A 115,343-nucleotide genomic window follows, 5' to 3' on the forward strand; every position below is an offset into this window, starting at 1 on the left:
AAAGAATCTGCATTATAAATTAACGTGTCTCCTTTTATGGTCACAGGCATTTCATAGGTCAATTCTACAGCATCTAAAGAATTATCTGGGACTAATTTATAGTCCTTGGTAATACCCTCTTCATTTGTAGTGATTATTTCTTCAAATGTTTTTAAGCCTATATAACTTACTTGTATTTTATAAGTACCATTCTTTCCTAGAGACAAAATATATTTACCCTTATCATCAGTAATCGCATAAGACTCTAATGTATTAGACTCTTGATTAATAGCAATTATATTTGCAAGTTCTAATGGCGTACCAATACTATCTTTTACGATGCCTTGCATTTTAATTTGGGCAAATGAACTACCTGCTACTACTAAACATAGTAGCACTAATAATTTTTTCATGTTTTAGTTATTTCTTTTGGTTGATTAAGGATGTGTAAACATATCCTTGGTTAATCGAATGTTATACTGTGGGACTTTAGTTTCTTCGTCCGCCACCTCTTCCACCTCGTCCTCCACGACCTCGGTACATTTCACGCATTTCATTCATTTTCTTAGTAATTATTTCTGTGTATTCTGCTTGAGTAACTTCATCACCTTTACTTGGTTTATTAATGTCCTCTTTTTCTTCAGGATTCATGACAATTTTTGTACATAAAATTGTGGTACGATCTGCATTAATCTCTAAAATTAATCCAGGCAAACCCCAATAACTGTCTGGTCCTTGATTAATTGGTATTTGTGGAGTATACCATGCTACAACTTCAATAGTTTTAGGGACTTCAATTTCACTCATTGGATCGTCTGAATTTGTTTTAGCTTCATCAGTTTTAGTTGAATCCTTCTTTTGGTCTCTATTTCCATCTCTTCCGCCCCTTCTTCTCATACTTCTCCAATCAAATTCATCCACCGTTTTAGTCGCTGTAGCCTTGAAACATGTATAGTTTCCAATTTTCTTGGTCTCAGAACCCATTTTCCATTCGAGATTTTTGAGTTCATCTTTAATTAAAAACTGTTTTCCAAAGAACTCTTGATCTTGTACAACTTCTTTAGATTTTACATTTTTATATTTTGGACCTCCGGTAAGACTACTACTAAATCCACCAAAACCACGTCCACCCGCACCAGGTGCTTCAAGTTTTTCATCTTCTTTATAGATAGATTCTTCTTTATTAAACGTTAGTATGTATTCTTTTTCTAAAAAGCTTTTCATACGCTCCTCCATCTGCTTTTTACGTTCTGGGGTCATCTCTCTTCCTCCAAAGTCATCCATATTCATGGTTGTTTTAGACATGTAATAAGCTTTACCTTGAAAATCTTGTGAAAAAGACATGGATACAAAACAAAGTGCAAATAGCGATAATGTTAATTTTAAAAAAGGTGTTTTCATCTCAAATAGTTAATGTTGCCTGACAAGTGTAACTTTATATTTCTAAGACTTTCTTAAAAAAACGTTACATAAACTCATATTGAAAATATGTTAATTATGAGTAAGACTCTACAAAGCATAAAAAGTTAAATCACTATTAGTTAAACTTATGTTAAGAAATTAACCTCTTGGTCTTCCCATTCTATTATTACGAAATTCTTTCATCTTTTCAACTATTGTATTTTGATATGCAGCCTTTGTAATAATCTTGCCTTTTTCTGGTGCCTCTATCTCAGTTTTCTCCTCAGGATTCATCACTATTTTAGAACACAACATCGTTGTATTGCCTGCACTAACTTCTAAAATTAAACCAGGTAAACCCCAATACTCTGAAGGTCCGTGACTAACAGGGATTTGAGGCGCATACCATGCTTCAACATCAGTCATATCTACAACTACTTCTTCAGCACCTTCTTCTTTGGAATCTCCTTCATTACTGTTTGAGCTTCTTAAACGATTCCATGAAAAATCATACCAAGTTAATTCATTCGTTGGTATTGATGCTGTAGCTTTAAAACACGTATAGTTTCCTATTACCTTTGTTTCTTTTCCCATTTCCCAGTTGATACCTAACAAGCTATCCTTTACTAAGAATTTTTTTCCATAGAACTCTTGATTCTGAACTTGACTATTAGTTTTTACATTTTTATACTGATTACCTTGTGTAAAGTTCTTCCCCCAAGAATCTGTTGCTCCTGACATAGCGTCTAATTTATCTTGTTCATCAAAATAAGATTCTTCTTTATTAAAGGTTAAAACGTAAGTTTTTTCTAATCTATTTTTTAATCGCGCTGCAATTTGTTTTTTTTGTGCTTCGCTTAATCGTGCTCCCCATTTTCCCAACTCCATGTTAGACTTTGAAATATAATAGGCTTTGCCCTGAAAATCTTGAGGCGTATAATCTAGATTTTCATTTTTATTAAAAACTATAGAGCTTAATAAAGTAATAGATATTAAACTAAATTTTAAAAGAATTGATTTCATAATAATGATAGTATAAATTAATTTTGTTCGACAAATTTAATAAAACATTAAACATATTAAATTTGTTTACCAAAACATTAACAAATACATACTTAAAAATCAATCCAATAAATTAGCCACCTATAGTAATAGAGATACTTTCTCCCTCTCTACCTTTTCTAGGTCTGTAACGTTCCATCATTTCTTTTGCCTTTTTTTCCGTAATGTCGTCGTACTTTTTTTGATTAACTTCTTTACCTTTTTCTGGCTCTTTTATCTCAATCTTGTCCTCAGGATTTAAGACAATTTTACTACAAATCACAGTTAGCTTCCCATCATGAATCTCTAAAATCAAACCTGGTAAACCTTGATACATAGCTGGTCCATTATTCACAGGGATTTGCGGTGTATACCATGCAGTTATAGTGCGCTCTTCCATTTCTGGCTCTTTTTCTTCCTCTTCTTCTTTTTCATCATCATCATCAATGCTAAAACCACTTTCATTAAAAACTTCTACCATTTTTGTGTATGTTGCTTTATAACATTGATATTCTCCTATGTACTTAGAGTCTGCTTCTAGCTTCCATTCAATAGGCTCAATCTCATCTTTTACTAAAAACATTTTTCCCATTGTATCCTTTTGGTCTGCATATCGGTTCTCCTTTGTATTTTTATAAAGTACATCTGATCCACCTCCAGCACCTACCATAACCACTTGGAATTCGCCTCCCATTGCAGCTTGTGGTTTCGCAAGGCTCTCTTCTTCTTTGTATAGAGAAGCTGCTTTATTAAAAGTAAGTTTATAGGTTTTTTGAAATTGCTTCTTCATCATCTCCATCATCTGAGCTTGCATCTCATTATTTACTTGAGTGCTATCCATCTTTATGTCTATTTGACGCTGCGTTTTGTAAGTCGCAATGCCTTGGAAATCTTGTGCATGAATACCTGTGAATGCTAATGTTAACGCTATCACCAATGTTCTAATAATTATTGCCATTTTATTTAGTTTTTATTTTTATAATATTTAATTGCTGCTTTTCTTATTTTTTTAATGCGCTTTAAAAATTCTTCTTTATTATCTGTATTACCTTTTACCGTATAAGACATATGAGATTTTAATCCATTTGACATTTTTTCACCATTACAAATAATCTTAAAAGAAATCTCTTCGCCATCTTCTGTCTCATCTAAAAGTTCCTTTAAGCCTTTTGTCGTAAAAGTAGATTTAATTTCCTCTTCTGAATCTACAGTAACTTCTATAGCTACATTTTTGAGCTTTATTTCTTCATTAATATACGTCACTTCAGCATTAATATCTTTCTTAATAGTATGTGATTGACTAAAACCAACAGTTGAAATTAATAATGCTAAACAAATGATTAAATTTTTTTTCATGATTTTATAGTATTTTATGTTTAGTACACAACAAATATCTCAAGACATATTCTGTTTTTGCGTTAACGAACGTTAACGTGTGTTAACCGATTAGTAATAAGTGATATTTAACATTTACTTTTGAAATATGAATGACAAAAAGTATAAATGGATTCTATATACTATTGTTGCTGTAATTATTGCAACTATTGGTATTCAGTTCTTTTGGAATTATAAAAACTATCAAACTAATAAGCAACAACTTATTAATGAAGTACAGATAAGCCTAGATAAAGCCGTTGATGATTACTATGCGTCTCTTGCCGAGCGGACCACTATGGGGATTTTTCTGGAAGGTGACAATCAGAAAGATGTTTTTGTAGAAGGTGGAAAGATTGAAACATTTTTAACACAAATTGATACTCTAAAAAATGAATTTAAAAATCTCGATTCTTTACCTATTCAAGATATAGAAGGCATAACGGTTGTTAGAGGCTTAAAATTAGACTCAATGCTTGAGGAACATGACAAAATTCATCCATCTGTTTCACCAGAAACTTTCAAACTAAAAATAGATAGTATTAAAAACCAAAACAAAGATTTAGATATTGATGATTTTGAGATGTTAACCTCAAAAATTGTCATTTCTATTACTAATGATAGTTTAAATTTAAAAGAAATAGATAGTCTATTAAAAGGTGAATTTGATAGAAAAAAGATTACGGTAGATTACGAATTGTATTATGATAAAGGAAAACAAAACAGAAAATTCTCTAAAGATTTTCTCAAACCCGTAAGTGATTCCATTTTCAATACCGATGATATTTTAAAAACTACTTCTAAGTCTACATTTCTCCCAAAAAAAAGTACACTTGAGATTGGTTTTACGAATGAAACTAAAGTGATTCTACAACGTATATTAGGTGGTGTACTTATCTCCACGCTTTTAGTTATAGCCGTTATAAGTTGTCTCTTCTATTTACTAAAAATCATAAAATATCAAAAGCAACTCGCTGAAGTTAAAAACGACCTCATAAGTAATATTACACATGAGTTTAAAACGCCTATTGCAACCATTGGAGTTGCCTTAGAGAGCATTAACAACTTCAACGCTATTGAAGATAAAACTAAAACCAGGGAATATATTAATATGTCTTCTGAGCAATTAGGAAAGCTTAATACTATGGTAGAAAAATTACTAGAAACCGCAACTTTAGATAGTGACAATTTAGAACTAAATAAAGAATCTATTGATATTATAGAGTTATTTAATTCATTAATTAATCGCTATAAAATTCAGTTTCCTGAGAAGGAATTTAATACTAGTTTTAAAGTTGAAAATTTATTAGCTAATGTTGATATCTTCCATTTTGAAAATGCTCTAAATAATATTCTAGACAATGCCGTAAAGTATGGAGGTGATATTATTTCTTTAGACTTAATCCCAACAGACAAAAAACTCAACATCTTGATTTCTGATAACGGAAATTCATTATCTAAAACTAACAAAGAACGCATTTTTGAAAAGTTTTATCGTGTACCAAAAGGAAACACTCATGATGTAAAAGGATTTGGTATTGGTTTATACTATACCAAAACTATTATAGAAAAACATAATGGTTCAATAGGTCTAGATTTAGCAAAAAACTTAACCACATTTAAAATTTCGCTTCCTAATGTCTGAAAAAATTAAACTATTATTAGCCGAAGATGAAGCTGCTTTGGGACAGATTATAAAAGAAAGTTTAGAGACTAGAGACTTTGAAGTGGTATTATGTGATAATGGAGAAAAAGCTTTTGAGAAATATAAATCTGAATCACCAGAATTATTGGTTCTAGATGTAATGATGCCAAAAAAAGATGGTTTTACATTAGCTAAAGAAATTAGAGCTATTGATGATGCAATTCCAATTATATTTTTAACTGCCAAATCTCAAACTTCAGATGTTGTTGAAGGATTTTCGGTAGGTGGCAACGACTATCTTAAAAAGCCTTTTAGTATGGAAGAGCTTATCGTTAGGATTCATAATCTTGTGAATCGTTCTCGTATTCAAAAATCATCATCAGTACTAAAAATTGGCAATTATATTTTCGATTTCCCTAAGCAGCAATTACAATTTCTTAACGAAGCTATTGTTCAATTAACCCATAGAGAAGCGCACTTATTATTTCATTTAATAAAGAATAAAAACGAAGTGCTTGATCGTTCTTTAATTCTCAATAAACTTTGGGGCACTGACGATTTCTTTTCTGCCAGGAGTATGGATGTATTTATTACTAAGCTTAGAAAAAAGCTTAAAAAAGACGAAAACATTCAGATTATTAATGTTCGTGGTTTTGGATATAAATTAACAGATTAAACCAGCTATACTAAATACTGGTTTTAGAAAGTTATAGAATGGAGCAATTTTTGTATTTTTCTCTACAATTGCTTCAACACTATGCTAAAGCTATTTTATATACTTTTTCTTTTCGGTTTTACTTGTTTTGCACAAGAACAAGTAAAAGCTAGTATCAAAGACTCTACACATTTAAAAGCAGAATCTATTTTTGGTGTTGACACTTTTAATACCGTGTACTATACAACTGAGAATAATTCCTTTCATAAAAAAACAAAAGATACAGTTATTACTTACTCCAATTTTCAACTTAGTAAAATCACTTCAGCCAATACTTTTAATCCTTTAAAAATAAACTTATTCTATAAAGACTTTAATACAGTTGTGATTCTAGACAATCGGCTAGCTGAAATATATAAAATAGATTTTAATACCAATCAACCCTACAAAAATGTTAGCTACGTTTCAACAGGTTTTGATAATACCCTATGGATTTTTAATCAAGATTTACAACAGCTCGAGTTATATGATTATAAAACCAATAAAATTAGATTGAAAACTGTACCTATACAATCTGAAGTTTTAGATCTTAGAAGCGATTATAACAATTGCTATATGCTTACTGAAAATTATCTATACGTCTATAACTATTTTGGAAGTCTAGTCGCTAAACACAAAAATGAAGGTTATGAAAATTTAGCATTTAGCAAAGCTAATTTAGTACTAAAAAAGGGTAATCAACTGCATATATTACAAAAAAATAAGACAGAAATTCAACCTATTGAGCATCCAAATATGTTAATAAGTCAGTTTTTGGTAACCAATGAAACCTTGTATATTTACGACGACGAAATTCTACGTCAGTACCAACTTAAATTAGAATAGATTATGCATATTGCTGTAGCAGGAAACATTGGCGCAGGTAAGACTACACTGACTAAACTTTTAGCTAAACATTACAGATGGGAAGCACAATTAGAAGATGTTGTAGATAATCCTTATTTAGATGATTTTTACAATCAGATGGAACGCTGGAGCTTCAATTTGCAGGTTTATTTCTTAAACAGTAGGTTTCGTCAAGTTAGTCAAATTCACGAGAGTGGTAAAGATATTATACAAGACAGAACTATCTATGAAGATGCACATATTTTTGCACCCAACCTTCATGCTATGGGTTTGATGACAAATCGTGATTTTGAAAATTATTCTTCACTTTTTGAGTTAATGGAATCTTTTGTAAAAGGGCCAGATTTATTGATTTATTTAAGAAGCTCTATTCCAAATTTAGTGGCTCAAATCCACAAACGAGGTCGTGATTATGAAAATACAATCAGCATTGATTACTTAAGTCGACTTAATGAACGTTACGAAGCATGGATTTCTAAATACGACAAAGGAAATTTACTAATCATAGACGTAGATGACTTAGATTTTGTTGCTAATCCTGAAGATTTAGGTGGTATTATCAATAAAATTGATGCCCAGATTAATGGTCTATTCTAATGAATAAAATTATGCTTTCGAGCATGGTTTATAGCTTCATTACTACTTTCAACAATTAAAACTGGTACGTCCTTATAATCTTCAAATAAAGAAGACATTCTATTCATTCTTTTAGAATGCTCTACAGCTCTTAAATAAATTGCTGAAATACGATTAGGGAATTTCTTGACGACATCTAAATATATATAAGCATCTTTTTCACCACAATCACCAATAAGTATAAAATTTAACTTTGGATATGTATTTAGAATATTATATATCTCATGATACTTATGAGCTAATTCAGTTTTAGGTGTACGATCAAAAGGTGTTCTAAAATCTCGAAGCAAAATTGGGCCTTTAGGAAAATTATTACGTTTAAGAAAAAACTCTAAATAACGATATAAGTTCCATGGGCTATTGCTAACATAAAAAATTGGGTTAGCTTCCTTTTTTGATTTCCCACAATGTAAAGAATGGTAAAACTCTGCTGAACCTTCTAACGCTTTCCGTCTATGTGGTGTCTTAAAAAAAGTATTAACTATAACTCTCCATTTTAAACGTGATGCTACACCAGTATGTAAAATTGTATCGTCAATATCACTGATAACTCCAAAACTAGAATCTAATTTTGGAACCAACATTTGTCCTATAAATTGATTCTCTTGTTGAATCTTCCTCTTGTGATCTGATGCATAAGCAACTGTATAACTCAACCAACCTTCATTATCTAATAATTTATAGGTGTCATCTGATGATTCATCAACTAAAAAATAACCTTCTGCATCTGTATTGCATTTTATAATAGAGCCATTTGAAAACGTAATAGACAGAGGTGTATTTCTAATTTCATCTGTTTCAAAACGCTTCCATGAGTTTATCAAAAGATTAAACCAACCTTTTTTATCTAGGTCAATATCTTCATCTTCTAATGCTCTACCTCTAAGATATAGATGTGTTTTTGTCCCATAGCTTCTAAATGCAATAATTTGCAAGGGATCTTTTCTAAACCAACTCAAATACTAAATAATTTTTAAGTTTCAAGGTACTAAACTATCGCGAACTATTTATCTTAAAAAACATACTTGATTAACTTAAATGTTAAATATTAACAAGTTCCATAATTTTAAATATTATTCAGAGTATTTTAGTAACATCATGATTACTTAAAACTAAAACCAACCAACTCATGAAATCAAAAATCTACAATTGCTTTAGCATTGACAACCTAATGACTAAAAAAAATATTGCTCTTTTTATTTTAAGCCTATCTCTTTGTTTTTCTTATGCTCAAAATAATGAAAATCCTAATCCTAATTATAGAGCTGCTGCTAAATATTCACCTACTAACTTAAGCAAGTTAGTACATTCAACATCTGTGAGGCCACATTGGCTTAAAAACGGCAATCGCTTTTGGTATCAGTACAAAACCACTGAAGGTTCTAAATATTATATAGTTGATGCCGATAAGCGTAGTAAAAAAGAACTTTTTGATAATGAAAAAATGGCGCAATGGTTAACAGAAATAACTAAAGATCCTTATGATGCTAAACATCTACCTCGTTTTAGTTTTAAGTTCGTAAAAAATGAAACAGCTATTCAATTCTATATAACGTCTACAGAAAAAGTTGAAGAAGAGAAAGAAGACGATGACAAGAAAAAAGATGCTGTAATTAAAACAGACTCTACTAAAACAGATTCAACAAAAACTAAAAAAAAGAAAAAGAGTAAACCAAAGATGGTTAATAAAGTTTACCATTTTGAATATAAGTTAGGAAGCAGTTCTTTAACTATTTTAGACAATAAAAAGAAAGGAAAAGAAGACTGGAAAAAATGGGCCAATATAGCTCCAGATAGCTCTGTTGTATTATTCTCTAAGCATTACAATTTGTACTGGATGGATAAAGCCAACTTTTTAAAAGCAGTTAAAAATGAAAAGGATACGACTATCGTTGAGAATCAATGGACAAAAGATGGAGAATTATACTATTCTTATGGAGGAGGTAGTGGTAGAGGTGAAACTAATGAATCCATGAAGAAAAATAAAGACAAGCGTAAACGTGTGTTTGGGGTTTGGTCTCACGATTCTAAAAAGTTTGTATTTCAAAGAAATGATTCGCGTCACATTAATGATTTATGGGTCATCAATACAACTAAAGGAAAGCGACCAACATTAGAGACATACAAATATCATATGCCTGGTGAGGATGAGTTTTACAAAACTGAGCTACATGTGTTTGACATACCCACCAAAAGTAGTATTCAGGTTCAATTAGACTCCATTAAACAGCAAAGTATTCAAGTCTATCGCGAACCTTTAAAAAAGGCCAACTATGACGATGATTTTAGACCTTCATTATTACTATCAAGAAAAGGTAAAATCTATTACAGCACCATCAGTAGAGACCGTAAAAAACTAGATATCTGTGTCGCTGATATAAATTCTGGTGAAGTAAAAGTATTAATTGAAGAACGATTTAATACGTATATAGAATCAAGGCAATTGATGCTTTTTAATAATGAATCAGAAATGCTACATTGGGCTGAACGCTCTGGTTGGGCACATTATTACTTATATGATGCTGAGGGCAATTTAAAAAATCAAGTTACCAAAGGATCTTACCATGTTGAACAAGCCATTGGTGTTGATGAAAAAACTCGAACACTTTTCTTTACAGCACATGGTATTCCAAAAGATCAAGATCCATATTACGAACATGTTTATAAAATTAACTTAAATGGTACTGGACTTAAAGCGCTAAATCCGGGAGACTACAACTCTCGAACTAATATGGCCGATTCTAATGGCTATTTTGTTAGCAATTATTCTAGAGTTAATACGATTCCAAAATCTGAGTTGAGAAATAGCGCTGGTAATATGGTAATGCAATTAGAAGAGGCTGATTTATCACAATTGATGGCAACAGGTTACAAATTTCCTGAGCCATTTAAAATGAAAGCAGATGATGGAATTACAGATATTTATGGTGTAATGTATAAACCCTTTGAAATGGATTCTACTAAAAAATATCCGTTACTAGAGTATGTATATCCTGGTCCACAAACTGAAGCTGTAAACAAATCATTCTCTGTACGTATGGACCGTTTAGATAGGATGGCACAAATTGGTTTTATCGTTGTTACTATGGGTAATCGAGGAGGACATCCAGATCGTTCTAAATGGTACCACAATTATGGTTACGGAAACTTAAGGGATTATGGTTTAGCAGATAAGCGACATGTAGCTGAACAACTGGCGGATAAACACGAATATATTGACATCAATAAAGTTGGAATATATGGTCATTCTGGTGGTGGTTTTATGTCTACTGCAGCTATTTTAGTGTATCCAGATTTCTTTAAAGCTGCTGTATCTTCTGCTGGTAATCATGATAATGCCATTTACAATAGTTGGTGGAGTGAAACACATCATGGTGTACAAGAAGAAAAGGATGCTGATGGAAATGTAAAATACAAATACATGATTGACAACAATCAATCTTTAGCTAAAAACTTAAAAGGGAAACTGATGCTAATTACTGGTGATGTAGATAATAATGTACATCCTGGTGGAACAATTAGAATGGCTAATGCTCTAATAAATGCCAATAAGCGTTTTGATTTTATGCTAATGCCTGGTCAACGTCACGGTTTTGGTAAAATGACCGAATACTCTTTTTGGTTACGTGTAGACCATTTTAGTAAACACTTTTTAGGAGTTGAAGCATCTAATGTAGATATTACTGAAATGAATAGAGATAAGCCAAAAACAAAATCTTAAACAATACTAATTATTAACTATAAAGCGAAAATTAGCAGTATCAGTTTTTAGTATATAAACACCAGATGAATAATGGCTAACATCAATTACAGTTGTACTTAATTGTATATGCTGTTTTTGTAGTAATTGTCCTTGAATATCGAATATTCTGACATTACCTATAGCCGCATCTTTTTTAGAGATAGTCAAATCGCCATGAGTTGGCACAGGATAGAGTTTAAGTGTTTTAGTTTATTCATCTACATTACCAACTGATAATGTATTTAAAGCACCAAAACCTAATGCAAAACCTACATCTGCTAACTCATATGGACCAACAGTTCCTGTAGCTCCAAATTCTTCTGCACCTGCATCAAAGTTTAGATCTCCATCCCCGTACAAAATATCTTGTGTTAAGAAAGTATAGGTTCCTACACCAGCATCTATGGCTGCACTACCAGACACTATTCTATAAAAATCGCTTCCACTAGTTAAAAGTCCAGAAGCTACTGTTTGATTAGAATTTATACCATTAGTTAAGTCCCAACTCCCATTTTGAGTGATATTACCTTCGTAGACTGAAGCACCTGTAGCAGGCGTAAGTATTTGAAATGCGTTAATATCAGAGTCTAAAATGATATTGTTAGCAACAGTTATATTTTCTGGCTCTTGGTCTGCACCACTTAAACTCGTTCCGATTCTTATACCTAAATCACAGTTAACCAATGTATTATTTACAACCTGTACATTTTTAACTTGATAATATTGATTAAGTGCAGAGTTTTCTATACCATTCATAACATTTAAAGCTCCTGTGGTATTAGAACCTGATCCATTTGGTTTACGATATCTGAGGCCTTCAAAGTAATTATTATAGACCTTATGATCTTCCCCAATAATTCTTACTCCACCAGAAAAGGTATTTTCATTTCCAAAAAAATAGTTTCCAAAAACTTCGGCATTATTGCCATGCCTTAAAGTTAATGTACCTTGATAATCTCTAAAGGTATTATTGTAATACTTATTACTTCCACTTTTGTTCGAAATGATTTCTACTTCACCAGCCCAATTATTAAATAGGTTATCATAAATTTCAGTAAAGGAATCGGAAAGCGACGTTGTACTAGTTCCTATTCTAATGGCATCTTGGTCATTTAGTCCATTAACATTATTATCTACAGGAACTCTATCTGCAAAATAGTTATGATGTATTTTAGAATAATCTGGTGTTGAGTTATTGTGATTATCATTTATAATACTTCCTACACCATTTTTACCCACAAAAGAGCAATAACTCACCTCATTATATGCACCATAAACAATAACCCATTTAAAAATATCTTCTTATTGACTCGTGGTACCATTATAAGAGTCGATTTTTACATTTCTTACATGACACTTAAAACAGTCATTATTACTTGTATCTCTAAACTCAATAACGGGCTCAATTCTATCATTGTCAGAAATAAGGCCTGAGGCATTTTGAAAAACAACACCTTCAAAAATAATATAAGAACCACCAATACTGATCTTGGATCGTCCTTCAAAAAAAACGCTCCAAGGATTTTGTACTTTTATAATACAAGGTTGAGACTCAGTAGCATTAACATTAATTGATAGTTGTACATCTTGCCATGTTCCATCAGCTAATTCAATTATAGTTCCTGCTTGCGCATTTGATATAGCATTTTGAAGTTGGGTATTATTACTAACAACTTGTGCTTCGACATTCATAATTAATAATAATAAAAACAGCTTCACATAACTTTTCATAGCATATATATTAAAATTGGAAAACCATTCTGGTTAACCACTTTCAAGTATAGTGAATTTAAAAATTAAAAGACTTTATAAAGAAAAAAACCACGCTTTTAGCGTGGTTTTTAATATTGTATACTAATATTTATTCTTTAGTAATATCAACTTTTTCAATAACCTTTTCAACGTTACCAGCTTCATTTTTCAATGTTGCTTCAAAAGCTTTAATTTCTTTTTCAACTTCAGCTTTAGTTCCTTCAAAAACTATAATTTCAGCTACTTTTTCGCCATCCTTCATTGTAGAATAATCTATTGTAGCTTTTGCCAAATCTTTAGAATCAACAGTCATCTCTACTGAAACTTCTTCACTATGTACTAAACCAGTTTCATCTGAATGTCCTCCTAAGATTGGAGCTATTACCAAACCAATAAGACATGTTAACTTAATTAGGATATTCATTGAAGGCCCAGATGTATCTTTAAATGGATCACCAACAGTATCACCTGTTACAGCTGCTTTATGAGCGTCAGAACCTTTAAATGTCATTTCGCCATTAATCTCTACACCTGCTTCAAAAGATTTCTTAGCATTATCCCAAGCTCCACCAGCATTATTTTGGAAGATGGCCCATAATACACCAGAAACTGTAACACCAGCCATATAGCCACCTAACATTTCAGCAATTGCAAGATTATCCATACCAAATAACATTGGCACAAAAGCAATGACTAAAGGAAAGCCTATAGTTAATAAACCTGGCAACATCATTTCCTTTAAAGAGGCTTGAGTAGATATAGCAACACACTTATCGTATTCTGGTTTCCCAGTACCTTCCATAATTCCAGGAATGTCTTTAAACTGACGACGTACTTCTTGTACCATTTCCATTGCAGCTTTACCCACAGCATTCATTGCTAAAGCAGAGAATACCACTGGTACCATACCACCAACAAATAACATTGCTAAAACTGGTGCTTTAAAAATGTTAATTCCGTCAATTCCAGTAAAAGTTACATAAGCAGCAAATAATGCTAACGATGTTAATGCAGCAGAAGCGATAGCAAAACCTTTTCCTGTTGCAGCAGTTGTATTACCTACTGAATCTAGTATATCTGTACGTTCTCTTACGATTGGTTCTTGCTCACTCATTTCAGCAATACCACCTGCATTATCAGATATTGGTCCAAAAGCATCAATTGCCAACTGCATCGCTGTAGTAGCCATCATTGCTGAAGCCGCTAAAGCTACACCATAGAATCCTGCAAAAGCATAGGATGCCCAAATCGCTCCAGCAAATAATAATACAGAAGGGAATGTAGAAATCATACCTGTTGCTAAACCAGCGATAATGTTAGTTCCTGCTCCAGTAGATGATTGTTGTACTATTTTTAAGATTGGGCTTTTTCCTAATCCTGTGTAATATTCAGTAACTGAAGAGATAACTGCACCTACAAATAAACCAACTAAAGTAGCATAGAATACACGCATTGCAGAAATTTCAACTAAACCTTCTCCAAAGAAATTCATTTTCATTGTTTCTGGTAACATCCAAGTTACTAATGCAAAACATGATACTGCAACTAAAACAATTGATGTCCAGTTACCTATATTTAAAGCTCCCATTACTTGAGCTTCTTTTGCATCGTTATTTTTAATTTTTACTAACATCGTACCGATAATAGAAATAATGATTCCTGCACCAGCAATTGCCATTGGCAATAATATTGGACCAATACCACCAAAGGCTTCACCAATATTTCCACCCATATCTTTAATCACATAGTTTCCTAGAACCATTGCAGCTAATACAGTAGCAACATAAGATCCAAATAAATCAGCTCCCATACCAGCAACGTCACCTACATTGTCACCAACGTTATCTGCAATAGTCGCAGGATTACGCGGATCATCTTCAGGAATACCAGCTTCAACCTTACCAACTAAATCAGCTCCAACATCTGCAGCTTTAGTGTAAATTCCACCACCTACTCTTGCAAATAATGCAATGGACTCAGCACCTAAAGAAAAACCTGCAAGGGTTTCTAGTACAATGGTCATATCCATTGTATTCGTCCAAGCTCCATCCATAAATACATGGAAGAATATGATAAAGAATACGGTTAAACCTAATACAGCTAAACCAGCAACTCCAAGTCCCATAACTGTTCCACCTCCAAAAGAGATCTTCAAAGCATTTGGTAAACTTGTACGTGCAGCTTGTGTTGTTCTAACGTTAGTTTTTGTTGCAATCTTCATTCCGATGTTACCAGCGAAAGCAGAAAATACAGCACCAAAAATAAAAGCGATTACAATTAGCCAATGTGTTGTAGGTACTACAAAAGAAACCACTGCTAACAATGCAGCTACTATAACTACAAAGACAGCTAATAATCTGTACTCAGCGTTTAAAAAAGCCAATGCACCTTCGTAGATGTGATCTGAAATTTCTTTCATCTTACCATCTCCAGCGTCTTGTTTCATAACCCACGATTGTTTTACAATCATGTAAAGTAATCCTAAAAGCGCCAAAGCTATTGGCATATAAATCATAAATGATTCCATATTATATATTTTAATTTGATTTGTTTTTAGCTGGGCAAAAGTAGTAAAATCAATGGGAATAGAAAAACCCTTTTACATTGAATATAAAAGGGCTTATAATAAAAATTGGTTAACCAATTTTATATAGTAAAGCTTCTGTTTTTTTTGTGTTCGCTATTGTTATAACGTTCTACACATTCGTGATAAATTTTCACGGCTTCTTCTGCATTTCCCCATCCACCAGTATCAACTTTCTTTTTCTCTAAATCTTTATAAACCTTAAAAAAATGTTCAATTTCTTTAAGTCTGTGAGGATTTAAATCTGAAATATCGTTGTTCTTATTCCAAATTGGGTCAGAAACTGGTACACAAATAATTTTTTCATCTGGTCCTTTTTCGTCCGTCATGTGAAATACACCAATTGGTCTTACTTCCATTACAACCATAGGGTAAGTTGGTTCGGTTCCCATCACCAAAACATCTAAAGGATCACTATCTAAAGCTAAAGTCTCTGGCACAAAACCATAATCACCAGGATACATCATTGAAGAAAATAACATACGATCAAAACGAATTTTATGTAGTGTAAAATCGTATTCGTATTTATTACGACTTCCTTTTGGAATTTCTATTAATACATCGAAGGTTAACTCTGGTTTTTTTGACATAACTTTTACTTTTATAAATGGGCTGCAAAGATACATAAGTGATAAGGTTTGAACAACTAAAATTAAATTGAGTTTTCTTTTAACTATTTCCTAATCACTTAATTATTATCTTGTAGTCCTAATTTCATTAATCCTAAAAATATGATGCGTTTTATCCCTCTATTTCTTTCCATTGTAATTTGTTCATTGAATATTGCTCAAGCCCAAAAATTCCAAGGGAAATTTGAACCTATAGATAATATGATTCCACCACCTAATGTCTATCGTTCGGCTAGTGGTGCGCCAGGAAAAGCCTATTGGCAACAACGTGCAGATTATAAAATCAAAGCGCAACTTGATGAGAAAAATAACACACTAAATGGTGACGAAACTATTACCTATTATAATAACTCACCTGATGACCTTAGCTATTTATGGATACAACTAGAGCAGAATGTAAACAAAAAAGAGAATGAAGATTTTGGTTACGCTTTTGGTAATGTGCGCGACTCAATGAATACAAGACACATGCAGTTTTTAACGCGCGCCATTGATTTTCCTGCAGGATACACTATTAAATATATTAAGGACAGTAGCGGAAAATCTATAAAATCCCTAGTCAATAATACCATGATGAAAGTGATATTGAACACGCCTTTAAAGTCTGGTGAATCATTAACCTTTTCTATTGGTTGGTCTTATCATATCACTGATCGAAGTATGTATTTATTATCTCGTGAAGGCTATGAATATTTCCCAGAAGATGACAATACCGTTTACCTTATTGCCCATTGGTTTCCAAGAATGGCAGTATATAATGATACTGAAGGTTGGCAAAACAAGCAATTTCAAAAATTAGGTGAATTTGCGCTAGAGTTTGGGGATTATGATGTTGAAATTACTGTACCAGCAGATCATCTTGTTGCGGCAACCGGAGATTTAAAAAATGAAAATGAAGTTCTTACGAAAACACAACGGCAACGCATGGCGGAAGCAAAAAAATCTTTCGATAAACCTGTAATGATTGTAACTCCAGAAGAAGCAACTGAAAACGAAAAAAAGAAAACTACTAAAACTAAAACCTGGAAGTTCAGAGCAGAGAATGTAAGAGATTTTGCATTAGCTTCTTCTCGAAAATTTATTTGGGATGCACAAGCTGTAGCATTAGAAACGCATACTGTAATGGCGATGTCTTTCTACCCTAAAGAAGGCTTGCCGGTTTGGAGTGAATCCTCAACTTTAGCTGTAAAAAATGCTCTAGAAGTATATTCTGAAGATGTTTTTGAGTATCCATATCCTGTTTGTATTTCGGTAAATACATCAAATATTGGTATGGAGTTTCCTATGATAAGTTTTAATGGCGGACGACCAATAAATGGAAAGATTAGTAAAAATGCAAAAGCTGGTATGATAAGTACCATTGTACACGAGGTTGGACACAACTGGTTTCCTATGATTGTAAGTTCAGATGAGCGCCAATGGATGTGGATGGATGAAGGTTTAAACACTTTTATTCACCAACGTACTATGGAAAAACGTTACCCAGATTATCCACATACAGTACCGAAAAGCATTGTCCCTTTTATGAGTGGTGATAAAGATATAATGCGTCCTATTATGACATCTTCTGATAATGATTTATTATCTCAATTCGGTGCAAATTACTATCAAAAACCAACCGTTGGTTTACAAATGCTACGTAACTCTATAATAGGAAAAGATTTATTTGATCAGGCTTTTAAAGAATATGCGAATCGTTGGAAATACAAGCATCCTAATCCTGCAGATTTATTTAGAACATTAGAAGATGCTACTGCAGCAGATTTAGATTGGTTTTACAGAGGGTGGTTTTTCACTACAGATAATGTAGATATGGAATTAACCAATGTAAAATGGTTTACGGTTGCCAATGAAGAAAATATAGAACAGCAAAACAAAACTGTAAAAGCCAATATTAAAGCTGATAATGCTGGCGAAAACACAAAAGACTTTGCTGGTGGACCAGAATCAATAACTATGGTTACGACTCCAGACCAAGCTTATGGACAATTCTTGTCGCGAATGGATGATCCAGAAATAAGAAAACAACTCCAAGGTAAAAACATTTATGAGATTAACGTTAAAAATATTGGTGGTCTTATTATGCCAATCACTATTGAGTGGCAATATACTGATGGAACAAGGGAAATTGATACACTACCTGCGGAAGTATGGAGAACAAATGAATACGAAATCACAAAAACATTTATAAAATCTAAGCAAGTAGAAAAAGTTGTTTTAGATCCAAATTTTGAATTTGCTGATACAGACACCAAAAATAATAGCTTTCCTAAAGTTGAAGAAGCCTCTGATTTTGATAAATTTAAGAGTAAGAATTAAAACTATTATGAACTAAGGTTCCTCCTATAACCAATTGACAACAATCTGAGAAAGGAAACCAATTTATCAAATGAAACATAACAAAATTATAGGAGTAATATTTCCGATAGTTTATTCGACTAATTTTATTGTCAACTCAAGGTTAACATATAATCTTGAAAGTTATTTTGATTTTGAATACTTAATTTCTCTCCAGTAATGGTTTCTATAATTCTTTTAATTGCTGGCATTCTACTTTCTATAAATCCTGCTAAAGCAAATCTTGTATTGGCTCTTTTTGGCCATTCTGTAGTTGAGAAAATACTTTTCAATTGGTTAGGGATATCTAATAGTCAATATGATTTATATCTAACGATAATCTTTCTAATATTTGGATTAACTGCAATATATATTGCATATACCGACACTTTTAGTTCAAAAAAATTATCAATAATAGAAACCATTATTAGTTTAATTATTGGAACACTATTTGCAATTTTTAAATAGTATTATCACTAAAAATAAAACCCAAAACTACCAGTTACACCAAACCTTCTGGCGCCAGGATTGTCTAAATAGTTACCTCTAAAATTAAAATCTATTCGTAATATTTTAAAAATATTAGCAACACCAATACTATACTCATAATAGACTCGAGTATCTGGTGCTAACAATGGAATCTCAGCAAGATTCCCAGTAGTACTTAAGGCAATATTATCATCTGAGAGTTCTCCCCAAACACCTCTTATACTTGCAATAGCTCTAAGGTTATATTTTTTTAAGAATGGTATTCTAGAAAATAAACGCCCATTAAAGTTATGCTCTACATGCATGGATGTATAAGTATCTGTAACAAACTCATAAAAATCTAACTGAGAAAAAGTATTGTAAATTGAAAAATAGGTTTGATTTCCTGGTACAGCACTTAATAATGCTAATGGTACATCACCAAATGTTTTACCTGCTTCAATAGATGTTGTTAGACGTCCAAACCCACCAACTTGCCATGGTTGAATATATGAAAACTGAACTTTTGTATAATCAAAATCACTATCAAACCAATTGCGATGACCACGACTCATTTGTGCAAAAAGACGCGCAAAATTATCGTTCTTATTTTTTCGTTCTACACCAAAACCTGTCATTTGTCGCTTTGGATAAAAGGCTAATGACAACCTACTCTCAAACTGTTTAACTTCTGACGAAATCCCAGTTGGAGATTCCATATCATTATAATCTAAACTAAAGGTTGGTGATGCAGATCGCAATTTCCTAAAACTTCCATCTAAACGAATTTCAAAATTCCTAGCTGGTTCTAAAGCAAAGCCTAAATTTGTTAAGTTAATATTGGTCAACTTATCGTTTGCTCCTGTACCAATTACTGCAGAAGATGCTAAACTCCGCCCTAAAACATCTGTAGAACTTGTTAAGCTTGCACCTATTTGCTCTACATCGCGTCTATTACCTCCAAAAATGGTGAATCGGCTCTTTTTATCTAATAACCACTTTCCTGAAATTCCATATTTAAACTTGTCATCTCTAAAACCGTAAGCTAAAAACCCTTCTAATCTCCAAGTATCATTTGGTCCGAAATAAGTACGTCCTCCTGTTCGCAATCTTAGACCTTCAACCTCGTTAAATCCAAAAGTTGAGAAGATAGGACCATAATCGAAATTAATACTTGGAAACTCAACATAACCAGAAGCTAAAATGCTTCCTAAGTTATAGAGTCGCTTAAACTTCTTTACAGTCTTTAAAGTATCTAACATTTTATAGACCCCTTTTTCGTCTTTATTTAAAGCTTCGAGTCTATTGTTTTGCCAAAAATCATCTTCTCTATTATAGACATCTTCATCATAATTATAAACAACCTTGTCATAATACTCTTTATCCTTTGGTTCATTAAATTTATAATTATCAAAGAGTGTTGTTCGTTTTCCATAAACACCTCTTGACTTTTCCTTCTTATTTAAAGCAAAGTCCGATAGAAAATAATCACGTTTTATAAGAAATACAGAATCATTTAAAACTTCGAATTCTTGTTCTATATATATTTCCTTTACCCAGTTAATATTGGCGCTTTTTGAAGCTTGAAGATTGATTTCCTTAATTGCATAAGTAGAATCATTAACCCAAAAATCACCTTTAAAGGTTAGTTCATTTTTACGTCTAGGATAATAAATAATATTGTAACACCATTTGTTATCTATAAAAGCACTATCAGACAACACATAGTTGTACGTTTGCACACCTGTGCGACTCAAAGGACTCACAAAACTTTTATCGAAAAATTTAAGGTAATTATCATAGACACTATATTCTGAATACAAATCATCTATAAAATCTATGATTACTTGATTATTACTAAAACCAGAATTTTTGTTTCCTTTTAAATCTTCTCGTTCTTTATTAAGAACATTATCTCCAGATATCTTTTTTACTGATTCATTTAAAAATATAGGCAGATAGGTTTTCCCTGTAACACTTGATGTATCAACTTCTTCAAAAACAAACTCCATACCTTTAAATAGTTTACTTTTTATTAAAGCACTATCTATAGTATTGAGATCAAATTCTACTTTTTCGTATTGATCATATTCATATTGCTTAAACTGATTTAAACCGTTTTGTCGTTTGCGTTTCCAAATCTCTTTAAGAATACGTATTGCAGGATTCTCAGATGCTTTTTTGGATTGTTTACCAGTAATAATAACAACCTCATTCAAAGAAGCAGCTTCTTCTTTTAGAGTGAATTTTAAATCGTAAGTAACACGTTTTGAAAGTGGTATTTCTAAAACCTCAAAACCAATAAAGGAGACAATTAAAGTTTCCCATGTCTCATCAGACTCTAAATAAAATTTTCCGTCTTCATTGGTAATTGTACCTTCCGTAGAACCTTTAAACAAAACATTAGCAAATGGAATAGGTTCGTTAAATTCATCGAATACATAGCCACTAACTTTAGTCTGCGCTATTGCAGAAAAAATACTGAGGCATAAAAAGGCTGTAAGTAATTTTATCTTCATATTTAAAAAATAAACTTCATCAACAACCATGCTAAACTATATCTAGAGGGTTACTAATGAAGTTTAAAAACGTAGAAAACTACGATTTATTTATTTATACATCACTTTTTTCACTGCTTTTATAACCGAGTCGCTATTTGGCAACCATTCGGCTAATAAAACTGGTGAATAAGGTGCTGGAGTATCAGCGGTATTAATTTTTACAATCGGAGCATCTAAATAATCGAATGCCTCAGATTGTACCAAGTATGTTAATTCTGTAGCTACATTACCGAATGGCCAAGCTTCTTCTAAAACAACTAATCTATTTGTCTTCTTAACAGACTCTAAAACAGCGTTCCTATCTAAAGGACGCACTGTTCTTAAATCTATAATTTCACAAGAAATACCTTCTTTAGCAAGCTCATCAGAAGCTTTGTAGGCTTCTTTTATAATTTTTCCGAATGAAACGACAGTAACATCAGTTCCTTCTCGTTTAATCTCAGCAACTCCAATTGGTATTGTGTATTCTCCCTCTGGCACTTCACCTTTATCTCCATACATCTGCTCACTCTCCATAAAAATTACGGGATCATCATCTCTTATAGCAGATTTTAATAAACCTTTTGCATCGTATGGATTAGAAGGTACAATAACTTTTAATCCAGGAGTGTTAGCAAACCAACTCTCAAAAGCTTGTGAATGCGTAGCAGCTAACTGACCTGCAGAAGCTGTTGGTCCTCTAAAAACTATTGGACACTTAAATTGTCCGCCAGACATTTGTCTAATTTTAGCGGCATTATTTATAATTTGATCAATTCCAACAAGAGAGAAGTTAAAAGTCATATATTCTACAATAGGACGATTTCCAGTCATTGTAGAACCTATGGCAATACCAGCAAAACCAAGCTCAGCAATTGGTGTATCGATAACACGCTTTGCACCAAACTCATCTAACATACCTTTAGATGCCTTGTAAGCCCCATTATATTCTGCTACCTCTTCACCCATAAGATAAATACTTTCATCTCTGCGCATTTCTTCGCTCATGGCTTCGCAAATAGCTTCTCTAAATTGAATTGTCTTCATTTAAGTTGTTTTTAATCGAACAACAAAAATAATAATAATTCAGTATAATTTTAAAATATTGAAGCGGATAAATTGTCGCTTCAATAGAAAAAATTTCCTGTTATTTTTTAGAGAAGATTTAGTCATTGAATTCTTAAAATAAGAAGGTTTTTCTACTAATTTCTTATTAAAATCTTCATTTTTATAAAAAAACAATAATTTTACTATGCATGCATAGTAAAATTCAAATTATTATATTTATCTTCGTCCTCAAGAAAAAAAGACGTTTAAATAATATAATTTTTTATGAAGATATTAGTATGTATTAGTCATGTTCCTGATACAACATCAAAGATTAATTTTACTGAAGGTGATACAAAATTTGACATCAATGGTGTACAATTTGTGATTAACCCTAATGATGAATTTGGACTTACACGAGCAATGTGGTTTAAAGAAAAACAAGGAGCTAGTGTAGATGTTGTTAACGTTGGTGGTGTAGAAACTGAGCCGACTTTAAGAAAAGCTTTAGCTATTGGCGCAGATGCTGCCATTAGAGTAAACACTCAAGCTACTGATGGTTTTTCCGTTGCTAAAGAATTAGCAAAAGTTGTTAGTGAAGGTGGATATGATTTAGTTATTGCAGGAAGAGAATCTATTGATTATAATGGGGGTATGGTTCCTGGTATGTTAGCTGGTTTAACGAACTCTAATTTTGTAGCGAATTGTATTGGTCTCGAAGTTGATGGTACAAATGCAAAAGCAGTTAGAGAAATTGATGGAGGAAAAGAAACTGTGAGTACAGCTCTACCTTTAGTAATTGGTGGTCAAAAAGGATTAGTTGAAGAAAGCGATCTACGTATCCCAAATATGAGAGGTATAATGATGGCTCGTAAAAAGCCTCTAACGGTTTTAGAACCTGCTGAAACTGGTGTTAAAACTAAAGCAATTAGCTTTGAGAAACCAGCTCCAAAAGGCGCAGTAAAATTGGTTGATGCAGATAATATTGATGAATTAGTAAGCTTACTTCATAACGAAGCTAAAGTAATTTAAAAAAAGAATTATGTCTATTATAGTATATACAGAATCCGAAAACGGAAAATTTAAGAAAGCTGCATTAGAAGTTGTGTCTTATGCAAAGTCAATAGCAGACCAAATGGGTTCATCAGTTACAGCAGTTGTTGTTAATGCAGATGATTTAGAAAGTTTAGGCAATTATGGAGCATCAAAGGTGCTTTCTATTAAAAATGATGCCCTCAATACATTTAATGCTAAAACTTACGCTTCTGCAATAGAACAAGCCGCGAAACAAGAAGCTGCAAATGTCATTGTAGTTAGCACTAGTGCAGATAGCAAATATTTAGCTCCTTTATTAGCAGTAGGGTTAGAAGCAGGTTATGTCTCAAATGTGATAGAAGCACCATCTAGTTTATCTCCATTTACAGTAAAACATACAGCATTTACAAATAAAGCATTTGCCAACACAGAAATTTCTACTGATATTAAAATAGTTGGTTTATCAAATAACTCTTTTGGTTTGGTTGAATCTGGAGGAAATGCTTCTATTGAAGATTTTTCACCTTCATTACCAGAATCTGGAGTTAATGTTGAATCTGTAGACAAAGCAACTGATAAAGTAAGTATTGCAGATGCAGAAACTGTAGTATCTGGCGGAAGAGGTTTAAAAGGTCCTGAAAATTGGGGAATGATAGAAGAATTGGCTGAAGTTTTAGGTGCAGCAACAGCTTGCTCTAAACCAGTATCTGATTTAGGTTGGAGACCTCATAGTGAGCACGTAGGACAAACTGGTAAACCTGTAGCTTCTAACCTTTACATAGCTATTGGTATTTCTGGAGCAATTCAACATTTAGCAGGTATTAATTCTTCTAAAGTAAAAGTGGTTATCAATACAGATGCGGAAGCACCTTTCTTTAAGGCTGCTGACTATGGAGTTGTTGGTGATGCTTTCGAAGTTGTACCAAAACTCATAGAAAAATTAAAAGCTTTTAAAGCTGCAAACGCTTAATTTTTTTATCTTGTACATTTACAAAAGGGCTGTTTAAATTAGCACCAAATCGAAATCACGTGATGTAGTTTGGTAAAGTCCTAATTTAAACAGTTCTTTGTGTTTTATAATTTATGAGCTTAGTTCGTTTAAATATCAAAGGCATTTCTTATAGCCAAACACAAAATGGTGCCTACGCATTAATTCTAAATGAAGTCGATGGTGACCGAAAATTACCTATCGTCATCGGAGCCTTTGAAGCCCAATCTATTGCTATTGCTTTAGAAAAAGAGATTCGTCCTCCAAGACCATTAACTCATGATTTATTTAAAAACTTCGCAGATCGTTTTGATATTGTAGTAAAACAAGTCATTATTCACAAGTTGGTGGATGGTGTATTTTACTCTAGTTTAATATGCGAACGTGATAAAATTGAAGAAATTATTGACGCCAGAACTAGTGATGCTATCGCATTAGCACTTCGTTTTCAAGCACCAATTTTCACTTATAAAAACATTTTAGATAAAGCCGGAATCTATCTTAAAGTAAATCCTAAAAAGGATGATGAAGAGCAAGATAGTATCCTTGTAGATGATATTGTTGCCGAAGAAATTGAAGCCGCAACTTTTGAACAGGAAGGTTATAAAGAAAAATCTTTAGAAGAACTTCACACCCTATTAGACGAAGCTGTAACTAATGAAGATTATGAAATGGCTGCCAAAATAAGAGATGAAATTTCTAAACGTTAACTAACATATACTTTTATGAATCAGTTTTTCAAGGCCCTACTTGCTATTTTTATTGGACTTTCATCAATTACAGCACAAGAGCTTGAAAAAACATGGAAATTTGAAGCTATTGAAAACATTTCAGGTAATTCACTTTTTAATATTTCTGAATCTGATAGTATTATTTTTAATAAAGGTGAATTTAATTATAACCTAAAAGCTAAGAATAACTTAAACGCTTCTGGAGATTATATGCTTCAGAATAATCTTTTAGTGTTTTATTACAGTCAACCAAATGATACAATTCGGCGTTATAAAATTCAAGATCTTACTGATTCTACTTTAGTTTTTTCCGAAAAAGATGTTACTTATAGATTTAGGTCTTCAAAAAAAACAGGATCTGAAATCGCACCTGTTACATCTTCTATATCTAATGATATTATTCCAAGTCAAGGGTTCTCTATAAATAGTTTATGGAGAGGTGTTTTAGGAATGATAACCTTAATATTTATTGCCTTTTTATGTAGTAGTAATCGTAAAGCTATTAATTGGAGGACAGTAGGGATTGGCCTAGCTTTTCAATTGTTAATCGCCATTGGCGTTTTAAGAGTTGGATTTGTTAAAAATGTTTTTGAATGGATTGGAGGACTCTTTGTAAGTGTTCTTGATTTTACAAGAGCTGGAAGTCAGTTTTTGTTTGAAGGTTTAGTAGTCGATATGGATACTTTCGGATTCATTTTTGCTTTTCAGGTACTACCAACAATTTTGTTTTTCTCAGCTTTAACATCGGTCTTATTCTATTTAGGTATTATTCAAAAGGCAGTAAAAGGTATGGCTTGGCTATTAACTAAAGCTTTAAAAATATCTGGTGCAGAAAGTCTTAGTGTTGCTGGTAACATTTTCTTAGGTCAGACTGAAGCACCATTATTGATTAAGGCCTATTTAGAAAAAATGAACAAGTCTGAAATTTTACTTGTGATGATAGGTGGAATGGCAACGGTTGCAGGAGCAGTACTTGCGGCTTATATCGGTTTTTTAGGTGGTGACGATCCTGCTTTACGTTTAGTATATGCAAAGCATTTATTAGCTGCATCTGTAATGGCAGCACCTGGAGCCATCGTAATTTCAAAAATATTATTCCCCCAAACTGAAGATATAAATACAGATGTCTCAGTGTCTCAAGAAAAAATAGGTGCTAACTTATTAGATGCTATTGCAAATGGTACAACTGAAGGTTTAAAACTTGCGGTAAATGTCGGTGCAATGTTATTAGTATTTGTAGCTTTTATAGCTATGATTAATGGTATTCTTGGATGGGTTGGAGATATAACAACACTTAATAATTGGATGGCAGAGAATACACCATACCAAAGCTTTTCACTCGAGGCTATTCTAGGAACAATATTCGCACCATTGATGTGGCTCATTGGAGTTGCCAAAGAAGATATGATGATGATGGGACAGCTATTAGGAATCAAATTAGCAGCAAGTGAATTTGTTGGTTATATACAACTAGCAGATTTAAAAAATGTTGCTAACGCAACACATCTTACTTATGAGAAATCAATCATTATGGCAACTTATATGCTTTGTGGGTTTGCCAACTTTGCTTCTATCGGAATACAAATTGGTGGTATTGGGTCTTTAGCTCCTGGTCAACGTAAACAACTTTCTAAATTTGGAATGAAAGCTTTGATTGGAGGTACTATTGCATCACTAATTTCTGCTACAATTGCAGGTATGATTATTGGGTAAACCAATTCCTGTTAAAGTATAAAGCTCATCAATAATAGTTAATAACTTCTCATATATAGTAAAGCATCAAATATTAAATTTTGATGCTTTTTTTTATTTTCGCTTTAAGTAATGTTTAACTGCAACACTGAGCTTGTCGATGTGTCTTTTTAGCATTTCATTCCTAAAAACTTAAGTTTAATTAAAAGAGATTCCTGCTTTTGCAGGAAATGCGCATGAAACAATATCACGACTTAGTAAAACACGTTTTAGCAGAAGGTAACGAAAAAGGAGATAGAACAGGAACAGGAACAAAAAGTGTTTTTGGTTATCAACTACGTTTTGATTTAAGCGAAGGCTTTCCGATGGTAACAACTAAAAAGTTACACCTTAAATCTATTATATATGAGCTGCTCTGGTTTTTAAAAGGAGATACTAACACTAAGTACTTAACAGAAAATGGTGTTAGAATTTGGAATGAATGGGCAGACGACAATGGTGATTTAGGACCAGTTTACGGCCACCAATGGAGAAACTGGGCAAGTGAAGAAATAGACCAGATTAAAGAAGTTATCTCAACTTTAAAAAGCAATCCTAATAGTCGTAGAATGTTAGTTTCTGCTTGGAATCCTTCCGTACTCCCAGACACATCAAAATCGTTCTCAGAAAATGTTGCTAATGGTAAAGCTGCTTTACCTCCATGCCATGCCTTTTTTCAGTTTTACGTAGCAGATGGAAAACTGTCTTGTCAATTATACCAACGTAGTGCAGATATATTTTTAGGTGTTCCTTTTAATATCGCATCTTATGCATTATTCACAATGATGATGGCTCAAGTTTGTGGTTATGAAGCTGGAGAATTTATTCATACGTTTGGAGATGCACACATCTACAACAATCATATGGAACAACTAGAACTGCAATTATCTAGAGATCCTAAACCATTACCTAAAATGATTCTAAATCCAGAAATTAAAAATATTTTTGATTTTGATTTTGAAGATTTTACGCTAGTAGATTATAATCCACATCCACATATTAAAGGAGTAGTTGCTGTATAAAGTAGAACAAATAAATAAAGCGTTTCTATTATTATATAGAAACGCTTTTTTAATGTTTTGGAGTAATTAGAACTACCTACACACTAAGCACACCATTCTCTGCTGCTGCATAGTCATTCCAAGCATAAGAATCTGCTTGTTCGTCGTTGATATAAGACTTACCATCAACTAGGTATCTAAACTCATAAGAATTGTCTTTCTCTAAATCAACAGTACCTTTAAAAGTACCATTTTTTAATTTTTTTAATTTTGTAGCTTTTTTAGTACTCCACTCGTTAAAGCTTCCAAGAACTGCTACACTTTTTGCCTCCTCTGCAGGAACAGAAAATGTTACCTTACAAACTGGCTTACTTTTTAAATACTGCTTTTTAATTGCCATAATAATAAATTTAATTACTAAACAAAAGTATAAAAGAAAAATACACATAATATCGATTAAAAGTCTAAAAACTAAAGAATTATCAATTTGATAAAATAGAGGTTGCTTTTTGTTTAAGTTCACAAAATTTAAACAGTAATTTTAATGGATTAATAACACACACAAAACATCCTTTATACCTGATTATCAACTATATCGATTTCGAAAATAAGAATCACATAATGACATAAAATCACGATAACGATTTAGTAAAAAAATAGGTATCTTTATCTTATTAAATTTGAATTATGTTCGGTAAGAAAAAACCAGTTTCAACTATAGATAAAGACCAATTAGAACTCATTGAAAATGCTCAAAAACGCATTAGGCAAAAAAAGCGTTTATATGTTCATTTTGTCATCTTTTTGATTGGTGCTGTATTTTTAATTTTAGCCAATACTGTTTTGGGCATCGGTAAAGATTTTAAAATTGCTGGAATTGATTGGTTTGTTTATGCAATTTTAGTTTGGTTATTTCTTTTTGCTTATCATTTTTTTAATGTCTTTGTTACCAATAAATTCATGAATAAAGACTGGGAAAAACAACAACTAGAAAAATTAGTTAGTCAACAACAACAGCGCATTGATAAATTAAAGCAAGGATTACTAAAAGAGGAGACAGAAATAGCAAAATCTGAAGCCTACAACGAAGCAAAATCTAAGGAATCAGCTTCAGAAAAAAAAAACTCCAATGAGCTAACCATTATTGTAGCTGCTGGTGAAGATAATGCTATAGGAAAAGATAATGACCTCATCTGGTATTTAAGTAATGACCTTAAACGCTTTAAAAAGTTAACAAGTGGTCACCATATCATTATGGGACGAAAAACATTCGAGAGTTTCCCTAAACCATTACCTAATAGAACACATATTGTTATTACAAGGCAAACAGACTATAAAGCTCCCAGTGGAGTTATTATAGTCAATAACCTCGAGGATGCTATTGATGCTGCTAAAAAAGATAGTCAACCATTTATAATTGGTGGTGGAGAAATCTATAAACAATCTATGGATTTAGTTGATAAACTTGAAATTACTCGAGTTCATTCAACTTTTAATAATGCAGATACTTTCTTCCCAGAAATTGATAGTACTAAATGGAAAGAAGTTAGTAGAACAAGTCATGATGCTGATGAAAAACATGCACATGCGTTTTCATTTATCACTTATTTGAGGAAATAATACTCGACTTCTTTTATTGTTTTCTTTTTCTTATTTCTAAAATAAGCAGGCAACCGTTTTCTCCTTTTTAGCGTCTTTATATATAAAGAGTTACCTTGAAAACGCAAAAAAGCGACTCGGAATGTAACGCTTTACTAAATGAGTCGTCATATTTAAAACTAATCAATCAAAAAATACTTTCCAATGAGTACATTAACAATCAACAATTTATCAAAAACATATGCTAATGGTGTAAAAGCTTTAGATTATGTAAGTTTAGAATTAGAGAACGGAATGTTTGGGTTATTAGGCCCAAATGGAGCTGGTAAATCTTCTCTAATGCGAACGTTAGCTACATTGCAAGAAGCCGACTCAGGAACAGCTACTCTAGATGATATTGACATTCTAAATCAACCTGCAGAAATACGAAAAGTATTAGGGTATTTACCACAAGAGTTTGGTGTTTATCCTCGTATTACAGCAGAACAATTATTAACTCATTTAGCTATTTTAAAAGGCATTACAAATGCTAAAGAACGTAAACTATTAGTTGACTATCTTTTAAATAAAGTAAATAGTTGACTATCTTTTAAATAAAGTAAACCTATATGATAAGCGTAAAAAATCTGTAAAAGGCTTTTCTGGTGGAATGAAACAACGTGTTGGTATTGCCCAAGCACTTATAGGAAACCCAAAACTTATCATTGTAGATGAGCCAACTGCTGGACTAGATCCTGGTGAACGTAATCGTTTCTATAATTTATTAGCTGATGTTGGTAAAGAAGTTATTGTAATTCTCTCAACACACATAGTAAGTGATGTAAGAGAACTTTGCACTAAAATGGCAATTATGAACTTAGGAGAAATCGTTTATCATGGTTCTCCAAAAGATGCTACAGAAGCGCTTAGCGGTAAGGTCTTCCAAAAAATAGTGAGTAGAGACGAGCTTCAGAATTATGCTAACGACTATAAAATTATTTCAAATAAAATGGTAGGTGGACAACCGCTTATACATGTGTTTAGTGATGAGCATCCACAAAATGGATTTGAGCCAGTTGCGCCAGGTTTAGAAGATGTTTTCTTTTCTAAAATTAATACGTCTAACGTACTTGTCTAATCAATCCTAACCATTTTAATCATGTTTAAAACATTCTTTTTATCGGAATTAAAATATACGCTTAAGCAACCTATGGTGTATATTTTCATATTTATATTGGCATTGATGGAATTCTTTGCAACTGTTAGCGACAATGTCCAAGTTGGAGGAGCTATAGGTAATGTATATCGTAATTCGCCCTATACAATTACTATCCATATTACAGTCTTCTGTATTTTCAGCCTTTTAATGGCTGTAGCATTTTTTAATAATGCTGCTTTACGAGACCATAATAACGAGTTTAACGAAATTCTATTTACGACTCCACTTAGTAAACCTGGCTACTTTTTTGGTCGCTTCTTTGGCGCTTTATTAGTTTCAACTCTACCATTATTAGGAGTTTTTATTGGTATGCTTTTAGGAACTTATATGAATTCTATTTTTGGCTGGTTAGATACATCACGCTATGGGGACTTTTATCTAGAAACCTTTATAAATAATTACCTCTTATTCATTTTACCCAACATGTTTTTAGCAGGATCTATAATTTATGCTATGGCTAATAAATGGAAGAGCACCGTTATATCTTTTGTCGGTGGTTTAGTTATCATTGTAGCTTATATTGTTTCTGGTTCATTAATGTCTGATGTAGATAATGAAACCATTGCTGGTTTATCAGATATATTTGGTATAAACACCTATTCTATTGAAACAAAATATTTTACACCAGCTGAGAAAAACACAATTAGCCCTGGGTTTTCAGGAGTACTTTTGTGGAACAGGTTAATTTGGGCAGGAGTCGGAATTTTAGTTTTGATGCTTTCTTACTTTAGCTTTTCTTTCAAAAAGAAGAATAAAAAAGTTAAGAAAGAAAAGATAAAAGAATCCAAAGGAGACAATTTATTTTCACTTCCAAGTTTAAACCCTTCATTTTCAAAAGCCACTAATTGGGTACAGTTTAAAAGCTTTTTCTATACCAACTTTTTAAGTATTGTAAAAAGTGTCACTTTTAAAATTCTATTTCTGTTTTGTATCACTATTCTGGTGGCAGATTTAAGTGGTGGTTTCGAATATTTCGGACTTCAATCTTATCCATTGACCTACAAACTTATAGACTCTATAAAAGACAATACAGATATCTTCATCATCATCATTGTAGTATTCTTTAGTGGAGAATTAATTTGGAGAGATAGAGATTATAAAATTAATGAAGTTGTAGATGCCACAGCACATACATCCTTTATTTCAATGTCAGCAAAAGCATTATCATTAGTATGTATTGCTTCAATTTTAAATATCTTCTTTTTAGGTATTGGTGCTATATATCAATTACTGCATGGATTTACACGTATAGAAATCGATGTTTATCTTTTAGATTTCTTCTATGATAATCTTCCTCTATTTATTGCCTTTGGTGGCATAACAATATTAGTCCAAGTATTATCGAGCAATAAATACATTGGGTATTTTATTTCTATATTAATACTTCTTATATGGGAAATTGTTCTTAGTATATTAGATATAAGCTCTAACATGTTAGATGTTGCTGGTGGACCTTCAACATTCTATTCAGATATGAATGGTTTTGGACCAGGAGTTAAAGGGGCATTATGGTTTAATTTATATTGGATTTTATTTGCTGTTTTAGGGTTACTTATTGCTGGTGCTTTATGGAATCGTGGCTCGAAAAGTTCTTTATTAAGCCGAATAAAAACTGCTCGTAAAGAAGTTCCAAAAAGTTACAGAGGTGTTATCGCAATTGCTGCAATTGTTTGGCTGGGAGTTGCTGGTTTTGTGTATTACAATTCTCAAATTTTAAATTCATATCGTTCTAGTGATACCACAGAACAATTAATGGCAGAATTTGAGAAGAAGTATAGCAAGTATAAAGACGCTCAACATCCAAAAATAACTGATGCTAAATATTACATTGATATTTTTCCAAACAAAAGAGATATTCATGTAAAAGCAGATATCGCATTAACTAATGAGTCTATTGAAGTTATTGATTCATTGCACTTCTTTAATGGTGAAGGTTGGGATACAAAACTCAATATACCAAATGCTAAACCGGTTTTTAAAGATTCTACGTATTTATATACTATTTACAAGTTGAGTCCTGCTTTACAGCCAGGTGAAACTATTATAATGAAATTAGATAATAAATATATTACTAAAGGGTTTCAAAATGGAACTGGTAATACCATGATTATAAAGAACGGAACGTTCTTCAATAATGGTGAAATTCTTCCAACTATGGGCTATAATGAAGCTTATGAAATTGGAGATAAAAATACAAGAAAGAAATATGGTCTAGAACCTAAAGAACGTACACCAAAATTATCTGGAGAGCTCAGCGAATTACATAATCGCAATTATATAAATAACGGACAATCCGATTATATTAATGTTGAGAGTGTTGTTTCTACCGTAAAAGGTCAAACTGCTATTGCTCCTGGTTCGTTAATTAAAAGATGGGAGGAAAATGGAAGGAATTATTATCATTATAAAACGGACACTCCTTCCTTAAATTTCTATTCATTTATGTCGGCTGATTTTGAGATCAAAACACGCAAATGGAATGGTATTGATATTGAAGTCTATTATGATGAGAAACATCCTGAAAATGTAGACATGATGTTAGATGCAGTAGAACGTTCTTTAGTTTATTATACTGAAAATTTCGGACCTTATTTCCATAAGCAATGTCGTATTATAGAATTTCCGCGCTATGCTTCTTTTGCACAAGCATTTCCAGGAACTATGCCTTATTCTGAAGCTATAGGGTTTGTCATTAATCTTGAAGACGAAACCGGTAACAACGTCGTTGATGCAGTTATTGCTCACGAAATGGCTCATCAGTGGTGGGCACACCAAGTCCTTGGAGTTAACATGCAAGGTAGTACCATGATGAGTGAGAGTTTTTCTGAATATTCTGCATTAATGACTATTAAAAACATTACAGAAAACCCAATGAAAATGAGAGAGTTTCTTAAATACGATCACGATCGTTATTTGAGAGGACGAAGTGGTGAACGTGAAAAAGAGTTGCCACTATACAAAGTAGAAAACCAAGGATATATTCACTATGGCAAAGGTAGTTTGATTTTATATGCGCTTCAAGATTATATGGGAGAGGATAAAGTAAATTTAGCGATGAAAAACTTCCTTGAAGAATATCGCTATAAGAAGCCACCTTATCCAACATCTTTAGATTTTTTAAGGCATTTAGAACCTCAAGCACCTGATTCTTTACAATATTTGGTAACAGATTGGTTTAAGGAAATTACTTTGTACGATAATCGTTTAAAAGAAGCGAATTACAAAAAGTTAGATAATGGCAAATACGAAGTTACTTTAGAAATTGAAAGTTCTAAAATAAAGTCGGATAGTATTGGTAATGAAACTAAAACAGCTATTAACGATTGGATAGATGTCGGTTTCTATATGGATGGTGCTGAAGAACGTTTGTACAGTGAAAAACGCATTAAATTTAATAAAGAAAAATCTTCAATTACAGTTCAGCTAGATTCATTGCCAGTTAAAGCAGCAATTGATCCGAGACATATCTTAATTGATCGTGTATATAAGGATAATATTAAGACTCTAAGTTTAGAAGAGTAATAAGCCTATATTAAGAAAAGACCCTTTCCATAAATTTATGGAAAGGGTCATTTTTTATTTAGTTTTATTTAAAACCTTAAAATAGTTTCGCATAGGTTCAAAATAATGCTGTTCCCAACCTTTTTTATAATGTTCACCTGATTCTGGAACGTTAGTATGCTTTAATGTTAAAGTCGTATCCCCTTCATTTTCAGAAAGTGAGATTTCTATTTGAGAGTCGCTTTCGCTGTCTTCAAAATTAGCACTCCTCCAAGATTGCACAATTCTATTATAAGATTCTAGTTCTATATTTTTACCTGTTATATATCCATCCCATGCCTTAAACGTATCACCAACTTTATCCGAAATAAATGCAGGACTTCCAGTCATCTTGCTATGACGTTGTGTACTTAACCATGACTTATAAATTTGTTTTGCTGTTGCCTTAATATTAGTTGTTAATGTAAACTCCATAAGTCTAAGATTTTATATTTAGTTAGTTAGATTTTTATACCTAATAAATATAACTAATTTCGCATTATGATAAAAGCCTTACAACTTCGTATCAATTTACACCAAGAAGGAAAACCTGATGGATTGCTCAATAAAGCAGCATATGATTTGGGTATGAAACCTTCTGAGATTTCTGGAATGAAAATTCTTAGAAAATCAATTGATGCACGTAAGCGAAATATTATGTTCAATTATAAAGTTGAAGTTTATATCAATGAACCTGTACCTGAAACTTCAAATTATACGTTTGATTATAAAGATGTATCTAATGCAAAACCTATTCATATTATTGGGTTTGGACCAGCAGGAATGTGGGCAGCTCTTCGCTGTATAGAACTTGGTTTTAAACCTATTGTTTTAGAACGTGGTAAAAATGTACAAGAGCGTCGTCGCGATTTAAAAGCCATAAACCAAGATCATTTTGTAAACGAAGATTCTAATTACTGCTTTGGAGAAGGTGGAGCTGGCACTTATAGCGATGGTAAACTCTATACCCGAAGTCTAAAACGCGGAGATGTACGTCGTATTTTTGAAAATCTTGTGTTTCATGGTGCCACAGATCAAATTTTGGTAGATGCACATCCACATATAGGCACTAACAAATTACCTAAAGTTGTTCAGAATATTAGAGAAACGATTTTGAAGTATGGAGGAGAAGTTCATTTTGAATCTAGAGTTTCAGACTTTACTTTAAAAGATAATAAGATTGTTGCTATTCAACTTCAAAATGGAAATGAACTTAATGTCGAAAAAGTCATTTTAGCAACAGGACATTCTGCAAGAGATATTTTCTATTTATTGAATGGTAAAAATGTGGCTTTAAAAGCAAAATCATTCGCCATGGGAGTTCGGGTTGAACATCCTCAAGAAATTATTGATGGTATTCAATATCACTGTAAAGGTGAACCACGAGACGAATTGTTACCAGCTGCTGCTTATAGTTTGGTGCAACAAGTTAATAATAGAGGTGTGTATTCATTTTGCATGTGTCCTGGTGGTTTTATTGTACCAGCTGCAACTGCTAACGGTGAAGTTGTCGTTAACGGAATGTCTCCTTCAAAACGAAATAACAAGTTTGCAAATTCTGGTATAGTTACAGAAATAAATGTTGACAAAGACCTCTATAAATATGAACACTTTGGCGCTTTAAAAGCGTTAGAATATCAAAAGAATTTAGAACGATTGGCTTTTACATCTGGTGGAAGAACACAATCTGCTCCTGGGCAACGATTAACAGATTTTGTAGAAGGCAAGCTGTCGTCAAGCTTAAATGAAACGTCTTATCAGCCAGGATTAAAATCGGCGCCAATGCACTCTTTGTTACCAAAACTAATTGGAGGTTCATTACGTAAAGGATTTAAAGCTTTTGGAGAAAAAATGAGAGGTTATTATACAGAAGAAGCTAATATTATTGGCGTAGAATCGCGCACCTCATCACCTGTAAATATTCCAAGAACTGAAACTTTAGAACATCCCGAAATCACTAATTTATATCCTTGCGGAGAAGGAGGTGGTTATGCTGGTGGAATTGTCTCTGCTGCGATGGATGGCGAACGTTGTGCAGAAGCTGCAACATCTAACTTATAAGTTTAATATTATTCCTATTTTTGCATCTTAAATTAAAACACTAATGAACGCATATATATTTCCAGGTCAAGGAGCTCAATTCTCAGGAATGGGATTAGACCTTTACGAAAAGTCACCTTTAGCTCAAGAGCTATTTGAAAAAGCCAATGATATTTTAGGATTTCATATCACTGATATCATGTTTGAAGGTTCTGCTGAAGACTTAAAAGAGACTAAAGTTACCCAACCTGCTATATTTTTACACTCAGTAATATTAGCAAAAACTTTAGGTGATACTTTTAAACCTGATATGGTTGCAGGTCACTCGCTTGGAGAATTTTCAGCATTAGTAGCAGCTGGCGCTTTAACTTTTGAGGATGGTTTAAAGTTAGTGTCTCAGCGCGCGCAAGCGATGCAAAAAGCTTGTGAAGCACAACCAAGTACAATGGCTGCTGTTTTAGGCTTAGATGATGATGTCGTTGAAAAAATATGCGCTACAACCGAAGGAGTTGTGGTCGCTGCTAATTACAATTGCCCAGGTCAATTAGTGATTTCCGGCGAGGTTGACGCTATTAATAGAGCTTGTGAAGCTATGAAAGAAGAAGGTGCAAGACGCGCTTTAGTCTTACCAGTAGGTGGAGCATTTCACTCACCTATGATGGAACCAGCTCGTGAAGAATTAGCGGCTGCCATTGAAAATACAACATTTAGTAAACCAAATTGCCCAATATATCAGAATGTAACGGCTTGTGCCATTACAGATGAAAACGAAATAAAAGCTAATTTAATTTCGCAATTAACTGCACCTGTACGTTGGACACAATCTGTGCAACAAATGATTGAAGATGGTGCTAAACATTTCACTGAAGTAGGTCCAGGTAAAGTTTTACAGGGCTTAGTTAGGAAAATAAACAGAGAAGCAGAAACAGCTTCAGCTACTTTTGAAACTAATGCTTAAACACTTCTGCTTTGAATAGAAATATATTTATTACTCTTCTTATCGTATTTAATATTGCTATTGATCAAATTTCTAAAGTTTGGGTTAGAGCAAATTTTGAATACAGAGAAATTAAATCTCTTATCGGAGATAAATTTATTATGCAATACGTAGAGAACAAAGGTGCTTTCTTAGGTATGGGAAGTGATATGAACCCAACCTTAAAGCTTATTTTTCTACTTATTTTACCAGCATTAGTTCTAGGTTATGTCATCTATTACATTATAAAAACTAAAGAATTAGATCGGTTAAGCGTTATTGCCTTTTGTTGTATTATTGGCGGAGGAATTGCTAATGTTTTTGACCGAATAGTCTATGGGCAAGTCACTGATTTTTTCTATATTAATTTAGGAGGTGTTTTTAAAACAGGAATTTTTAATATAGCTGATTTATCTGTTACTACAGGTATGATTATGCTACTATTTAGTGGTCTTTTTAATAACAAGAAGAAAAAAGAAGTTTTAGAAGCTTAAAAAGCTACTAATTATAAATCACACCATATTTCATTACAAAGGTGACATTCTTCCTTTTAGATATCTTTTACAGGATCTTTGCCTATTGCAATTATGTCTATTAACAATCCTATTTAATCTGCTCTTATTTATTTCTTATTTTTTGTTCCCATTTCCAAGCTGAAGCCATAGCATCATCCAAAGTTAACTCTGTTTTCCAGCCTAAAACATCGTTTGCCTTAGAGGTTTCTGCATAGGCAGAAATAACATCTCCTTCTCTTCGGTCTACTATCTCATATTTTAAAGCTTTATCTGAGACGCGCTCAAAAGATTGAATAGCTTCTAAAACAGAACTACCTGTGCCAGTTCCAAGATTGAAAAACTCATAATTTGTATCATTATTACCAAGCAATAAGCGTTGCAATGCCAAAACATGTGCTTTTGCTAAATCTACTACATGAATATAATCTCTAATACATGTTCCATCAGATGTTGGATAATCACCACCAAAAACAGATAGTTTTTCTCGAACTCCCATGCCAGTTTGTGTAATATAAGGTACTAAATTTTGAGGCACTCCTATTGGCAACTCTCCTATTTCTGCAGTTGGATGCGCTCCGATTGGATTAAAATATCGTAAAGCAATACTATTTAATTTCTCATTGACCTTACAAGTGTCTCTAATAATCTCCTCGCCAATTTGCTTTGTATTACCATATGGTGACTCTGCAGGTTTTACAGGAGCATTCTCTGTAATTGGTAATTCATCAGCCTGTCCATAAACTGTACAAGATGAACTGAAAATAAAATTCTGTAGCTCAAGTTTTTCAATTTCTTGTAGCATATAAACCAACGTATTAATATTATTTTCATAGTACATTAGAGGATTATTAACACTTTCACCAACAGCTTTACTTGCAGCAAAATGAATCACACCCGCAACATCATTATGTTTTTGAAAAAAGCTTTTTACGTCTTCTTTTATTTTCAGATCTAACTCCTCAAAATTTGGTTTTATACCTGATATCGCAACAATACCATCTATGACTTCAATAGAAGAGTTACTCAAATTATCTATAATCACAACTTCAAAGCCTTCGTTTTGTAATTCTACAACTGTATGCGAACCTATAAAACCTAGGCCTCCTGTAACTAAAATTTTCATTTATTTATAAAGTTTAAAACTGTTGTTGTTATAAATTCAATTTGCTCATCATTTAATTCTGTATGCATCGGTAAGGATATCACAGATTTTACTAATTGATTAGTAACCGTAAAATCATCTTCATTATATCGCTCATCTAAATAAGCTTTTTGTTTGTGTAATGGAATTGGGTAATAAACCCCACAAGGGATATTTTTTTCCTGTAAATGAGAAACCAAAGCATCTCTATCAACATCTTTTAAAGTTAAAGTATATTGATGAAAGACATGACAATCACAAGTATCACAAATACCATCACAATTACTTAATCCGCTTGGAGTTGTTATTTTATTATGATTTTTAAAAGCTTCATTATATTGTCTGGCAGCATTTCTTCTTGCTTTATTGTAAGCATCTAAATGCGGTAATTTGGCATCTAAAACTGCAGCCTGAATAGAATCTAATCGTGAATTTACACCTACTACATCATGGTGATAACGCTTATACATACCATGATTTACAATACCTCTAATAGTATGTGCTAAATCATCATCATTTGTAAAAATTGCACCTCCATCTCCATAACAACCTAAATTTTTAGAGGGGAAAAATGAGGTAGAAGCTACATGACCAATAGTACCGGTTTTTGTTTTAGAACCATCTCTATGCGTATAATCCCCACCAATTCCTTGAGCATTATCTTCTATAACATATAAATTATGTTCTTTCGCTAAATCCATAATAGCATCCATTTCCGCGGCTAAACCAAACAAATGGACTGGTACAATTGCTTTTGTTTTTGGAGTAATAGCTTTTTTTATGGCTTCAACATCAATATTAAAAGTGATTGGATTTACATCTACTAAAACTGGTGTTAATTGTAACAAAGCAATAACCTCAACAGTAGCTGCAAACGTAAAATCTGCAGTTATCACTTCATCTCCTGGTTTAAGACCAAGTCCCATCATTGCTATTTGAAGTGCGTCTGTTCCATTAGCACAAGGAATAACATGATTTACACCTAAATAATCTTCAAGATTTTTTTGAAACTGATGAACTTTAGGACCATTAATAAAAGCCGCGCTATTCATCACCTCTTCAATTGAAGGATCTATAACGTCTTTAATTTTCGCATATTGACCTTGAAGGTCTACCATTTGGATTTTTTTCATTCTGAAGATTATTTTTAGAATATTAATACAGCCGAAAAGCCTAAGCGAAAATACAAAATTGTAACCGCTATGCCAATGAACCAATCTTGAGTTTTTCTATTTCATATAAATCATTAAAATTTATCCCTATTTCATTTTCAGTTAAAAACAAAAACTAAAGACGAGTACAATACAATTAATTGAAAGAAATGTATTTTAGCATAAATCTTTATTTTTTTGAGAGTACTTTATTCTTTAGGAATTTATATTGCAAGTTTTATAGTAAAGCTTGTAGCACTTTTTAACCCAAAATTGAAGCAAGGTGTCTCTGGCAGAAAAGAAACCTTCAATAAGCTTAGAAATAATATTAAACCAAATGATAAAACATTTTGGTTTCATTGTGCATCTCTGGGAGAATACGAACAAGGTCTGCCTGTTTTTGAAGCTTTAAAAACTAAATATCCTGAGTATAAAATAGTTTTATCGTTTTTTTCACCTTCGGGATATGAGGTGAAAAAGGATACAGAAATTGCAGATGTTGTCGTTTATCTTCCTCTGGACACAACATCTAATGCAAAACGTTTTCTTAACCTGGTTAATCCGGACTATATCATTTTTATAAAGTATGAAATCTGGCCAAATTTTTTATTAGAAATTAAGAAGCGTCATTTAAATGCTATTTTAATTTCTGCTGTCTTTAGAAAAAGTCAAAGCTTTTTTAAATGGTATGGAGGTTTTATGACTTCCGCATTATTTGCTTTTAAGCATATTTTTACACAGGACAAAAATTCTAAAATACTCTTAGAAAATATCGATTATAAGAGTACTTCAGTTTCTGGGGACACTCGTTTTGATAGGGTTTCAAATCAATTGAGCATTAATAATTCCCTTTCATTTATAGAAGAATTTGTAGCCAATAAATTCTGTGTGGTAATAGGAAGTACTTGGCCAGAAGATGACAAACTTTACATGAATTTTATTAATACTAATTTAAATAGCAATATTAAATTTATAATTGCTCCACATAATGTAAAAGCAAATTATACAGCTTCATTAAAATCGCAACTAAAAACAACAACAGTTAGTTATTCTGAAATGTCCGATCAAAATTTAGCTGATTATAGTGTTTTCATTTTAGATACTATTGGTTACCTCAGTAAGGTATACAGCTATGCAGATATTGCTTATGTAGGCGGAGGAGCTGGTTCTACAGGATTACATAACATACTAGAACCTGCGGTTTTTGGCATTCCTATAATTATTGGTAAAAACTATGATAAATTCCCCGAAGCAAAGACACTAGTGAATAAAGGAGGTGTAGCAACAGCTATAAATCCAAACACCTTTGAATCCAACCTAAATACCTTATTAGAAAACAGTCAACTTGTTGAAAATAAAGGTCAAATTAATAGCCGTTTTATAGAAAAAAATAAAGGTGCTGTCATCCAAATCCTTGATTACATACGTATATAGCTTAGATATATGATGATTAAATTAATGTTAAAATTATTATTTTCGTATATTAACAAAAATTAACACTAAAACTATTAAAATGAAAAAAGTTGTATTAAGCTTAGCACTAGTTGCTGTGCTAGGATTATCATTTACTTCTTGTAGAGAAACAAAGGAGAAGACAGAAGACGCTGTAGAAAATGCTGCTGATGCAGTAGAAAATGCCGCTGAAAATGCTGCTGATGCTGCTGGCGATGCAGTTGATAGTGCAAAAGAAGCTGCAGGTGATGCAGTAGACGCTGCTGGTGACGCAGTTGACAGTGCTGTAGATGCTGCAGGTGATGCGGTAGATAATGTAAAAGAAGGTGCGAAAGATATGGCTAATGATGCAAAAGAAGCTGCAGGTGACGCAGTTGACAGCGTAAAAGATGCTGCAGGTGATGCAGTTGATGCTGCCAAGAAAGCTGGTAACGATGCTGTAGATGCTGCAGCAAAGAAAGTAAAGGATAACTAATATTTTCTCGTTATAAAACTAAAAGGCCTGATAAAATCAGGCTTTTTTTATGTTAAAACCTGAGTATTTCAAAATCAATTATTTAGTTGATTCACTTAAATTAAGTTCACTAGGTACTACGATAGTTTGCATCTTATGATCCTTAGAGTTTATTTTATCTAAAAGAAGTTTTACAGACATTTCACCAATTTTATGAGCCTTTTGATGGATAATTGAAATTTTTGGACTTGATAATAGCTCGGTATGCTCATATCCAAATCCAACAATTGATATATCCTTAGGAATTTCTTTACCGATCTTTTTTACCATATTAATAGCCACAATTCCTGTGATATGATCTATTGAAATAATAGCATCAATTTCATTGTTCTTGGTTAAATAATTATAAATATTTTTCTCTACGTCAATAGCATTATCTAGTTTTAAAATATGTGGATTCAATTTATGATTCCTTAATGCTTTAGAGTAACCTTGCGTTCTTAACTTTCCAACACTAAGCTCTTCTATATTACTTACTAAAAGGATGTTTTTACGTTCCTCTTTTTCAATCAAATATTCAGTGGCATCATAGACAGATTGAAAATCATCTACTACAACTTTATCACAAATAATTTCGTTCATAACTCTATCGAACATCAAAACAGGAATTTTACTATCTAAAATAGATTGTATATGTTTAGCATGCTCTTTTACTTGAGTCTCTCTTGCTACTGTCATTATAAAACCATCAACACTGCCATTAGATAATAATTCTAAGCTACGCTCCTCTTTACTCAAAGTCTCATTAGATAAGCATACAATAATATCATAATCATTCTCAGTAGCAGTCTTTTCAATTCCATGCAATGCTTCTGCAAAAAAAGGATTGGTAACCGTAGGCAAAATAACTCCTATTGTTTTTGTTTCATTATTCTTTAATTGTTGAGCTATTCTATTCGGTTTATAATTAAGTTTAGTTGCCAACTCTTTAACACGTATTCTCGTGTTCTCACTTATCTCATGACTATCGTTTAGTGCCTTAGAAACTGTTGAAACAGATATATTGAGTATTTCCGCTAACTCTTTTAGTGTTGTCATATTAGTCTATTTTATTTCGATATCTGACTTTTTGCCTTCTCTGTTGAACTCACAGGTAATTTACAAGTTCCATTAACACAGACATAAATCAATGTTTCTTCTTCAATAAATTTATTCTTCAATAATGGTAAATTACTTGGTGATTGCGAACCCGATATTAATATATTAGGTAAATAAAAGCTAGAAATATCTCTTAGTTTATTTTTTGCGTCTTTACCAGCTATTGCAACTTCATAAAACGGATTAGAATAATTCATGTACAAATTTAACCAATTTGTATAAGCAGATGGTGCTTTTATTATATCATCACTTACATTACTTAGCATTTGACTAGCTAGATTAGAATATGTTTTGTCTGAATAATAATGTCCCAATTTAAACAAACAATCCGCTAAAACTGAATTTGAAGATGGAATTACATTATCATAAATTTCAGTTTTTCGGGTTATCAAATTTGTTTCTTTATCCGAAGTAAAGTAAAACATACTGCTTTCGGTATTCAAAAAATGTGCTAATGCATAGTCCATTAAATCCTTTGATAAATTAAGCCATTGTTCATCGAAGGTCATCTGATATAATTCTATAAAAGCATTTATAGTATGCGCATAGTCTTCAGAAAACCCTTCAATTGAACTTTTACCATTTTTATAATTATGGAATAATTCACCATTATTTTGAATCTGGTTCTCTTTTATAAAATTTGCATTTTTGATTGCCTTATGAAGATATGAGTCATCACCTAATGCTCTGTATGCATCTAAATATGCCTTAAGCATTAATGCATTCCAAGAAGTCAATGCTTTATCATCTTTTCTTGGTGATTTTCTTAAATCTCTGGTTTTTTTAAGGGTTGTTTTCCAGTACTTAATTTTAGCGTTTAGATCTATTAAACTCAACTTATGCTTTTCAGTAAACTCTTCATCAGACAGTGTTTTGTATAACACATAAGTATCTTTCCCCCATTTACTTTTAGCATTAATATTATAATATGCTTTAAATAAAGCAAAATCATCTTCAAGCTCAGTTTTCAGTTCTTCTTCTGTCCAACTATAATAAACACCTTCTTCTAATTCACCTTCTCTATTTTCGCTATCTGCATCTAAAGCCGAATAAAACGAACTGTTTTTATCCGCTAAATCTGACTCTACAAAACTTATAGTTTCCTCTACTATAGTTTTATAATTTTTATCGTTACTAATTTGATAGGCCTTGGAATAAAGACTTATTAATTGGGCATTATCATAAAGCATTTTTTCAAAATGGGGAATATGCCATTTGTCATCTACTGAATATCTTGAAAATCCACCTCCTATTTGATCATATATTCCTCCATTAGACATTTTGGTTAAAGATGTTAATACATAGTCTAATAACTCTTTACTATTTTTCTGAAAACTGTAGCGCAACAAAAAATTAAGATTACTAGGCATTGGAAATTTTGGTTCACCTTTTAAGCCTCCTATTTTAAAATCTAGCAACGGTTTAAATTCATCTACTACTATTTTAAGCATTTTAGCATCAAACTGAACTGATGCTTTGTTTACCGTTATTAAGTCTGATTTCTTTACACCGTCTGTTAGCTTCTCAGCATATGCAATAACTTTTTCTGGATCATCTCTATACAGGCTAGACATGTCCTTTAAAACTTTAATCCATTGATTTTTTGTAAAATAGGTACCACCAAAGACTGGTCTTCCATCTGGTAAAGTAATACAATTAAGAGGCCAACCACCACTACCAGTCATTAACTGAACTGCCCTCATATATATCTGATCTACATCTGGGCGTTCTTCTCGATCTACCTTAATATTTATAAAATTATCATTCATTAACTTGGCTACGGAGTCATTTTCAAAACTCTCTTCCTCCATAACATGACACCAATGACAAGCCGAATAGCCAACTGATATTATAATTAATTTGTTCTGTTCTTTAGCAATTTTCAAGGATTCATCATTCCATGCCTTCCAATCCACAGGGTTATAAGCATGCTGCAACAAATATGGACTCGTCTCCTTAATTAAGTCATTTGATTTTTTTTCACTTCTAATAGACCCTGTTTTATTGTCTTGCGAACAACTTAGTGCTAAAAAATTTATTAAAATGAAATAAAGTATTTTTTTCAATGCCAGTAATTTGATACTAAAATAAAACATCACCATATAAATCTATAAAAAAAGCGTGTTTAAATAAGTTAAACACGCTTTTTACTAAGATTTATAAATTTTTATAATATTATTCTTTGATAAGTTTAAAAGTTTTAGAACCATTAACACCTTCAATCTTAGCAAAATAAACACCTGTTCTTAATGACGAAGCATTTATTACAAAATCATTTGAATTAGGCTCTAAAGCTAAAACTTGTTTTCCTAAAACATCATAAACAGCAACAGTATTTATTACTGAAGTACCTGAAATATTCCAATCCCCATTCGTTGGGTTAGGGAACGCTTTGAAGGATACAGTTTCAAATTCATTAGTGGATAATGGGTCCTGAACTGTTAAAAGAATATTATCTAAGTAAAGAAAACCACCGTTGTCACCAGATTGGTTGTAACGATCTACTTTCCACTGGAAAAGGTTTGTACTGTCAAATCCGAGATTGGTAAAATACGACATTGGAATAGATACTTGAGTCCAAGCTTCTGGAACGACATCAGCAGCATCACCATTACCAGTATCACCAATTTGATAACCAAACTCTTGAACAGCACCATCATTATCTATCATAATGAAAGTAAACCCAGCAGTTCCTGCGGAATTCGAAAACCAGTAATTGAAGGTCACAAAACCAAATCCAGAAACGTCATCTGGCCCTCCTTCACCTTGACCAAATCCATCTGCATTCAAATTCATTTTAAAAGCATTATTCACAGCAGCCGTTGCATCTAAATCTATTTGAGTTGAAGTTCCAAAACTGTACAACACATTCAATGCATTAGTATAACTATTGGTGTCGTTATATATACTATAAGTGTTACCGTCAGCAGACGTTGGCACTGGTGCTGGTCCGGATGGTTCTGGGTCTGGAGATGGTGTAGTTCCTAATAAACCACCAGCAATATCATCAAACAAATAGGCTCCGGTTGCAGAATTGCCACCACTAGTACCCGAGTCCGTAAATATAGCCAAAGTTGCATATTCACCTAATCCGGCGCCAAAATCTAATGTTATTGTTTGCCAAGTATCACCAGTTGTACTAAACGCTACTTCAGCAACTGCAGGTCCACCAGTACCAGCTTCAAATTTAAACCAATGATCACGAGTTCCTGCACCTGCAGGTGGTTTGATATCAAAAGTTATAGTGTTGTTACTATCATCTGATAAGTCAACATAAGTAGCAAAATTAATAGAGGCACCATCCCAATTGTCTGTTCCACCATCAATTTGTAAAACCATATCTCCACCGTCATCAATAATACTTGATCCAGATCCTCCGAAAGGTGAAAAAGCATCCGCTGCATCGTCAAAATCTAAAGGAAATACTTGAGCATAACCTGCGAAGCTGAATAGAATCGCAGCAAATAATAAAGTAATTTTTTTCATAATTTTTTGTTTAATTATTAGTTATTTATGCAAGAAAATGAATTTTATTCAATTATATAGTATTTAAGACCTATACAAAAACCATACAATACATAAAAACAGTCATTTTGTTTACATAAGACAAAACAGTCAATTAATCTGATTTTCAATTACTTATGTTTTATATACATCTCAATCTTTTTGTCTTTTCAACTATACACTCTTAGTTTAGCCTTTAACTCTAAAAACAGATGGTTTTGCATTATTATTTGTGATAATAAGAAGGGGCCTATCTGATTGATTAATAAACTTTAAATCTCTACTATCATATGGTACATCGAAACCACTCTCATTAGGTGATAAAAATTTAAAGTTATTATTTTCATTACCTAAAAATATAGCACCATAACCAGCATCGTATCGTGTAGTTTCAACCTCAACACCATAATGATTACCAACAGTAATAATATCTTTGAAGCCATCTTTGTTTATATCATAAATAAAAGATGATTTTAGTGGTGCTATTTGCGCTTCAACAGGTAATGGCTTTATTTTTAATTTACCATTATCGTTCATTAAGGCAATACTTTCAAAACTTTCTATTTCATATATTATAGCATCGTTTACTTTATCTTCTGGCAATATATCTATAAGTGTTGAAGATGCGAAACTGTGATAATCTTCAAACTTCTCTGCTACATAAGGCATTTGTTGACTTGTACACTCCCTACCTCTAAGAGGAACATAATCATCTTTATAAAATTTTGCTAATACAATATCATTGGTACCATTGTTATCAAAATCGTTAGCATACACTTTAAATGGGTGAGCTTTAGAAGCTTTGAATTTATTATTATTACCTAAATTACCTATTATATAATCATCATCCCCATCATTATCAATATCGTTTGCAGATATACTCCACCATATACCTCTTGTATTACCTAGATTATAGGAACCTGTTTGATCCTCAAAAACACCATCTTGGTTATGAAATATTTTAATTTCCATCCACTCCCCAACAATCATTAAATCTTCATCATTATCATTATCGATGTCTGTAAATACAGCATCTGTTACCATCCCTATATTTTCTAATGCTTTTCTCGTCTGTAATGGTGCTTTTTTAAACATACCATTTTCATTAATTAAAATATAACTGGTGGCTGGATATGTATATTTACCAGGTATTAATCTTGTACCTATGAACAAATCTAGATCCCCATCATTATCAACATCTGATGGCTGGACGCACTGAGAACTTTGCGCAATCTCTGGTAAAGCATTAATAGCCTTAAAAAAATTACCCTTACCGTTATTAAGATATAATCTGTCGTACAAACTTGGATGTCCTAGTTTAAACTGATTACCACCGCTAGTAACATATAAATCTAAATCATTATCATTATCTACATCAAGAAAAAGGGATTGTAAGTCTTCCGAAGCTTTATCAGCCTCCCATGGTTGAGATTCATTTTTAATAAATTGACCTTCTTGATTTTGCAAATACAATGTACCGCTTTGTCCCGAGGCTCCACCTAAAAAAACATCTTCAAATCCATCTGCATTTACATCACCAGCAGTTAAAAAAGGTCCGTTTTCTGATAACTTATGAGGCAAAAGAATTTCATCCTCAAAATCATCAAATATATTTTCTTTATGCACAAAATCTATTCCTAAATCTTCTGAATCTAAATTATCAAGTAGTGGCAAACTCTCTCTTTTAGTACTTGTATCTGATACTATAGATTCGCCATATTTAGCTATTAATGTAGTATTAGCTTTAACGTTAGTAAATCTATTTATTTTACCATCTGGCCATACCACTTCAACTTTTTCAATGTTTTTATCTTTGCCTAGCCCAAAAAACAAACCGGGTTCTACAGAGGATAAATAACCACGAGTAACCGTATTTTGAGCTAATTGCATTTTTTCGTTATGGCGTATTGTTACTTTTGCTCCGAAACCAAAAGTATTTTCCTCAGAACCTTCAAATTGCACCTTTAAATAGTTACCATTACTTTTATTTTTATATACAAAAGCTTCAGACTCCATATTGTTTATAACTACATCTAAATCACCATCATTATCTAAATCACCGTAAGCCATACCACTTGAAAAACTTGGTGTATTAAAACCCCAATCCTCAGTCATTTTTTCAAACTCTAAGTTCCCTTTATTTTTATATACATAGTTCGCAATTGGCTTAGATGGCGCTTTTTTACTCATCTCAAAAAAGTCCTTAGAGTCTGTTTCTAATTCTTTATACAATACCGTTAAAAAATCATTATTTCTTACATCCTTTTTTATTCCGTTAGTAATCATAATATCTTTTAGTCCATCGTTATCTAAATCTGCTAAAAGACCTGACCAACTCCAGTCCGTTTGTGCTATACCATTCATAGTAGCAACGTCATAAAAGTGACCAACTCCAGAATTCACCTGTAAAGTATTATTCATATACTGATAATGCTTTCCTGAGTTAACTAACTTATTAAACGCCTCTCTACTCATAGAACCCATGTTAGTTTTTGAACGATAATGATCTTCTGCTGACATGTCTAAAGTAATTATATCCATAAGTCCATCATTATTTAAATCACCAGCATCTGTACCCATACTAAACCTTGAAATATGTTTTAATTTTTCATTAATTACATTTTTAAAGGTGCCATCACCATTATTATAATACATAAAATCTGGCTCGTCATAGTCGTTAGAAACATATAAATCCATCCATCCATCATTATTAAAATCCGAAACACTTGCACTTAAACCATACGTTAAACTTCTTGATATACCAGCACTCTCTGAAACATCTTTGTACTTACCATTTACATTTAAATACAATTTATCCGTGTAATATTTTTGGCGTTTTTGAGGAATCTTGTATCGTCTAAATAATCTAGAATCTGGTAATTGATTTACTTGATACATATCTAAATCCCCATCATTATCCATATCAAAAAATACAGCCTCTGAAGAAAACCCTACGTCTGCTAATCCATATTTTTGGGCTGATTCCGTAAATGTTAAATCTTGATTGTTTATGTATAGTTGATTCCTTCGTTCTTCGGGTTTCATAGATTCCCCATTTCGTGATATGTATATATCTAAATAACCATCTGCATTTATATCTACCATAGTAACTCCCCAAGTCCATCCAGAATTTTTAGCTACTCTTGATTTTTTTGTAATATTTTCAAAGGTGAAATTACCTTTATTAAGGTATAGCCTATCAGAAACTTGATTCCCCCCAAAAAATACATCCGATAAACCATCATTATTAATATCCCCAATGGCTACACCAGCACCACTGTATATTTGGTTATAATAAATATGATTTACAGTTGTGGATTCTTTTATACTATTATTGAAATCTATTCCTGTTTTTTCAGACGACAAAAGTTCAAATCCCCCAATCAATTCTTTTGGATTTAAATCCCTCGAAGGTTTATCATTACATGTGAAAAAAGAACAGCAAATAAAGAAAATTACTAAAAATTGAATTCTAGGGTGTTTCATTTTAATTAAAAATTATTCGAATTCAGTAAAGATAAGTAATTACATAGTTTAATATAAACATCATTACACTGCTAAGATGTTAAATTATACTTTTTAATACTTAAGGTTTTCATTTTTATCCCAAATTCCCCAAAATGCGCCAACATCTCCTTCGCCACCAACTTTCCAAGATTCATCAAAAGATGAAAAATAGAAAATATCAATATCGTCTTCTTGAGACCATTTTTGAGTATTAATAAAATATTTAATTGCGTTTTCTTCAGATGGAAATGCGCCTTGCAAAGCTGTTCCTTTACTTGGCCAACCTGTTTCTGTAATAATCACTTTTTTACCATTACCAGCACGGAAAGCTTTATTATACATATCCTTCATATAAAGAATTGAATAGTCTAAGTCACAACCTTCCCAAAAAGGGTAACAATTGGCAAGAATTATATCACAAGCATCTGTGATAGCTGGTCGCTCTTGAAATTCATAATATGCATCTACATATCCAACAGGTATACCTGTATCTTTAATAGTTCTTTTAACGTAATTTATCTTTTCTAGTAGTTCATCTTCTTCTAAATCCCCTCTATACATTACTTCATTACCAACTGCAGCAATATCTACATAACCTTGCTTCACCAAATTAATAAGACCTTCTAATTCATTCTCATTAACCTCAGAGTCATCACCCAGCCATGCACCAACCAGGGTTTTCATTCCCATTTCTTTAGCTATTTTTGGTAATAATTCATTTCCATCGGTACATGAAAAAGAACGAATCCATTTAGTATATGGTTTTATTATTTTTAAACGTCTACGTATTTGATCTTCCGATAATTGATCTCCTGGTTCTTGGCCTTCTTCGTAAGGACTAGCACATAAACCATGCATACCAGATTTCAGAGTTTTTCTGAAAAGGTCTTTTAATTCTTCTTTCGAAACCCCTTGATAATCTATAGAAGCGAGAGCAAAAAATTTTTCTTCTCTACGAGACATAATTTTAAAACTTACTATTAGTGATATTTTAAATTTTCATTCTTATCCCAAAGTCCCCAAAATGCCCCAACATCTCCTTCATCTCCGGTTTTCCAAGATTCATCAAATGATGAAAAATAAAAAATAGGTATATCGTTTTCTTTAGTCCAATTAATAGTATCAATAAAATATTTCATTGCGGCTGCATCACTAGCAACAGAGCCTTTGAAACTTCCACCTTCACTAGGCCAACCTGTCTCAGTAATAATAATTGGTTTTCCTTGAGCAGCATCTACAACTTGTCCATACATGGCTTGCATATGACCTAAAGCATACTCAATTGGACAACCTTCCCAAAAAGGATATAAATTTGCTAATACAACATCTGTATGCTCTACTAATTCTGGATGGCGCGAAAACTCATAATACGCATCTACATAGCCAACAGGTATATCTAAACCAGACAATGCCTTTTTAACACGCTTAATGTAATCCAATAACTCTTTTAATGATAAGTCATTACGATATAAGACCTCGTTGCCTACTGCAGCTACATCTACATGTCCCGCTTTTGCTAGTGCTATAAGACCTTCTATTTCCTTCTCGTTATCTTCTTTATCATCACTTAACCAAGCACCAACAAGTGTTTTTAAACCATGTTTTTTAGCAGCTACAGGAACATGTTCATTTCCTTCAACACAGGAAAAAGATCGAATAGCTTCTACATGTGGTTTCAAAATTTTGACACGTCTCTCAACTTGTTCAAAACTGATGTCATCCCCTGGGTTTTGACCATCTTCATACATACTAAAGCATACACCATGAAAACCATCCTCCATAGTTTTATGCCATAGATTTTTTAATTCTTCTAATGAGAGTTTAGATACGTCAATACCTTGTGTGGTAATTTGGCTATAGCCTTTATAATTGTAATATGATTCTTCTCTGTAAGACATAATTTTATACTTTAATTGTATTTAAGTTTTTCATCTTTATCCCAAATTCCCCAGCGTGCACCCACATCTCCTTCGTGATGCACTTTCCAAGACTCATCAAAAGAAGAAAAGTAAAACAATGGCACTTTTTCATCTATTGCCCAATTATTACTATTTATAAAATATTTCATAGCATTTTCTGATGATGGCTCAGCTTTACCAACCTTATCGCCTTGGTCTGGCCAACCTGTTTCTGTTATAATTATAGGCTTTCCTTTAGAAACTACTTTTGTAACCGCAACCATTTCTTTTAAATATTGAGAGGATTGTTCTATACTACACCCTTCCCAAAATGGATAACAATTAACTAATAAAACATCACAAGCCTCTATAAGCTTTGGTCGTTCTAAAAATTGATAATAAGCATCAACGTAACTTACTTTAAGTTTTGGTATTGCTTGTTTAATTCGGTTTATATAATCTATAATATTTTGTTCAGTTTGCTCATTACGCATTAAAACTTCATTACCTACTACAGCAATATCTACATAGCCCTCTTTAGCTAATTGAATTAAAGTGTTTATCTCTTTTTCGTTTTTGTCTTTGTCTTTTCCAATCCATGCTCCAACTATAGTTTTTAGACCTTTTTCATGTGCTATTTTTGGAATATCTTCATTACCATCTGTACAAGAAAAAGAACGTATCCATTTAGTATATGGTGCAATAATTGCCATACGTCTTTTTATTTGTTCTTGTGTTAATTGATTGCCAACATTTTGGTCTTTTGTATAAGGACTAAAACAAATGCCATGTAGTTTATTCTTTAAGGTGGTAGAAAACACATTTTTTCTTTCTTTTTCTGTTTTTGAAGAAAAATCAACATCGGTTTTTAAACCAGAAGTAAAATTGAATTTGTTTAAGGATAATAATTTATCTGTTTGGTAATAAGAAGTTAGATTTTTTGTTGATTTTTTTCGTGCATCTAATTCTACTCTTACTTTTCCCGCACTTTCTTCTGTGACTTCATAACTACGCATCACAAGCATTGCAATGACTGTCCCTATTATAGGAATTCCTGAAAAAGACAAACGCAATCCATCAATCGCACCTTCAGGTTGTACGGTAGCCCCTGAATCAAAACCTACCGTACTTAAAATAACACCACTCAAACCTCCAGCAATAGCAAAACCAAATTTCACTACAAACCAATAAATAGCTCCAAAGGTCCCTTCTCTTCTAAGTCCCGAAGTAAGTTCATCTAAATCAATTACATCCGCGGTCATAGACATCATTATAACAAATAAACTTCCAATTCCAAAGGAGAAAAACGGTAATGCAATAATGAATAAATAAGGTTTTCCTGGTACAAAAAGAAACCACAGCATAAGATACCCAAATATTGAAATGGTCTGTGAAACAAGGAAGGCCTTCTTTTTTCCCATTGATTTGGACATTTTAGTAACAATAGGTATCACCATAAAAGTAGTTCCAAGCGCACCTAAACATCCAAAAAGTGTTGGCCATATTCCTGCAGCACCCGCATCACCGTCAAAAAGATGATACACAATAATAAAGAAAGAGAACGAAGCTATTGTCATAAAGGCATTATAAACCAAAAAGGTTGCAATACATAACTGCCTGAATGGCTTTATTTTAAAAGCACTTTTAAAACCTGAACCTATTTCTTTAAGGCTAGCACCAATGTATTTTAATTTGAGTGGAGAATAATTTTCATTTAAGGTCGATTTACTCTTAATAAATATACCTGGAATGATTGCACAGATTGCAGAAAAAGCCCCTACCCAAATTGCTAATGTTCGGGTTGCAACTTCTGCTGACTCAAACCAGTCTGGATCATACATAATTACCCAAAACCAAGGCGCTATTACCCACGCCCATTGCCCAATCCACTGAGCGGTTGCCATAATATCGGTGCGTTCATGAAAATCTTCACTCATTTCGTAGCCCATAGCTACATAAGGAACACTATAAATGGTAATCCCTAAGTAAAATATAATTGACCAAATCATGAAGTACGTGAAATTATAATCAACTCCAGCATCCTTATAAAGTTGCCACATCGCAATGAATGAAATAAAAAGAATTATACCTCCGAGAATTACATAAGGTTTTCGTCTTCCCCATCTTGATTTTGTATTATCCGAAATATAGCCCATAATTGGGTCTGTAACAAAGTCAAAAAGTCTTGGAAACAAATATATAACACCCCACATCCATCCTGGAAAACCTAAATCCTGAACCAAGACCACCATAAATATTCCTAATGCGGCAGGAAACATTTGATTAGCAAGCATACCTATACCAAAGGCTACTTTCTGTCCAAAAGGAACTTTATCTCTCTTAGCAGTTTTTATATATGACATAGTTGTTGTTTTAGTTAGTTTATTATTAAATGTTATGAAAGCGGAATCATAACAGTTTGTATAGCTTGCGCATCAATTTTAATATCTATTAATTTATCATTTAAGCTCAAAGTAAAATTCTTTGCAGTTTTACCTTCATTGAAAATAACAACTGCAATTGTACCATCAGGATTCTTAGCTGCTGTAACCATTAATTCTGCATCAGAATTATCCACACCAATAACTTCTGCACCAGGTCTTATATACTTACTAAAGTGAGCCATTGTATAATACAAAGGAGTAAAATATACCTCATCTGCTTCTTCATCGACAATTACTGGTGCTGCACACCAATTTTCAAACCAGTTTGGACCACCTTGTCGGTTTAGAACCATATTCCAATCAACCCAACCGTCAACCCAGTTGTTTAAACAACCAATAATATCTCTAGCATATCTATTCACGGGTGCATATTTTGGGTGTAAATATTTTTTTTCTTCTTCTCTCCAATCATAACCCCAATCTGTTGCTTCTTTTTTCCAGTACCAAGCATCATCTTTCCATGCTGGAACTTCTGAATCTATGCAGCCTTCAGTTTCTATTAAATATTTGTTTGGCGCTTTATTATGTGCATATTGTAAAGCCTCAGGAAAATAATCATATGTACTTTCGTACCAATGAATTGCGGTTCCATCATAATATTTTGAAGATTCTTCGGTTGCATACATCACATCTACCCATTCTTTTAACCCTTCTCTATTTTGATCGTAGCCTAAAATAATTTTATCTCCTTTTCCATCGGCTTCTAATTTTGGCCCTAAATGATTCTGAACAAAATCAGTCATTTCTTCTGGTGAATAGTGCATACTCTCCCAATTATTACCGTTCCCATGAGGTTCATTCTCAACAGTAAAACCCCAAATAGGAACACCTTCCGCTTCATAAGCGTCAACATATTTTGAAAAGAATAACGCCCAAGTATCATAATACTTTGGCAATAATTTTCCTCCAACCCATTCTTTATTATCTTTCATCCAAGGTGCTGCTGTCCATGGTGAGGCAAAGATTTTAAATCCATCTTCTGATGTTGCTATAGCATCTTTTATCATAGGAATTAAATCATCCATATCATCCTTAATAGTAAAATGATTCAAATCCATATCATCTTCTACAGGCGAATATGAATATTGAGATAATGAAAAATCACAAGAATTCATATGTGTTCTTGTTAATGAATAATTAGCCCCATCCTTAGCGAAATAAGCCTTTATAATAGTATCTCTATTCTTTTTACTTAGCTTATTTAAGAGGTAAGCAGATGATTCTGTGAAGGCTCCGCCAAATCCCGAAATCGTTTGAAATTTTTGCTCTGGCAAAACTTTAATTGTAGATGGTGATTCTACAGAAGCAAATTCAGTAATTCTTGTTAATTGATTGCCACTAGCCGAAGTTTCATATACTTCAACATTCAGTTTTTTTTGATCTTTACTACAACTCATACTAACTAATAAGAGACAATAAATGCCATATTTTATTGATTTCATAATTTTATCGTTTTACCATTATTTCTTCCTCTGATGGTGGTGCCAAAACATGTTTCATTAAGATATTTTTATTGCCATCATATGTTTTAGTAATAGGGTTCCCATTTCTAGTCAAGTCTTTAAAAACACCTTCGTCAACTAAATCCCAAATTGGATATTTAGCTTTTCCTTCGATTGTAAATAGGCCAAAGTGATTTTCTGATCCTTTAGGATTATGAGCATCTTTCCATTGTTCATTAAAAGCTTCAAAATAAAAGCAAGAAATCCCTGCATTATTTGTCCATTTTCTCATTAAGTCGTGGTATAACCCTTGTTTATATTCATCTGTTGCTTTAGAGCCTTTATCACCATAAAAGCCACTAGAGGTAGTTGCCCAGCCTGTTTCTCCAATATGAATTGGTTTATTAAAGCCTACACTTTTCATATAATTCTTTACACTATCATATTGCTTTTTAGAAAATTGAATAGCCCGCTCCATTGCCATTTCTATTTTAGTAGTGTCTGGCATATTCTTATGTGCTTGTGGAACACCCCAAAACTCTGGATTGTAATGTGTATTATGATAAGGGTATGTATGCATTGATATATAGTCTACAGCCTCAATTAAACTCTCTAAATCTTTAATATGATATTGTTCTTCGCCACCTCCCCAAGATGCAAAGTCATCTGAGCTAGTAATCCATAAATCTTTTGATAGTTTCCCTTCAACTTTTAAATTTTGCAGGTGTTTTACCCATTTTAAAATAACATTGGGCTGCACATAATAACTGGTAGCCCATTTTACCATTGCTTCATTACCAACTGCTATAACTTTTACAATATCAGGATATTGATTAGCTAGAGCTACGGCTCTATCAATTTCACCAGCATTATTTGGGCTTTCAACATTATGATTAGGTACTTTATCTGTCCACGCATTTAAACAATCTATCCATGCACCTAACATCATATACATTTCAAAATCAGAATCTTCTTGTTTTAATTCGGTAATTGCTTTTAAAATATTTGAAGCATGTGGCAACTTAGGTTGTACATTATATGTTCTAACAATTTTAATACCCATAGCAGATAGAATCCTTAAATCCTCCTTCAATTCGGGTATTGTGGGTTGCTTATCCCTAGACTTCTGTCGATAACCACCATACGAAATGGCTAAGTAATCTGGGTTTCCTAAAATATCTTTAGCTATCACTTTTTCTTCTGTTTGGGTTACAGACGTTTCGTCCTTTTTGTTTTCTTTACAAGACATCATAAATACACAAGTTATAGTTAGTAATATGAATCTTCTTTTAATCATTCTCTAATATCTTTATTTTAAATAACTAGAATTAATATGAGCAATAATTTTAGTTACCTCACCTGTTCGCCCAAAAATTTGCTTACTAGTTGTAACATCTATTGTTAAACTATCTATTGTTTTAGAAGTACCATTTTTAAATGAAATTTCTAATCTATCATTTTCTGAAATTTGATAAACGATAGGCACTTGGCAATAGGTAAACCCTAAAGATCGAGCTTTCATCAGAATACTCTTTCTTTCCTTAAAAATATCTATATACTCAAAACTTTTAGCCTCCGTAAAAAATTCTTCTTTTCGCAATAGACTCGGATTGAAAAATAATTTACCTTCCGATACAAATATTCCTAATTCACCAAATCGACTTAAAATATCTTCTTTTACTTGCCCAGTCATACCTGGCTGTTGAGCCCCTTTACCTCCTGGTGTATGTGAATAAGGATCAGTTGGAAAAGCACCATATAATTCTGGTGATTTGTGTACTCCAATACCTTCATTTATTTCATAAAAGTGCTCTAGTAATTGACCTACTACAACTTCATTTTCACAATCATTTACAGCTTCTTTACAACATTCTTGAACAGCTAATAGTAATTTAGAAACCATATGCCAATAAATAGAACCTAATCCTTCATAGCCATAGAATGTACCTGACCTTCCTGTAAAAGCTTTATGATTAAAAACATCTTCAAATGCATTTAATACTTTTGTAGAATCCGATTCTATAAGTGATTTATATTTTGTTTCAGACAACTTTTCTAAAGCTGCTGAAACATCTTTTGCATTTTTAAAATTCCCATTGAAATGGTACGCTCCATTTACATCCTTTTCGAGAACTTGAACATTACTATCTTTAAGCAACTCTTGCATTAATCTTGATGACAACACAGCATCTTCAGAGATTGTATTACGATCTAAAAACCCTTTTAATTCTTTATTTGGATAAAGTATATAACTATATTGATCTTCTCTAAAAAGCTTACTACTCTTTAACGCATTTAATACATTTAGTGCTTCTGCAGCCTTTAAATAACCTGAACTTAATACTGCTACTTGACCTTCTAGCATTTCACTTAAGTATGAAATTGAAATAGAGTCATCTGTATTTACGGTCATCAAATTATAGGCATGATATAAATTATCTGATCGTTTATTAGCTCTAATAGAATGTTCTAAAAAAGACTTACTAATGGTTACAAAGTCTTTCAACCTATGCATTGAAAGAACTGTCTTTCTTCCCGAAAACGCATGATTATAAATATGCGTTCTATAATTACTACCTGCCTTGCCTAAGCTGTCTAATATTAATTTTTTATCAGTATCACTAATTGATGTTGATAATAAATTTTTATTGCTTTCGAATGTTTTTAATACACTATTAAAGAAGTCATTTATTTCATTAGAAATTTCCACATCTTCAATTGTCGATGTCTCTAATAATTCCTCAAAGAAATTGAAAAATCTTCTTAGATAGTATAGCGTAACCATTGACACACCATTTCCCACTAATGCATTATTTGCATCATTCCATTCTGGACGTTGCGTATTCATCCAAATACCACCTTCTGGTATAAAGTTTGATAACTTTGCTAATGATGTAGCTAATATTTTTTCTATAAAATTTGCTTTAATGATAAATCTATTCTCATCTCTAAGCAAAGCACCATCAGCACCTAATTGCTCACGTTCTTCATTAATTTTATGGTCTAAACTGTCATCAAAAATAATTGTGTCTTTTGGGTTTTTTAATAAATCTTCGTAAGGCTTTATTTTGTATGGTACATTTGCATATACAAATAAATCTTTAGTAAAGAAACTTTCTAATTTACCAGGTTTGTGATTATTAATAAACTCTAAAAACTTAAGTAAATATATGATCTGATGATCTCCCCAATATCCAATGTAAGACCAGGGGTCATCTGGTTCTATAATTTCCCAATCAAATCCCCCTTTTGTTACTCTGTATGGATTATAACCATCAAACGTTGTCGCATTTAAGAACTTATGAATCATACTTTCAATAAACTCAGGGTAAGAATGTGCTAATGCTTCCCAATTTTGAAAGATATCTCTCCAGTTACCTTCATAATCTAAAATTTTAGATCCATCTATCTCACTTCTTGTATTAATTGAAAATTTATTCCAAGGACGACTTGGATCACCATGACGACGACTAAATTTTAACGGCATATACTCAAAACACAAACGTCTAAAGTTTTTGTCGTCACTATTATTTGCGATTTTTTTTATTTCTGATAATGAAAATACTTCTGGTAAAGTATCTAATATGCTCTCAGAAGTTCTAGCAACTTTTTTATTAGCGTTTACTATGTAGTTTCTAAAATCCCATTTTTCAATCTGATAACCATCATCAAATATCCCACCGCGCATAATATTGAATAATGTATTCGCAAAATGACGTGTATCTCTTAAACTATCTGCCGAAAATTGAATTGCATCTGATGCTGCATTTAATTCTACAAGGTTATCAGTTCCTTTATTAATATCATTATTTACTTTTTCTCCCAAAGCATCATCTTCTCTTATATGTTTTGAAAGAAGCGCAATATTAGAATGATTTTGATTGACATTTGCAACAAACATCCATTCTTTCGATGAATCTGCTGATAATTTAATTTGTGCAGAAATAAAATAAGCTCCTTTTTCTGCTTTTACATCTACTTCTTGTGCAACATCCTTGCCTAATCTAAAATCATTTAATTGAAGTGAAGAAACCAAGTGTTTTGGGTTATCTATACCTATAGACCAAACTACATTTGCTTTTAATGCTTCACTAGCTTCTGCCTTATCTACAAGAATGGCACTTAACGCATATATTCCTAGACCAGACGATTCTTCTAACTCATTACGTTTGTATGCATCCACCAAATTACTAGATTGGTTCTGAATATCACTACCAATACTCGCTGGCATAATATTTTGAACACCGTCTAATAGCTTAATACTTAAAGAATCTTTAGAACTATTAATCAATGTAGATTTCTTTACAAAACCATATTTATTACTAGAACTCCATTGGTACCTATATGTTAACTCTAAATCATTATTAATCTCTTCAAAAATAATCTTGTTTCCAAACCTATTTTTATATAAGTTTTGAGTTATATTATACCCGCCTAAAGGTCTAATTGAAAGTGGCTCCCAAGTATACTCTTGTCCATTTTTATATACTCTGAATATTGATTTACTACCTGTTATATCAGCTGATTCAGTAATTTTATCATCTGTATAATAAGGAAATAAAGCAAATTCAGAATTTTTGCGCCCTGCAGTTAATCCACCATTGCTAGATATAAACATCCAGTGATTAGAATCACTAACAATACTCATAAAAAAAGGACGCATTTCATCACTATTAGAAATCTTAAAATAGTTTTCATTATCTATAGTTATAGATTCTAAGGCTGCATCTTTATTTGTTATCTTATCAGATTTCAATGTATAGGTAAGGTTCATTATCAATTTACTTTAATAGTATATTGGTTTATAATAGGTCTAAAGAAGATCAATAATTAAAAAGAATTGACCTTGCACAATTTGTAAGTTTTTTAATCCGCTGAATATACTCTCACATAGTCAACTAACATTTCTTGCGGAAATACTGTAGCTTCATTTGGTGAACCAACATAATTACCACCAACAGCAACATTTATAATGATAAAGAATTCATTATCAAATACCCAATCACCTGTTAAATCACTAGGTGTAATTTGATTATATAAAACATCATCAACATAATAATTGATATAATTTTCTCCCCATTCTATGCCAAAAACATGAAAACCAGTATCAAAACGATCACTATCCAATTCATAAGCTTTAGTAATAGCTTGAGCTCCTGAATATCCAGGACCATGAACACTTCCATTTATCAAGGTTGGTTCTTGACCTCTATTTTCCATAATATCAATCTCGCCTCTTTGAGGCCATGCCACAGCACCATCATTATCATCACCAAGCATCCAAAACGCTGGCCATAAACCTTGTCCCCATGGTAGTTTAATACGTGCTTCAAAACGACCATATTTTTGTTGGAATTTACCTTGTGTTAAAATTCTACCAGAGGTGTAACCTAAACCTTCAAAATCTTCTTGAAGAGCTCTAATCTTAAGCATTCCATCTTCAACTACTACATTTTCTAGTCGGTCTGTATAGTATTGTAATTCATTATTTCCCCATCCTGGTATTCCTTGAGCTTCCCCATTACCAATTTCATAACTCCATTTGGTTAGATCTAGAGCACCTGTTGTACTAAACTCATCTGACATTGTTAGATTATTGAAATTTGTTACAGTTTGCGTTTCGTCCGGAGAACAGTTAATCAAAAGCAAACATGATGCAACTACTAGTATAACTATCGATATTTTTAAATTTTTTGTAAAATTCATCTTTTCTTGTTTATTAATTTTCTGCGTAGAAATAAATATTATCAATTGATAAGTTTGATATTGTAGTATCTGTTACAAATAACATCATACCTAAGGCATCTCTATCGGTTAACCCTGCAAAACTTGATAAAGGAATATCAAACTCTGCCCAACCATTACTAATTAAATCATTACCTGATATTTGATATGATCCCAAAGTTCCGTTTGGTAATGTGAAATTATTGTGTAATTCCATATTGATATAATCTGTAGTATCAACATTCTCATTTACTCTAAATTCAATATGTAAATGGGTCATATTAGTTGCGTCAACGGGCTCAATATCACTACCATCTCTTCCATAAAATTCAATAGCTACAAAGTTAAGTAGCGTATAATCTATGATGTTATTACCGTTTTCGTCAATAGCACCCCCAAGAGTAGTTTGAAAAGGTTCGTAGAAACCATTGTAATTATCTACAGGAACATTTGCAAAAACATCGCTAAAAATAGAGATTACATCAATATTTGAAGCTTGAATTGTTAGAGACCCTGATGCTTCAATACCACCTAATGTGGCGGTAATAACAGCTGTGTTATCACCATCCACTCCTGGCCCGTCAACTGTAACTATACCAGATTCATCTACTGAGGCTACGAATGGATTTGATGTTTCAAAATCAAAATAAGATGGTGTAGCTGATACTGTTACATCTTGTCCATTTGCAAGGTTAAATGTCTGTGATAATCCAATTATTGGAACAGAAGTATCAACATTTGCCTGTGCTACTTGGTCTTGTCCTCCAAGAATAGCTGGTCTTGGCTGCCCAAGTGTTCCTAATTTTTCAAAACGCATTTCGTCCATCCAAAATGTAAAACCAACACCATTTGTGCTCTGAGTTCCCGCTGAAAAGAGGAACATTCCTTTTTCTTGAACCAATTTTGAAGGGTCAGGTATAGGAATAATAATTTTTCTCCAATCTGTAGATAATGGAACATTTTCCAAACTTACAGCATATACACCATTTTCGAAATCAGTACCAAATCCAACTGTACCTATAGTAGCAGTAGTAGAGCCTTTTACCCAAAAGGTTAAGGCATCATAATTTGTAAGATCTCTACCTTCACCTCTGTCCTTAAAAATACCTCCTATATAACCTCCATTTAAATCAGATGGTGTTGGCACATCAATTCTAATTGAGGATGTACCTTCATAAGCCTCATTATCATCAGTTCCAAAACCTTCTGTATTTGCACCACTAGCTGGATCAAATGATATAAAAAATTCATCCGTCAACCCTAAAGGAGCATCAGTATATATATCACCATTAGATGGGAATGTTGCAATTTCTATATCATCTGAAAGTTCTCTTTCACAACTCAATACAATTACCAATAATACAATTAGAGTTGTTGTCCAATATTTTAATTTTATATTTTTCATCATTTGCTATTTTTATTTTCCAATATTGATATGTACATATGTTCTAATTTCCCATTCTGTTCCATCAGGAAAACCAACAGGACTTACTGCAGGTAAAGGTGGGAAAGTATTAACTGGAACAGAATTTGGCGAATATCTTGGTGAATTTGCATCCATCGAACGCCATGTACCTCTAATACCTATTGTTGTGCTAGGTAGGATAAACCAATCTGGATTTCCTAGTGATGTAGAAACATCTAACATGAGTTGTAGAGGATATGTTAAGTTAAAATCTCTATGGTAATCAAAAGGTCCCCAATCATTAACTTTTACAGTCGTTTGCAATTTCATTTTGTTATATATCATTCTAATATCACCACCAAAACGTTTAATAAGTCTTGTATCATCACCATTAGCTTGACCATTTCCATAATAGAAATTACCTATAATTCCTAAATCTGGACTTAACTTTGATACCATTCTAGAATGAACCTCCCATAAATCTTCTGCTGGTGCAGAATTTCCAAATGCAAAAAATGTACGATTTGCCAAGAAACCAATATGTGCATCAGTTGTTGTTGGAAGGTGACGATATACAAAACCTAAGTTCATTGCAAACTTTGCATCTTCCGCTCGGTCATTATCCCATTCGTACATCCAAGTTCCTGGAGTAGGATCGAATGTAATTAACATTTCGCCTGCAGTAGTTTCTCTATTTGCTCTTACAGCAAATGGATCACTAATAACATTTCTTAATCGACCAGGTCCATTAACATCATTTGGCATAGGATCTACTAACGGTTTTTGCCATAAGAAGTTTGGTGCTATTTGAAATTTCCCAGTAGTATAGGTTAAACCAGTTAAGAAATTTGATTGGTTACCACTACCATTATCTTTTAGTCTCCAACCTGTAAAAGTGCGTGTTTGATCGACTCCTCCATTAGCGACTAGCCCCATAACTCCACCTTGTGCATACCAATTGAATCTTCCACCTTGATAGGTGATTTTAGCTTTTCCGCCCCAATTATCGTTTGAGTTTACTTTATCTACTAAAGTTATCGCGCGCTCTTCATTGTAAACTTGAAATGAACTTCCATTTAATGGACTACCACCCCAAATTCCGCCTAACGTGATTCCAAACTTCCCAAAATCTCTTTCAACAGCAAGCGTTGCTCTTTCAGTTGGCCAAGCTGGAATAATACCACTTCGAACTTGATTAGCATCTAAAACACGCTGCCCATTTTCATCAAACTTAAGTGACGTCTGTAAATCTCTATGATATATACCTGTAACATCCCAATGACCAACTTTACGACTATATTTTAATAATGCAGTTGGATTTGCACCCCACCATAATTGTGGTCCAAAAGCCCCTTTAAAGCCTTCTAAAGCTTCTTTTCCATCAAATTCTAGTCCTAGAATCTCACCATTATAAATATCTAAATTAGGTCCGTAATTTGATTCTGGATATAAGTTGAAAAAGTCTCCCTCATAACCCCAATGATAATGTCCAGTTCTATAAAATCCTCTGACATCTGCATGCTTTGTTTTCCAATCGAATTCCGCATTGTAAACACGAACTCTATTAAAATCAGAAATTTCTACATCTTGATTATTTCCACCATCCACACCAGTAATTGTAACAGGTCTCCCAACGTTTTCATAGAAAATTTCATCAATTGGATTTTCTGCAACATTACCTAAAATATTAAAGTTCACATTCGCTCTCATATTTGGAGCAGGATTACCTTCTATTCCTACATAATAGGATTGCATATGATCAAAACCTAATTGATTTGGAAATGTATTTACATTTGGATCTTCAGTATCTGGTGTTGTAATCAAACTACCACCTGTATTAAAGGTTGTAAATTCAGCTCTCAATTGACTGATACGAATTTTTTCATTACCTCCCATAGCAGCTTTATCACCTCTAGCTCTTAAAACTCCATCCATTAAATTGATACTAGCAAAATGGTTATCAACAAATTCAGCATCAATACCTTCACCGTATGGATTTAAGCTATGCGCCTCTTTTAATGAATAATATGCTGCACGTGGATACAATGTAAATAGTCCTCTCTCATTAGTTGGACCTTTAGCGCAGATACCAAACCACTCTTCATTCATATTATCACTACCATTCTCTGTATCTAAATAATACCCCCCATTAGACCATGTTGCATCATTGTTGTGAATATCTAAATCTTTTGTTTGCCCAACTTTCCACCAGCCATCACTCCATTGAAAAGTGAAACCACCAATTGAGTTTTCTGCTTTACCCAAACCAGCAGCATTTTGATAAATATCTTTCCAGTTTTCTACCATGAAGAATGATTGCATTTTTTGGTCTTCTTGATTGTTTAAAGCATTAAAGGCATCGGCACCAAATTCAGTAAACATGATAGGCTTATTCAATTTATCCTTTACTACTTGAAATGCGTCTCCAAAAGATTTACCACGATACATATTAGTTCCATATATATCAACATCTTTACATTCTTCTGCAACAATATCAATAAACAATACATCTCCATTACAAATGGCAACTGGGTGCGAAGAATCAATAGATTTCATCTTAATTGCAGCATCGTTCATTAGTTTGTACATTGGTCTCCCCCTTTTTTCACCAACTTCTCTTCGTTTATCATCTTCGTCAGGAAAATCCTCTGTCTCTGCACCAGCCCAAAAAAGACCGTAATTATTTTCATTACCCAACAAGAACAACAAAAGACCCGGTGTGTTCTTATAAGTTTCTGCCATTTCAGTAACTTCAGACATTAATAGTTCTTTTGTTGCTTCATCTCTATAATCTGTAACTGGTGTCCACGCGCCATTTAAAGTAAGACCATATCGTCCAAAAGAGTTGTTAAGCATGGTATATATACCGTAATTTTCATAGATATATGTTATCCACTTAGGCTGAATACCAACATAAACACGAATTGCATTGACACCCATATTCTTTAATAAGCTCATTTCTGCATCTAAAGCCGCTTTGATAACGTCATCAGATTTTTTCCATAAGCTATAATTAAAATTAGTTCCTATTGGAACATAACTCCAATTCATACCATTAATCATAAAATCTTCACCATCTACAACTAATTTCATTCCATCTGCATTCTTTTCAACAGCAACTTTATTTGCCTGTGCGAAAGACGTTGTTATGATTAAAAAGAAGAAAAGTCTTAAAAAATTATTTCTCATCATATAATTATTTTCAAATTTATTATTTTGACTAAATATTAAATCATAGCCTGTTCTTTAGCTTTAATCCAAATACTTAATGATTTTAATCCTTTTATTTAGTGAAAAACAAGTCTATTAAAGTTAATTGTAATTTTAATAGACTCCTTAAACACCAATTACTATTGTCTTGCAAGTTTAAATGACCAATAGCCACCACCTGCAATTTCTATATCTAAATCTAATGTATTACCATCCGCAGAAAGTTCAGCCAAATACGTAATTGAGCTAGGTGCATCACCAGGTGTTGTTAATTCACTACCATTTACCGCTTTTGCTAAACCTAAAAACGCTCCCGTACCGTTCAGTGTTATCGTTCCTGCACCTTCATCATATGTATAAGTTGCAGAGGCTGATCCATCATGCGGGAATACTGGTGTAGCACATCCTTCAGGATCATTACCTTGCCATGCTTCTACCCATGTTTCTGCTCCTAATACATTTTGGAATGTTCCATCTGTATTGAATACATATTCATCATCAAATAAACAATCTCTTATCGTCACATCATCACCTGTACTTGAGAACCAAGACACGTCACCTAATGCTGGTCCTACTCCAAATGCACCAGATTCTGGTGCTAATTTCCAAGTTCCTTGTATACCTGTTGGAATCACATCTTTCACTAATTTAAACGACCAATAACCACCACCTGCAATTTCTATATCTAAGTCTAAAGTATTTCCATCTGCAGATAATTCTGCTAAATAAGTGACTGAACTAGGTGCATCACCTGGTGATACCAATTCAGCACCATTGACAGCTTTTGCCAAACCTAAGAAAGCACCTGTACCGTCTAACGTAATGGTTCCTGCGGTTGCATCATATGTATATGTTGCTGAAGCTGTTCCGTCATGAGGAAAAACTGGTGCAGCACATCCTTCTGGGTCATTACCTTGCCATGCTTCTACCCATGTTTCTGTTCCTAATACGTTTTGGAATGATCCATCTGTATTGAACACATAAGCATCATCAAATAAACAAGCTCTTGTTGTCACATCATCTGATGTGCTTGAAAACCAAGATACGTCACCTAATGCTGGTCCAACACCAAATGCACCTGATTCTGGTGCAAAACGCCAAGTACCATCGAGTGCTGACGGTTCTGGCGGTGCATCTTTCACTAATTTAAAAGACCAAAAACCACCTCCAGCTATCTCTATATCTAAATCTAATGTATTCCCATCAGCAGAAAGCTCTGTTATATATGTAACTGAATCTGGTGCATCACCAGGTGATGTTAATTCAGCTCCATTTACAACTTTTGCAAGCCCTAAGAATGCTCCCGTTCCATTAATTGTCACATTTCCTGCAGGATTATAAGTATAGGTAGCTAATGCCGTTCCATCATGAGGAAAAACTGGTGTTCCGCATTCTTCGGCAGCTGTACCTTGCCATGGTTCTAACCATGTTTCTGCCCCTAATACATTTTGGAAAGTACCATCAGCATTAAAAACATACTCATCATCAAATAAACAATCTCTTGTTGTTACATCATCTACCGAACTTGAAAACCATGAAACATCGTTTAAAGCTGGTCCAACGCCAAAAGCTCCAGCTTCTGGTGCTAAACGCCAACTACCTATAAGAGGATTATCTCCTGTTGGTGGTGGTTCTACAGCAAATATCACGGTATGCTCTTTTGATATAGTTACATCATCTCTATTAGGTAATGACGCAGTTACTGTAATAGTATAGGTTGCCGTTTCCTCTGGATACATATAACGTACCATTGGGCCACTTGTTTGCCTAATTACTTCATCAGGTTCACCATTTTCATCTCCAAAATTAACAGTGTAAACTATTCTGTTATCTCCTGGTACAGTAGAAGCTACTACACCAACTTCATTACCTTCAGCATTTAAAGTTGCAATAACAAAGTCTAAACCGCCTATTATCTCACTAATGTCATCATCATTCTCACATGATGTTGTAATACTTAATAAACATATAGCTAATAAGTAAATCCCGTTTTTTAATAATTTCATTTTTCTATATTTTATTGTTTGACAATTTTTTTAATATCCAGGATTTCCCCAACGCTCTTCAGCATTAGCTAATTGTAATTCTATTAAAGGTATTGGGAAAACTTCATTTTTATTTGCAGTAAATCCTTCTATACTAGAAGACGCATTATTAGTTCTTACCAAGTCAAAAAAGCGATGTCCTTCCCCAGCCATTTCTTTTCGTCTTTCCATATAAATAACCTCTAATAAATCACCTTCTCCAGAATTGTAATCTTGACTATTGTCTCCATAAGCTCTAGCTCTAACTTGATTTAAATAATTAGCTGCATTATTACCGCCACTTTGAGCTTCAGCTTCAGCAGCCATAAGCAATACATCTGCATATCTTATAGAACGATAGTTTTGTGCATAATTTAATGGATCGGACCCAACACCATCCTCTGATTTTCTTGGTAAATATTTTCTATTGAATAATCCTGTATCATCTCTTCCTTGACTGTAAGAATCTTGGTCTTCTCTTAGATCATAAAATGTAACATCTCGTCTTAAGTCATTATCTTCAAATAAGTCATATAATTCTATTGATGGTAAGCAAAAACCCCATCCAGCAGAATACTCTGGGTTATCATAAGGTGATCTTGGCCCACAAAATTGAGGGAAATAGGTTCCCTGACTACATTCTATACAACCCCAACCTGCTGGTTGCACACCTGTATATTGAACTTCAAATACTGATTCCGAGTTATTTTCACCATTACCTTCAAAAAGCATCGTATAGTTATCCCCTGATTCTAAGCTATATTGATTACCAGAAATGACTTGATTCAATGTTGTTGCAGCATCTGCAAATTTAGATTGATCAAATGTTCCATGATACAGATATACTTTTCCTAGTAATGCCTGGGCTGCGCCTTTTGTTACTTCATAAGGTAAATCTTGAGTTACTGGTAGATTAGAAATCGCCTCCTTTAAATCTTCTTCTATTAGGCCATAAATAGTAGATATATCTGAAACCCTATTCATACTAAACTCATCTTCAGGAAATATGCGTTGGTTAGTAATTCTTAAAACGCCATTTCGTTCCTCTGTTTTTAATGGTACATTTCCAAAGTATTTTGCGAGTTCAAAAGTATAATACGCTCTTAAGAAATAAGTTTCGGCAATAATCTCTTCTTTACCTGCAAAATCAGTTTTGTCTTTAAACTCCAAAATAAAATTGGCTCTATTTAATCCTGCATACATTAAACCCCAAATACTTCTCAATTGATTCTCATCAGAAGGTGAATGAATCATAAGATTCACATTCTGCAAAGTTGGTTGATCATAATTAAATGAATCACCACCTGCAGCATAGTCAGGTGAAGCAACTATTCCAGTTAATACATTCCAAAATGTTGCTTGTAACATATCGTAAGTACCAATAAGTGCACTTTCATACTCTTCTTGATTATTAAAAAAATCAGAATCATTGAACCCATCTGGTTCTACTTCAACAAAGTCGTCAGTACACCCAATAGTATAGAGTGCGATAAAGCCTAATAAAATTATTAATATTCTTCTCATAACAATTAAAAGTTTAAATTAATTCCTAACAAATATGAAGCTGCTACTGGATAAAAGCCCTTGTCTATTCCTCCACCTAATGGGTTTCCATTATTGGCAGAAGGGTCAAATCCGAAATAATCGGAAATCGTTATTAAATTATTACCTGAAAGATAAATTCTTAGCTTATCTATTCCAAGTTCCGAATTAAATTTTTCGCCCATAGTATAACCTATTTGTATATTTTGTAATCTTAAGAAAGATGCATCTTCCACATGAAAATCGTTAAAGACATCAGTATTTACATTCGCCCCTGACACTGCTCGAGGTACGAAGTTACTAGTACCACTTCCTTGCCATCTTTCTAACATATAATCACCTCTATTGGCATATAAATCTTTACGTTCATAGTCTCTGATCATATCATGTCCTACAGAAGCAAATGCATTAGCACTAAAATCAACATTCTTGTAAGTAAAGCCAATATTTATTCCAAAAGTAAAGTCAGGAATTGGGTCACCGATATTTGTTCTATCTTCGGCTGTAATCTCACCATCACCATCTACATCCACAAATTTTAAATCACCTGGTGCAATATCACCAATTATGCTATAAGTACCTGATGGTGCAGAAGCATCTAAAATATCTATTTCTGCTTGTGTTTGATATATTCCATTGGTTTTATATCCATAATAATGTCCCAGCGGCAATCCTGGAATCATTCGTGTAATACCCGTCTGATTTATACCCACTCCATATTCACCACCAACAGGAGTTGTTCTACCATTTAATGAAACAACTTCATTATCTATTGTTGTAAAATTAAAATTGAAATTGAAATTAAAGTCATCTGAAAAATTATCGTTATATCCAATTGCAAATTCAATACCTTCATTACTTACTGTACCTGCATTAACAACTGAGGCACCAGTTGCTGGAGCACCAACACCTGTAGTAGCTGATGCTTGTGGAGTTAATAATAAATCTTTAGTTTGTTTTTTATAAGCATCCGCAGAAATATTGACTTTACCTTTGAACAATCGAAAATCTAATCCAATATTTGCCGTTTCTTGTTCTTCCCATTTAAGGTCTGGATTACCAGGCCTACCAGGTGCTAAACCAAATAATAATTCATCAGAACCTATATCGATAGTTGCCTGCCCATCTAATCTTGTAATAAATGCAAATGAAGGAATACGGTCGTTTCCAATAATACCATAGCTTCCTCTTAATTTTAAATTACTTATCCAATTAATATCTTGCATAAAATCTTCTTCAGAAATATTCCATCCAATGGAACCTGAAGGAAAGTAACCTACATTATTTCCATCTTCTGATGAAAATTGCGAAGAAACATCTCTTCTTAATACAGCTGATAACAAATATTTCCCTTTATAACTATACTGTAACCTAGTAAATAAAGAAGAAAGTCTAACATCAAACCAATCTGCACCGTTTTCCAGAGCTGCTTCATTAAAGCGAGGTTCTAAAACCATACCTTGGTCATAAATCGTTTGCCCTAATCTATCAGTACCAACTTCTGTTCGACCTATTCCACCATAGAAACGCCCTTTAGTTCTATACAATGACATTCCTAATAAAGCTGTTAAATCATGACTGTCATTAAACGTATTTGTGTATGTAATATAATTATCCCACGTGAAGTCAGTGAAATCTGCACCAAAATCTACCACTTCGTTAATAATAGCATCATCTTCCAATGCCGCAAGTGAATTTACTGTATTCGCAGATTTCCCACCACCATAGTAAACTTCAGGTCTAAAAATATCGTCACGCACATTAGCATGGTTCCCTTGAAATCTAGATGTAACTTTGAAGTTTTCTAAAAACGTATAATCCAAACCAAGTACTCCACTCCATCTTGCTACTCTAGACGTATTGTATGAGTCAGAAATTTGAGCAACTGGATTTATAATTTCGATTTGAGAAATATCACTAGCTAAAGCAAAGTCACCATTATCATTTCTAACTGCCATTGTTGGATTAATATTTACAGCATTATAGAGAACCGCACCTATACCACCTTCAGCTAAATTTTGCTTTTCAGAAATTGTATGTAAACCATTTGCAGTAAGTTTTAAGTTATCTAAAATATCGTATTGATAATTTAATCTCGCTGTTAGACGTTCATAATTATTTTTATCCCCACCAACAATTCCATCTTGATTTAAATATGATATACCCGCAGAATATGCTGATTTATTTCCTCCACCACTAACATTAAAACTAACATTTGATATAGCTGCTGTTTCAAAAACCTCATCTTGCCAATCAGTTCCGCTACTTGGATATACAAAAAATTCGGTTTGATCTGCAGCATCATTTACATAAATGGCAAAATCTCTAGAATTTAGTAACTCCATTTTTTTACTAGTGAATTGGAAACCAGTATAAGAGTCTACTTGAAATTTTAGCTCAGAGTCTAACCTACCAGATTTGGTAGTAATTAAAATAACACCATTTGCTGCTTGAACACCATATATACCAGCTGTAGCATCTTTAAGAACGTTTATTGTTTCGATATCATTTGGATTGATAACAGAAAGGTCTGAAATTCTATTTCCATCAACTAAAATCAAAGGTGCATTATCACCATTGGTTGTAATACCCCTAATTCTTATGTTAAGCCCACTACCAGGCGAACCTGAATTTGATGTAATATTAACACCAGCGACTTGGCCTTGAATTGCTTGTTCAATTCTTACAGGATTTAGTTTCTCAATCGCTTTAGAATCTAGAACACTAACGGCACCTGTAATTTCTTTTTTCTTTTGAGTACCATAACCAATAACAACAACCTCATTTAGGGATTCGGCGTCATCTTGAAGTGAAATATTTATTGGCTGAATATTGATTACAGTAACTTCTTGAGTTACAAAACCTAAATAAGAAACTACTAATATTGAATTTAATGGTACATCTTTTAAAATAAAGTTTCCGTCAAAATCGGTAGACACTCCTTTCTTAGTGTTCTTTATAATTACATTCACACCTGGTAAGGGTTGTCCAGAAGCGGCTTCAATAACCGTACCTGTGACATCTATATTTTGCCCATACATTGATAATGTAAAAATAAGAGTGAAGAGAGTTAAAAGTTTTAATTTCATAATTAATTGATTGTATAATGCAACTTAGAAAAAAGAATTGAAGGATTCTTAATAAAAGACTATACAAAAAACATACAATTCAATAAATAACCTTAAATATTATAGATATAATAATACAAAACTCTTTATTTTATTGATATAACAAGGTTAATCCTAGCTTAACAATTGTTTAACAATTACTCTAAAAAACCTCTAGAAATGGGCTTTACAAAGGATTTGTATAGGCTTTGTATGGGCTTTGTATAGTTGAAATTTAAAAACGTATAGGTGTTATATCTCTAAAATATAATCTGCAAGACTTTGTTTATGGTCTAACTTCATTTTTTTTCTCAAGCGGTATCGTTTTACTTCAACACTTTTATGTGAGATATTTAATAGAGGAGCAATCTCTTTTGAGGACAAATTTAATCTTATATACGCACAAAGTCTCAAATCATTTGGGGTAATTGTAGGATGAATTGATTTTATTTTTTTCATAAAATCTTTATCAACATTATTAAAGGCCTCTTCAAATAGTTTCCAATCCCCTGTATTATTTATGCTAGAATTAATCGTCTTTACAACTCTTTTTACATCAGTTAATGATTTACTTCGTATTAATTCATCTTTAATTTTATTTAGCAGTTCATTACGTTTAACTATACTCATTGTTGCTGTTCCCAACTCTCTATTTTTATTTTCAATATCAAGTTTTAAATTTTCATTTTTAAACTCTATGACTTGTCGTTGATTTTGTAATTGCTCTAATTCTAACTCTCTCTGCTTTTTTTCAATCAATTTTTGTTTTCCCTTTTATAATATTTGTTATTAAAATATTGTATTAAAAAAATTAAAGCTAAGCCTAATAGCACGTAAAATATTATAGCAACTGTGTGCAAATACCATGGTTTTTCAATTGAAAACTCATAAGACGCTATATTATTAGATTGCTCACCACTCGATAAAGCTTTAACTTCAAACTTATAACTACCATGAGGCAGATTCTCTATGTAAGTTTGAGACTCTGATGACCAATTACTCCATTTGTCATAGAACCCTAATAGTCTATATTTATATTTTGTAGCAGAAAACTTGTTATAATCCGTGACACTATACCTAAAAAGAATACTGTTGCTTTTATAATCAAGTTCTATAGGTTTATTAATATTTACTAAGACAAACTCATCATGCAAGGATCTATATGAAACTTTATCTATACCTATACTCTTAGAACTCTGTTTATGTTTATCTAAATCTATTGTGAGATACCCATCAGCTGTACCAACTAAATATTTATTATCTGCAAGGCTTAATATATTTTCATAACCAACCTTACTATTTCTTAATTGATTTGGTATAGGTATTTTATTGATTTTTGGTTCTTCTGATAGTTTACCAGGTTCAACAAAAATTATATCACTTTCAGAAAAACACCAGAGTCGATTGTTGTTATCATCATAGATTAACTTACCCGAAACATAGCTATCACCTTCTATGATTGAACTCAAGGTTGAGTCCTTATAAAATATTGCTTGTGGTTTATTATAAATATATACACCACCTCTATTACTATATAAAATTGAATTTTGATATTTAATTATACTAGATTTTGGACCTTGGTCAATACCAAGTTTCTCATAATTCATAATTTTTTTATATTCTGAACTTATATTAAGCTTATACACACCTTTATATTCATGGCTTATCAGTAATTGATTTGACTCTATAAAATCCAAATACCTTGAAGAAATATTAAATCCGTCTATTTTATTTCTATAATTCCATTTTTCGTTTTTTTTCTCAAGTATACTTAAACCTTTATAGTTTCCTTGAAGCAAAAGATTAGGCTTATCTTTAATCTCTTTTATTGCCCATGTACCTATATCTCCTTTTATAAGGTTTGCTTTACCATTTTTTACAATAAATGTTCCTTTGTCGTGACCACAAAAGATCTCACCTTTTAAATAATTTAAACTCCATACCTGACCTTTTGTACCTTCAATAAAATTAAAATTTGAACCTTCACCATATCTCTTAAAAAAAAGACCTTGATTACTTCCTAAGTATAAATAATTATCAACCTTAATTGATGTATATATAGTTCCTAAAACCCCCTGTTTATCTTTATAGATTAGATAAGGTGAATCTAGATTCATAATATTAATTCCGTTATTTAAACCTAACCAAATATTCCCTTTATTATCTTCTAAGAGTGACAATACTGTATTGTTACTTAGTCCATCAGATTTATTTATTTTTAAAATTTTCTTCCCGTCGCTACTGAGTTGAATTATACCTTCTGAGATAGTACCAAAAAGAAAACTGCCATCACTAAGCCTTATACTATTGTATATACTTAAGCCTTCAAGAGCTTTGTTCGCATTGGAATTCCATATAGAAATTACGCCTTCTGAATAAATGAACAGACCTCGTTCTTTTGTCAACAGCAATAAATCATTATCAATACTATAAATATTTATTATTTCATTATTACTAAATTTATCTTCAGGTATTACTAGCCTTTCACTACCATTCTGAATTTCATAAATCCCATATCCCTCTTTCTGAAAATAAATTGTCTCATTTGTCTTAAAAATTTTATTAATTCTATGTCTTGAATCAATAATTTTAAAACTATCAGCATTCACATTATAAATGTATATTCTATCTAATGATTGAAATAATATATAATCTTCAACGCCTACAATATCCCAAAATTCTTCATCTTCTTTAATTTTAAAATCTTTATCTGAAGTTAGTGACTTATAAGTTAAACCACCTAAATTATCTTTACCCCAATAACCAAAATCCATATAACTACCAGAGTAGATTTTGTCATTAATGACACATACTGATCTTAGTATAGACTGATTTGGTGTTGGAAAGAGCTCCCATCTGGCACTATTATAACTAAGTAATCCTTTATTATTAGCAAAATAAATAACACCATCTCGATCTTGAGATATAGACCAATTTTGATCTTCGGCCATATAATCTTGAGGTGTAAAAACTTGAATAGGTGGAACCTCTTGCGATTGTATTAATAAAGCAAATGAAAAAATGAAAACGGTAAAAAAAAATTTCATTATATTGATTAATTGATTAATTACAGTAAAGTTCAGAAAATCAAGAGACAATAATACCACAACAATTATGTTAAGCTACTAATCTAAGTAAATATAAGTAAATATATAGACTCTTAGAATTATTGTAGTGCTGAAGTATACAAAGTACAATTCAAAAAACAAAAAAGTAAACGTAATTTTTGGCTTTTATCTATACAAAGTATGATCCGTTTTTTTAGCTAGATAATTAAATTTATCGGTTAGCTTAAAAAACAAAAGCACCAAATAATAAGATATTTGATGCTTAACTAAAGATCCCTACATCTAAAGTTTGTTTTTTACATGGTTTTTAGTTGTCAACTCTGTTTTTTATTATTTTTTCTAATGCTTCTAATCGCTTAAGTATTGTTTCATTCTCTACTTTCAATCTTTCATTTTCTTTCTGAAGTTTTTCTATAATAACTTGTTGCTCTTGCACAGCTTTAACTGTCATAGGGATAAAATCATTATAACGGACACCATACATACCATTATCATCTATTGAAATGATACCATTATTTGGATCTCCTGCATTTATAAAAGCTTCTTCTATTTCTTGAGCAATAAATCCGTATTCTGTTTTTTTATTCGGGTCATTCTTTCTTACATAAGACACTGGCCTCAATGTTTTAATAAAATCTAATCCAAAGGTAGAATTTGAAATGTTTTCTTTCCATCTTCTATCAGAGGTTGCAGTCCAACCTACTTGAACGTTAGCAACTGTAATAGCAGCGTTACCAATTCTTATTTGGTTATCACTAGCAGCAGCTGGAACCTGTGCTTGAAAACCAATGGCAATATTATTATTACCAGTTGTTGCATTACTTGCAGCTTGATAGCCTATATAAGTATTATTATCACCACTACTTAAACCTCCAGCTACTCTATAACCAACACCTGTATTACCACTTCCAGCATTAAGACGATACATAGCCTCTGACCCAATCCCTGTGTTTTGTTGTCCAGCAGCCATATCTTCTAATGCTAATTGACCAACAGCCGTATTATTTATACCTGCACTAGTTCCTCTACTCATAGCACCTTTACCAATTCCTGTATTAAAATTACCGGTATTGTTTCTGCCCGATTCAGCTCCTAAAAACGTATTTTGGACCATTGCCGAGTTACCGTTTTGCATTGAAAAATAACCTATAGCAACGTTCAAATTTGCTGCACTATTATTTAATTGTGATAATGCCTGATAACCTATTACTGTATTATTTGGGCTTGATGAATTAGCTCTTAAAGCCTGATAACCAATGCCAATATTATTACCTGCTGCATTACTTAACATAGCCTCATAGCCAATTGCGATACTACTAGACCCTCCAGTACTAGCCGCATTAGCATTCCAACCAATACCAATATTTGCAGATCCTGTATTAGCATTTAGTGCATTAAAACCAATTGCTATATTTTGATTTCCACCTGTATTTGAAACAAGCGCATTTGTACCAACTGCTACGTTATCACCTCCTCCTACATTTGCGCCTAGGGCTTGAGAACCTATCGCAACATTATCATCTCCATTTGTATTTGCGTCCAAAGCTTGCAGCCCAACAGCAATATTGTTTGATGCGGTATTAGCTAACAATGCGTTAACACCAATAGCTATATTGTTACTCCCGCCATTAGCAAGTTGTGCATTAGAGCCAATGCCTATGTTGTATTCTCCTGCCACGTTATTACCTAAAGCATTAGAACCAAGCGCAGTATTAAAGCGTCCGGTTGTATTATTCAACATTGCACTTGTACCAACGGCTGTATTAAATTCGCCAGCAAAACTTGTACCATCGCCATTATTGGCTGCTAAAGCTGAACTTCCAATTGCTACATTTCCTTCTGCAACCGTATTTAGAGCTAAAGCATTTACACCAAATGCAGTTGTTGTTGAAGCTGTATTAATATTTGCAGATAATAGTCCAAAACTTGTACTTGCTGTACCAATTCTTCCAGCAGAAAGATTATTCCTTCTAAATGCCACATCTACATTATTAACTGTACCCATAAAATTTGTTCCATCCACAATATCTGCATTCCCAAGAATAGACCACCCTGTTGATGTACCTAATCTAATCCATGGACCTGTTGCTGTACTGAGATAATAATAACCAGGTGCTACATCTCCAGCAGTAGCAGTATTATAAACAATTTCTGATACTGTTGGTGTAGCAACTGTAACTGTAGTAGTATTGGTTAAGGCTACTCTAGGTATTAAAAGACCTTCAGATGCTGAAGTAATATCTAATGCCGCCTGAGGGTTTGAAGTACCAATACCCACTTGTGAATTTAACAACAGAGATAAAAACATAAGCAATAAAGTAAAAACACCCGATTTCATAAGCAATTATATTTACTGTAATAATAATCTATTATTTCTTACAAAAAGTGAAATTACACCATATAAAATGCATACAATTAGTAGTCTAACAAACAAATAATTTTAAAACACCTATACAATCACCATACATATAGTATTATTGAACTAAACTTGTATTGATAAGAATTTGATTCAATTTTTAAGTGTTCACATTAAGAATCTTAATAAATGTAAATAGTACGTTACTCAGAAAGGTCAGAAAAATAGATACCTAAACATTTATTATACCTCAAATGTACCCTACAACAATTTGCGAAAATAATCTTCTTTTTTAATTTTTTTTTGACATCGGAATAAACCGTATACCATTATACTAATTTATAAGTTTAATAACGAACTTATTTGTGATTTTAGTTGAAACATCCTACATTCGGTAAAAAATTGTATACCTTAAATTCTCAAAAGAAACCTTTAGCTGTAGATCAATATAACTAATTCTTTTATTGGGATAAAACAAACTTTTTCAATTAAATTCTAATTCCATATGACGGTAAGCATCTCTCAACCTACACTTTTCCCTTGGATTGGGTATTTTGATATGATAAAAAGATCAGATGTTTTTGTTTTTCTTGATAACGTCAAATTCAAGAAGCAAACTTGGCAAATGCGTAACAGATTAAAATCTGGATCTAAAATAGAAGACAATGAGATTTGGATTAGAATACCTACAAAATTACCAAAAACAGATACATTAATAAAAGATGTCATTATTGATAATTCAAAAGACTGGATGCAAGGTCATCTAGATATATTTCAATACAATTACGGCGCAAAATATCAAGATATTGACTTTTTAAAAAAAGATTTGTACGCCAAAGATTGGATTAAAATTGCCGATTTCAACATCGAATTTATCACAAAATGTTGTCGCTATCTAGAGATAAACACACCTCTCATTAAAGCTTCAGACATGGATGTTAAAGGAAAAAAAAGTCATTTGGTATTAGATATTTGTAAAGAACTAGGCGCTAATAATTTAATAGCTAACAAAGGGTCTCAAAATTATTTAGAAAAAGACCACAATATTTTTGATGAAAAGGGTATTTCTATTTCATACCAAAATTATCAGCCTCTGTTATATAATCAACATGGTGATAAATTTATCAAAAATCTATCGATTCTAGATTTACTATTCTCTGAGTTCGAAAATTCAAGGAGATTTATATAATAATCCTAAACTAATTAGGGCTAAATTCTTTTGATTTTAATAAAACCTTTCTCTTGTATGGTTTTTGTATAGTTATCAAAATCATATTATCGACAAATGGTATATTATCAAAGCTTTTATGAAACATCATCCAATAAAAAAGGATTACATTTAAAAATCAGTTTTACTTAAGGAATTCTATATTCTTATTGCTCAATCATTACTAATATAAAGATTATATGAAGAAGGTTTTTTTAGTAATAGTATTAAACCTTTTAGAATGAGATTATGTTGGTAGAATTAATTCTAATAAAAAATAACAAAACAATAATAGGTATACTATGTACTTAAATAAAAAAATAATTTTGAAAGAAATAAAAATATCTGAACTAAGAGATTGGTTTATAATTTTAATTACAATATTACTTACAGGATGCGCTTCATCAAATAAGATTAATTATTTTAAGAAAAATGATAAGTTAGTCCTAAAGGAAGATATCACTAATTTTCAGCCAACCATCCAATATGCTGATATGCTAAATATTAATATTTCTTCTATTGAGCCCGAACTTGCTGCTCCTTATAATTCTTATGAAATACAGGAGAATAGGCTAGTTAGACAAATTCCATATATCGTTACTGCAGATGGCGATATTAATTTTCCTGTTTTAGGTAGGATCATGGTGGTAGGTTTAACAACTAGAGAAGTTACCGATAAGCTTTATCAAATGTTATCAAAATACTTAAATAATCCTTCAGTATCGGTGCAACTTGTTAACTTCAAAATATCTGTCTTAGGAGAAGTAAGGTCCCCAGGAAGTTATACTATTTTGAATGAGAGAATTACAATTTTGGAAGCTATTGCGTTAGCAGGAGATTTAACTATATATGGTAAGCGTAAACCCGTGACTTTGATTAGAGAGCAGAATGGTAAACGTGAGTTTATCCACATCGATTTAACTGACAAAGCTCTTTTTAATTCACCCTATTATTATTTGTCTCAAAATGATATTCTATATATTGAAGCTAATAAAACAAGGGTTAATTCTTCTAAAGTAGGACCAAATACAACAATTTTAATATCAACACTTTCAATTTTAATATCCTTAGCAGCTATTCTGACCAATTAATAAAAATGAAAAATAATAAAAATCATAAAAATAATGATCCAGATCATCAAAAATTAGATCTTAGAAATGCGCTTAAGATATATTTAGCATATTGGAAATGGTTTATTATTAGTGTCTGTATTGCAATAATTTTTGCTTTTATCTATTTACATTTTTCCTCACCAATTTATGAAGTGTCTTCGACTATCTTAATTAATGACAATGCTGATAATGGAAATACAAACTCAGAAATTTCTGTATTTGAAGACTTAGGGCTATTTGCAGGCCCTAAAACTTCTTTAGACACAGAAATTGGGGTTTTAAAATCTAAATCGTTAATAGAAAGGGTTGTCAAAGAACTAGAATTAAACATCTCATATTATATTAAAACTGATGTAAAATATAAGGAACTATACAAAAATGAGATTCCTTTTACTTTAAACTTCTTTATGCCCGACAGTTCGTTCAATAATTTGAGTGAAGTATTTTTCGTAAAAGCTAAATCTCCTACAGAATTTGTTTTATTCTCTGAAGATGACACCAAAATATGTGAAGGCTCTTTTGGACAGTTAATAAGTTGTGATTTTGGTGAATTAGTTATAACACCAAAAGATTTAGGCACTTTAAAAACAAATCAGTCTGTATTAGTAAAAATAAGTTCTATAGAAGAAGTTGCAATAGCTTATAAAAAGCGAATTAAAATTAGTGCAGACGCGCCAAAATCAAATCTCTTAACACTTTCATTGCAAGATGGTATCAGAATAAAGGCAAGAGCTATTTTAGATAGTCTAATTACCTATTACAATGCAGATGCAATAGCATATAAAACTCAATTATCTGAAGATACTGATAAATTTATTGATAATAGAATAGTTGATATATTAGAAGAGTTAACTAGCTTTGATGAGGGTGTAGAAACCTATAAAGTTGATAATAAATTAAGTAACATTGATTCTGAGGCAAACTTGGTATTAGAATCCAATGCGTCAGTTGCAAGCCAGATCGTAGAGCTTAATGCGCAATTACAACTAACCAACTATCTAATCACATATTTAAATAATAACAAAAATGATTTGATTCCACCGAATCTAGGTTTAGCCAACGAAAATGCCAACCAAAATGTCATTCGTTTTAACAATCTTTTACTTGACAAAAAACGTTTATTAAAAGGTGCAAATGAAGAAAATCCCATTATTCTAAACCTAAATGATCAGATTTTAAGTTTAAGAACAAGCATTGAACAAGATTTAAGTAACACAAGATCTTCATTAAGCTTTTCCATAAATCAATTAAGGCAGCAGGAAAATGAATTAGTTACAAAAATTGCAGAAAACCCTAAGAAACAAAGAGCTATTAGAGATATAGAACGACAACAAGAGATTTTTGAAACTGTTTATCTATACTTACTTCAGAAAAGAGAAGAAAACTCAATTTCATTAGCTGTTACCACACCATATGCAAAAATTATTGATAAAGCCTACGGGAGTTCCATACCAGTAGCTCCAAATAAAAAAGTCATATTTTTAATTGCGCTTATAGTTGGGTTACTAATTCCTTTTGTATTAGTTTATTTAAGATTAATATTTGACAATAAAGTAAACACATTAAAGACTCTCGAAAAAAACCTTGAAATACCCTCATTAGGAGAAATTCCAAAATTAAAGTCGAATCATCAAGTTATTAGTTTAGACGATAAGCTTAAGAAAGGTTCAGAGTCATTCCGACTTTTAAGAACCAATTTAAATCACTTATTACCAGATTCAAAAAACGAAGGTCAAGCTATTATTATTTCTTCAACATCAAAAAATGAAGGCAAATCATTTATTTCATTAAATCTTGCTAGTTCTTTGGCCATCTTAAATAAACGCGTTCTAATAATAGATGCCGATGTTAGAAATCCAAAATCTGGTGTTTCCAGATTTACAAAGGGTCAACAAAAAATAGGTTTAACTCAATTTTTATCTCAAGAAAATATTAACCTGAAAGATCTTATAAATCAGAATGAAAAGATAAATGTAGATATTATTGAATCTGGACATTTGCCAAAAAAATCTCAAGAGTTATTCAGTGACGTCAAGTTTGAAGAAATTTTATCGTTTGCTAAAAAAAATTACGACTATGTCATTGTAGATACACCAGCTATTAATACCACAACAGACACATTGCTAATAGGACAACTAGCAGATATTTTTATCTATGTTATAAAAGCAAACTATTTAGATAAGGATAAGCTCGAAATTCCTAGAAGGTTACATCAAACAAATAAATTAAAAAACATGGTATCTCTATTAAATTATTCCAATCCAAAGAGAGTAAATAGAGTTGGTTACTATTAGTTAATAAGATAACTAAAAGAATTGTTGGTCAAAAAAATGACTAAAATAGTTTTAAGGAATGTACCTATATAATTAACATAAACTGATTGCTGATAGAAAGATCAAATCCATATGAATTTTAAGTATAAATGCTACATACAACGTTTCTTTTCAACTATTCCTAATGGAGAAAAGTTAAATTACTTATTCCAAAAAAATATTACAAAGACACTTCCTGTATCTGATAGCAAGTTTTTATTTAAAGTAGAAATGGCCATAAGACATAAGGATAACTTTAAAAAATTTAACTCTATTGAAAATCCTGCAAACAATTACTATGAGTTTGGTGCTGGATGGGATTTAATCATACCAATAGCTATAAGTCATCTTGGTTATGAAGTTGATGTTATAGATATAAGAAAATTACTTATTAATGACTTGGTTAAAGATTCTATAGAACGTTTTAATAACCCAAACTTTAATCATCCATTAAAAATTGTAAAAAAAAGCCCTCTTAAAAAAGACTTGTCAAATTTAAAAGAAGATTTTGGTCTATCTTATTATGCACCTGAAGATGCAAGACAAACTAAATATGATGATAATCATTTTGATTTCTCTTCATCAACATCTACAATGGAACATATACCACCTAACGATATTTTAAAAATATTAAATGAGACTTATAGAATTATGAAAAAGGGAGGTGTACTTTCTATGGATATAGACTACATAGATCATTGGGCATATTTCGACTCTAACATTTCTTATTATAATTTTTTAAAGTATTCTTCCGAGGAATGGAAAAAATTTAATCCAGACCTCAACTATCAAAATAGGTTAAGACATTCGGATTACATGAAAATCATTTCTCAAACTCCTTTTGAAGTTGTGAAAAATAAACCTAGACTTCCAAATGAATTGCAAAGGAATGCTTTGAGGAATTTAAAATTAGCAGATATGTACAAGAATTACTCTTATGAAGATATAGAAATAACAGGCAGTGAGATCGTTTTACGAAAATAAAATGTATTATCTACTTAAGACCAACATTAACTAAGTAGAATAGCAAATAAAGAAATAATAAAAATCATGACACTCAAAGAACAAATTGACAGAGATGGTTACATCCTAATAAAAAATGTATTCAGTCCAGAAGAAGTTGAAGTATTAAGACAAAAAGGTATAGAGGATCAAAATCACGAAGGAGATCTATTATCCTCAGACAAGTTGCATAGTGTACTGATGGATGAGCGTATTTTAAACATTTTTAAAGAATGTCTAGATAGCGAAAAATTATATTACTTTGCTGATAGTAATTTATCTGTGAACAGACCTGGTAAAGGAGGTTTTCATAAAGACTCTACCAATAGGCACAAAAAAGATAGCAAAGAATTTACAGACATAAATTATTCGTTATTAAGAGCAGGGATTTACTTACAAGATCATGCGAATTCATCTAGAGGGCTTTGTCTCAGAAAAGGTTCGCACCTGCATCAAAGTTGCGGTGTAGGAAAAATAATTAACGTAAAAAGTGAAATTGGTGATGTTGTTATTTGGAAACTCAGCACCACCCACTCTGCTAATGCACAAGTCATCTCAATGTTCCCAAACACATCGTTTCACCCTTTAATTGCCAGATTTGTCCCAGATTTCTTAAAACAAGAAGCGGCAAGTCCAAGAGTAGTGTTGTTTATGTGCTTTGGACTAAAAGATGATTATGCAATGGAATACAGAGAATACCTTAAAACTAGACAATATGCCCTAGATAGATGGGTTAAATCTAAATTATCACAAGAAAGAATTGCCAAAATGAATGCCTTAGGTGTAGAAATCTACGATGATTTCAATATTGATGAAATTGACCAAAGTAAAGTCAATGTGCTCTATAAACAATTGTAGTATTTCAATACTACCCTAAAGTTGTTTTATTAAAAATATAGTTATGAAAATCCGATACATCAAATCTGCTTGCATTACAGTTGAAACCAAGGGTGTAAAAATATTGACAGACCCTTGGTTAGTTGATGGAGAATATTATGGGTCTTGGTGTCATTATCCAAAATTAGAATTTGATGAAGACTATTTTGACAGTATCGATTATATTTATATTAGCCATATTCATCCAGACCACTTCAGTAAAAAAACATTTGAGCTTCTAAACAAGGACATTCCTATTCTTATTCATGAATATGCAAGTCCTTTTTTAAAAATGAACATTGAACGATTGGGTTTTAATGTTACAGAATTGCCTCATAATGAAAAAACAGATTTAAAAAATGGAGTAACTATAGAAATTCTTGCAGCAGATAATTGTAATCCAGAATTATGTGCGAAATTTATGGGATGCGGCATCGTAGAAACAAAATTTAAATCCACACAAATTGATTCATTAGCTGTTATTTCTGATGGCACACATAATGTCTTAAACCTTAATGATTGCCCGTACGACTTAGCCAAGGAAGCTGTTTTTGCGGTAAATAAGAAATATCAATATATTGATTTCTTATTAGTGGGCTATGGTGGAGCAGGACCATATCCTCAATGCTTTGAGTTGTCTGATGAAGACCGAAGAAAAGCTCAAGAAGGGAAAAAATTGCAATTTCTTAATCAAGGAGAGAAATATATAGATCTTGTAAAGCCCAAATATTATATGCCGTTTGCAGGAACATATACATTAGCTGGGAAGCTTTCTAAACTGCAAAATAAAAGAGGTGTACCTGAACTTCATGAGGCAGTAGACTATTTTTTAAATTCAACTATAATCAATCTAGAAGAATCTAAACCTATTTTATTAAACACTTATGAGTATTTCGACTTAGAGACAAAAAAACAATCTATTAAATATAAACCTGTTAATAAGAAGGAAAAAGAAGCTTATATCGAAAATGTACTTAGTAAGAGAACGCTAGATTATGAATTAGATGACGAACCAAATGTTGAGGAAATGTTGGCACTTATTCCAGCTGCAAATCAACGAATGAATGCCAAAAGAGAAGAGATAAACTTTGTTTCAGACACTAGTGTTTTAGTTAAGTTGAAAGAAGATCTTTTTATAAAATTATACTTTGATGGTACTGAATATGAAGTAGTCGATAACACTAATGGGATTAAATCATTTGTAGAATATCAGTTGTCAACTAAACTTTTAAATAGAATTTTAAAAGGACCACGTTATGCACACTGGAATAATGCCGAAATTGGTTCTCATATAAAATTTAGAAGAGTTCCAAATACTTTTGAACGAGGTTTATATCATGCAATGTGTTTCTTTCATGCCTAACAACCTAAATTATTTAGACACTAGATAACTATTTTCTTAAAAGATAGTTACCAATTATTAAGGCATCTAGTCCCGTTGAAAAAAAACAGCGAATAGCATCAACTGGTGATTCAACAACAGGCTCACCTTGAACATTAAAACTTGTATTTAAAACCACTGGAACACCTGTCTTATTCCCTAATTTTTTAATTAAATCGTAATATCTTGGGTTTAATCCTCTAGTTACGGTTTGTAACCGAGCACTGCCATCAACATGTGTCACTGCAGGAATAACATCTTGCTTTTCTTTTAAAACATTACAAACTTTTAGCATAAAAGGTGCTTCGACATCTAAATCAAAATAATCATCTTTTGCTTCGAGTATAGTAGATGGTGCAAAAGGACGATAAGCTTCTCTAAATTTTACTTCGGCATTAATTTTGTCTTTCATAGTTGGCACGTTCGGATTCGCCAAAATACTGCGATTGCCTAATGCTCTTGGACCAATTTCCATTTTACCCTGAAACCAACCTATTATATTTCCTTCAGCTAATAATTCAGCTCCCTTATCAGAAATATCTTCAAAATATTTATAATTTAATTTTGATCCTTTTAATACTCTTTTGATATCCTTGTTAGAATAAGAGGTGCCAACATAAGGATCTAAATGAATAAAAGTTCTAGGCTTTTTAAAAACCCCATTATATAAATAGTAAGCTGCACCAATTGCAGTACCATTGTCACCAGCAGCTGGCATTACATAGATATCTTTAAACTTACTTTCTCTAACAATCCTACCATTCATTACACTATTTAATGCTACACCACCAGAAACAATGAGATAGTCCGTCTTTGTTTTTTTGTAGAGCACATCACATATTTCTAACACACAATCTTCTAAAACTTCCTGAAAAGCTGCAGCCATATCCATATGATGCTGCGTAAACTCTTCATTAGGTTTTCTACCTTTTCCAAATTTTTTATAGAATTTTGGCGACAGACGCTCTAAACTTAAATTCTGAAAATTAAAATAACTTAGGTCAAAATGTAATTTACCTATATCATCTACCCAAACCAATTTTGCTATATCTTCTTTATATACTTTAGGATTACCTAAAGGTGCCAAACCCATAGTCTTACCTTCATCGTAATAAGGCTTAAATCCACAATAATAAGTAACTGCAACATAAAATGAACCCAAGGAATATGGAAAGAAACTCTCTCCTATTATTTCAACTTTATTAGCATTACCATAGCCTAGCCATGTTGTTGCCCACTCTCCTGAGCCATCAACTCCCAAAAGGGCAGCTTTTTTATATGGAGAAACAAAAAATGAACCTGGAGCATGGCAATTATGATGTGGTATAAAATGTACCTTTGGTCCTTTCTTTTTAGAAACCCATTGACCTTTATACCAACCCCAAAAACCACGTTGCTTTCTAAAAGCATGAAGAATTTCATTGTTTATAAAAGCCTTGAGAGACCTAAGACTTTTCGTATTAAAAGCCCAGTATAATAGTTTTTTACCAGAGTTATGTTTTGGTTGAATTGAAACAGCAATATGGTCTATATCATCATAACTTAATTTTGCAATTTTCAGGCATCTGTCAATAGCTTTCTTCGGAAATTCTCTAGTGTGCTTATCTCTATTTAATCGTTCTTCTTCTATAGCAGCAATTAGGCTTCCATCAACTACAATACATGCTGTGGAATCGTGATAATAATAATTCAAACCTAATATGACCATAGAATAAATTTAAGAATAGTTAATATACGCTTTCAATAAGTAAAACACTAAAACTCATTTTTAAGTAATTCTTTAATATCTAGACTTAGCTTTTTAGTAAATAATTCTGAGCCCTCCTTGTTTAAGTGTTGTGAATTAAAAAAATAATACTTTTTAAAAGTCAATTCATCATCAGAATAATCCAAGAATGGTACGTTATACTTTTCTGAAATATCATTTAAATAATCAAACAATAATTGTCTATCTAAGTCATAAGGGATAAACTCATAATATACTGGCGTATACACTAAAATTAATTTTATATTTTTCTGATTACATTCTTCGATATAGGCCTCAAATATATCGCAGGTTGACTTATCTATAGAGGAGTTAATTCCATCTTTGTTCTCCAATTTAAATTTATCGAATGTTCCATCCCAAGTTAAGTTCTTTTGCAAATAACCTTTTTCCATATTTGCAGGTGAAATATGTACGTTAAAAGATGAAGCAAATCCATCTAAAACTTCTAATGGTTGACCTGAATATTTAAAAAAAGGCAAATTATAATCTACAAATGAGAAGCCTTCGTATTGTTTTGTCGTAGTAGCTACTTCATTAACATTAATGTAAGGCGCAAATCTTATATAGTTATACAACTCACCTTCTGCTTTTCTTAAAGTAGCAAAATCAACCGTTTGAATTATAATTTTAGGAGGTGTATTTGTTTTTTCATAAAGATCATATTGCATTTTTTGAATTACAAAATCATTACCATCTAAACCAAGATTGTAAGAATTTAAATCTAATACAGAATCAATAATCTTTGGTGAGAGTTGTACATAAGATTTAGAATTACCATTAATAATTAAGTCTGTGTTAATGGCTCCATTAGATAGTTTTGTGAGTTTCTCATAAATAACCATATTACTCTGTCTAAGCCCATTCGTAATTACTTTATCTAAAACAAAGAAAAGTACTGTGATAATTGAACCTAAAAGCAATATATTAATAAGAAATTTTTTCATTTTTATTAACTAAAGATTAAAATTGAAAATATATAAATTCTTGAGAACTGCCCGAAAAGACTGTTATAGCTAAAATAATTAAACTATAAACTGACCATCTTAATACTTTAGATTTTTCATTATGCAAAAAAGCTATACCGTGTTGTTCGTTTCTACCCAACCATTCCGTCATTATAAAAACTACTATTAGAAATAATGTTAAGAAAGATTCAAATTTTATTCTTGAGGAGTTTGAGAAATGAGGCATTTCAAAAATAGAAGCAGACGCTATTGAATTAACATAATCAAATGCATGGGCTATGTTTTCTGCTCTAAAGAATATCCATGCAAAAACGGTTAAACTAAAAGTAAGTAATATCATAGATAACTCCTTAAGACTAGGTAAGATCTTTCCTTCTGCTATAACATTTAGGTTGTTTCTGTTTTTTTTAGTAATTAATAAGGGTAAAAAATAGATGGCATTTAAAGCTCCCCAAACAATAAATGTCCAGTTGGCACCATGCCAAAAACCACTGACAATAAAAATGATAAAAGTATTTCTTATCTGCATCCATTTGCCACCTCGACTTCCGCCTAAGGGTATATAAAGATAATCTCTAAACCAAGTAGATAATGAGATATGCCAGCGTCTCCAAAATTCTGCTATATCCCTAGAGAAATAAGGGAAATTAAAATTCTGCATTAAATCAAAACCAAAAAGACGCGATGTACCAATCGCAATGTCTGAATATCCTGAAAAATCACCATAAATCTGAAACGTAAAAAATATAGCTCCAAGAAGAAGTGTACTTCCAGAGTAATCAGCTGAATTATTAAAAATCATATTGGCATATTCCGCACAATTATCTGCTATAACCATTTTCTTGAATAAGCCCCAAAGTATTTGCCGCATACCATCTACGGCTTTATCATATTCGAAAGTTCGTTTTTTATAAAATTGAGGTAATAAATGCTTTGCACGTTCTATAGGGCCAGCAACTAATTGCGGAAAAAAGCTTACGAAAGCAGAGAAGGCAACAAAATCTTTTGTAGGTTCTAGCTTTCTTTTGTAGACGTCTAAAGTATAACTCAAGGTTTGAAATGTATAAAAGCTTATACCAACAGGTAAGATGATATTAAGCGAGTTTGCTTGTATCTCAGTACCAAAAAAAGAAAAGGCTGAGATGAAATTATCTAAAAAGAAATTATAGTATTTAAAAAAACCAAGAAAGCCTAGATTGACTAAAATACTCGTCCACAGTAAAACTTTCCGCTTTGATTTGTTTTCTTGTTTAGATAAAGCAACACCGACTGAATAATCCACAAGTGTGCTAAATAAAATTAATGTCAGGAATCTCGAGTCCCACCAACCATAAAAGATATAACTCGCAAAAACTATTAAAGCGTTTTGTAGTTTCAAATTTCTATTGACTATAAACCAATATAAAATAAATACTATTGGCAAAAATATCGCAAAGTCAATTGAGTTAAAAATCATATAACTTGTTGTCTTATACTTTTGCTTTTTTTCTAAGTGTAAATCGTCTTACATCATACAAATTTTTCACTTTGGGCTTTTCAATTTCAACTACTGCTTCTTTTAATAGTTTCATTAAAACATGAACCATGGTCATATGTATGTCTTCAGATATTTGCATATCATTAATATTGGCATCAACAGAGTGGTGAGCTAATTCTTTTAGCTTACCTCCGTCAAATCCTGTCCAACCCACGGATACACCTCCATTTTTATTGATAAAATCGATAGCTTTAAGTACATTTTTAGAATTACCACTTCCAGAAATACCAACTAACACATCACCTGGATTGAAGAAATTCTTTAATTGCTCTTCAAATACAATGTCATAACCTACGTCATTAGTATATGCAGTGATAGTGCCTAAATTATCAGTTAAAGGAATAACTTTAAATCGTTTTTGTAATCCATAGCTTACACCTTTATTTATATCACATGCAAAATGGGATGCTGTAGCAGCACTTCCTCCATTTCCGCAAATAAAGATATGGTTTCCATTCTCATAAGCTTTTAATAAAACATTAGCGCAATTTTCAATTGCATCAATATCGAGATTATTTAACGTTTCGGTTAGGTTCTCTAGGTAACTTTTAATTTGAGTTTTCATTTTTTGTTTATATTGGTTAATAGCGAGATTTATTTTTTACTTATTTATTGTAATGAATGACTTTTGTTCCTTCAAAATTGAATTTAAACTCAATTTCTTCTAAATCATTTAAGGCTTGTTTTACTTTTTCATGATTATCTTCTTTCACATAGAATAGCAAAAAGCCTCCACCACCTGCTCCAAGGAGTTTACCACCAGACGCCCCATTTTCTATACCCAGTTGATAGTAATAATCTATTCTATTGTTAGATATTTGATCTGCTAGCTCTTTTTTATACATCCAACCTTTATGCAGAATTTCTCCAATAGCATCAATATTATTATTCACAAATTCCTTTTTAAGATCTTCAGATAATGCTACCATTTTGTGCAAAGATTCTACCTTACGTTGGTCGTTAATTGTATTTTTCTTTTGCTCTGTTAAAATCTTGCTAGCAGAACGTGTATTACCCAAATAAAACAAAAACAGGTTATTCTCTAATTGCTTTACTTTTTCGGGTTTTAATATTATTTTTTCAACAGATACAGTATCATCTTTATTAAATTTTATAAAATTTAAACCACCAATAGCACAGGCATATTGATCCTGTTTACCTATAGGTTCTTTAAGCTTATTAATTTCAACTTCACAAGCATACTTTGCAATATCCTCTAAAGACATGTAATTGTTGTTATAAGTACTACAAAGAGTTGTTAAACCCGATGTAAATGACGAAGATGAGCCTAAACCAGTCCCAGATGGGATATCTGCGCTAGAATTAAAGTCTACACCAGATATATTAAAATCTTGAAAAACCTGTTTTATGATTCGATGCTGAATATTATCAATACTGTCTACAAGTTCATTTTTTGAGTATTTTAAGAAGTACTTATTTTCTTGAAAATATGGGTGCATTGATAAATAAATATATTTATTTATGGCTACGCTTAATACAGAACCACCATGATTTAAATAATATTCTTTCAAATCACTTCCTCCGCCTGCAAAACTTATCCGTAATGGTGTTCTTGTTATTATCATTTAATTTTTCTTTAGTTCGTTTTTAAAATGTAATCGGTAGCTTCTGCTAGATTATTAAACACAAAGTCTGATTCTATTGAAGGGAAATTATGTTTATCACTACCTGCATGTCCGGTTTTAAGCAATATGGTACTTGTATTTGTGCTTTTACCAGCTGCTATATCTGTATATCTATCACCCACAAACCATGAATTCTTAAGGTCAATATTGTATTGTTGAGCAGCTTTTAAAAGCATTCCTGGCTTTGGTTTTCGACATTTACATTCAATTTTAAGCGCAGTTATTTCTCCTTCAAAACCTACTTTCGGGTGGTGAGGGCAATAAAATAAATCATCTAAAAAGGCTCCTTCATTGCCTAACAACATATCCATCTTTTTATGAATGGATTGTAATTGCTCAACCGTTATAAAACCTTTAGCTATAACTGGTTGATTGGTAATAACAATAACTATATAATCAGATTTATTTAAAGACTTAATAGCTCTTATTGTGCCATCTATCAACTCAAAATCCTCTATATTAGTCAATTGATCAACCTCTTTATTTATTACGCCATCGCGATCTAGGAAGACTGCTTTTTGTTTTTTACTTCTGTTTAACCTCGAAACTTTGCCACTTACTAAGTCCTTTTCAACTTTTACAAATCGATCAGGTGTACCCATATCCTTTATATACTCTGTGGTTTTATATGCATAAAGGTTTTCCGTTTCTACAAGTTGAGGGAAAATATGTTTGCCAAAATCGCTAGCTTTATTTGATGCTATGTATTCAAAAACTTTTGGTGACAAAATATAAAGGGCAGCATTGACCATATTAGAGTACATTAAATTTTCTTTATGTGGCTTAGAAAGAAAAGCAGTTACTCTATTATTTTCATTAACTTCTATTAAATCACTATCATAAGGATGGTCATTTGGATGAACAAGAATGCTACCAATTGCATCTCTATTTTTCAAATCAAAATCTATAAAATTAGCAAGATCTATGTCCATTATTGTATCCCCATAAAACACCATAAACCTATCCTCTATAAGCCCCTCCAACTGTTTTACTGCTCCAGCTGTACTCAAAGGTTTATCTTCAACAACATGCGTAATGTTGACTCCAAAATTTGCCCCATCTCCAAAATGATCTATTATTACACTAGACAGATAACCTGAAAGTATATATATATCTGAAAGTCCATACCGTTTAGCAAGATTAATCTGGTGTTCTAATAATGGTTTCCCATTAATAACAACCATAGGTTTAGGGATCTCTTTAAGCCCTAACCTTGTGCCTTTACCTCCTGCTATTATTACTAGTTTCATAATTAATTAAAAATCTAGCGTTAGTATATATTGGATTGCTTTTCTAACAGCCTCATTAGACGTATTATTAGCTTTCCATCCTAACGTATTTACTTTAGTTAGGTCATAATTAAATTCCGGCACATCGCCTATCCAACCTCTATTCCCTCCAGTATATTTTATAGTTGCGTCTAGTTTCATTTCCTCAATAACCATAACAGCAATATCTTTCACTTTGGTTCTAGAGTTGACCCCTAGATTATAAATATTGAGTCTCTCAGAACTATTTTTCCACACAAATAAAATAGCCTCGACTAAATCCTTGACATATAAGTATGGTTTATACTGCTCTCCATCTCCCAAAACCTCTAGTTCGCTATTATTTTTGTTAAGTTTCTTTATAAAATCGAATATAACGCCATGTGTAGCACGCTCACCCACTACATTTGGAAAGCGAACAATCCAAGCTTGTATTCCATAATTTTCTACAAATGAGGAAATAAAAGCTTCACTAGCCAATTTACCTGCTCCATAATGAGAAGCGGGCTGAAGAGGTCCATAATTTTCATGTAAAAGGTCTGCTGTATCTCCATAAATTGCAGAAGTAGAAGAAAATACAATCTCCTTGGTCTTATATTTCTTCATCATCTCCAACACACGATACGTCGTCATAAACGTATGGTCTTTATCGACATTAGGATTATCATGGCTCACTGCGATGTCTGAATTTGCAGCCAGATGAATGACTGTGTCGAAATTACCTTCAGCAAAAATGGCGTCTAGAGTTTCTGATAGAATATCTGCCTTGATGAACTTAAAGTTTTTATTATCTAATAAATGCTTTATATTATTCATTCTACCAAGTGATAGATTATCGATAACTGCGATTTTGTTATCGTTAATTAATGCATCACATAAATGACTTCCAATAAAGCCTGCACCACCAGTTATTAGAATTGATTTCATATTAAATGTTTGTTTCTTTAATTTCCTTTTTCCCTTTTAAACCACTTAAAAGTTTACTTCCTGCAAGACTTGATCGCATCTCAACTGATAACATAGAGAATACTTTAAACGCTGTAATACTTATGCCAGCCAGAATAGGATTCCATAAGTAAGGAACATGGTTATATCTTGCTTTAAAATTGTATTTCCAATGCTGTTCGTTACGGGCTTCTTCAATATCGAGTACTCTATAATTGACTAAAAATTCATCAATATTGGCGAATACACAATTCTTCCTCATCAATCTCAACCATAATTCTAAATCCTCAGAACACTTAAATTCTTCATTATAACCACCAAACTTTTTTAAGGTTTCTATTCTTAACATTATCGAAGGATGCGCAACACCGGTTGTGAACAAAAAGGTTTTTTTTATGTCATTATGAGCTGTCTTATACTTTCTTTTGGATATGATCTTATTGTCCTTATCTACAAGAATTAAGTTCGTTCCTAAAACATCAATATCATCGTGTGATTCTAAATACGTTACTTGTTTTTCAAACCTGCTTAGCTCACAATAATCGTCACTATCTATTCTTGCCATATATTTTCCAGTGGCACCAGCAAGACCAATGTTTAAAGATTTTACAAACCCTTGTTTTTCTTTGTTCACTATAATTTGAACTCTATTGTCTTTAGCTGTATATGATTTGATAAAATCTAAATTCACATCTGATGGTTCAAACACAATAATGAATTCAAAATCTTTAAACGTTTGATTCAATACTCTATCTACACATAAGATGAAATTTTCTCTATCTTCGTTATACGTTGTCATTACAACACTGATTAATGGGTGCTTTGTCTCCATAGGCTTTCTATTCAAAAATTGTTTTATAAGGAAAGCCACCATGTGTACCAAGTTCCAACAAGACTTCTAGTTCAAAAAATAATAAGGCTACTGCTAAGACCCCAAGCTTTAGAGTCCAGTTATTTTCATTTTTTATATATAATGGAAGTACTAATACTTTTATATATACAAGGTAAAATGCAACCCTTGTTATAACATGAAAATCTAATGTGACTATAAAAAAGACTGTTCCAAATAAGTACAAATTAACTAATACAGGTCTATTAATTTTTCTTTGATTAAGTGCAATATAAAGTCCAATAATTACCCAAAATAAAACAGCTAATCCTGTTCCAAGTTTTTCGATGGCAACTATATGTTTCGTTTCATTTCCAAATCGATCTCCATAGAATGGAATAAGTGAAATAAGATTTCCAAAAATATTCTGAAACATTCCTCTTGAGTAAACTATATAACCTAAAATAATAGCGACACACCAAACCCAAGTAGGTAGATATTTTCTATACATAAAATATGCAGGCAACATGATAAGTGCTGAATAATGAATCAACACACCTGTTGCTATCATAATTATCGAATACTTATAGAACTCTCTATTCTCAATAAATTGAATAGCGTAGAGAAATATTGCGATAGCAATACCTTGTCTTACTTGGTCATTAATTAGAAAAATGAGCTCAAATGCAAATACAAAGAAGATACCTAGCGGTAATATTTGCTCCTTAACAAATGTTTTGAATAGAAAGAAAAATGTAATAAAACTAGATATGAGCATTACATATTTATAACCGTTTACACTTTCTGTAAACATAGAATTAATTAGAAAATAGCCATATTCTAAACGCGTACCAATACCATTTCTAATAGCATTAAATAGGACGACATAAGCTTCGTAATCATTACCTACATAATGTCTTAGGCCTACAAAAAGAAACACCACAAGAAAAGATGCAACTATTGCAATATGATTACTCCTAGATGTTATTCTTTCACTTATATAGGCGAAAAGAACACCAAATAGTAATATGACATTATATATTATAAACGTGAAACTCATGTATATGATTCCTTACTTTTATTTCTTAATAAATTGTTTAATTTCTTCTGGTTTCTTTATTTGACTAATCCCCCAATACTTATCTGCAATTTTTAACTGTTGCTCTGTAATATGAAAGTCATAGCTACTGTATGCGTTCAGGATTTCTTCTGTTTCTGATTTCAATGTTTCTGTTGCTGCTTTATTTCTTTGATCAAATGCTCTATTATCATTTTTTGAAACATTATAATCTATAGTTTGCCCAATTATAACTTGGGGCTTACCTAGAAATGTTATATAGCCTATATGGGTACCAACACTGTTAGAAATGGTAAAATCAGATAGCTTTATAATCGATTTTAATCTTGATAAGAAATTAGTATCGTGAACATGTCCTGCAGACATAATCTTGTAGCCTATATCCACATACGATTCTACAAGTACTTTGTTATGAGCGTCTCTCCAGTACAAGCAAATAACTACTGAATCAAAATCCTCTTTTTTTGATTCTATGTAGGCTATTAATTCATCATTATTAAAAGCAGCTTCAATATTTTTAATTGAATGTGATGGAAAAACCATTAATACTTTCCCCAATTCTTTTTTTAATGTTCTAAGTTCATCATCTGAAAGCAGATCCTCAGCGTAATGAATATATGGTCCTATTTTGAAAACAGGCTTTACTGTCGCTTTTTTAATATAAGCTTCTCTTTTTGAGCTTAAAGTCATAATTTTAGGAGTACACCATCTTACAGCATCTTCTTTAACTAAAGTTCCTAAAACCAGTCCGTGTTCTATATAAGAATTAAGCGGTAAAGTCGTTTTCATATACTTTTGCAATGCTCTGCTTAAACCGTAAAAATTATTATCGATAACCATATCTGTAGGATATAAAGGCATATCTTGGATAACAGCTTGATAATCGAAAATAGAAAGTTGACCACGTCTTCTACTTTCTTCCTCAGAGGTCTTATTTAAGATGCGCAACACAAACACATAAAGTTTGTTTATGGGCTGACTTATTATGATTATCTTTTTAATTAACTCTTTCATATGGCTTCAAAACCAATGGTCTTGTTCTTTCTAATTTATTTTAATTGAGGCTTAAAAATATATTGGCATAATCGCGAAACATGGCATTTTGAGTAAACTTCTCTTCATACATTTTTTGAGAGTTTTCACCCATTTCGTCTAAATTATATTGACTTAAATTTTTAAAGGTTTGAAATACTTCTTCTTCCTTGGGTTCAATTAAGAATCCATTGTGTTTATCTTCAACCATTTCTGGTATTCCACCAACATTTGTTGATATAATAGGTAGACCTAATCGCAACGCCTCAATAATTGCAACTGGTAATCCTTCATCATAACTTGTAAGCATAAACCCATTAGATTGCATCAAGTAACTTGTAACATCATTGACAAAACCTTTAAAAAATATGTGCTTATCTAGTTTATTAACTTTTACAAAATTTTCTAGCTTAACTTTTTCAGCACCATCACCTAAAAAAGTAATATTGAATTGAAGTTTTTCTTCCTCAGATAACCCATTAAAAGCTCTAATAATTAATTCTTGCCCTTTTCTTTTAGTGATGGAGCCAGCACAATAAAACGTATACTTAGCTGGTAATTTTGCAAGCTGTTCCGTTCTTTTAATTTTTGGTATACCACCTATACCATTATAGACGTAGAATAATTTATTGCTGTCATAACTTGGATTTAAGTTCTGAAAATGTTCCATTGCATTTTTAGCAACAAATCCCAATTTATCAACTGAAGACAATACTTCTTGTTCTTGCTCTAATAAGTGCTTATAGTAATTTGTATTTCTAAGCTTAGGATAATAGATGTTTAACATCTTAAATGATTCCCCATTAGAATGAATCACCAACACAATCTTAGCATTAGTATGTTTCCTCTTTTTTAGGTAGTGATAGCAAGTGGACATCTCATGGAAAAAAAGGATATCGGCTTCTGAGCTATTGTTAGATATATAATAATCAACAATATGCTCTTTTTTACTTTCTGCAGATTTAAGATATTTTACAGTGAAATAGCTAGAATATGGGATGAGCTTTTTTAAGAAGATCTTTAAACGCTTTTTAAAAGACTTTTTACTTTGATCTACATCTTGTTCGTGAAATATATCCGAACTAATAACAGACAAGTCAATCGCTTGACTTTTAAAATAGGCATCACTATCTAAAAAAGCACGTACTACCCTACTGTCACCGTTAGGTGATGATAATCTAGGTGCAAATACTAAATCTACTTTTTTCATACAGGATTAATTTGGGAATACACATTTTTCCTTACATAGTAATAGGACAAAACTGATGTTGCTACTTCTGAAATCAGAACCGCTATACAGATGCCATATAAATACCATATATCAAAAATGTACATACCAAGAATTAGGATACCAAATACAATTCCGGATCCAATGATTGCTCTTGCAAATAATTTTTTATACCCAAAGGCTAAAAGTGTTTGCACAGCAAAAGCATTATTTAGTACTACAGGAATAACTGTCAAGGACAGAATAAATAGAGCCGCAGTTGCTTGTGGAATCTCCTTGCCACTAACTAACTCCACAATAAAAGGTGCAGTTGTTAATACAACAACAAGTAAAATGGCTTGAATACCTAGATTGAGTTTTAATATTTTATTTATAAAGCTGATGCTCTTATCCTTCACAATCTTTGGAAAGACCGTTTGACTTACTAAACTTATCGGCACTTTCATTAAGTTGGTTATTTTTTCAGCAACATCATAATAAGCTACCTCATCTAAGCCAATAAAAGCTCCTATGATAATCTTGTTTAGCTTTATATATAATTGTGAGAGATTGGACAGAAATATTGGTAAACTCTCTTTAAAATAATATTTGAGTGTTACCATTTTAGGAATGTAAAACCTCACCTTATCTTTTCTAAATATTATAATCATTGCCATAACTCCAGAAAACACGGAACCAATACCATTGATTACTGGGACCAATAAATAATCTGACTCTTTTCGTATGAGTACAAATATTAAGACCAAGAAAATAATACGACTTCCTAGGTTAATAAATGTGATAAACTTCATTCGCTCTAGACCTTGGAAGTACCAAATTGGAAAAACAAATTCGTACAAACAAAACCACATACTCAATAAAAACAAGAGTTTGTAATCTTGAAAGAATGGTATTATAAAAATCAGTATGGTTATTATGAGTAGAGATGCTATAAATAATGCCGCTTTTATTAAAAAAACACTACTTACTATTTCAGATATTTTCGAAGTATCTTCTCTATGAATACTGATATCTTTTGTTGCAGAAATATTAAAACCAAAACTTACTAGAATCCCTAAATAAATCGCAACAGATTGAGCAAACACTACAATACCCCAAGTTGTGTCACCCAGCACACTAAACAAGTGCGGCAAGGTGATAATTGGCACTAGTAAAGTAATCATCTGCAATACGGCTAAATAGCTGAAATTGCTGACAAGTACTTTGTACTTAATTAAGAGTTCTTTTAATCTGTGCATATTATTGCTTTAGCTCTAATTTTCTATATGAGACCTATGTAATGCTGTCCCTTTTTCTATGCTTACTGCCGCTTTTTTATTTAAAATATCTTTATAAAATTTTGGATGCATTCCAAATCCTGGTCGTACGGAACGCACGTTATTTTTTGTTAATGTTTCCCCAGCTTTTATATCTTCAACGACATAAAGCGAGCGACAAAAGTCTCTTCCTTTGCGTTGTTTTTCAGTTAATGAATAATCAATTTCACCAATAGCACTTTCTGCTTCTCTCACAGCTTTTACCATGGCTGTAAATTCTTCTTCATTCATTGAAAATGAGGCATCAGCACCTCCAATATCTCGATTAAGAATAAAGTGCTTTTCTATGATTTTTGCTCCCATCGCAGTTGCAACCACAGGCACCGTACTTCCCATAGTATGGTCAGAAAGACCGCTTATTACACCATAGCGCTTTGCCAAATCTTTAACCATACACATATTTGCCTCTTCTATTGGCGCTGGATAACTCGATGTGCATTTCAATAAGGCTATATCCTTATTACCCATTCTTTGACAAGCATCTAATGCTAATTCTATATCCTCTTGTTGAGCTATACCAGTAGAAATAATGACAGGTTTTCCTTTTGACGCTATTAATTCTATCAAAGGAATATCAGTAATTTCAAAAGATGCTATTTTGTATGCTGATACATTTAGCATTTCTAAAAACTCAACCGAAGTCGGATCAAAAGGAGATGAAAAACAAATTAAACCTTCTGCTTTTGCTACTTCCATTATTTGTTTATGCCACTCCCAAGGTAAATGTGTTGTTTTATAGAGATCATGTAAATATTGACCATCCCAAAGCGTTCCTTGATTTATTTTAAAATCATCTTTTTTAGAATCTAGAGTAATCGTATCAGCAGTAAAAGTTTGTAATTTAATACAATCTGCACCTGCGCGTTTTGCGGCTTTAACCGTTTCAATTGCAGTATCAATACTACCATTATGATTAGCAGATAATTCCGCTATTATAAATACTGGTGAGTTTTGGTCAATAATATAATTATCTATTTTCATGTATTATCTTACTTACTTAATGTGTTCTTCGTAACCTTTATAAAACTTTCTACCAGTTACAATCTGTCTATTATCAGATAATTCTAGTCCCAGTTTATCTTCTAAAGACCATATTAAATCTTCGAAGCCAAAAAGATGTCTAAACAGTACTGTACTTGAAAACCTCGGATTGATTTCAAAAACCTTAGGCACTCCATTTGCTAACCGCAACTGAATATTAATACTACCTACTAAATCTAATTTAACTGCTAATTCCTCTAAAAGTGACGTAATAATTTCGTTTTCAACCACCTCTCCATATCCGCTGTAACCACTAAGAAGTTCTCTTTTAAATATTTGAGATCTTATCTCCCCTTTACTACTTCTAAATAGTCCACAAGTATATTCGCCTTTTTTTTCAGGTATAAATTCCTGTATAACATAATCTTCAATATTTTGCCTAGTGTAAAACGAGAACTCCTCCATGTTATTAATCTTATGAATGTCTTTACTACCAGAACCAGTCCTAGATTTTAGAATTACAGGAAAAGACTCAATAGTATCTAAGTCTTTTGCCAAATAAGTTTTAGGAAAAGGGAAGCCCTCTGTTTTTAAAAATTCAGCTGTTTCATATTTATCAAAACCAATCTCTAAAGCCTTAGTTGATGCTGTAATCATTTTAGCATTGCCAATTTCATTTAAAATATTTTGCTTTGAGAAATACCGTAATTCGGGTTCTGCAATAGGGATGACAATATCGATATCATTATAACTGATGAAGGTCTCTAGTTGATGTAAATATTCAGAATTAGTATAGCGTAAACCCACGGAAAAATTAGGGTAAATGAACTGCGCCGCATTTTTATCTGAAATATCAATTCCAAACAAATTATTAGTGTAAGCCCATTTTTTTAAAATTTTACCCAGGCTTTGCCCTATGTCTCCACCACAGCCTGTGACTAATATGTTTAACCCATTTTTCATGTCCCTTTATTTCTGATTAAAACTTTGGTTAAGTATTCTATATCTTCATCTTTTTCAGCAATTTCATTTATTAAATTATCTACCTCATAATCGGTAGAAAACATTCTAAAACATTTGTTATTTGTATCAATCATACACCAAGACGATTTTCCTCCTTCTTGCCTTGATTGCCCGACAGATCCTGGATTAACAAGTACACTATTGGCATTGTTAATTGCAAAGGCATAATGCGAATGTCCTACTAAAACAAAATTATGCTCGGTAGAATCACAACGTGTTATTATATCCATTCCACAATCTGGATATATATAAAAATCATTTGACCATGGACTTCCGTGAGACATTAGAATGGAAACTTCATCAAATTGAACAGATTTAGTTTCTGGTAGCTCTTTTAAAAACTTCAATTGTTCTTCTGATAATTTTTCCAAAGCTGCCTTATGTCCGCTTCCATATTTTAATCGAATTGAATTAGCCAAATCAGGCTTAGCAATTAAGTCTTCTAATATGTACTCATGATTTCCTTTTATGATATCAAAACTCCATTCTGAAAGTGCTTCTAGAACTTTGTCAGGATGATAATAATAACCCACAATATCACCAAGAACTAGTAAATGCTCCACACCTTCTTTTTTAGCCTTTTTCAAGACTTCAAAAAGCGCATCATAATTACCATGTATATCAGATATTACGGCTATCTTCATTCTGTAAATATTATATTTTTGATAAGGTCATTTGCAACATCAATTGGTTGTTTTAGCTGGCCTTCAGTTTGCAATGCCTTAAAATTTTCAACATCAGGAAAATCACTAGCTCTCAATGTTTTTTGCATACCTGTATCCATAACACCAGGATTTATATTTAAAAATCTATGCGCTTTATACTCCTCTGCAGCCACATCAAAAAACATTTCAGTAAAAGCCTTTGATGAACAATACAATGACCAATTTCTAATGGCTCTTTTAGCAGCGCCAGAACTAATATTTGCAAATGTTAAAGCGTTAGAATTAAAATTTGAAAGCAAAAATTTAGTAATCAACATCGTTGATTTTATATTAACTGACAATGTATTATCAATCGATAAATCATCAATATTTCCAACTTTGGTTAAAGGTTCTATAATACTCGCATTATTAATAAAGTAGACAGCTTCATTAGTAATTAAATCTTTTAATACTTCAATTTTTTGAATCAATTTATCGTCAGACAAATCAACTTTTATAAAATGAAATCGCTCGGACGAATACTGTTTCTGGTCTTCACTTAACTGTCTGGACAATGAAATAACAAAGCAGTCTTCATAGTTCATTAAAACATCCACAAATGCTTTACCTAAACCTCTACTAGTTCCTGTTATTACGATTGTTTTTTTCATTATTTATGCCTTTGAAACATTTACCTTGTTAATTTTTCCATGCATTATTACATCTAAATAAGAATCATTAAATAGACAATGCTCTTTCAAAACTGCTTCTCTTACGAATCCTGCATTTTCAATGATTTCATATAAATGTGGTCTTAGATCAAAAGCGTATGTAACCAGTTTATGCAACTGTAGTTCTTTAAAAGCAACCTCTTCAATAAGTTTTAAAAAAATAGTCCAATGCTTAGAGAAATAGTCTTGTTCTAATATGGTATTCATTATAAATGAAATTTCTGCGTGCTTGTCGACCCAATTAATATGAACCAAACCGCCATAACCAATACATGCATCATTTTCCATGTAAGAAAATAAGATTTGACTAGGACTTTCCTTACTGAATAGCTCACTAACAACTGATTTAAAATATACCTCTTGATTTTCTCTTGTCAAAGGCTTATCTTGTCTTAAATGATAAATCTGTTCATTTCTCCATTTTAATATATCCATACGATCCTCATAACGAATAGGAACTATAGAGAACTCATCGTTGGAGAATACCTGGTTATGTAATACTTTATATGAATTCATTCTCACTTAGTTTAATCTTTTAAATCCTGAATGGCATACTGGACCATCCAACAAATCATATATATTTAAAGTTTCAGATTCACATTTAGAAATTGTTGCATAAATAGAATCTAAAGCATTGAAATAGCTGTCGATATGCTCGTCATTATGTGCCGTACATGCATAAAAATGTGTGCTAGCTAAGAATCCTCTTTTCAACATTTCTTGTGTTATATAGGTTTTGTATGCTAATGCATTATTACTATTAAAACCATAAGTTGTCATTGCCGAAATCCCAGAAATTGTTATATCTAGATTATGCGTTTCAGCTAGACTTGACCAACCATTCTGAATTTTATTTCCTGTTTCCGTAATTATCTCCCAAGACTTTATACGTTGCATTTCCTTTAGTGTGGCTACTGCAGCACTAGGCCCTATTCTTTCCGTCCAAAACGTACTACTAATAAAAGTAGTTTGAGCAGCTTCCATAACCGATTTACGTCCTACAACTGCTGTAAGTGCATATCCATTTCCAATAGTCTTGCCCATCATTATCATGTCTGGATTTACCTTAAATTTTTGGTAAATACCACCAAATGTTTCTCTAAAACCAGAAGAACACTCATCGAAAATGAGGACTATATTTTTCTGTGTTGCTAGGTCTCTTACTTTCTGCAAAAAGTTATTTTCAGGACCAAAATTTCGCATCACTTCCATTTTAATCACGCCAATATCATTGTTTTCAACAATCTCTAAAAGCTCCTCATAATTATTATAATGGAATGGAAAAACTGAATTTTTCAAATTTCTAGGAACGCCTTTTGGACTTAATCCAGGGATTAAATGTGCAGACAGATCATCACCACCATTATGGTTTGCAGATAAATACCAATCATGCCATCCATGATAACCACAAATAGCTACATTATCTTTACCAGAAGCCGCTCTCGCTATTCTAATAGCGATAGAATTTGCTTCTCCTCCTGTTCTGGCAAATCTCACCATATCTGCCCAAGGATTCATTTCTACTAACTGCTCAGCTAATTGAACTTCCTCAGGGCAATTTAATGTACTCATGTTCCCTCTTTTAACAGTTTCTATAACTGCAGCATCTACTTCATCATTACCATATCCAAGTGTATTAGTGCCTATACCCATAATAGACATGTCTATCAATTCTTTGCCATCTAAATCCCATACTTTGCATCCTTTTGATTTTGAAAAATAGGATGGCCAATGTTCTGGTAAAAACATTTCTGGTCGCTTTGACAGCAACATAGTGCCTCCTGGAATCAATGTTTTAGCTTTTCTATATAAGTCTTGCCCCTTACCCATTTATGTCTTTTTTTAATGACTTTATAAGTCCTTCATTTCTAATAATTTGATCATTCATTTTGGTCAAATTATGCGCTTCTATATAATCTGTATATTCTAACCAAGTTTTTTCGGTACCTAGCTCAAGAATTAGATGCTCTATCAGATCAAAATCTCTTGATTCATCTACTGTCATTCTTATATGAGAAAAGTCTTGTTTACAATCGTAATTAATACTCCTAAAAATGTTGCCACCTCTTACATCACTATTATTTATGATATATGGTGTAACATGTTCTAATTCTGAAACTAAAGTTGCATTTTTCCAAGCTTTCTCTAAAGCCAAAAATTTGAATACCTCAACATCTTGTCCATCAGGAAAATGTTCTATTAAACCATTTGACACATAGTCATAGTTATGGTTTTGGGCGAACTCTATTACCTCGTCAAGTAATTGAGGATCAAGCAATGGACAATCAGATGTTACTCTTACTATCCAATCTGCATTTTCGTCCTTTACAGCGTGATAAAAGCGATCCAACACATTTTCTTCCGAACCTCTGAAGCTTTTATAATCCCATTCTATAGCATTATTATAAATGATAGCGTCTTTATCATTAGTAGTTGTGGCTACTACAATCTCATCTATTCTTACAGACTTGGAAATTCTATCTAAATGTATTTGCAATAAGGATTTACCATTAACTTCCTTGAGTACTTTGCCAGGTAGCCTAGTACTGCCTGTCCGCGCTTGGGTCACTAATATTGTTCTTAATTCCATAGCGAAGGGTTTAATAAATTAATATCAGAAACCTTTATATTGTTAATCTCTTGTACAATATCTTGGCCAATTGTTGGGTTTAATACCGAGATATTATTTACAAGTTGTTCTCTTGAGTCTACACCTATAAGTACATTATCTATTGATTTTTGATGAATACAATAATTCAAAGCTAACTCTGCTACTGAAGATTTTCTATTCTTAGTAATATTAGATAATTGCATTAATTCGGTTTTAAGTCGTCTAACAGTTTGATGATCTGAATTTACATCCTTAAAAAATAAGCCTTGTAAAAGTGCTGATCTTGTGTGTATAATTTTTCCTTTGGCTTTGGCTTTGGCTATGATATCACCTCTTAAATTTGAATTATCAAAAAGATTGAAAGGCAATTGAATGATATCTACCTGCTCATTTATTATGACTTCTTCTATCTCTTCATTATTATAAACCGACACTCCAACATATTTTATTTTCCCACTCGCTTTTAATTGTATTAGACTATTAAAGTTGTTAATATTCTCTTTGTAACTAGAGAAACTATGAAATAGCAAAGCGTGTAATTGACGGACCTTTAAATCATTGAGATAGCGATCTACCTTATCTTTAATTTCAGTATCAAATTGATGTGGCAATTTTGTAATGATTTGAAATAATTTAGTTGGATTTTTTTTATGAAAAGATCCTATAACCTCATGTGCATTTCCATAGGCTTCTGCAGAATCTAACATGGTAATACCGTTGTCATAAGCATGATCAAAAATTGCATGGCTATCTTCTAAAGACACCTTACCTATAGTGTTATTAATACCATAAGCTAAGCCCATTTGAACGGTTCCCAAAATCAATTTATTATTTAAAGTCTTCGACATCTAGTGACATATTTAATGAGTTACAAAGTTTATTGTTATAAACACCTATATCCCTCGTTACTCCATCTATTTTAAATCCTATATTTTTGTATAGCTCTACAGCTTTATTATTATCCTCTATTACTCCTAGTTTGACCTTAGATAATTTAATTTCATTAAAACAATAATCTAAAATTCTTAGTGTTGCCTCTTTGCCATATCCTTTTCCCCAATTTGTTTTGTCTCCCATTAATATCCCATAGTCACCAAAATTGGTTTTATAGTCTATAGGATCAATTTTTATATTGCCTATATGTTTTTTTGTGCTTTTTAAATGAATAGCCCAAAAAAATATCTCGTTTTTATATTGCTCTTCAACATATGCCTTTAATAATTCTAGTGTATAATTTCCTCTTGTTTCTATATACATATTGACTTCGGGATCGTTTATCCAACTCACATATTCATTAGAAATATGCTCATTAGAAACCCTTTTAAAAGTCAAACGTTCAGATTCAAGATCAATATTATTCATTATAAAACATGTTTATTTTTTCAATAACATATGCCTGTTCTTCACCTGTTAATGTGGGATACATTGGTAAACTGATACAATGCTTATAATAATTTTCAGCATTAGGAAAATCACCTTGTTTCCATCCGAATTTTTGATAATACGGCATTAAATGGCATGGTATATAATGAATCTGAGCATAGATATTATTTCGCCTTAAATATTCATATAAACCTAATCGATCTTCTACTTCAATAACATAAAGATGATAGGCATGCCCATCAACAACATCAGACTGTCCTTTTATAAACTGCTTATTTTTAAAAGCATTAAAATATTTTGATGCTATTTCTCTTCTTTTAGAAACGCCCTCATTAGCTCTACTAAGTTGACTCAACCCTAAAGCTGCTTGAAAATCTGTTATGCGATAATTATATCCAAGGTTTTGCATTTCCATATACCAACCAGGATATTCATCTATACCGCCTGCTAGCTCTATAGAATTTTGATATGCATTATTATCTTTAACAATACCATGAGTTCTAAACTGCTTTAGTTTTTCGTAAAGTTGTTTATCGTTTGTAGTAATCATACCTCCCTCACCAGAAGCAATATGTTTTACAGGATGAAAAGAAAAAATTGATAAATCCGCATAGCTTCCGTTTCCACACTTTACTACATTATTTTGATTATTTTTAAAGTAACCACCAGGCGCATGACATGCGTCTTCGATAATCCATAGATTATACTCATCTGCTAAAACTCTAAACTCTTCTAAGTTATGAGCTCTACCAGCAAAATCAACTGGTATTATACCCTTATAAGTACCTATTGGAGATTGTTCTAATAATTGTCTTACCTTATGTATATCCAACAAGTACGTTTCTGGATCTATATCGGAAAAAACAACCTCTCCACCACAATAGCGAACACAATTTGCTGAAGCAGCAAATGTTATTGGCGTAGTAATAACTTTATCCCCTTCTTTCACATCTAAAGCCATTGTACATAGATGTAAAGCTGCTGTTCCATTGGCCAAAGCAACCGCATACTTGCAACCAACATAATTTGCAAAAGCCTCTTCAAATTCTGCTATTTTTGGTCCCTGGGTTAAATAGTCTGAAGTCAGTGTTTTTAATACTTCCTGTATATCCTCATCGGTTATATGTTGTCTTCCGTACGGTATCGCTTTCATTACTCAACTTTAAAATTTGAATCAACATGTTTTTTAATCAAAGTACGTAGAGATTCTACTGATTCCCATTCTGTATTCTTTCCTGAGTTATAAGCAAAGCCCTCAGGTACTAATTTTGCTTTAAAATTTGATATAAATTCATCCTTTTTCCACATTGGTGTTTGAGGCAAAATCACATAGTATTTACCAAGATCATAGGTAAAAAAAGCATCAGATGACGTAATCATTTCTTCATGAATTTTTTCACCAGGTCTAATACCAACAACTTTATGTTCGCAATTTGGTCCAATAGCATCAGCAACATCTGTAATCTTATATGATGGTATTTTAGGAATAAATATCTCCCCTCCCCAAGCAGATTTCATAGCGTGCATAACCATATCAACCCCACCCTGTAGTGAAATATTAAATCTGGTCATAGACTTTTCTGTAATTGGTAATATGCCTTCCTTCCTTTTCTTTAAGAAAAATGGTATAACCGATCCATTAGAACCCATTACATTGCCATATCTAACAACAGAAAATTTTATATTGTGTTTACCCCTTATGTTATTTGCTGCAACAAATAATTTGTCTGAAGTAAGCTTTGTTGCACCATAAAGATTTATTGGTGCACATGCTTTATCAGTTGATAATGCAACTACATTTTGTACATTGGTTTGTAATGCGGCTTGTATAACATTTTCTGCTCCACCGACATTGGTTTTTACACATTCATCAGGGTTATATTCTGCAATATGAACATGTTTCATAGCTGCAGCGTGTATAACATAATCTACATCTCTAAATGCCCTTACAAGTCTTTCTCGATCTCTAACATCTCCAATAAAGAATCTTATCTGAGGAAATTTTGAAACTGGGTAGTCTTGTTCCATTAAATATTGTTTCTGCTCATCTCTCGAAAAGATGACTAGCTTTCTAACGCCAGGCCAATTCTGCAAGATATGCGCCGTAAGTGCTTTACCCAAAGAGCCTGTTCCACCCGTAATCAAAATTGATTTATTTTCTAACATATAATGTTACTAGTTTATTTTTAATAAGGCAAAACCTTAATTAATTTCATTATTACGATTATAACTTTAGAATAAAAATTGAATAGCAGATACGAGGTATCTAAACCTATTTCCTTTTTCTATATTTCTTTTCAATTTATAAAACACTATTAATAGTAATATGAATGCTAATAAGTAAAATCCTATCATTTCGAAGCTGCCATAACTCCTCGATAGAAAAATAAACACTGAGGCTAAGATTAAGTTTAAAGAGCCTAAAAATAAGCTAGCTTTAAAATGACTTAAACCTGAATTTATTAGTACATGATGAATGTGATTATTATCTGCCTTAAAAGGACTATTCTTGTTTATTAGACGTATACTGATAACCCTTATGATATCAAATAGAGGGATAAAAAAGATTGCAGCAATTATTATAAGTTTATTACTCGGTATAAAAGAAAATTCTTGAAATAGTTTCGAGTCTATTGACAAAAACTTAACTGATAAGAAGCCGATACAAAACCCTATGAATAATGACCCTGTATCTCCCATAAAAATCTTCCTGTTTTTAGACAAATTGAAACGTATGTAACCAATAAGTATTCCTAGAAAGCAAAGACAAAGTAAAAAATAGAATTCTAAACCAAAAATTAGAAACAAGAAACCATAAACACTAAATATTACTATACCAATGATTGAAGCTAACCCATCAATACCGTCAATCATATTAAATGAATTAATTATGGTTAAAATAATCAATGTAACTAAAATGTAAGCTGCAAAGTCTGGTATTACACCAATTCCCATAAACCCACCCAAAGAACTTACTTTAAGACAGTTACAAAATAATATCATACCTATCGCTAGCACTTCACTTATTATTTTTGCTCTTGGCGTAGAAACTACCAAATCATCTTTGAGGCCAACAGCGAACATTAAACCGAGTGCAGCAATTAAGTTAATACCAACTCCAGTAGTGTCCCAAGGTTTTATTATAATAAGAACAAATATGACTGTTAGAAAAAACGAAACTCCTGCCATTGTGGGTGTAGATTCTATGTGAGAACTTCTATGATCTGGACGATCAATTAAATCCATACTCTTAACAATCCATCTAATTTTGTTAATCAAAATGGTAACTATAAAAGCAGAACTCAACAAAGTCACTGAAGCAACAATGTATAGGTTGTTCATAATGTAATTGGTTTGATTAATAGCAAAAAGTAACCTGAAAATGAAACAAATTACAACAATACGTATCTGGTTCACAACTCAATTTAACTTTCATTAATATACTACCTTTTTTATCGCTTTACTTCATTATCATTACTACAAATAGCATACAAAGAGTTGTTTTAGTCAAACCGTTTAATTAAGCAGACAAAATACTTATAACTCATGCGTTTATCTGTTTTTTTTCTTTTCATCATATATTGAACAATCCTATAATCTTAGTGTATAGGTAAAGTATAGGTGTTTAAGTAGTGTCTTATTGTAAATTAAGTCAGAATTATCTGTATAAACTATTAATTATGACTAGAGAATTAAACTTTCATCGTAGAACTAATTGGAGCTAGTTTGATATTTAAATAAAGTATCGAGCCTATAAATTTATAAAAACAAAAAAAGTCGAAACTTTCGTTTCGACTTTTCTCTGTACTGAAGACGGGACTTGAACCCGTACGTCCTAATGGACATTGGATTTTAAGTCCAACGTGTCTACCAATTCCACCACTTCAGCATCCTGATTACAGCAATGTAATCAAATTGGTATATTTTAAAGAATAGAGCGAAAGATGGGATTTGAACCCACGACCTCCACCTTGGCAAGGTGATGCTCTACCCCTGAGCTACTTTCGCAATTTTAAAAAGAACTATTACGCTTTTAAAGCGGATGCAAATTTAAAATATTTCTGAGAAAAGCAAAGCCTTTTTTTAAAATAAATAGAATTTATTTTAAGCCTGTTTTTTCTTTATCAACATACGCTTAATTTCATTGAGCTTCATTAAGGCCTCAACTGGTGTTAACGTATCTATATCTGTATGCAAGATTTCGTCTTTTATTTCAACTAACAAAGGATCATCTAGGTTAAAGAAACTCAATTGCAAATCATCCTTCAATGATTTCACCTTATCTGTTAACTCCTCACTAGAATGTGATTTCTCTAACTTAGAAAGAATTTTATTCGCACGTCGAATGACTTGCTGTGGCATTCCTGCCATTTTTGCTACATGAATACCAAAACTATGCTCACTTCCGCCTTCTATTAACTTACGTACAAAAAGTACATTATCTTTTAGCTCTTTCACAGCAACATTGAAATTCTTGATCCTATCAAAGGTCTCAGTCATTTCGTTTAACTCGTGATAATGAGTAGCAAATAAGGTTTTTGGCTTTGCAGGATGCTCATGCAAATACTCACTAATTGCCCAAGCAATAGAAATACCATCATAAGTACTAGTTCCTCTTCCTATTTCATCAAGAAGTACTAAACTTCTGTCTGATATATTATTAAGAATAGAAGCAGTTTCATTCATTTCTACCATAAATGTAGATTCACCCATTGAAATATTATCACTTGCTCCAACTCTTGTGAAAATTTTATCTACTAGGCCAATTCTAGCTTCTTTTGCAGGAACAAAACTTCCTATTTGCGCTAATAGAACAATTAATGCTGTTTGTCGTAAAATAGCTGACTTACCAGACATATTAGGTCCTGTAATCATAATGATTTGCTGCAATTCTCTATCTAAATACAAATCATTTGCTATATACGCTTCGCCTAAAGGCAATTGTTTTTCTATAACGGGATGACGACCATCTTTTATCTCTAAATCGAAACTATCATCTATCTGAGGATATATATATTTATTTGTCTTCGCCAAACTTGCAAAACCACATAAACAATCTAATTGACCAATCAGCTGCGCATTTTGCTGGACCTGAATTATAAACTGATGCATCCAAAGTACTAATTCGGAAAATAGTTGCTGTTCAATTGCTAAAATACGTTCTTCAGCACCTAAAATTTTAGCTTCATATTCTTTAAGTTTTTCCGTTATATAGCGTTCTGCATTAACAAGTGTTTGTTTTCTAATCCACTCTTCCGGAACTTTATCTTTATGCGAATTTCGCACTTCGATATAATAACCAAATACATTATTTGAAGCAATTTTTAAAGACGAAATTCCTGTACGTTGGCTTTCGCGTTGCAACATATTATCAAGATAGTCTTTTCCAGATTTTGATAGGCCTCTTAAGTCATCTAGTTCTTGAGAAAAGCCTTCGGCAATTGTATTCCCTTTTAAAACGTTAACAGGAGCGTCTTCATTTAGGGTTTGTTTAATTTTTTCGCGGAGTAAATCACAATTATTCAAGCTTTCACCTAAAACCTTTAAAGCTTCATTATCACAAGCTTCGGCAATTGATTTTATTGGCACTATAGCTTCTAATGAATTTTTAAGTTGAATCACTTCTCGTGGACTTACTTTTGCGGTAGCAATCTTAGAAATTAAGCGTTCAATATCCCCAATATGCTTAATCTGTCCTTGATTCTTTTGAAGTACAGATTCATTATCTAACAAAAACCTAACAACTTCGTGGCGCTGTTTAATTTTATCTGCATGCTTTAATGGAAGTGCAAGCCAACGCTTTAAAGTTCTACCTCCCATAGCAGAAATAGTCTTATCAATAACGTTGATTAAAGTAACGGCATTTGCATTTGTAGAATGATACAACTCTAGATTTCTGATCGTGAATTTATCCATCCATACATAATCATCGGTTGCAATTCTAGAAATCGTTGCGATATGCTCTAATTTGTTGTGACGGGTTTCACCTAAATAATGAAGCACAACACCCGAAGCAATTATACCTTCATATAAATCTTCTATTCCAAAACCTTTCAATGTATTGGTATTGAAATGCTTAATTAATGTCTCGTTTGCATAATCGGCTTGAAACACCCAATCTTCTAGATAAAAAGTATGAAAGTCATTTCCGAAGGTTTCTACAAACTCTTTTCTACTTTGTTTGGAAATTAAAACCTCACTTGGACTAAAATTTTGAAGTAGTTTATCAATATACTCAGCATTACCTTGAGACGTTAAAAACTCACCAGTGGAAATATCTAAAAATGAAACTCCAATATTCTTTTTTTCAAAATAAACTGCTGCCAAAAAATTATTGGACTTAGAATGTAAAATATCATCATTAAAAGCAACACCAGGTGTAACTAATTCCGTAACACCACGCTTTACAATAGTTTTTGTTTGTTTAGGGTCTTCTAACTGATCACAAATGGCAACTCGCTCACCAGCCCTTACTAATTTTGGCAAATACGTATTTAAAGAATGATGCGGAAAACCTGCTAATTCAGTTTCACTCTCACTACCAGCACCACGTTTGGTTAAGATAATATCGAGTATTTTAGACGCTTTCACTGCATCACTTCCAAAGGTTTCATAAAAATCACCAACCCTAAACAATAGTAATGCATCAGGATATTTAACCTTGATCGCATTATATTGCTTCATTAATGGTGTTACTTTTTTTACCTTTTTAGCCAACTGTTTTCTTTATTTTTGTTGAAATTGTAAGAATGCTAATTTACTTATAATTTGAGGGTTATTGAAGCCTAAAAACTATAAGTTATCTACAAGTGTTGATAAATATGAGAAAGTTAAAAAACGAAGAATTAGACCGATTAGAAGTTTCAGAATTCAAAGCTGCTAAAAAGTCTCCAATTATTATAATTCTAGACAATATTAGAAGTTTAAATAATATAGGCTCTGTTTTTAGAACAAGTGATGCCTTCTTAATTGAAAAGATTTACCTCTGTGGCATTACTGCTCAACCACCTCATAACGATATTAGAAAAACTGCGCTTGGCAGCACAGAAACTGTAGAATGGGAGTATATAGAGAATACTATAGATGTGATTAACTCCTTGAAGACGCAGAACATAAAAATCTGCTCAATTGAACAAGCGGAAAATACAACAATGCTTAATACTTTTAAACCTCAACCTAATACTAAATATGCTTTTGTTTTTGGTAATGAAGTAAAAGGTGTTGCACAAGATGTTGTAAATACTAGCGATATTGTGATTGAAATCCCTCAATATGGTACCAAACATTCATTAAATATTTCAGTAAGTTGTGGTGTTGTAGTTTGGGATGTGTTTAGTAAACTCCACTAGTGAAAAAATTAAAAACACCTTGGTCTACAAAAGACGTAATGCATCAAATTTACGAGCAGCATCTTTGGGGCGGAAAAGACTTGGATTTTTATTCTGGCGAAGGTTCTCACAATCCAGAAATCATTCAACCTTATTTAGATGCTGTACGCTCATTTTTAAAATCTCACAAAGGCAAATTAACTGTTTGTGATTTGGGTTGTGGCGATTTCAATATTGGAAAACAGCTATACAAATATTCTAAAAAATATGTTTCTGTTGATATTGTTGAAACCCTTATCGAAAGAAATAAGAAATTGTATAAACAAGAAAATCTAGAATTTCAATGCTTAGATATTTCGAGAGATGAGCTTCCCAAAGCTGATTGCATCATATTAAGACAAGTACTTCAACATTTATCGAATAAAGAAATTCAAAGTATTGTTAATAAACTAATTAATTACAA

Annotated in this window: 86 protein-coding genes, 2 tRNA genes and 2 pseudogenes (2 of these 90 only partly in view); 27 read left to right on the top strand and 63 right to left on the bottom strand. The window is 32.3% G+C overall.

The window, feature by feature from the left end; genetic code table 11:
• The 5 genes from WPG_RS03650 to WPG_RS03670 all read right to left on the bottom strand — a co-directional run.
• A protein-coding gene (locus WPG_RS03650) for a TonB-dependent receptor (protein ID WP_045469480.1) crosses the window boundary here: on the bottom strand, positions 1-392 show its start. Its footprint begins 2,392 nt before the window's first position; the window shows 392 of its 2,784 coding nt (coding positions 1-392); the start codon lies at positions 390-392; its stop codon lies off the left edge, out of view.
• Positions 393-468: 76 nt separating this feature from the next.
• On the bottom strand, positions 469-1,380 hold the full coding sequence (locus tag WPG_RS03655) for a GLPGLI family protein (RefSeq protein ID WP_045469483.1): 912 nt from the start codon (positions 1,378-1,380) through the stop codon (positions 469-471).
• A gap of 159 nt (positions 1,381-1,539) precedes the next feature.
• On the bottom strand, positions 1,540-2,403 hold the full coding sequence (locus tag WPG_RS03660) for a GLPGLI family protein (protein WP_045469486.1): 864 nt from the start codon (positions 2,401-2,403) through the stop codon (positions 1,540-1,542).
• A 112-nt stretch (positions 2,404-2,515) separates the two neighbouring features.
• The gene (locus WPG_RS03665) at positions 2,516-3,379 is read right to left on the bottom strand and encodes a GLPGLI family protein (protein ID WP_045469490.1); all 864 of its coding nucleotides are present in this window, start codon (positions 3,377-3,379) and stop codon (positions 2,516-2,518) included.
• 5 nt (positions 3,380-3,384) lie between these two features.
• The gene (locus WPG_RS03670) at positions 3,385-3,777 is read right to left on the bottom strand and encodes a hypothetical protein (RefSeq protein WP_045469493.1); all 393 of its coding nucleotides are present in this window, start codon (positions 3,775-3,777) and stop codon (positions 3,385-3,387) included.
• A 127-nt stretch (positions 3,778-3,904) separates the two neighbouring features.
• On the opposite strand from WPG_RS03670, the gene WPG_RS03675 reads away from it, so the two are divergent.
• The 4 genes from WPG_RS03675 (at position 3,905) to WPG_RS03690 (ending at position 7,598) form a co-directional block, all read left to right on the top strand.
• A complete protein-coding gene (locus WPG_RS03675) occupies positions 3,905-5,440 on the top strand; it encodes a sensor histidine kinase (protein ID WP_045469496.1) in 1,536 nt (511 codons plus the stop codon).
• Entirely contained in the window at positions 5,433-6,116 is a 684-nt protein-coding gene (locus tag WPG_RS03680; protein WP_045469498.1) for a response regulator transcription factor, read from the top strand. The genes WPG_RS03675 and WPG_RS03680 overlap by 8 nt, the downstream gene beginning before the upstream one ends.
• 81 nt (positions 6,117-6,197) lie before the next feature.
• The gene (locus WPG_RS03685) at positions 6,198-6,980 is read left to right on the top strand and encodes a hypothetical protein (RefSeq protein WP_045469501.1); all 783 of its coding nucleotides are present in this window, start codon (positions 6,198-6,200) and stop codon (positions 6,978-6,980) included.
• A 3-nt stretch (positions 6,981-6,983) separates the two neighbouring features.
• Positions 6,984-7,598, top strand: coding sequence for a deoxynucleoside kinase (locus WPG_RS03690; protein ID WP_045469504.1), 615 nt, complete (start codon positions 6,984-6,986; stop codon positions 7,596-7,598).
• Here the strand turns inward: WPG_RS03690 and WPG_RS03695 are convergent.
• A complete protein-coding gene (locus WPG_RS03695) occupies positions 7,595-8,596 on the bottom strand; it encodes an App1 family protein (RefSeq protein WP_045469507.1) in 1,002 nt (333 codons plus the stop codon). The two genes, WPG_RS03690 and WPG_RS03695, sit on opposite strands and share 4 nt — an antisense overlap.
• 170 nt (positions 8,597-8,766) lie before the next feature.
• On the opposite strand from WPG_RS03695, the gene WPG_RS03700 reads away from it, so the two are divergent.
• Positions 8,767-11,358: a S9 family peptidase gene (locus tag WPG_RS03700; protein ID WP_084221511.1), complete on the top strand. Its 2,592-nt coding sequence runs from the start codon at positions 8,767-8,769 to the stop codon at positions 11,356-11,358.
• Between the two features lie 6 nt (positions 11,359-11,364).
• Here WPG_RS03700 and WPG_RS03705 read toward each other — a convergent pair whose 3' ends face one another.
• The 4 genes and pseudogenes from WPG_RS03705 to WPG_RS03725 all read right to left on the bottom strand — a co-directional run bounded on the left by WPG_RS03705 (position 11,365) and on the right by WPG_RS03725 (position 16,305).
• Positions 11,365-11,565 (bottom strand): T9SS type A sorting domain-containing protein, encoded by a 201-nt coding sequence (locus tag WPG_RS03705; protein ID WP_045469512.1) that lies wholly within the window; start codon positions 11,563-11,565, stop codon positions 11,365-11,367.
• A 24-nt stretch (positions 11,566-11,589) separates the two neighbouring features.
• Positions 11,590-13,110 (bottom strand): annotated as a pseudogene (locus WPG_RS03710) (polysaccharide lyase 6 family protein).
• 130 nt (positions 13,111-13,240) lie between these two features.
• Positions 13,241-15,658, bottom strand: coding sequence for a sodium-translocating pyrophosphatase (locus WPG_RS03720; protein WP_045469518.1), 2,418 nt, complete (start codon positions 15,656-15,658; stop codon positions 13,241-13,243).
• A 119-nt stretch (positions 15,659-15,777) separates the two neighbouring features.
• Complete coding sequence (locus tag WPG_RS03725) at positions 15,778-16,305, bottom strand: inorganic diphosphatase (RefSeq protein ID WP_045469520.1); 528 nt, start codon at positions 16,303-16,305, stop codon at positions 15,778-15,780.
• 141 nt (positions 16,306-16,446) lie between these two features.
• Here WPG_RS03725 and WPG_RS03730 point away from each other — a divergent pair, with 141 nt between their 5' ends.
• Positions 16,447-18,663 carry a M1 family metallopeptidase gene (locus WPG_RS03730; RefSeq protein ID WP_045469522.1) on the top strand — a complete coding sequence of 739 codons (2,217 nt, stop codon included), beginning with the start codon at positions 16,447-16,449 and terminating at the stop codon, positions 18,661-18,663.
• A 131-nt stretch (positions 18,664-18,794) separates the two neighbouring features.
• Here the strand turns inward: WPG_RS03730 and WPG_RS18025 are convergent, their stop codons facing one another.
• The 3 genes from WPG_RS18025 to WPG_RS03745 form a co-directional block, all read right to left on the bottom strand.
• Positions 18,795-18,974, bottom strand: coding sequence for a hypothetical protein (locus WPG_RS18025; RefSeq protein ID WP_144374411.1), 180 nt, complete (start codon positions 18,972-18,974; stop codon positions 18,795-18,797).
• 183 nt (positions 18,975-19,157) lie between these two features.
• Positions 19,158-21,668 (bottom strand): DUF5686 and carboxypeptidase-like regulatory domain-containing protein, encoded by a 2,511-nt coding sequence (locus tag WPG_RS03740; protein WP_045475130.1) that lies wholly within the window; start codon positions 21,666-21,668, stop codon positions 19,158-19,160.
• Positions 21,669-21,758: 90 nt separating this feature from the next.
• Positions 21,759-22,736 carry a pyruvate dehydrogenase complex E1 component subunit beta gene (locus WPG_RS03745; protein WP_045469526.1) on the bottom strand — a complete coding sequence of 326 codons (978 nt, stop codon included), beginning with the start codon at positions 22,734-22,736 and terminating at the stop codon, positions 21,759-21,761.
• Between the two features lie 285 nt (positions 22,737-23,021).
• On the opposite strand from WPG_RS03745, the gene WPG_RS03750 reads away from it, so the two are divergent.
• From WPG_RS03750 to WPG_RS03770, 5 genes are all read left to right on the top strand, one after another.
• Positions 23,022-23,768 carry an electron transfer flavoprotein subunit beta/FixA family protein gene (locus tag WPG_RS03750; RefSeq protein WP_045469529.1) on the top strand — a complete coding sequence of 249 codons (747 nt, stop codon included), beginning with the start codon at positions 23,022-23,024 and terminating at the stop codon, positions 23,766-23,768.
• Positions 23,769-23,778: 10 nt separating this feature from the next.
• Positions 23,779-24,741, top strand: coding sequence for an electron transfer flavoprotein subunit alpha/FixB family protein (locus WPG_RS03755; RefSeq protein WP_045469532.1), 963 nt, complete (start codon positions 23,779-23,781; stop codon positions 24,739-24,741).
• Positions 24,742-24,854: 113 nt separating this feature from the next.
• On the top strand, positions 24,855-25,469 hold the full coding sequence (locus WPG_RS03760; RefSeq protein ID WP_045469535.1) for a bifunctional nuclease family protein: 615 nt from the start codon (positions 24,855-24,857) through the stop codon (positions 25,467-25,469).
• A 15-nt stretch (positions 25,470-25,484) separates the two neighbouring features.
• Complete coding sequence (locus tag WPG_RS03765; protein WP_045469538.1) at positions 25,485-27,203, top strand: nucleoside transporter C-terminal domain-containing protein; 1,719 nt, start codon at positions 25,485-25,487, stop codon at positions 27,201-27,203.
• A 215-nt stretch (positions 27,204-27,418) separates the two neighbouring features.
• Complete coding sequence (locus WPG_RS03770) at positions 27,419-28,243, top strand: thymidylate synthase (protein ID WP_045469541.1); 825 nt, start codon at positions 27,419-27,421, stop codon at positions 28,241-28,243.
• A gap of 76 nt (positions 28,244-28,319) precedes the next feature.
• Here the strand turns inward: WPG_RS03770 and WPG_RS03775 are convergent, their stop codons facing one another.
• Complete coding sequence (locus WPG_RS03775) at positions 28,320-28,622, bottom strand: isoamylase early set domain-containing protein (protein WP_045469544.1); 303 nt, start codon at positions 28,620-28,622, stop codon at positions 28,320-28,322.
• Positions 28,623-28,909: 287 nt separating this feature from the next.
• Here WPG_RS03775 and WPG_RS03780 point away from each other — a divergent pair, with 287 nt between their 5' ends.
• The 3 genes and pseudogenes from WPG_RS03780 to WPG_RS03790 all read left to right on the top strand — a co-directional run bounded on the left by WPG_RS03780 (position 28,910) and on the right by WPG_RS03790 (position 34,541).
• The gene (locus tag WPG_RS03780; protein WP_045469547.1) at positions 28,910-29,842 is read left to right on the top strand and encodes a dihydrofolate reductase; all 933 of its coding nucleotides are present in this window, start codon (positions 28,910-28,912) and stop codon (positions 29,840-29,842) included.
• 183 nt (positions 29,843-30,025) lie between these two features.
• Positions 30,026-30,938, top strand: a pseudogene (locus WPG_RS03785) (ABC transporter ATP-binding protein).
• 21 nt (positions 30,939-30,959) lie between these two features.
• A complete protein-coding gene (locus WPG_RS03790) occupies positions 30,960-34,541 on the top strand; it encodes a M1 family aminopeptidase (RefSeq protein WP_045469550.1) in 3,582 nt (1,193 codons plus the stop codon).
• A gap of 54 nt (positions 34,542-34,595) precedes the next feature.
• Here WPG_RS03790 and WPG_RS03795 read toward each other — a convergent pair whose 3' ends face one another.
• Positions 34,596-34,994, bottom strand: coding sequence for an SRPBCC domain-containing protein (locus WPG_RS03795; RefSeq protein ID WP_045469553.1), 399 nt, complete (start codon positions 34,992-34,994; stop codon positions 34,596-34,598).
• Positions 34,995-35,060: 66 nt separating this feature from the next.
• Between WPG_RS03795 and WPG_RS03800 the strand changes: the two genes are divergently transcribed.
• From WPG_RS03800 to lspA, 3 genes are read left to right on the top strand one after another with little or no spacing between them, the layout of a single operon-like run.
• Positions 35,061-36,620: an NAD(P)/FAD-dependent oxidoreductase gene (locus WPG_RS03800; RefSeq protein WP_045469556.1), complete on the top strand. Its 1,560-nt coding sequence runs from the start codon at positions 35,061-35,063 to the stop codon at positions 36,618-36,620.
• A gap of 43 nt (positions 36,621-36,663) precedes the next feature.
• Positions 36,664-37,557, top strand: coding sequence for an ACP S-malonyltransferase (gene fabD / locus WPG_RS03805; protein WP_045469558.1), 894 nt, complete (start codon positions 36,664-36,666; stop codon positions 37,555-37,557).
• A gap of 11 nt (positions 37,558-37,568) precedes the next feature.
• Entirely contained in the window at positions 37,569-38,069 is a 501-nt protein-coding gene (lspA, locus tag WPG_RS03810) for a signal peptidase II (protein ID WP_045469562.1), read from the top strand.
• A gap of 124 nt (positions 38,070-38,193) precedes the next feature.
• Here the strand turns inward: lspA and galE are convergent, their stop codons facing one another.
• Complete coding sequence (gene galE, locus WPG_RS03815) at positions 38,194-39,213, bottom strand: UDP-glucose 4-epimerase GalE (RefSeq protein ID WP_045469566.1); 1,020 nt, start codon at positions 39,211-39,213, stop codon at positions 38,194-38,196.
• Positions 39,210-40,364 (bottom strand): DegT/DnrJ/EryC1/StrS family aminotransferase, encoded by a 1,155-nt coding sequence (locus tag WPG_RS03820; RefSeq protein ID WP_045469569.1) that lies wholly within the window; start codon positions 40,362-40,364, stop codon positions 39,210-39,212. The genes galE and WPG_RS03820 overlap by 4 nt, the downstream gene beginning before the upstream one ends.
• 216 nt (positions 40,365-40,580) lie before the next feature.
• Between WPG_RS03820 and WPG_RS03825 the strand changes: the two genes are divergently transcribed.
• Both WPG_RS03825 and WPG_RS03830 read left to right on the top strand, forming a co-directional pair.
• Positions 40,581-41,816 (top strand): 3-deoxy-D-manno-octulosonic acid transferase, encoded by a 1,236-nt coding sequence (locus WPG_RS03825; protein ID WP_045469571.1) that lies wholly within the window; start codon positions 40,581-40,583, stop codon positions 41,814-41,816.
• A gap of 79 nt (positions 41,817-41,895) precedes the next feature.
• Positions 41,896-42,309: a hypothetical protein gene (locus tag WPG_RS03830; protein WP_045469573.1), complete on the top strand. Its 414-nt coding sequence runs from the start codon at positions 41,896-41,898 to the stop codon at positions 42,307-42,309.
• 78 nt (positions 42,310-42,387) lie between these two features.
• Here the strand turns inward: WPG_RS03830 and WPG_RS03835 are convergent, their stop codons facing one another.
• From WPG_RS03835 to WPG_RS03920, 19 genes are all read right to left on the bottom strand, one after another.
• Positions 42,388-43,386 carry a LacI family DNA-binding transcriptional regulator gene (locus WPG_RS03835; protein WP_045469576.1) on the bottom strand — a complete coding sequence of 333 codons (999 nt, stop codon included), beginning with the start codon at positions 43,384-43,386 and terminating at the stop codon, positions 42,388-42,390.
• 11 nt (positions 43,387-43,397) lie between these two features.
• Positions 43,398-45,512: a thioredoxin domain-containing protein gene (locus tag WPG_RS03840; protein ID WP_231850246.1), complete on the bottom strand. Its 2,115-nt coding sequence runs from the start codon at positions 45,510-45,512 to the stop codon at positions 43,398-43,400.
• A gap of 109 nt (positions 45,513-45,621) precedes the next feature.
• Complete coding sequence (locus WPG_RS03845) at positions 45,622-46,932, bottom strand: T9SS type A sorting domain-containing protein (RefSeq protein ID WP_045469579.1); 1,311 nt, start codon at positions 46,930-46,932, stop codon at positions 45,622-45,624.
• Positions 46,933-47,139: 207 nt separating this feature from the next.
• Positions 47,140-50,436, bottom strand: a complete 3,297-nt coding sequence (locus WPG_RS03850) for a VCBS repeat-containing protein (RefSeq protein ID WP_045469582.1) — start codon at positions 50,434-50,436, stop codon at positions 47,140-47,142.
• A 93-nt stretch (positions 50,437-50,529) separates the two neighbouring features.
• A complete protein-coding gene (locus WPG_RS03855) occupies positions 50,530-51,420 on the bottom strand; it encodes a glycosyl hydrolase family 17 protein (protein ID WP_045469585.1) in 891 nt (296 codons plus the stop codon).
• Between the two features lie 17 nt (positions 51,421-51,437).
• The gene (locus WPG_RS03860; protein WP_045469588.1) at positions 51,438-52,355 is read right to left on the bottom strand and encodes a glycosyl hydrolase family 17 protein; all 918 of its coding nucleotides are present in this window, start codon (positions 52,353-52,355) and stop codon (positions 51,438-51,440) included.
• 11 nt (positions 52,356-52,366) lie between these two features.
• Positions 52,367-54,718 (bottom strand): MFS transporter, encoded by a 2,352-nt coding sequence (locus WPG_RS03865; protein WP_045469591.1) that lies wholly within the window; start codon positions 54,716-54,718, stop codon positions 52,367-52,369.
• Between the two features lie 32 nt (positions 54,719-54,750).
• On the bottom strand, positions 54,751-56,241 hold the full coding sequence (locus tag WPG_RS03870) for a glycoside hydrolase family 30 protein (protein ID WP_045469594.1): 1,491 nt from the start codon (positions 56,239-56,241) through the stop codon (positions 54,751-54,753).
• A gap of 4 nt (positions 56,242-56,245) precedes the next feature.
• Positions 56,246-57,538 (bottom strand): glycosyl hydrolase family 17 protein, encoded by a 1,293-nt coding sequence (locus WPG_RS03875; protein WP_045469597.1) that lies wholly within the window; start codon positions 57,536-57,538, stop codon positions 56,246-56,248.
• Positions 57,539-57,550: 12 nt separating this feature from the next.
• Positions 57,551-61,015 (bottom strand): hypothetical protein, encoded by a 3,465-nt coding sequence (locus tag WPG_RS03880; protein ID WP_045469600.1) that lies wholly within the window; start codon positions 61,013-61,015, stop codon positions 57,551-57,553.
• A gap of 92 nt (positions 61,016-61,107) precedes the next feature.
• Positions 61,108-61,947 (bottom strand): family 16 glycosylhydrolase, encoded by an 840-nt coding sequence (locus tag WPG_RS03885; RefSeq protein ID WP_045475135.1) that lies wholly within the window; start codon positions 61,945-61,947, stop codon positions 61,108-61,110.
• A 13-nt stretch (positions 61,948-61,960) separates the two neighbouring features.
• Positions 61,961-63,370, bottom strand: coding sequence for a hypothetical protein (locus WPG_RS03890; protein ID WP_045469602.1), 1,410 nt, complete (start codon positions 63,368-63,370; stop codon positions 61,961-61,963).
• 12 nt (positions 63,371-63,382) lie between these two features.
• Positions 63,383-66,559: a glycoside hydrolase family 2 TIM barrel-domain containing protein gene (locus WPG_RS03895; RefSeq protein ID WP_045475138.1), complete on the bottom strand. Its 3,177-nt coding sequence runs from the start codon at positions 66,557-66,559 to the stop codon at positions 63,383-63,385.
• Between the two features lie 161 nt (positions 66,560-66,720).
• Entirely contained in the window at positions 66,721-68,586 is a 1,866-nt protein-coding gene (locus WPG_RS03900) for a hypothetical protein (protein ID WP_052471137.1), read from the bottom strand.
• A gap of 30 nt (positions 68,587-68,616) precedes the next feature.
• Positions 68,617-70,128, bottom strand: a complete 1,512-nt coding sequence (locus WPG_RS03905; protein ID WP_045469605.1) for a RagB/SusD family nutrient uptake outer membrane protein — start codon at positions 70,126-70,128, stop codon at positions 68,617-68,619.
• A 5-nt stretch (positions 70,129-70,133) separates the two neighbouring features.
• Positions 70,134-73,235: a SusC/RagA family TonB-linked outer membrane protein gene (locus tag WPG_RS03910; RefSeq protein WP_045469608.1), complete on the bottom strand. Its 3,102-nt coding sequence runs from the start codon at positions 73,233-73,235 to the stop codon at positions 70,134-70,136.
• 270 nt (positions 73,236-73,505) lie between these two features.
• Positions 73,506-74,012, bottom strand: a complete 507-nt coding sequence (locus tag WPG_RS18520; protein WP_052471138.1) for a helix-turn-helix transcriptional regulator — start codon at positions 74,010-74,012, stop codon at positions 73,506-73,508.
• Entirely contained in the window at positions 74,009-76,300 is a 2,292-nt protein-coding gene (locus WPG_RS03915; protein WP_052471139.1) for a triple tyrosine motif-containing protein, read from the bottom strand. The genes WPG_RS18520 and WPG_RS03915 overlap by 4 nt, the downstream gene beginning before the upstream one ends.
• 328 nt (positions 76,301-76,628) lie before the next feature.
• Positions 76,629-78,659, bottom strand: a complete 2,031-nt coding sequence (locus WPG_RS03920) for a tail fiber domain-containing protein (protein WP_084221515.1) — start codon at positions 78,657-78,659, stop codon at positions 76,629-76,631.
• Positions 78,660-79,182: 523 nt separating this feature from the next.
• Here WPG_RS03920 and WPG_RS17230 point away from each other — a divergent pair.
• From WPG_RS17230 to WPG_RS03950, 6 genes are all read left to right on the top strand, one after another.
• Positions 79,183-79,866 carry a WbqC family protein gene (locus tag WPG_RS17230; protein ID WP_052471140.1) on the top strand — a complete coding sequence of 228 codons (684 nt, stop codon included), beginning with the start codon at positions 79,183-79,185 and terminating at the stop codon, positions 79,864-79,866.
• A 344-nt stretch (positions 79,867-80,210) separates the two neighbouring features.
• On the top strand, positions 80,211-80,975 hold the full coding sequence (locus WPG_RS03930; protein WP_045475144.1) for a polysaccharide biosynthesis/export family protein: 765 nt from the start codon (positions 80,211-80,213) through the stop codon (positions 80,973-80,975).
• Positions 80,976-80,980: 5 nt separating this feature from the next.
• A complete protein-coding gene (locus WPG_RS03935; RefSeq protein WP_045469613.1) occupies positions 80,981-83,290 on the top strand; it encodes a GumC family protein in 2,310 nt (769 codons plus the stop codon).
• Positions 83,291-83,401: 111 nt separating this feature from the next.
• Positions 83,402-84,292 carry a class I SAM-dependent methyltransferase gene (locus WPG_RS03940; RefSeq protein ID WP_045469616.1) on the top strand — a complete coding sequence of 297 codons (891 nt, stop codon included), beginning with the start codon at positions 83,402-83,404 and terminating at the stop codon, positions 84,290-84,292.
• A 66-nt stretch (positions 84,293-84,358) separates the two neighbouring features.
• A complete protein-coding gene (locus tag WPG_RS03945; RefSeq protein WP_045469618.1) occupies positions 84,359-85,168 on the top strand; it encodes a hypothetical protein in 810 nt (269 codons plus the stop codon).
• A gap of 43 nt (positions 85,169-85,211) precedes the next feature.
• Positions 85,212-86,549, top strand: a complete 1,338-nt coding sequence (locus tag WPG_RS03950; RefSeq protein ID WP_045469621.1) for an MBL fold metallo-hydrolase — start codon at positions 85,212-85,214, stop codon at positions 86,547-86,549.
• A 28-nt stretch (positions 86,550-86,577) separates the two neighbouring features.
• Here the strand turns inward: WPG_RS03950 and WPG_RS03955 are convergent, their stop codons facing one another.
• The 27 genes from WPG_RS03955 to mutS form a co-directional block, all read right to left on the bottom strand.
• On the bottom strand, positions 86,578-88,275 hold the full coding sequence (locus tag WPG_RS03955) for a carbamoyltransferase (protein ID WP_045469624.1): 1,698 nt from the start codon (positions 88,273-88,275) through the stop codon (positions 86,578-86,580).
• 47 nt (positions 88,276-88,322) lie between these two features.
• Positions 88,323-89,279: a hypothetical protein gene (locus tag WPG_RS03960; RefSeq protein WP_045469627.1), complete on the bottom strand. Its 957-nt coding sequence runs from the start codon at positions 89,277-89,279 to the stop codon at positions 88,323-88,325.
• Between the two features lie 16 nt (positions 89,280-89,295).
• A complete protein-coding gene (locus tag WPG_RS03965; RefSeq protein WP_045469631.1) occupies positions 89,296-90,756 on the bottom strand; it encodes an MBOAT family O-acyltransferase in 1,461 nt (486 codons plus the stop codon).
• 13 nt (positions 90,757-90,769) lie between these two features.
• The gene (locus WPG_RS03970) at positions 90,770-91,402 is read right to left on the bottom strand and encodes an SIS domain-containing protein (RefSeq protein ID WP_084221516.1); all 633 of its coding nucleotides are present in this window, start codon (positions 91,400-91,402) and stop codon (positions 90,770-90,772) included.
• 40 nt (positions 91,403-91,442) lie between these two features.
• Positions 91,443-92,423, bottom strand: a complete 981-nt coding sequence (locus tag WPG_RS03975; protein WP_045469634.1) for a GHMP kinase — start codon at positions 92,421-92,423, stop codon at positions 91,443-91,445.
• Positions 92,424-92,434: 11 nt separating this feature from the next.
• Positions 92,435-93,733, bottom strand: coding sequence for an HAD-IIIA family hydrolase (locus WPG_RS03980; RefSeq protein WP_045469637.1), 1,299 nt, complete (start codon positions 93,731-93,733; stop codon positions 92,435-92,437).
• A 6-nt stretch (positions 93,734-93,739) separates the two neighbouring features.
• Positions 93,740-94,678, bottom strand: a complete 939-nt coding sequence (locus tag WPG_RS03985; protein ID WP_045469640.1) for an NAD-dependent epimerase/dehydratase family protein — start codon at positions 94,676-94,678, stop codon at positions 93,740-93,742.
• Between the two features lies 1 nt (position 94,679).
• The gene (locus WPG_RS03990; RefSeq protein WP_171817151.1) at positions 94,680-95,528 is read right to left on the bottom strand and encodes a glycosyltransferase; all 849 of its coding nucleotides are present in this window, start codon (positions 95,526-95,528) and stop codon (positions 94,680-94,682) included.
• Positions 95,529-95,535: 7 nt separating this feature from the next.
• Positions 95,536-96,585, bottom strand: coding sequence for an EpsG family protein (locus WPG_RS03995; protein ID WP_045469646.1), 1,050 nt, complete (start codon positions 96,583-96,585; stop codon positions 95,536-95,538).
• An 18-nt stretch (positions 96,586-96,603) separates the two neighbouring features.
• The gene (locus WPG_RS04000; RefSeq protein WP_045469648.1) at positions 96,604-97,617 is read right to left on the bottom strand and encodes a hypothetical protein; all 1,014 of its coding nucleotides are present in this window, start codon (positions 97,615-97,617) and stop codon (positions 96,604-96,606) included.
• A 40-nt stretch (positions 97,618-97,657) separates the two neighbouring features.
• Positions 97,658-98,845: a glycosyltransferase family 4 protein gene (locus tag WPG_RS04005; RefSeq protein ID WP_045469651.1), complete on the bottom strand. Its 1,188-nt coding sequence runs from the start codon at positions 98,843-98,845 to the stop codon at positions 97,658-97,660.
• On the bottom strand, positions 98,842-100,101 hold the full coding sequence (locus WPG_RS04010; protein WP_045469654.1) for an oligosaccharide flippase family protein: 1,260 nt from the start codon (positions 100,099-100,101) through the stop codon (positions 98,842-98,844). The genes WPG_RS04005 and WPG_RS04010 overlap by 4 nt, the downstream gene beginning before the upstream one ends.
• Positions 100,102-100,116: 15 nt before the next feature.
• A complete protein-coding gene (gene pseI / locus WPG_RS04015; RefSeq protein ID WP_045469657.1) occupies positions 100,117-101,160 on the bottom strand; it encodes a pseudaminic acid synthase in 1,044 nt (347 codons plus the stop codon).
• A gap of 12 nt (positions 101,161-101,172) precedes the next feature.
• Positions 101,173-102,123: an ATP-grasp domain-containing protein gene (locus WPG_RS04020; RefSeq protein WP_052471143.1), complete on the bottom strand. Its 951-nt coding sequence runs from the start codon at positions 102,121-102,123 to the stop codon at positions 101,173-101,175.
• Complete coding sequence (locus tag WPG_RS04025; RefSeq protein ID WP_045469660.1) at positions 102,120-102,827, bottom strand: metallophosphoesterase family protein; 708 nt, start codon at positions 102,825-102,827, stop codon at positions 102,120-102,122. The genes WPG_RS04020 and WPG_RS04025 overlap by 4 nt, the downstream gene beginning before the upstream one ends.
• Complete coding sequence (locus tag WPG_RS04030) at positions 102,824-103,498, bottom strand: SDR family NAD(P)-dependent oxidoreductase (protein ID WP_045469663.1); 675 nt, start codon at positions 103,496-103,498, stop codon at positions 102,824-102,826. Before WPG_RS04030 ends, WPG_RS04025 begins: the two co-directional genes overlap by 4 nt.
• Before the next feature lie 3 nt (positions 103,499-103,501).
• The gene (locus WPG_RS04035; RefSeq protein ID WP_045469666.1) at positions 103,502-104,074 is read right to left on the bottom strand and encodes a GNAT family N-acetyltransferase; all 573 of its coding nucleotides are present in this window, start codon (positions 104,072-104,074) and stop codon (positions 103,502-103,504) included.
• Positions 104,075-104,080: 6 nt separating this feature from the next.
• On the bottom strand, positions 104,081-105,388 hold the full coding sequence (locus tag WPG_RS18345; RefSeq protein WP_045469669.1) for an aminotransferase class III-fold pyridoxal phosphate-dependent enzyme: 1,308 nt from the start codon (positions 105,386-105,388) through the stop codon (positions 104,081-104,083).
• On the bottom strand, positions 105,381-106,148 hold the full coding sequence (locus tag WPG_RS18350) for a cytidylyltransferase domain-containing protein (RefSeq protein WP_045469672.1): 768 nt from the start codon (positions 106,146-106,148) through the stop codon (positions 105,381-105,383). Before WPG_RS18350 ends, WPG_RS18345 begins: the two co-directional genes overlap by 8 nt.
• Complete coding sequence (locus WPG_RS04050) at positions 106,139-107,017, bottom strand: aldo/keto reductase (protein ID WP_045469676.1); 879 nt, start codon at positions 107,015-107,017, stop codon at positions 106,139-106,141. The genes WPG_RS18350 and WPG_RS04050 overlap by 10 nt, the downstream gene beginning before the upstream one ends.
• Complete coding sequence (locus tag WPG_RS04055) at positions 106,998-107,531, bottom strand: GNAT family N-acetyltransferase (protein WP_045469679.1); 534 nt, start codon at positions 107,529-107,531, stop codon at positions 106,998-107,000. Before WPG_RS04055 ends, WPG_RS04050 begins: the two co-directional genes overlap by 20 nt.
• Positions 107,524-108,705, bottom strand: a complete 1,182-nt coding sequence (gene pseC / locus WPG_RS04060; RefSeq protein WP_045469683.1) for a UDP-4-amino-4,6-dideoxy-N-acetyl-beta-L-altrosamine transaminase — start codon at positions 108,703-108,705, stop codon at positions 107,524-107,526. The genes WPG_RS04055 and pseC overlap by 8 nt, the downstream gene beginning before the upstream one ends.
• On the bottom strand, positions 108,705-109,718 hold the full coding sequence (gene pseB / locus WPG_RS04065) for a UDP-N-acetylglucosamine 4,6-dehydratase (inverting) (protein WP_045469686.1): 1,014 nt from the start codon (positions 109,716-109,718) through the stop codon (positions 108,705-108,707). Before pseB ends, pseC begins: the two co-directional genes overlap by 1 nt.
• Before the next feature lie 66 nt (positions 109,719-109,784).
• The gene (locus WPG_RS04070; RefSeq protein WP_052471144.1) at positions 109,785-110,894 is read right to left on the bottom strand and encodes a glycosyltransferase family 4 protein; all 1,110 of its coding nucleotides are present in this window, start codon (positions 110,892-110,894) and stop codon (positions 109,785-109,787) included.
• A gap of 463 nt (positions 110,895-111,357) precedes the next feature.
• A tRNA-Leu gene (locus WPG_RS04075) sits at positions 111,358-111,441 on the bottom strand.
• A gap of 47 nt (positions 111,442-111,488) precedes the next feature.
• Positions 111,489-111,560, bottom strand: a tRNA-Gly gene (locus WPG_RS04080).
• Between the two features lie 96 nt (positions 111,561-111,656).
• Positions 111,657-114,269, bottom strand: a complete 2,613-nt coding sequence (gene mutS / locus WPG_RS04085; RefSeq protein WP_045469689.1) for a DNA mismatch repair protein MutS — start codon at positions 114,267-114,269, stop codon at positions 111,657-111,659.
• A 104-nt stretch (positions 114,270-114,373) separates the two neighbouring features.
• Here mutS and WPG_RS04090 point away from each other — a divergent pair, with 104 nt between their 5' ends.
• Together WPG_RS04090 and WPG_RS04095 are read left to right on the top strand one after the other, a co-directional pair.
• Entirely contained in the window at positions 114,374-114,901 is a 528-nt protein-coding gene (locus WPG_RS04090; protein ID WP_045469691.1) for a TrmH family RNA methyltransferase, read from the top strand.
• A gap of 38 nt (positions 114,902-114,939) precedes the next feature.
• On the top strand, positions 114,940-115,343 hold the 5' portion of the coding sequence (locus WPG_RS04095) for a class I SAM-dependent methyltransferase (RefSeq protein WP_045475152.1). 214 nt of this gene lie beyond the right edge of the window; 404 of the gene's 618 nt are visible here — the first part of the coding sequence; it begins with the start codon at positions 114,940-114,942; its stop codon lies off the right edge, out of view.

It is taken from the genome of Winogradskyella sp. PG-2, assembly GCF_000828715.1.
Classification (GTDB): Bacteria; Bacteroidota; Bacteroidia; order Flavobacteriales; family Flavobacteriaceae; genus Winogradskyella.

Excerpts from the sequence above, each read along its gene's own strand:
- WPG_RS03670 (WP_045469493.1), bottom strand. The coding sequence starts at position 3,777 with ATGAAAAAAAATTTAATCATTTGTTTAGCATTATTAATTTCAACTGTT.
- WPG_RS03720 (WP_045469518.1), bottom strand. The coding sequence starts at position 15,658 with ATGGAATCATTTATGATTTATATGCCAATAGCTTTGGCGCTTTTAGGA.
- WPG_RS03895 (WP_045475138.1), bottom strand. The coding sequence starts at position 66,559 with ATGAGAAATAATTTTTTAAGACTTTTCTTCTTTTTAATCATAACAACG.
- WPG_RS03770 (WP_045469541.1), top strand. The coding sequence starts at position 27,419 with ATGAAACAATATCACGACTTAGTAAAACACGTTTTAGCAGAAGGTAAC.
- WPG_RS03790 (WP_045469550.1), top strand. The coding sequence starts at position 30,960 with ATGTTTAAAACATTCTTTTTATCGGAATTAAAATATACGCTTAAGCAA.
- WPG_RS04020 (WP_052471143.1), bottom strand. The coding sequence starts at position 102,123 with ATGAAAAATGGGTTAAACATATTAGTCACAGGCTGTGGTGGAGACATA.
- WPG_RS03885 (WP_045475135.1), bottom strand. The coding sequence starts at position 61,947 with ATGAATTTTACAAAAAATTTAAAAATATCGATAGTTATACTAGTAGTT.
- WPG_RS03750 (WP_045469529.1), top strand. The coding sequence starts at position 23,022 with ATGAAGATATTAGTATGTATTAGTCATGTTCCTGATACAACATCAAAG.
- WPG_RS03700 (WP_084221511.1), top strand. The coding sequence starts at position 8,767 with ATGAAATCAAAAATCTACAATTGCTTTAGCATTGACAACCTAATGACT.
- pseB (WP_045469686.1), bottom strand. The coding sequence starts at position 109,718 with ATGTTAGAAAATAAATCAATTTTGATTACGGGTGGAACAGGCTCTTTG.
- WPG_RS03865 (WP_045469591.1), bottom strand. The coding sequence starts at position 54,718 with ATGTCATATATAAAAACTGCTAAGAGAGATAAAGTTCCTTTTGGACAG.
- WPG_RS03870 (WP_045469594.1), bottom strand. The coding sequence starts at position 56,241 with ATGAAATCAATAAAATATGGCATTTATTGTCTCTTATTAGTTAGTATG.
- WPG_RS03680 (WP_045469498.1), top strand. The coding sequence starts at position 5,433 with ATGTCTGAAAAAATTAAACTATTATTAGCCGAAGATGAAGCTGCTTTG.
- WPG_RS03860 (WP_045469588.1), bottom strand. The coding sequence starts at position 52,355 with ATGTCTTACAGAGAAGAATCATATTACAATTATAAAGGCTATAGCCAA.
- WPG_RS03800 (WP_045469556.1), top strand. The coding sequence starts at position 35,061 with ATGATAAAAGCCTTACAACTTCGTATCAATTTACACCAAGAAGGAAAA.
- WPG_RS03915 (WP_052471139.1), bottom strand. The coding sequence starts at position 76,300 with ATGAAATTTTTTTTTACCGTTTTCATTTTTTCATTTGCTTTATTAATA.
- WPG_RS03845 (WP_045469579.1), bottom strand. The coding sequence starts at position 46,932 with ATGAAAAAAATTACTTTATTATTTGCTGCGATTCTATTCAGCTTCGCA.
- WPG_RS03970 (WP_084221516.1), bottom strand. The coding sequence starts at position 91,402 with ATGAAAACTCAAATTAAAAGTTACCTAGAGAACCTAACCGAAACGTTA.
- WPG_RS03780 (WP_045469547.1), top strand. The coding sequence starts at position 28,910 with ATGTTCGGTAAGAAAAAACCAGTTTCAACTATAGATAAAGACCAATTA.
- WPG_RS03675 (WP_045469496.1), top strand. The coding sequence starts at position 3,905 with ATGAATGACAAAAAGTATAAATGGATTCTATATACTATTGTTGCTGTA.
- WPG_RS03875 (WP_045469597.1), bottom strand. The coding sequence starts at position 57,538 with ATGATTAAAAGAAGATTCATATTACTAACTATAACTTGTGTATTTATG.
- WPG_RS03740 (WP_045475130.1), bottom strand. The coding sequence starts at position 21,668 with ATGAAGATAAAATTACTTACAGCCTTTTTATGCCTCAGTATTTTTTCT.
- WPG_RS03940 (WP_045469616.1), top strand. The coding sequence starts at position 83,402 with ATGAATTTTAAGTATAAATGCTACATACAACGTTTCTTTTCAACTATT.
- WPG_RS03995 (WP_045469646.1), bottom strand. The coding sequence starts at position 96,585 with ATGAGTTTCACGTTTATAATATATAATGTCATATTACTATTTGGTGTT.
- WPG_RS03910 (WP_045469608.1), bottom strand. The coding sequence starts at position 73,235 with ATGAAATTAAAACTTTTAACTCTCTTCACTCTTATTTTTACATTATCA.
- fabD (WP_045469558.1), top strand. The coding sequence starts at position 36,664 with ATGAACGCATATATATTTCCAGGTCAAGGAGCTCAATTCTCAGGAATG.
- WPG_RS03960 (WP_045469627.1), bottom strand. The coding sequence starts at position 89,279 with ATGAAAAAATTTCTTATTAATATATTGCTTTTAGGTTCAATTATCACA.
- WPG_RS18345 (WP_045469669.1), bottom strand. The coding sequence starts at position 105,388 with ATGGGTAAGGGGCAAGACTTATATAGAAAAGCTAAAACATTGATTCCA.
- WPG_RS03975 (WP_045469634.1), bottom strand. The coding sequence starts at position 92,423 with ATGATAATAACAAGAACACCATTACGGATAAGTTTTGCAGGCGGAGGA.
- WPG_RS04000 (WP_045469648.1), bottom strand. The coding sequence starts at position 97,617 with ATGAAAGAGTTAATTAAAAAGATAATCATAATAAGTCAGCCCATAAAC.
- WPG_RS03985 (WP_045469640.1), bottom strand. The coding sequence starts at position 94,678 with ATGAAATCAATTCTAATAACTGGTGGTGCAGGCTTTATTGGAAGTCAT.
- WPG_RS03935 (WP_045469613.1), top strand. The coding sequence starts at position 80,981 with ATGAAAAATAATAAAAATCATAAAAATAATGATCCAGATCATCAAAAA.
- WPG_RS03900 (WP_052471137.1), bottom strand. The coding sequence starts at position 68,586 with ATGAAATTATTAAAAAACGGGATTTACTTATTAGCTATATGTTTATTA.
- WPG_RS03765 (WP_045469538.1), top strand. The coding sequence starts at position 25,485 with ATGAATCAGTTTTTCAAGGCCCTACTTGCTATTTTTATTGGACTTTCA.
- WPG_RS04010 (WP_045469654.1), bottom strand. The coding sequence starts at position 100,101 with ATGCACAGATTAAAAGAACTCTTAATTAAGTACAAAGTACTTGTCAGC.
- galE (WP_045469566.1), bottom strand. The coding sequence starts at position 39,213 with ATGAAAATTTTAGTTACAGGAGGCCTAGGTTTTATAGGTTCGCATACA.
- WPG_RS04055 (WP_045469679.1), bottom strand. The coding sequence starts at position 107,531 with ATGAATAATATTGATCTTGAATCTGAACGTTTGACTTTTAAAAGGGTT.
- WPG_RS03775 (WP_045469544.1), bottom strand. The coding sequence starts at position 28,622 with ATGGCAATTAAAAAGCAGTATTTAAAAAGTAAGCCAGTTTGTAAGGTA.
- WPG_RS03850 (WP_045469582.1), bottom strand. The coding sequence starts at position 50,436 with ATGAAACACCCTAGAATTCAATTTTTAGTAATTTTCTTTATTTGCTGT.
- WPG_RS03965 (WP_045469631.1), bottom strand. The coding sequence starts at position 90,756 with ATGATTTTTAACTCAATTGACTTTGCGATATTTTTGCCAATAGTATTT.
- WPG_RS04030 (WP_045469663.1), bottom strand. The coding sequence starts at position 103,498 with ATGAAAAAAACAATCGTAATAACAGGAACTAGTAGAGGTTTAGGTAAA.
- WPG_RS04090 (WP_045469691.1), top strand. The coding sequence starts at position 114,374 with ATGAGAAAGTTAAAAAACGAAGAATTAGACCGATTAGAAGTTTCAGAA.
- WPG_RS03755 (WP_045469532.1), top strand. The coding sequence starts at position 23,779 with ATGTCTATTATAGTATATACAGAATCCGAAAACGGAAAATTTAAGAAA.
- WPG_RS03945 (WP_045469618.1), top strand. The coding sequence starts at position 84,359 with ATGACACTCAAAGAACAAATTGACAGAGATGGTTACATCCTAATAAAA.
- WPG_RS03795 (WP_045469553.1), bottom strand. The coding sequence starts at position 34,994 with ATGGAGTTTACATTAACAACTAATATTAAGGCAACAGCAAAACAAATT.
- WPG_RS03835 (WP_045469576.1), bottom strand. The coding sequence starts at position 43,386 with ATGACAACACTAAAAGAGTTAGCGGAAATACTCAATATATCTGTTTCA.
- WPG_RS03920 (WP_084221515.1), bottom strand. The coding sequence starts at position 78,659 with ATGAAATCGGGTGTTTTTACTTTATTGCTTATGTTTTTATCTCTGTTG.
- WPG_RS03730 (WP_045469522.1), top strand. The coding sequence starts at position 16,447 with ATGATGCGTTTTATCCCTCTATTTCTTTCCATTGTAATTTGTTCATTG.
- WPG_RS04035 (WP_045469666.1), bottom strand. The coding sequence starts at position 104,074 with ATGAATTCATATAAAGTATTACATAACCAGGTATTCTCCAACGATGAG.
- WPG_RS03685 (WP_045469501.1), top strand. The coding sequence starts at position 6,198 with ATGCTAAAGCTATTTTATATACTTTTTCTTTTCGGTTTTACTTGTTTT.
- WPG_RS03690 (WP_045469504.1), top strand. The coding sequence starts at position 6,984 with ATGCATATTGCTGTAGCAGGAAACATTGGCGCAGGTAAGACTACACTG.
- WPG_RS03890 (WP_045469602.1), bottom strand. The coding sequence starts at position 63,370 with ATGAAAAATATAAAATTAAAATATTGGACAACAACTCTAATTGTATTA.
- WPG_RS03980 (WP_045469637.1), bottom strand. The coding sequence starts at position 93,733 with ATGAAACTAGTAATAATAGCAGGAGGTAAAGGCACAAGGTTAGGGCTT.
- WPG_RS03990 (WP_171817151.1), bottom strand. The coding sequence starts at position 95,528 with ATGGAGACAAAGCACCCATTAATCAGTGTTGTAATGACAACGTATAAC.
- WPG_RS03655 (WP_045469483.1), bottom strand. The coding sequence starts at position 1,380 with ATGAAAACACCTTTTTTAAAATTAACATTATCGCTATTTGCACTTTGT.
- WPG_RS17230 (WP_052471140.1), top strand. The coding sequence starts at position 79,183 with ATGACGGTAAGCATCTCTCAACCTACACTTTTCCCTTGGATTGGGTAT.
- pseI (WP_045469657.1), bottom strand. The coding sequence starts at position 101,160 with ATGAAAATAGATAATTATATTATTGACCAAAACTCACCAGTATTTATA.
- WPG_RS04025 (WP_045469660.1), bottom strand. The coding sequence starts at position 102,827 with ATGAAGATAGCCGTAATATCTGATATACATGGTAATTATGATGCGCTT.
- WPG_RS03905 (WP_045469605.1), bottom strand. The coding sequence starts at position 70,128 with ATGAGAAGAATATTAATAATTTTATTAGGCTTTATCGCACTCTATACT.
- WPG_RS03855 (WP_045469585.1), bottom strand. The coding sequence starts at position 51,420 with ATGTCTCGTAGAGAAGAAAAATTTTTTGCTCTCGCTTCTATAGATTAT.
- WPG_RS03760 (WP_045469535.1), top strand. The coding sequence starts at position 24,855 with ATGAGCTTAGTTCGTTTAAATATCAAAGGCATTTCTTATAGCCAAACA.
- WPG_RS03830 (WP_045469573.1), top strand. The coding sequence starts at position 41,896 with ATGAAAAAAGTTGTATTAAGCTTAGCACTAGTTGCTGTGCTAGGATTA.
- WPG_RS18350 (WP_045469672.1), bottom strand. The coding sequence starts at position 106,148 with ATGGAATTAAGAACAATATTAGTGACCCAAGCGCGGACAGGCAGTACT.
- WPG_RS03665 (WP_045469490.1), bottom strand. The coding sequence starts at position 3,379 with ATGGCAATAATTATTAGAACATTGGTGATAGCGTTAACATTAGCATTC.
- pseC (WP_045469683.1), bottom strand. The coding sequence starts at position 108,705 with ATGAAAGCGATACCGTACGGAAGACAACATATAACCGATGAGGATATA.
- WPG_RS04050 (WP_045469676.1), bottom strand. The coding sequence starts at position 107,017 with ATGTCGAAGACTTTAAATAATAAATTGATTTTGGGAACCGTTCAAATG.
- WPG_RS03955 (WP_045469624.1), bottom strand. The coding sequence starts at position 88,275 with ATGGTCATATTAGGTTTGAATTATTATTATCACGATTCCACAGCATGT.
- WPG_RS04070 (WP_052471144.1), bottom strand. The coding sequence starts at position 110,894 with ATGAACAACCTATACATTGTTGCTTCAGTGACTTTGTTGAGTTCTGCT.
- WPG_RS03660 (WP_045469486.1), bottom strand. The coding sequence starts at position 2,403 with ATGAAATCAATTCTTTTAAAATTTAGTTTAATATCTATTACTTTATTA.
- WPG_RS04005 (WP_045469651.1), bottom strand. The coding sequence starts at position 98,845 with ATGAAAAAAGTAGATTTAGTATTTGCACCTAGATTATCATCACCTAAC.
- WPG_RS03880 (WP_045469600.1), bottom strand. The coding sequence starts at position 61,015 with ATGAACCTTACCTATACATTGAAATCTGATAAGATAACAAATAAAGAT.
- WPG_RS03745 (WP_045469526.1), bottom strand. The coding sequence starts at position 22,736 with ATGAAGACAATTCAATTTAGAGAAGCTATTTGCGAAGCCATGAGCGAA.
- WPG_RS03950 (WP_045469621.1), top strand. The coding sequence starts at position 85,212 with ATGAAAATCCGATACATCAAATCTGCTTGCATTACAGTTGAAACCAAG.
- WPG_RS03725 (WP_045469520.1), bottom strand. The coding sequence starts at position 16,305 with ATGTCAAAAAAACCAGAGTTAACCTTCGATGTATTAATAGAAATTCCA.
- WPG_RS03820 (WP_045469569.1), bottom strand. The coding sequence starts at position 40,364 with ATGAAAAAAATCCAAATGGTAGACCTTCAAGGTCAATATGCGAAAATT.